We start from the raw sequence: 100,146 nt of genomic DNA, 5'->3' as shown, positions 1-100,146 counted from the left end.
AACCAGTTCTCCACCATCGGCTCCTTCGTCCTGGGCGCCTCCCTGATCCCGTTCTTCTGGAACGTCTACATCACGTGGCGGACCGGCAAGAAGATCGAGGTGGACGACCCGTGGGGCTTCGGTGCCTCCCTCGAGTGGGCGACGTCGTGCCCGCCGCCGCGCCACAACTTCACCTCGCTGCCCCGCATCCGCTCCGAGCGCCCCGCCCTGGACCTGCACCACCCCGAACTCATGGCCCGCTTCAACGAGACCAGCCACTCCCCTGCGGGCGCGGCCCTGGGCAGCGCGGACATGGGCGAGCAGGATCCGCGCCAGCCGGATCCCGGGGACTAGGCCGGCCGTGCAACCGAGCGGCAGGCCCGCAGCCTGCAGCGTCGCCTCCTTCCGGAGCCGAGGAGGACGTCACCCGATCCGCCGGCCGGACCGACGGACCTAGCCGGGACCCGCGAGACAGGGAACCGGCGCATCCTGCCGGCGGCCCATCCGGAAGCGCGCCGCACGCGAAGTACATGCACGGCGCCGGTCCGGACCGCGACGGTACCCTGTGAGGGAAGCATCTCGCCGGCCCGGCGAAGCTGCCGCGAGCGCGGGACACGACACGGAGGAGGCATCGGATGGCTGCAGCCCTGTCCTATGTCCGGTCCGTCGCCCTCGTGGCGCTGACCCTCTCCGTCTCCTCCGCGTCCCATGTCCTCGCGGCAGGGCACCTCCCCGCCCCGGGCGTCCTGCTCCTGATCGGCGTACTCCTCCTCGTCCCCATGATGCGGCTCACCCGGGGTCCGCTCTCGTTCCGCTCCGGACTCCTGACGATGGGCGCCGGACAGGTCCTGCTGCACACCGTGTTCGGGATGACGGCGGTCCCCGCCGTCTGCCGGAGTTCGTCGGCGATGCCCGGACACCATGCCGCGTTCGAGCTCGCCTGTTCACCGGCCAGCCAGGAGCAGATGGGCGGTGCCTCCGCCGGCCCCGCCATGGTCCTGCTGCACGCCCTGGCCACCGTGGTCCTTGCCGTCGCGGTCTCCCGCAGCGAGCAGGCCCTGGCCCTGCTGCGCGCCTGGCTCCGGCCCCTGCTCGTGCGCCCTGTACCCGCACCCCTTCCCCCCGCGCGACGCGGGCCCGTGCTGGACGGTCTGCCGCCCGTCGCACCGCTGTCCGTCCATGCCTCGGTGCCGAGCCTGCGGGGTCCGCCGGTGATCGCGCTGCCCGCCTGACCGGATCCGCCAGGAACCGGGCCGGACGGGCTTCCCCGATGACCCCGATTCCCCGCTGCTCCGCCATCTGCCGCCATCGCGGCCCGGAGCGCACTCCCGAAAGGCATTTCCATGACGTCCTCTTCCAGGCGCGCCCGCGCCGTCGCCCTGACCACCGCCGGATTCATGGCGTTCGGCCTCGGCGCCGCCAACGCCCATGTCACCGTCTCCCCCGCCTCCACCACGGAGAACGGGTACTCGCAGCTCACGTTCAGCGTCCCCAATGAATCGGAGAGCGCGGCCACGAACAAGCTCGAGGTGCAGCTCCCCACCGAGCAGCCGTTCACCTCCGTCCGGGTCAAGCCGGTCGAGGGCTGGACGGCCGAGGTGGTCACCGGCGCCCTGCCGGCGCCCGTCACCACGGACGACGGCGCGACCCTCACTGAGGCGCCGCTGTCCGTCGTGTGGACGGCCGAGGCCGGCGCGGAGATCTCGCAGCAGGAGTACCAGACGTTCTCGATCTCGGTCGGGCGCCTGCCCGAGGCCGGGTCCACCGTGCTGCTTCCGGCCACGCAGTCCTACACCGACGGCGACGTCGTGGAGTGGAGCCAGGAGGCCGAGGAGGGAGCGGAGGAGCCGGACAAGCCCGCGCCGTCCTTCGTGACCACCGTCGCGGCCGAGGGTGATGCCCACGGAGGCTCGCACACGGCCGCGGAGAGCACGGAGACCCCCGAGGCGATCGACGCCGAGCAGACCGCGTCCAGCACGGACACGGGCTCCACCTCCGCCGTGGCGTGGATCGGCCTCGTGGCAGGGCTCCTCGGGCTCGCCGCAGGTGCGGTGGCTCTGGTCAAGACGAAGCGCCGGGCCTAGCCTCACTCAGTCAGGACCTGGTGACATGTAGGTCTTAATAGCAGGGAGGGCCTCCGGGCCTAGTGAAGCTATTCAGTTCCCCGCCTCCGCCGCGGTCCTTGTGACCCCTTGTCCAAGCCATTCTGGCCCGGCCTCATCGCCGGACGAGTTTTGGCGGGCAGCTTTGTCGCCCACTTCATCGAAGAGTTCGGAGTGTCAGAAAGCAGATGGGTCCGCCGCCAAGCGTCGGACCCATCTGCTGGCCGGTCCCTCGCAAATCCCGCCCGCCGCCGGAGAGCCGGTCCGGACCGTCTCCCGGATCCTCGCCCATCACCGCATCCCGCACTGGAGCCTTTGACCCGTTCCTTCAGCACTACGGCACGGAACGCATTTACACAGGCAGCGGCAACACACCCGCCAACGGGGGTGCCGCGCTCAGCGCGTAACGGGGAGGCGAGGAGGCCGATGGGTGTAGCTGGCGTATTTTTCGATGTCTTTGCTGATGATTCGTGCTGGCACACCTGCAACGACACAATTATCAGGGACTTCCATGAGCACCACCGCGTTTGCCCCGATCACGACGTTGCTACCGATCTTCCCGCCAAAGCATTTCGCCCCGGGGCCGATGAAGACGTTGTCGCCGATCACTGGGGACCCGTTCCCATTGGACCGGATGCCGAGGGTGACGTTTTGCGCAATGACGCAGTCTCGACCAATGACCGAAGCAGGGTGGATGATTGTTCCGATGCCGCCGATTCCGAGTCGGGTTCCTTCGCCTATTCTCGCTTTGAAGGGAACCCGGCAGTTGTACTTGGTCTGGATGAACTGCTCGATGACATACGCGCCGGTCGTCATACCCTCCAGATGAGCTGACCGGGCGATCCGGTAGAGATCCATGGCTCCGAACTTGTGAAATTCCTTTGTCAGGATATCCACCGACCCCGCCGAAAACGAGAATGGCCGGAGGTCGGCCAGTTCGCCGAGATGCCCTTCATGTCCGACGATGACGAGGTCGCTGGGTATTTCGTCGATGCGGATGACCGGGCGATCGAAGAACACTTCGCCTACATGCTGACCGGTGGGATCGATGAAGCAGCTGACATCGCCTTTGACCGCGAGAACGTGTGCAGCGAAAGCACCCGCCCGCGTCAGACCGAAAATCCCATAGCTGCCTGGAGCAGCGACCTGCGGTGCATCTGGGAAGCCGGTGAAGCGGATTCTCTCGCTGATGCCAGACGTTGTGTCCCCAGCCGCAGACCGGATGTACCATTTCACCCGGTAGGGCCCCGGCTGCTGTAGCGCAAACCTGTGGGTGTTGCTCGGCCCATAGGGTGTGCGTTCGATTACCTCGTCGTCCAAGTACAGGTAGAACGCGTAGGACTTGCCGGTTGGAGGGACTGTCGCCCTCAACTGAAACAGGTTCTCGAATCCTAGTTCTATGCTCATGCGCTTCTCCCCCAGGTCTTGTTCGCTGCATGAACATTACCCAAGGGGGTCGACGAACGACGAAAATGCCCGATTCACGAGGAGGACGGGACTGCGATGACAGGGCTGATCGGGCCTCGTCCCGGGGTGGGTGTGTACCAAGGCAGCTCGCGGTGTAGCGTGAACCGGCCAACTTCCTCTGGTGCTCGGAAAGCTCATTCATCTCCGCACGGGGTTGCCGCGCTCGATGAGCTCACGCTTGGTTCGAATTGTTGTGGTGTCCGTGCAGCAGGACGACCGTACTTAGATTTCCGGTTGATCGTGTTGCTAATAGTCGAAAGGGTCACCTGATGCTAGTTTGGCCTTTCAACCACCTGATGAATTGAGTCCGCCCTTTGAGTGCTGTGCCGGTTATCTACCGTTCTGCGAAGCTGTCGGTGCAGCTGGTTTCAACCGAAGTCATTCCCAATGTGCATATCATCGGTGGGGCATCGGTTGAATGTGCCGCAGGGAGGACTGTCCATGCGCATGGAGTCGGGGTCCTCCGTGGGCAATTTATCGATGATCCCATGGTGCCGCAGCCGTCCTGGCTCGGTACGAGAGCGTGCCCCTCGCCCAACTAGGTCAAGACCTTCGGGGCAGCCTCACGCTGTACGTGGCTGATCGAGCGGCCCAGACCATCACGATACTCCCCGATCCTCTCGGGGGCGGGATCGTCTTCACCCACGAAGACGCGGGACGGCTGGGCTGCATCTTCCGATCTCAACGCGCTCGTGACGTTTCTGGGGAACATTGGTAAGAGACCGAGAAAATCGCTTGAATATGCGGCACTACACGCGGCTACTGGTAGCGGGGGTTTGGTTGAGTCCAGTTACGAGGGCATTTTTCCGCTCCCGCAGTTCGCCTATATCGAGATCTCTGCACAGCGTGTCGAGGTGCTCCATTACCCCGTGAAGACCTGGATCTTCACCAATGCAGACCCGTACAGCGAATCCCTGGACCATGCTCAGAAGGACATTTCGGAGAATGTGCAAGCCCTTGCCGGCGCCGGGCTAGCCCGCCGAGTAGCCCACCTCACCGGTGGCGTTGATTCCCGAATAGTCCTCGCGTCAATCCTCGCCTCAGGCACCGTCGACGCGTTCTCCTTCTACTGCTCAGGAGGACCAACGGAGCCGGATCAGGTTGTCGCTCAGCGTCTTGCCGTCGAATACGGGCTCACGATGACCAGGGCACCGGGTGTCGACGCGGTTCGTGTTCCCGAATCCACGAGGGAGGGTCTGCTGTGGCCACTCCAACACACAGCAGGAATCATTTCGGGAGCCGCGCACAAGGGCACCGCGAAGTCCTCCACGGCGATGGCCAGTGGCGGGTATGGGGAACTCTTTCGATCGTCCTATGGCAGGGGCGCAACCGGCGACGGTGACCCGCGGGTAGTTGCTGAACACGTCTACGGAAGATCTGCGTTCGCTGCCGGCCCCACGATGCGGATCATCTCCGGGGGGTTGGTGGAGATGACGCAGAAGTCACTCCAGTCAGATATCGCGTTGAGTGAGAACGAGGGAGTGCGAGCGGACGCACGCCTTGACTACGTTTACATGAACAGGCGCAACCGCTATTTCGTGGGCGAAATCAGCCGCTCAATTTCCCCCTTTGCGGCTCGGTTTGATCCCCTTTACACTCTTGCCGGCGCTTCACTTGCACTGCGACTTGACGCGCAGAGCCGGGGTGCCAATGTGCTCGGGATGGATCTTATCGAGAGCATGGTCGCCGGGTTGTCTCTTCTGCCCTTCGACAAGGACCGGCTGAGCGGCTCGTACGCTCAGGTTTGTGGCACTGTCACCCCGAGGCCGTTCTCGAAAGTCGGCACTCCCGCTTTCGACTTAGCCCAGAGGGTACCGCCCCGCAACGCGGCCCATGTGATCCGACGCATACCCACGCCCGAGGACATCGAACGCGCGAACAAGCTCCACATGAGCCCGCGGCTCATCGCAGAGTTCGCGCCCATTGCGACGGACCTAAGCGCGATCATTGCCGAGATCCCGGCCGCAGAATTTAACGCAGTATTCAGCCGGCCAGCGGTGAGATTGCTGCGCTCCAGAAACCCTTCGAGCTGGGGTTACTACAGAGCGGCCCGTAATCTCTATGCCAGTCTTCTCTGGTACACGCAAGGTTAGGTGTAGTGATTAGCCAAACACGGTGCATCGGGGGCTCTCCAGACACGGGTTGACCAGGCAGAGGCGGGCGGCAGAGCCCGGCCCGCGCCGGGGCCGCACGTCAGTCAACGGTGGGTTCGAGGAACCACAGGCGCGTCTCCCCGTACTTCTTGTCGGAGAACCGCTCCAGCCATGCGGGCCATGCCGGTTCGGGCGAACGGGCGGAGCGCTCGACGACGACGACGGCCCCTTCGGTGAGCCTCGTCTCGAGGGCCGCCAGGACGGAGAGCACGCCGTCCTCCCGCACCGTGTACGGCGGGTCCATGAGGACGAGGTCCCACGTGACGTCGGGGGCGACGCGTTCCAGGTAGGTCTCCACCCTGGTCCGGTGCACGCGCACCGCCGTCCAGCCCAGAACGCGGTTCACGAGGTCGGCGTTGCGCTGGGCGACGGCGGCGGCCCGGTCGACCGATTCGACGAGGTCCACCGACGCGGCGCCCCGGCTCGCACTCTCGACGCCGAGCGACCCGGAGCCCGCGTAGAGGTCCAGCACGTGCGCGCCATGCACCACGTTGTACGACTCGAGACTGGAGAACAGGGCTTCCTTCACCCGGTCGGTCGTGGGACGCGTGCCGTTCCCGTCGACGCTGGTGAGGGTCGAGCCGCCCGCGGCCCCGGAGATGATGCGCGTCATGCTCTCGACTCTAGCGTCCGCGCGGAGTTGCGCCGACCGCCCGCCTACAGCGGGTAGATGCTTGCGTCCTCGTGCCGGAAGCCGACGAACAGCCGCATGCCCGGCGTGATGCCGAGGGCCACGACGTCGGCCGGAGGGACGTCCGCCGCCAGGCCCGCGGCGTGCACGCGCACCAGGTCGCCGCGGTGCTCGACGTCGTCGACCTCCGCTCCGATACGGCTCGTGCCGGGCGGCGCGTCGGTGCTCCGCGACACCGTCACGCTGCCTGGACGTACCGTCAGCGCGAGCCGGCGGTCCGCCGGGAGCGGTGCGACCGAGGGCACCTCGAGTCCGTTGTCCGCCCTGAATCCCTGCGTCGTTGCGTGGCCGTGCACGAGGTTCAGGCCCGCCAGGCGAGCACCGAACGCCGTGACGGGCTGCGTGAGGACCTCCGCGGTGACACCGGACTCGACGATCCTGCCGCCGTCGAGAATGAGGACGCGGTCCGCGAGGAGGAAGGCGTCGAGCGGGTCGTGCGTGACGATGACGGCCGAGCGGCCGCCGAGCACCTCCCGGAGCAGGGTGCGGACGGCGGGCGCGACGGCGACGTCGAGGGCCGCGAGCGGCTCGTCGAGCAGCAGCAGCGCCGGATCGGCGGCGAGGGCGCGTGCGATCGCGACGCGCTGGGCCTGGCCTCCCGACAGCTCGGCGGGCCTGCGACGGGCGAGGTCCTCCACGCCGACGCGTCCGAGCCACTCCAGGGCCCTGGCCCGGGCCGCGGCCCGGTGCACACCGCGGCTCCGCGGGCCGAACGCGACGTTCTCGAGGGCCGTGAGGTGCGGGAACAGGAGCGCCTCCTGCGCCAGCAGCGCCACCCCGCGGTGTCGGGGCTCCGTGACCAGGAGGCTACCGGCACCGACGTCGAAGAGGACGGTGCCGTCCAGTGTCGCCCGGCCGGACGTCGGGGCGAGCAGACCCGCGAGCAGGCTCAGCAGCGTCGACTTCCCGGCTCCGTTGGGCCCGAGGACGGCGAGGGTCTCCCCCGGTGCGAGGTCGAACGAGACGTCGAAGCCCCGCGCGGCCAGGGTCGCCGCGAACGTGAGGCCCATCAGCGGACGTCCTGCAGGGGGCGGGGAGAGGCGGGGGTGCCGCTCCCGAGGGGCCGCACTCGGTGCGCGACGCCGACGACGGCGACGGCCACCACCACGAGGATGAGCGAGAGGGCGACGGCGGCGTCCGGATCGGTCTCGCGCTGCAGGTAGACCTCGAGCGGGAGGGTCCTCGTGGTGCCCTCGAGGCTGCCGGCGAAGGTCAGCGTGGCCCCGAACTCGCCCAGGGCCCGCGCGAAGGAGAGGACGGATCCGGAGACGAGGGCCGGCAGGACCAGGGGCAGGGTGACGCGTCGCAGGACCGTCCAGCGTCCGGCGCCGAGGGTCGAGCCGACGGCCTCGTACCGCGTTCCGACCGACCGCAGGGCGCCCTCGAGGCTGAGCACGAGGAACGGCAGGGCGACGAAGGCCTGCGACATCACCACGGCCGCCGTCGAGAACGCGATATCGATGCCCGCTGCGCTGAGGCTGCTGCCGAGCAGGCCGCGCCGCCCGAAGGTGTAGAGCAGGGCGATCCCGCCGACCACCGGCGGAAGGACCAGCGGCAGGAGGACGAGCGAGCGCACGAGCCGCTGGCCGCGGAACGCCGTGCGGGCGAGCACGAGCGCCATGGGCACGCCGACGAGGACGCACAGCGCCGTCGCGGCGAGCGAGGTCCGCAGGCTGAGCAGCAGCGCCGCCTGCGCGCTGTCCGAGGTGACGAGGGGGACGAAGCGCGGCCAGTCGACGCGCAGCGCCAGGGCGACGACGGGCAGCAGCACGAACAGGCCGCCGACCACCGCGAGCGCCACTACCCACCGCGGGAGCAGCCCGGCATTCACGGCGGGAGCGGCGTCAGGGCGCACCGAATCCCGCCGCCTTGAGGACGGCCTGCCCGAACGGGCCCGAGGCGAACGCCACGAACTCCCGCGCGGTGGCGGCCTCGGCGCTGTCGGAGAGCGCCGCGATGGGGTAGGTGTTCACGATGCTGCCCGCCTCCAGGACCTCGATGCCGCGGACCGCGTCTCCTGCCGCCCGTATGTCGGTGACGTAGACGAGGCCTGCGTCGGCCTCGCCCGAGGTGACCTTGCCCAGCACATCGGTCACCGATGATTCCTCGCTGACGGGTGTCAGGTCCACGCCGGCAGCCCGCTCGAGTTCCGCCGCGGCCGCGCCGCACGGGACCTGCGCCGCGCACAGGACGGTCTTCACGCCGGGCTTCGCGGCGTCCGCGAGCGAGGTGATACCGGCGGGGTTGTCCGGCGGGACCGCCAGCTGGAGCGTGTTGGTGGCGATGTCGACCGGTGCCTCCGCGACCAGGCCCGCGTCTACCACCCTGGCCATGTTCCCGGCATCCGCGCTGGCGAAGACGTCCGCCGGCGCGCCCTCGGTGATCTGCGTGACGAGGTCGGACGAGCCCGCCACGTTCAGGACGACGTCCGAGCCGGGGTACGCCTGTTCGAACTCTCCGGCCAGCTCGGTGAAGGCGTCCTTCAGCGAGGCGGCGGCGAAGACGGTGATGCTGCCGTCGATCACGCCGGTGTCCGGGGCCCCGGCGCGATCGGGCGTCGTGGTCCCGCACGCGGTCGCGGTGGCCAGCAGTACGACGGCGGCGAGGGCGCGGCCGGACGGGTGGTTCGAGGGCATGGTCAGGCCTTCCCGGCGGGCGTCTCGATGATGACGGTGGTGGCCTTGACGACGGCGATCGCGACGGACCCCGGCTCCAGGCCGAGATCGCGTACCGCCTCGCTGCTCATGAGGGACACCACGCGGTGGGGTCCGCACTGGAGCTCCACCTGGGCCATGACGGTGTCCAGGACGATCTCGGTGACGATCCCCACGAACCGGTTGCGGGCGGACCGGCCAATGTCCGACGGGTCGCCGGGCAGCACGGCGTTGCGCTGCGCGAGCCGGGCGAGCTCCAGCGCCTCGACGACGGCCCTGCCCGAGGCGTCCCTGCTGCTGCCGAGGACACCCGCGTCGATCCACCGGCGCACGGTGTCGTCACTGACTGCGAGGAAGCGCGCGGCGTCGCCTATCCGTATCTGCGTCATGCAGGAGATGCTATCTCCTCAGCCGCGGAAGAAGATGCTAGCCCTTCTCGAGGAAGGCTTCCTTCTCGGGGTTGAGGTACAGCTCGATGGCGAGCGCCAGTCCCGGGTAGTCGTGCAGGTCCGGGTCCGCCGCGACGATGTCCTGGGCGTCGGCACGGGCCTTCTCGATGACCTTGCCATGCTGGGTGATCTTCAGGAAGCGCAGGGCCGATCGGCCGCCCGACTGCGAGGCGCCGAGGATGTTCCCCTCGCGGCGCAGTTCCAGGTCCTTCTGGGACAGCTCGAACCCGTCGGTGGTGGCGGCGACGGCGGACAGGCGCTCCCGGCTCGGATGCTCGGGGTCGAGCTTCGTCACGAGGAGGCACGTTCCGGCGTGCCCGCCGCGGCCGATGCGGCCGCGCAGCTGGTGGAGCTGGGAGATGCCGAAGCGGTCGGCGTCCATGATGACCATGAGCGTGGCGTTGGGGACGTCGACGCCCACCTCGATGACGGTCGTCGCGATGAGCAGCTGCACGCTGCCGTCGGCGAATCGCGCCATGACGTCGGCCTTGTCCTGCGGGTCCATGCGCCCGTGCAGCATGCCGCTCGCCACACCCTCGAGCTGCGGGACGGTGCCCAGGGACTCGAAGAGCCCGACCACGCTCGTGTGCTCCTGCTGCCCCCCTGGCTTCCGGTCGGCCGGCGGCTCGCCGTAGAGCACCTCCGGCGCGTCCTCGTCGGACCGGCCGTCGTCGCCGATCTTCGGGCACACCACGTAGACCTGTCGGCCGGCGGCGATCTCCTCGCGCGCCCGGGACCAGATGCGGTCGATCCATGCCGGGTGCTCGCTGAGGCCCACCTCGTGGGTGGCGATCGGTGACCGTCCGGCGGGCAGCTCGGAGAGCGTGGAGGTCTCGAGGTCGCCGAACACCGTCATGGCGACGGTGCGCGGGATCGGCGTGGCCGTCATGACGAGCACGTGCGGGGAAGTCCGGGCCTTGGTGCGCAGGGAGTCGCGCTGCTCCACGCCGAAGCGGTGCTGCTCGTCCACCACGATCAGGCCGAGGTCGAAGAACTCCACGTTGTCCGACAGCAGGGCGTGCGTACCGATGACGATGCCCGCGTCGCCCGATGCGGCGTCGAGCAGCGACTTCTTGCGCTGCGCGGTGGACATGGAGCCGGTGAGCAGCACCACGCGCGTGCCGTCCAGCGCGCCGCCGAGCATGCCGCCCTCGGCCAGCGGCCCGAGGGTCCGGGTGATGGACTGCAGGTGCTGCGCGGCCAGCACCTCGGTGGGCGCGAGCAGGGCAGCCTGTCCCCCGGCGTCGATGACCTGCAGCATGGCGCGCAGCGCCACCAGGGTCTTGCCGGAACCGACCTCGCCCTGGAGCAGGCGGTTCATGGGGTGGTCGCGTGCGAGGTCCTCCGCGAGGGTCCGGCCGACGTCGAGCTGCCCCTGCGTGAGGCTGAAGGGCAGCCGCGCGTCGAACTGGTCGAGGAGCCCGCCCTCGCTGGGCGGCCTCGCGGTCGCCTCCTCCCGGGCGGCGAGGGCGCGGCGGCGGGCGAGGGCGGCCTGCAGCACGAAGGCCTCCTGGTACCGCAGGCGGTGCTGCGCCCGGTAGGTGTCCTCGATCTGCAGGGGACGGTGCACGAGTTCGTAGGCGGTGGCGAGGCTCATGAGCTTGTCGCGCCGGGCGATGGACGCCGGCACCGGGTCGTCGAGGTCCGAGAGCTGCAGCGTGTCCAGGACGGTCGCTACGGCCTTGGCGATCTTGTCGCTGTCGAGCTTCTCGACCGCCGGGTAGACCGGGATGGGCCGGTTGACGTCCTCGGGGTCGTCGCCCTCGTCGAGCAGGGCGTAGCGCGGGTTGGTGAGCGACAGCCTGCCGCGGTAGACCGTCACCTTGCCCGAGAACATCGCCCGGACGCCGGGCCTGAGGTCGCGTGCTGCGCCGAACCCGTTGAAGTAGGTCAGGCTCATGCCGCCGAGTCCGCCGTCGGCGTCGGCGTCGTCGGTGATGGTGACCTCGAGCAGCATCCCCTTGCGGGTGTGCATCCTGCGGGAGTTGGCGGACTGCACGCGGGCGATCAGCGTGACCTCCTCGTCCACCGGGACCTCGGCGATGGGGGTCAGTTCCCCTCGCTTGAGGTACGTGCGCGGGAAGTGGTTGAGCAGCTCGCCGACGGTGGTGATCCCGAAGTGCTTCGCGAGGAGCTTGGACACCGGCCCGAGGCGCTTCTCGAGCGGGGCGTCTAGCTCTGAGGCGGTGGCCCGCGCAGTCCCGGGCGTCACCGGCTCGCTTCTCCCACCGGCGGGGTGGCGAGCTGCGTCACCGTGATGTTGACGGGCGTACCCGCCTCGTGGATGAGGGCCAGGGCGGGTGCCGGGTCGGGCACGTGCACGTGGACGCGCCAGCGGTAGCCCTCCTCGACCTCGGTGACGGCGCTCATGATCACCGAATCACCGATCTCGTCGAGGTGGAGCCGGAGGGTGGCGGCGTCGAGCGGGCTGAGGTTGATGGTGCACATGACCTCGACGCCGTCCGCATCACCGCCGTTGTGGAGGTGCGGTGCCTGGATGTCGTACCCATGGAGGCCGTCGAGCAGTTCGTCCTGCAGTTCCTCGCCGAGCGCGGCGGCGCGGAGCGCGTCGAGGATCAGCAGGAAGCCCACGCCGCCGGCGTCGACGATCTTCGCGTCCGTGAGCGGGCCGAGCTGGCTCTCGGTGCGCACCACGGCCTGCAGGGCCTGCTGCACGGACGCCCTGAGGGTGAACGCGAGAGCGGAGTTGCTGTCGTCGCCCGCATGACCGGCGGCGGCCTCCGCGGCCCCGCGCGCGCTGGCCTCGAGGACGGAGAGCATGGTGCCGGGCACGGGGTCGCTGAGGGCGGACCAGCTGCGGATCTGCGCGCGGTGCAGCGCGGACGCCAGGAGGGTGCAGGTGAGCCGTGTGGCGCCGTGCAGCGGCTCGGCGAATGCCGCGAGGAAGACGGCGAAGAGGGTCCCGGAGTTGCCGCGGGCATCCTCCATCGCGGCCCGGCCGGCGATGCTGAGCAGTTCCCCGAGATCGGACGTCCCGGCGTCGTGTGCGGCCCGCGCGGCGGAGCGGGCCGTCTGGTACAGGTTGGTGCCGGTGTCGCCGTCGGCGACGGGGAAGATGTTGATGGCGTTGAGGCGATCGCTGTGGTTGCCGAGGGATTCTTCGGCCCTGCTCAGCCAGCGCTTCATCGCAACAGCGTTGGCGGTGATCTTAGTGTGCAAAGTGATCCCATCCCCTGAGGACTGTCGCCCGTGACGCCAGTGTCACCAGCGGCGTGCCCGGCTCCACCGAGCCTACCGCAGTGAACCCGGGTGGGAGCAGGACGTCGCGGGGGAAACTCGCGAGCAGCCCGTGGTCCTCGCCGCCGCCGAGCACCCAGTCGAGGGGGTCGACGCCGAGCCGTGCTGCGGTCTCCTGCAGCGGGTCGGCGTACCGCTGGAGGGCGGCGGGATCGAGGTCGAGGCGGACGCCGCTCGCCGTCGCGATCCGGCCGGCGTCGCGGATGAGCCCGTCGGAGATGTCGAGCATGGCGCCCGCTCCGGCGAGGGCGGCCGCGGGTCCGGCGGCCAGCGGAGGGAGCGGCCGCAGCTGCGCGGCCACGAATTCCGCGCCCGCGGGCCCGAAGTCCTCGACCGGGCGGCCGTCCTCGAGGATGGCGAGACCCGCGGCTGCACGGCCGAGGGTCCCGGCGACGGCCAGGACGTGCCCGGGGACCGCACCGGAGCGGAGCACGGGCGCGCGCCCGGCCAGGGTCCCGGTGACGGCGGCCGTGACGACGATCTCCGCGCCCCGCCCCAGGTCGCCGCCGATGACACCGCACCCATCGGCGCGGAGCTCGCGGATGACCGCGGTCAGCCCGTCGGCGAGGGCCTCCACCCAGTCCACGGGCGTGGTTGGCGGGAGGGTGAGACTGACGACGAGGGACGTCGCCCGGCCACCCATCGCGTTGATATCACTCAGGTTCTGCGCTGCGGACTTCCAGCCGACGTCGTAGCCCGTGGTGCGGTGGCCATTGGGCCGGGAGAGCCGGAAGTCCTGGTTCTCGACGAGCGTGTCGATGCTGATCACCGTCCTGCCATCGGGTGCGGCGATGACGGCTGCGTCGTCGCCGGGACCCAGGACGACGGCGTCCGATTCCGGAAGGCGGGGGAAGATCTGCGCGAGGAGCTCGGCCTCGGTCATTTCTCCGACGAATTTGGGCACCGTCCCACAGTAGGGGCTAGCGCTGACGAATAACGATCACTACCAGACCGTCGCGACGAGGTTGAGGCTCGTCACGTTCGGCAAGGACAGTTTGATCACGGTCAGTCGGGCGCCCGTGCTCGAGGTTTCCGGCGCAGGTGAGCTCGTCAGGACAGCGCCGGCGGGCACTCCATCGAACCGGATGCTCGCGGTCTGTCCGTCCTTCCGCAGCACCACTCGCTTCGTGTCGTTGTTCAGACTCACGGAGGCATCTGTGACCCACTGCCAGTTCAACGAAAGCGATGCATCCGAGCGGACGATATCGGTGACGGTCATGCTGGTACTGCTGTGCGAGACAGTTCTCGACGCCGTTTGCGCACCGGGCAGGGCACTCTTCAGGTCGACGGACGCCCTGGTCGGGCTGAGCATCGTCGTCGGAGCTTTTGCCACGACCGGCTGATTCTGGTCGCCGAGCATCAGCGTCGAATGGGCGGCAGTCGTGGTCTTCCAGTAGCCCCAGCGGGCTGTATCGCCGTAGTACCCCGGGGGGCTGCCCTTTTCTCCACCCGGATCGACTGACCATTGGACACCGCGGCGTTCGAACGAAACGCTCCCAAGATCCAGGTGGGCATGGTTGGCAGCGTTGTCTCCTCCTTTGAGCATCGCCATTCCGACGGGCAGATGAAGGATGGCGAGTCCTGTCTGCGGATAGATGCTGGAAACCTTCGCGGGCACGGTCGACGACGGTGTCCACCACCACATCAGGTGTGCGTCGGGCTTGGCTTTGAGTTCGCGCGCAACCCACGCACCGATTGCCGGGTCCTTGCGGGAGTGAGCGTCCCAAGCCGGCACTAGGGGGCTGAAAGGGGTCGGATCGGAATCGGCGAAAGGCACCGGGATGTTGTTTGTGCCGGTGCTGTGTAGTGCGTACTGCGACATCTTCGACAGAGAGGGCATGGCCATCGGCTGCGTGGAGTAGGCGTTCGGCAACGTCGAGTAGAGCGTGGCCAGGGCGCGACTCTGGTACGTCCAATAGCCCGGACCTTCCTGTGTGCCCCCATCGGCAGTGATCATCTGCAGGGCCGGCTGGATCGAAACAAGTGATTCACGGGCCAACGCTGCGGCTTGGGCTGGGGACCTTTCCAGGAAGACGGAGGCCGCGACGAAGGTGGCCGCGTTGTGAATGACGGCGATGTTGGTGGGTGCTTCGACGAAATTCTCACGGTCCGCATGGAGACACGTCTGCGGACCGAGCCACCGAACGAGAACCGTCTCGTCGAGGTTCTTGGCGGAGGTCCAGTCCACGGCAGTTGCTGCTGCCAGGAGGAGATGCGAAGACTGCAACGTGTCCATCGACTCCGGTCCCGCTTCGATGATCGACTTTGCATCTGCTGCGAGTGCTGTACCGGCTTGCTTATTGCCTGCTTGCAGGAACCCGTAGCCCAGCCGCGCAACCCTCGGCGAGTATCCTGCGCGCAATTGGTCGAGGGTGAGCGTCTCCGTTGCCTGTGCAGTAGCTGCACGCAGCATCTGCTCGTGGATGGGCGTGATAGCTGCGTCGGGAACAGCCCGACCGTTGGCTGCTGCCACCAAAGCGTTGTTCGTGACGACGCCGGGACCGACGGCGGGAAGCTTCGGGGTGAAGCTGCTGCTCGCGCTAGGCAGTGCACAGCCGCCAGGGAAGCCGACCCAGCCCGGGGCTGTTGGAATGGCCGCCGACCCTGTTTCCAGAGCGGAGCGCCACGCCGGAGACTGGAGCGCACGGGGAGCACTCACTTTTCCGAGCACAGCGAGCTGATTGGTGGTGTCGGCTGCGGCAAGCGTCGTGAATGCTGCCGCACGCGTCTTCACGCCGTGGAAAGCCGCGGCGGTGAGCGAGTTGTTGGTGAAGGAATCAAGGGCCCTCCTCACCACGCCCTGCTGAATGGGGCGCAGGTCCTGCACCGCCTTCAAATGGCGTGCGCTGACGAGCACCGTATTGGCCCGGATCTTCTCGTTGTCGACCGCGGACGCCGCTGCGGTCATCGCCGCTTGCGTGGTTGCAGCCGTCACAAGGTCAGAGGCTTTCCGGAGTGTCAGGTCCCCTGCGGCGATCGCGTCTTTGACAGCCAGGCCGTCCGCCCTGGGCAAGAGTGCGATGTACGCACGGGTGTCCACGTAGTGGGACTTGGCAGCTGAAATCTTGGTTCGAAGTACCGCACGCTGTTCACTCAACGTTCCCGTAACCGCGGCTTGGACGTGCACACCAGCGTATGCAGGGACGGTCAAGCCCCCAGGAGGGATCGACGCTGAAAGAGCAATAGCGACGATAGCGGAGAAAAAAACTATGCGACGAGACACGAAACACCCCTTGCAATAGCCGGCCCAGCGCCGACGCCCCAGCTGGAATGCGGAGGTGCCCCGACTGTACGGCGGGGGGCATTAGTGCGGTATGGTTCGAACGAAGAACTTGGTGAATACTCGCGTTCCGCAAGGAGTCCGCAAGAAGTTTGCAAGGAGTCCGCACGAACAACGTCTGCTTTAGGCTCTTCGCCACATCGTGTGTCGGTCGGCGTCCTGCTCCGGATGGTTTAGGCTAACTTGGCACCTTCTAGGCAGTCAGGGGACGCGCGTGCACAAGATCATGCCCATCTATGGGACCAGGCCCGAAGCGATCAAGATGGCACCGATTATTGAGGCACTCAAGAAATCGGGCTCGTTCGACTGCGTCATCACCGTCACCGGACAGCACCGGGCCATGCTGGACCAGGTCAATGATCTCTTCCATATCCAGCCCGATCACGATCTGAACATTCATCAGCAGGGTCAATCGCTGAGTGCAATCATGACCCGCACCATCGACGGACTCGATCGGCTCTTCCAGACGGAGAAGCCCGCCGCGGTCATTGTTCAAGGTGACACGACGACGTCCACGGCCGCTGCCATCGCCGCTTTCTACCACGGGATCCCTGTCGTCCACGTTGAAGCTGGGCTGCGTTCAGGCAACCCGTTCTCACCCTTCCCCGAGGAAGGCAATCGCAAGATCACCACACAGATCGCGAGCCTCCATCTGGCTCCGACATCGACAAGCAAGGCCAACCTCCTTGCGGAGAACGTGTCTGAAGACGACATCGTGGTGACCGGCAACACCGTGATCGACGCCCTCCTGGACACCGTTCAGAAGCAAGTCCCGTTCTCCGACCCGCGACTGGAGGACCTGGCAGATTCAGGTCGGCGCATCCTTCTCGTCACCACGCACCGGAGGGAGAACCAGGGCAACGCCATGCAGGGCGTGGGGAGGGCGCTGGCCCGGATTGCAGACGCGGAGCCCGACCTGATCATCGTTCTGCCGGCACACAAGAACCCCGTCGTCCGGGAAGCCGTACTTCCCGCGCTGGAAGGCAAACCGAACGTGCTGGTGACGGAGCCACTTCCCTACGGCGAATTCACCCGGCTCCTCTCGATCTCACACGTGGTGCTCACCGACTCCGGCGGCGTCCAGGAGGAAGCTCCCAGCCTCGGCAAACCAGTTCTCGTGATGCGTGAGAACACCGAAAGGCCGGAGGCCGTGGAAGCAGGCACGGTCGTCCTCATCGGAACCGACGAGGAGCGTATCGTCAGAGAAGTGGATCGCCTCCTGAATGATCAGGAGCACTTCGATTCAATGGCGTTCGCCGTCAACCCCTACGGCGATGGTCGTGCGGCAGAGCGTTCCATCGCGGCAGTGAGCGCCCTGCTCGGGGTAGGACACCGGAGCGACGAGTTCGTGCAGCAGGGGTCCGACCGAGTGGAGCAGGGCCGAACGAATACGCCGGTCAGTTGAACGACTTCCCCCGGTTGCAGGGCCAGCTCTTCCACACCTACTCGACCTACTCGTCGCAGGACGCCGATGGCCCTACGCACATCGCTGAACTGCTCGCCGGGCGTCTCACACTGGCCCCGCACCCGAGCGTGGAGCTTGGACCGGAAATACGCTGGGACAGCGACCCGCTGGGCGACGCCAACTGGCGGTTCCAGTTCCACACCCTGATCTGGCTCGATCGGCTGCGGCAGCACTCGACCGAACAGGGCTCGCATGCGGGCATGAAGCTGTATGCGCGCCTGCTGAGGTCCTGGGTGGAGGAAAACCCTGTCAGCAACCCTGCGTCGGACTACTCCTGGTTCGACATGGCAGTCGGTATGCGGGCCATCGTGCTGTTGCACGGCTTGCCGATCCTCGGGGAGAAGGACTGGCTGATGGAAAGCCTCGAAAGACACGGAGATCACCTCGCGAATCCGTCGAACTACGAGGGGCGAGGAAATCACAGCCTCCATCAGGATATGGGGCTCATCGCTGTGGGACAGTTCTTCGACCGCCAGGACTGGGTGGACCTGGCGGTCAAGCGGATCGTTCTCATGTTCGAGGACGCGATCGACGATGAAGGCGTCACTCGGGAGGGTTCGATCGACTACCAGTATCGGAATTTCCGCTGGTACGAGGAGGCTCTCGATCGAATCGAAGCGGCGGGAAGAGAGCTTCCTCCTCATGCCGCGGAGCGATTGCGGAAGATGCCTGTCTTCATGGCCCATGCCACGTCCCCGTCGGGCAACTACGCCCTACTGGGCGACACGCTTCGACACCAGGCTCCGATCATCAAAGGGACCCCCACGGAATGGCCCAAGGACCTGAGCGCCGCACCGTCCGACACCGTCGCCGTTTTCAAGGCCGGATATCTCTTTGCCAGAGACAGGTGGCGGGTGACACGGGACGACGTCGATGCCGCCTACCTGACGATGAGATTCGGGCCCGGGCGGTCGACCGCGGTCCACGGTCATGAGGACGCCGGGTCGGTGACGCTTGACGCCTTCGGTGAGGAACTGTTGTGTGACTCCGGGTTGTACGCGTACGAAGCCGGCGATTACCGCCTTCACTTCCGTGGCCGGTCCTCACACAATGTGATTGACGTGCCGGGCGCCAAGTACTATCCCAGCGCCGACGCGAACCTTCTGTTCTTCGAACGGACGGAAGCGTTCGTCGCTGCGACGGTTCACGTGAAAGGGCTGCAGGGCACCACATGGCATCGGTCGATACTGTATTCGCTGAAGGACCGGTATCTCCTCGTGGATGACAGGGTGGTCCGCACCTCCGACGCCGAGATACAGCAGTTGTGGCATCTCCCCGTGCGGTCCGAGATCGAATTGGCCTCGGAGGGCGACCGTTCGAGGATAGCCACGCCGACGGGCACGCGGCTCACTCTTCAATCGATCGGTCACTCGCCCTACTTCAGCGTGAGGTGTGGAAGTGAGGAACCCATCGCTGGGTGGCGCAGTGAGACGTATCGGGAGAAACATCCAATTCCAGTGCTGCGCTTGAGTCAGTTCGGCAGTGCCGTACGCTTCACCACATTGATCACTGCATCGGGCAACGGAACCGACCCGTGCACTGTTGTATCCGCCAAGCGCACGTCGAAGAGCGTTGCGACGACTCTCAGGGTGGACGACGAGCTTCACCGCATTGTGCTGTCCAGCGATTCCGCCGACCTGCGAGTCGAACAAGCATGACCGTCTAAGCGCCCACGTGACGCTGGATGCGCTTTACGTTCGGAGGATGTCGGGCAGATCAGGAATTGACGTCACGCCTGGCGACCTGGGCGCTCGTGAGCAAACCAGATCCATTCCGGCGAGCAACGGATAGCCGCCCGCGCGAACGAATGCCTCTGCTGATCCCCGGCGGCCGCCCAACCAAAGGGGGACGTCACCTAGGCCTCCTGCACGCACGCACGGCAAAGCCTGAAAGCCGCGCAGCTCGGGAGGACGGGACCGTTCGGAAGAATGCACCGTCCTCCCGCTCGCCTACTGCAGTCGGCCGCGCAGTTCTCGGGCGAATCGCGCCCCGACGTAGGACGGCTCCAATTGCTGCAGGTGTTGCGCGACCAGCGGAGAAACATCAGTGGTGCCGAAACGTTCCGAGGCTGACCGTAGAGCGGATGAGAACGCAGTGGTTGTTGCATCCTCGACGAAGACCGTCGCCTCGGGAAGCAATCCTTCCCGCAGCACAGCGGTGTCAGCGGCCACGACCGGCAGGCCGAACGTCTGGTAGAGTAGCGCCGCTCCGCTGTTGAGCATCCGCTCGTAGTTGACGAGGCCGGCATCCGCAGCCCGCATGAAGTACTGCACCCTGTCGGCCGGAATCTTGGAACTGTCGATGAGCACCTGCGGATGTGCGAGGCACCGGCGAACGAACTCGGATGCCTCGGCGCTCTCATCCGGAGAGCCTGCAACCAGGAGTCTGTACTTCTGCCCGTCCGCCTCACGGCAGAGTGCTTCGAATGCGTCGATCGTCTTTCGCAGCCCCTTGTAGCTCTTGAGTGCCCCGAACAGGACGAACACGAACTCGTGCGGCCCGATGCCGAGAGCCACCCGCGCGTCGCTCCTGCTGATGTGGTCCTGGTAGGCGCCCTTATAACTGGGATGCGGCGAGAAGAGCGCCGAATCAGGATCGATCGCGACATAGTCGGCCATCGTCTGGATCGTGCTCTTCGACATGACGTGGATGACATTTGCTACGTCAGCCACTCGCTGTTGGATCTCCAGTTCGACATCGACATGGATGGCGTCATGGGGATAGAGATTGTGGACGGTCCAGATGATGTTCACACCTTGGTCGCGCAGGCGTTCGAGTCTGCCCACGATGCCCATGCCGAGTCCGCGCGCGCGTGCCGCGTCGGCTTCTCCGAAAGTCATCCAGGAGTTCCAGTGCAGGTGCAGACTGGTGGTCGCGGTCATGCTCCGGAACGGCGCGATCTCGCGGAAGGTCACCGGCCTCAGTATCGGCGCCACCGCGAATCCGTTTTCCGAGAAGCCCGTGTAGGTGAGCGACTGGTAGGGGTTCAAGCGGGCGAGCGGCGTATATCCGATCAGATCAGGAGACTCCCGCTGCGACGAGGCCTGAAGGAAAGCATCGAACAGCTCACCGCCTGGACTGTCTGCCTGAGGAACGAATCCATTGAAATGGACCTTCACAATTCTCCTTGCCGCGATGCCAGTTCGCCGAAGATCTCCTTGTAGCGAAGGCCGTTCAGGTCCCAGGTGCGCTCCTGCTGAACCCAGGTGAGAGCCTCGGAGCTCATTCGCTCCTGCTCCGCCTTATTGCCGTACAGACCGAGCAGTACGTCGACGAGACTGTCGGCATCACCCGGGATGAAGGAAGCGCCGCGCGTCGGTGGACTGGCGATCTCCATGAGGGCAGGCAGTTCGCTCACGATGAGGGGCTTACCCAGTGCTATGGCTTCGAACGGCTTGAGGGGCGTCACATAGGTCGCCGCACGCTCCGCGATGCGCGGCACGACGAAGAAATCGATCATGCTGTAGAAGGCAGGAATATCCACATGGTCCACCGGTCCGGTGAAGATGACGCGATCTTGGACGCCGAGCTGGACAGCGAGCGACTTGAGTGTCGCGAGACGCGGACCGCCACCGACCAGAACACAACGCAACTCACTCCCGCGGTCCTTGAGGATCCGAGCTGCCGTGATAAGGGTTTCCTGACTTTCACGATAGTGGTCCATGTTCGACACATAACCGAAAGTGGGGAACCCTGCGATCCCCAGGCCGTGTTCCTGAGGAGTCGGGCGCTCGAGTGGAACGAATGCATCCAGATCCACCGCATTGGGCACGATCTCGATCTTCTCGGGCGAAATTCCTCGGGAGATGATCTCGTCCCGCATGGAGTGGCCCAGGGTCAGCACGACGTCGGCCTCGCGCATGCACATCTCCTCCACCTGCATGCGTTTCCTGAACGTTTCGCCTTCCGCTTCCCTGGTGAGATCGTTCGTCCAGTTCGCCTCGAAGAACGATCGGACCTCGTAGACGAGGGGGACGCCAGTCGCGCGTTTGAGGGCGATTCCGACGAGCGCTGTGTCATAGCCCCGCCGGCCGGAGCTTGCGTGGATGACCGACGGCCGGAACCGCTTCACTTTTTCGTGTGCAAGTGTCGCGAAGAGTTGCAGAAAGCGGTCGGCGGGAAGATTGCCCTGATTGAGAGTGCCGAGGCTGAGCCTGAGGTGCTTCACCCCGTCGATCACCTCGACGTCCCGCGACGCGCCAGGAGTACCCGGGGCGGGAAAGCCCGGTTCCGTCACGACGATCGGTTCAAGACCGGCTTTGAGCTCGGCCAGGAAGTTCTTGTGGCTTCGTGATGTGAAGCCGTTCGAGAGGTAGGGACGACTCTCCTTCACAAGGTGCATGACACGCCCCTGTGTCCTGTCCCCCACATCGATGAGGGACTCGGTCAGCTGAGGCACCCACCCTGACACCTCCCGCAACCGTCCTTCGAGCCTCCGGATGGACTCGTGATCCGTCGTCCTGTCGAGATCCGCGATTTGATAGTTCAGCGCGAGAACCGAGGAAGCATTGCCCATCTTGGTGTAAAGGTTCCGTAAGCTCCGCAGAAATCCGAGGTTCTTCCGGTGGCGTTCCTGCAAACCCCTGGCCCAGACGTAGGCTGCATCGTAGTCGCCCGCAGCCACAAGGCTGTCGATTGCACCGGCGCCGTGAAGTTTCGAGGACAGCGCTGCATGCTCCTTCAGACCATGCTTGACGGGTGCGGGGTTCTTGGAAAGTGTGGCCCAGAGTTCTTTCTGGGTCGCATTCCCCGTCTTGATCAGACGCGCAATCTCCTGGTGGGCCGCATCCAATTGCTGCAGGGCCACGTGCAATTGTTCGGCGTCTGAAGGTACATCTGGATCAAGCTCCGGGTCGCCCGCCGCCGAGTGGTCACCCTCCGCCGAAACACGTCGATCATCTGTCTGCATATGAAGTAGTGCCCCAGTCGATTCATGTCGTCTTGAAACTAGCCGGACCATCGCCGTTCCGAATTGAGCATGTCGTGACGAAGGCCACCACCGCCTTGTATACAATATCACCGAGTACTGAGCCCTCCGTCCTTGGACACGGAACGAGTGGACCCGGCAGTCAATCGGGAAGTGCCCGAGGATCAGGCATTCACGATCACGCGGCGGGGCGGCGAGTGCAATTGCTGCGGCTCGTTGCAAGGGCGTCAATACGCGGTGTGAGGAAATCCGCCGTGGCGAGTAGTGCACCAACCCCACCGGAAGTGCCATACCGGCACAGCGAAAGCGGCTTGACTCGCGTGTCCGATCGGCCCGCTATGAAGCAGCGGCACTGCATGAGCCCATAAGTGCTGTGACTGGTTCAGTGGAGATGGCCGCATTCTCCGATGACGCGTGCTGCGCCGCCGCTCACTGTCTCCTACCAGCGGTTACTTCCAATTCCTTCTTAATTCGTAGCCGGGCGGTAGGACTCCGCGGGCCTGACTGGATGTCCGTGATGCGGCTTCTGCGGTGTGGTACGCGCCGGCCGTTTTCGTTCGAGGAAGTCCTCGCGTCGAGCAGCACGTCGCGCACATGACGATAGTTGTTTGCCCGGTAGCGGTACTCAGGCACCGTGTCGCGGGCGGGGGCGCCGTGCCCGACCCTCACGATGAGGTGAGCCATGGGCTTCAGTGGCGACCTTCACCCGGCTCCTTCGGACTAGGATGGTCCCTGTTGCCTCGACAGCGAGGCGAAATTGAAGCACCAGCGAAGCCATCATCCCAGAGGACACATGTTTCCCGACAACCGAATCGAGCAGGTGCGGGCCGTAGCACGAGAGCTACTGCCGAGAGCTCGAGGGCAGGAAGCCGACCGCAGAGCCCGGAGATTTCTGCAGCACGAGATCGTTGCATCGCGACTGCATCCGGATGCGGTCTTCGACGGTGGTGGCATGTGGTCGCATGATCTCCCGCGTGCGCACGGTAGGTATCTTCACGGGTTGTTGTTCTTCACCGATTGGGTCGATACCGTGTTGATCGACGAGCAGGTCGCCGAGGACGCGGCGGACGCAGCCCTGCGGGTGGTTCAGATCTGGGCCGAGCAGCATTCGGGCAAATCAGATTCCCCTGACATGGCCTACCACGATGAGACGACGGCCCAACGACTGATCAACCTCATCCTGCTCCGGTCGGCCATATCGCTCCGTTTCCCTGACCGATCGATGAGCGTCATCGATTCGCTCATGAGCGAGACCGCCGACATCCTAGCTCGAAGCGACTTCCACGCTACGGGCAACAACCATGGAATGTTCCAGGACCTGGCACTGCTGTACTGGACCATTCTTGCCGCAGAAGACGACGATCGTGTTCGTGAACCGTACTTCGAACTGGCTTTGGAACGGCTTGCTGAATATTTTGCAATATGTTTCACCCCCGAGGGCGTACATATTGAAAACACGCCGACTTATCACCTCATGGTGAGCAGGCAGCTGTTCAATGTGTGGAGAATTGCGTCCGCAGCCGGGCACGAAGTCGCGCCTTCTCTTCTGAGCCTACTGGAGAATGCAGAACGCTATGCCACGCATGCGATCATGCCTGACGGAGTTTATCCTCCTATCAGTGATACACAGCAGAACAAAATCGAACGATCGGGTGCCCTGGGCGTCTTTCGGAGTCCCGAGTTCGCCTACGCCGCATCGGAGGGTCGACAAGGCGTAGCTGCCACGGCCAGGACATTGGTTCTACCGAACTCCGGCTACGCGATCTATCGCAGCGCATGGGGCGACCCCCACGCCACGTTCGCGTTCTTCTCCGCCGCATACAACGCCGACTACCACAAGCACTCCGATGACCTCAGCTTGTTCCTGCGCAGCAGCGGCGTGGATCTGCTGAGCGAGTCCGGACCCTACAGCTACGACTACAAGGATCCGTTCTCCAGGTACGCCTACTCCCAGTTCGCTCACAACAGCCTCGTGGTCGACGGCACGAGCCTGCCGAGGACCGACAAGCGTGCTGATCGGGTGACCCTGCGAACCGTGGAAGAGCGTCCCGACGGCTTCGAGGTCATCGGCACGAACGGTCGATACGACGACGTGGTGCATCAGCGCACCCTCGCGGTGAGGGAGTCGTCCGGAGTCCCTGTGATGGATGTCCACGACTCGGTCACCGGCACGGGCGAGCACACGTATCAGCTCCTGTGGAATCTCGGAACTGAGGTCTCGGTGATCCTGCACGGGCAGGGTTTTGAGCTCTTCCACGGCGGTCAGAAACTGATGGACCTCCTTGTCGAGGCCGACGTTCCCCTTACTCTCAGTGTCCATGAAGGAATCGGAGGCGCGCGCCCCCTGGGGTGGCGCTTCCCGAAGTTCGGCCACGCGGTTCCGGCTGCTGTCGTCGCCGTGGCGTTCAGAGGTCCGAGCGCTCAACTGACCACCAGAATCAGGCTCGGCGACGACTTCAACTACAAGGAGCGGATTTCCCCGGACCGCTCGGAATGGTTGCTTTTCTCGGGCGAGGTGTCGCTCAACTACCAGTTCCGCCCCGGCCGAGGCACCAGGGGAAGGGAGCACCTGGCAGTCGTCTTCAGCGCGATCAGCCAGCCCGGTGACTTCACCTACAACTACAGGGCGACGATCGATGAGGTTGGAATCAGCGCTCTGTACATCCTGGACGACTTCGGCGACCAAGGCGCGTACTACCACTCGCAGCACCGGTCGGAGGCGATTTTCCGCACCGTCCAGGCACTGATCACGACGATCGCCGAGGAGCACGGCATCGGCACCGACAAGCTTGTCGGGGTCGGCTCCTCCAAAGGCGGAGCCGCTGCACTGCTGCACGGCATGGCGCTTCCCTTCGGGCGGATCATCGTCGGCGCCCCCCAGGTTCGGATCGGCACTTTCCTGGACGGTCCGCATCCGAACATCCTGCGGTTCATGGCCGGCTCGACCACCGAGGAGGACATCGTGCATTTGGATGGAATCATGCGCCGCACCGCCGCCGCGGCTGGCAGCATCCCTGCAACCTCGATCCTCGTAGGCCAGAACGACCATCATCTTCCCTACCACGTCGAACCGCTGATGGCCGACCTGGCAGAACTCGGTCTTCCCGGCCCGGTGGTAACCGTACTTCCTGATCTGTCCCACGCCGACATCGCGTCGATCTATCGCTTGTTCCTCGCCGCCAATCTGGAACAGTTCGTGAACGGAAAGAACGAAGAGGCGCTGCCGTATCGCCTGACGGCGGACGGGAGCGCGGGCACCCTGCGTCTCGCGGCGCATGCGCCGGTCGGAGTCCAGCTGGCTTACCGGCTCTTCCGCGAGACGGAAGTCGTGGCCCGGCGCGGCTACACCGACCGCCAGATGGTTGTCTTCGAGGGCCTGGCTCCGGGCCGGTACCGCATCCGCATCTACGGGCGATCCAGCAATGGAGGGGAGTCGACCGCCTTTACGACCCACTGGATCACGCTGGAGTAACGCGGAACCGGACTCGACCACCCGGAGACCGACGGCTCGCCGCGGGCCTCTCCCCCGGCTCCTCGATCATCCCGGCTTCAGCTTGTGCCCGCCGATGCGGCCGATCGTGGAGTCACCGAAGTCCACACTCGCCACCAGCGGGAAGTCCAGGCATTTGATGTCGAGTGTCGGGGTGTAGCGGCTCGTCTGCCGGACCGACACGCCGACGGTCTGCGCGACGCTGCGCGCACTCGTTCCAGGAATTATCCCGTAGGCCGCGATCTGGCTGTCGATGTGGCTGAGCACCTTATCGATCTCGACAGCCTCGCTGAGTCGTTCCGCTCCGCGCCTGGAGAGCAGGTACCCATCCGTTCCCCATCCTCGAGCTGCCTGGGGCTTGTCGCCCAGCGTGTCCCAGAGAGAACTGACAGCCGTGGACAACTTCTCGCCCGCTACTGCAGACATCCGCTCATTGACGAACAGGACATCGAAAGTCCCTGCGCTTTCTGCAATGGCCGCCAAGGAGCGCCAGGTGTACGGCAGTCCGTCATCCTCGATGAACAGGGCATGGGTTTCCGTTCCCTCGAGGAACCTCTTCCACATGGAGATGTGACCCAGGGCGCATCCGAGCGCCCCTGCGCCGATTCTCCGCCCCCTGTGGGCTGTGATACTCGGGAGATCAGCAGGATCGATTGCACGGCCGTCCACCCCGTCATGCCGTTGCGGGACGATGTCGAACTTGCCGTAGAGATGATTCAGCAACCTGAGCTTTCGTTCGTCCTGCGGCATGTTCAGCACGTGTACGGGGATCCGAGCGTCCTGGCCCCTGTACTTCGCCGCATACTCGGCGCGCTTGGCCAACGCTCTGTCCGCGAACTCAGCCCTGGTGTTCCCTCGCTGCGCGAGAGTCCGATCGACGAATGGCCAGAAGCCGCAGAGGGCAGCCAACTCGGCGAGCTTCCGTCCAGCCGGAGTCGAGGCGTCCACCTCACCGGAATCACCGACCATGGCCAGGCGCTCGACGGCAGCTTCCACCCGATCTGCAGCGATCATCGTCTCCACCAGGAACACGAGGATCCCCGTGTTCGTCGGCCAACGATGATGCGCGTCCAGGAGGAAATCGGCGGCGGCCGGATAGTTGCCGGCTCGCCGTGCCGCAAGCATCCCGGCGGTCGCATAAAGATCTGCCGGCAGGCCGGTTCCGCTCAGTTCCTCCAGCCGCCCTGTAGCCGCGGCCAGTCCCTCGGACACCCGCACGTAGTCGATGTAGTTCCGGAAATCGACGCGCACCCCGTGGGTGATGGCTGAACCGGGTACAGCGAAGCGTTGGACCAGCTCCCCGGCGTGGGCCTCGAAGGCTTGTTGCTTTTCGGGGCTCATCTCCCCCTGATACATGAGTTGTCGGCCGAACTGCTTGGCATCCATGACGCTCAGCCTCCGACTATCGACCGGTTGATCCGGTCGAGCACCAGAGGCTCCGAGAAGTTCTGCTCCGCGTAGTGCTGCGCCTCGGAGGCCGCCTCGGTCCATGTCTCTTGCGAGGCGGTCTTCTCGAGGATTCGCTGTGCCAGGTCTTTCGTCCGGGCTGCGAGCCATGAGGTCGGGTAGATCTGGTCGGCTCCCGCCCAGGCGAGGGAAGCCGGCAGAGCCCCGGATGCTGCACCGTCTGCCAAGGTGAGGTGGAACGACTCGAAATCGCTCACGGAGAGCACTGTCCCGATCTTGCGGTACCACGACGCCATGTCGTCGCCCTGAGGGTCGAAGGTGACCGCCCCTTTCAGCAATGGATCCTCTTCGATCCTGCGGTACTGCTCCACGTAGTAGGCGAGTTCGTCCTCACGTGAGGCCATCCACGAGTAGTCCTCCGGTCGCTTTCCCTTGATGAACAGGGCGTAGCGTTCGTTTACTACGCGCAGATCGCGCAGCACGTCGAGTGCCAGGTCGAGCCGCTTCCGCTGGGGTACGATCCCCACGAGTCCGAGATTCCATCGCGCGCCGGCGGACTTCGACTGCTTGAGGCCTGCCACGTCGACGACATTCGGGATGACGCGGATCTTGTCGTGCGGCACCCCGAAGTCCCGCTCCGCGATGCTCGCGATGTGCTGGCCGACGAAGATGAACTGTTCGACAGCGCGGACATCGACCTGCTTCAGATACGGGGTGTGGATCTCCTGGAGGTGGACGCGACAGATCAGTCGCTGATCGGCCCTCTTGTTGCGGGAGAACCATACGGCGTTGCCGAGGGTCCATTCGCAGAAGATGACGTCTGCTTCGGCCAGCTTCCTCCGGCTCTCCTCCTCGTCGTGCTGGGAGTGCCCCTGCCATCGATCCAGGAGGACGCGATGTCCTTCCGATTCGAGTGCTGCGATGATCCCGCCGGCGAACTTGAGATCGTGCCCGGCAACGAGGACGCAAAGCCGCCGCTTCGCGGCCGGGTTCAGGGAGCCTTTCCTGGAGTCGTCCTGCTGCAACACTCTCCGGCGAAGCACCAAGGGCTCCGCCGCCGCATCCGCGTCCACTGCAGAGAGATCCGCTGCGTATGTGCCGGCATCGCCCTCGTCGAACTGGGTGAGCCCGTGCCCCGGCACGGAAAGGTTGTCCTCTGCATACCGTGCGGAACTCCAGCGATGGAACTTCCGCGAATGCAGGAGGTCCTCGTAGAAGGTTCGGTCGATGCGGGTTCCTCGCAGGTGGCCGACCAGCGACACGCCGGAGTCCACGAGCGCTGCCAGAGAGTCCGGCGAGTGGGCCTGGACCGCGATACCCTCAACACTCGCGGAGGACGTCATCGAGGCCGTGTCCTCGACGAGAAGCACCGACGGCCGGACGCTCTGGTTCGCCAGTTGCCGCGAGAGTGCCGACGTCAGGGCCGGAACGACAAGGGCGTACTTCTCGAGCGCGGGCATTCCTACCTCGAGGCCGGCGGTGCGGAGAACGTAGGCCAGGCGATGCGCAGCGGTGTGGCTGCGAAACACGGTGCGCATTGCTCGCCATGCATCCGCATTCCTCGCCTCTTCGTCGGTCATCCAGTAGGAGACGAGCGCGCGGGCCGCCGACTTGTCCTCCACCACCGGAACTGCTCCGTCGAAGAGCCTCTCCACACCACGTCCGGGCCCGCTGATGACACAATTCCCACTTGCGGCGATCTCGAACACCCGGCGGGAAAACATGGTCCCGGACGACCGGACCGAGTTGACGTTCAGGTGGACCGGATGGGTCTTGTACGCCTCGACCATCTCGGTGTAAGGAAGCCCGCCCCGCACGTAGGGGAGCAGGTCCGCCGGAAAGTGGTAAGGGCTAGCAGGGTTGTCGAATTGCCGGTCATAGATGGTCAGGCCCGACGGTACTGACGCGTCCAGCAATCGATGAAGCTGACCCGACCGCTCCTTGTAGCGATCGCCGTAGTACGATCCCGCGTAGCAGACGGTGTGTGAGTAGGGCCGTGCGCCCATCATCGGGTTGTGCAGTGCCGGCTGAGCGTAGAACGGCAGTGACGCCACGGACTTGAGATGCGGTCCTGCCGCCTTCAAGTAGGCAGGGATCGATCCGTCGTCGCTGGTGAAAACGTACTCGAACTCCTGGGCGGTCCGCTTGAACCGGTTGATGTGGACCGGATCCTCTTTGTTCCAGAAGATGGTCGGGATAGCGTGCTCCCGGCAATGGGCGACGAGGGCTGCCAGTTCTGCGAAGGAATCGTCGTCGTAGTAGCCGATCTTGCCCCGCCAGAGACCGTCATTCCCCTCCCACGCCGATTCGACGAACAGCGCATGGATGGGGGTCGAGTCCAGTTGGCGCTTCCACTGGGTCGGGTCCAGCATCAGGAGGCGGATGTCGGGCCCGAGACCGGTCCGGGTGAATTCATCGGCGATGATTCCCAGCGTCAGGCTGCCGAGACCGGTTCCTTCGGAACCGGATGGGGTTGGAGCGTCGGTGAAGGAACCCAGGGCTGTTGCACCCACCTGGTCCCACGTCCGCGCGGCCACAGTCCATAGCCGCGCCCGGCGTCCCATTGCTTGGCGCTGTTCCGGGTCGCTCGCGAGATCCTCGAGGACCGCGGCGAGCTGCTCTGCATTTCCCGCCTGGAAGAGCCGGGCACGATGGCCATCGGTCCCGGCGAGATCCCGGAGCGGAGCGAGATCCGAGAGCACTACAGCTTTGCCGGCGGCCATGGCCTCAAGGGGCTTCAAGGGCGGAACCATCTCGGTGACAGGTAGGGAGAGCCTCGGGCAGGGCATGATGTCGAAGACACTGACGAAACGGGCCACCTCGGCCGCCGGCACTCTTCCGGTGAAGATCACGGAGTCCGTGAGTCCGCCCTCGTCCACGGTGGTCTTGAGTGCGGCAAGTGCCGGGCCGTCTCCGACGATGACCGTCGTGGTCCTGACTCCCCGATCGAGCAGGAGTCGCACGGCGGCCAGCAGGGTCTGCAACCCCTCGTACTCCACCAGGCTTCCGGCGTAACCGATGACAGGGCGACCCGGCTCAAGCTTCAAACGGGCGAGAGTGCTCTCGTGCGGAGGCATCTCCGTGAATTCGTCGGTGTCGACCGCATTCGGCAGGATGCTGATCCTGTTGCCGTCGGCACCCCGCCGGATGAGCTCGTCGCGCACCTGCGGTGTGATGGCGAGGATGGAGTCCGCACCCGAAGCGACAAGCACCTCGAGCGTTCGCGCGAGCCGGAACCGATCCGAGGCATTCCACGCCGCCTTCGTCGACGCTTCAGTGATTTCCCAGAGTCCGCGCACCTCGTACGTGAACGGCAGTCCCAGGCGTCGGGCAGCGATCAGCGCGGGGAGAGCGGTCACGTAGTTCGACGCCGCATGGATACGCTCCACCCGGTTCCGGATGGCCACCTGAACGTAGTGATCGGCGGCCTCCTGGAGGTAATGGTCCAGCCGGCCCTGGGTCCAGCTCGGACCGCTGCTGAAGTGGTGGACCACCTCGTCGAGAGTCTCCTCGTAGCTTTGCGAAGAGGACGGAGGCCTGTCGGTCTTGACGTCCCATGGGTAACCGGGCCGGGCCGCGACCAGGATCTCTCCGCCGGCGTTCCGTAGTCCGCGAATCAATCCGCTCGTCCGCGTCGAGTAGCCGTTGGAATTGTAGGGCGACACGCTGTGGGCGCAGTACATGATGCGCCCGCGCTCCGCATCGTACCCCGGGTTCGGCTGCCGCGGCGGGAGTGGGACCGATTGCCTGAGGAGGGCCGCCTGTCCGACGACTGCATCGATCAGTTGGGTCTCCTTGGCAGCGAGGTCAACCAGCACACCGGAATGGGAGGCGATAAGGGCGGCCGGGAGGAGAATCTCCCCGAGCACGAAGTAGCAGTGCGAGACAAGCCTGTAGACGTTGTGCTTCGACGGGTCGGACTCCACCAATGCCTGCAACTCGGCCTTGCGGGCGATCGGTCCGTCGGCCGACAGGCTTGCCACCTGGGGCAGGGCTGTCGCCGCCGCGGGTAGCGAGGTCGACTGCCGCGGAGCGGACTGAGGGCCCCCACCGACGCGTGGCGCCGACGACTGCGAGGGAGGAACTGCGGTGGTCTTCGTCACGTACGGTGCGGAGGAACCCTGGGGAAGCGCAGCGGGCGCCGCTGCTGGAGCGAGCTTGCGGGCGTAGCCCGTCACCGCATCACGCGCTTTCGACGCACTGCGGACGGGGAGCGTGGCAGCCGTTCCGATCCGGTATCGCCACGACCCCCGCAGCGCTTCGAGTGTCCTGCGCAGGCTCTCCCTCTCCCTGCGGAGGCTTTCCTTCTCCTTCTGCAGGGTGTCTTTCTCCCTGCGGAGCGCCTCGGCCTCGCGCCGGAACCGCACCGCACGCGACCGCGTGCTTTCGAGATCTTTCGACAGCTTCTCCGCCCTGGTGCGGGTGGCCAGCTCCTTCTGCGTCAGCGCGTGATAGTCGCTGATGAAGCCGTCGAGGTCTGCCAGGTACTCGGCGCGCCGGGCAGCCTCGACCGGCGACACGGAAGTGCGCTCGTCTTCGTATTTCACAGGTTCCTTTTGGAATGGTGGTGCACTGCTGTGCCGGACGGCTAGCGCCAGATCCCTCGTGTGTCGATGACCGTCTTACCCTCGAGCACAGAGCGGTCCAATTCGCGGAAATCGTCGTGATCAACGAGCAGGAGGACGATGTCTGCCGACTTGATGGCCAGCTCTGTCTCCATCAGTTCCACGTTGCGGAGGTTGCGCAGGGACGCCGGCAGCTCCGCCACGTGCGGCTCGGCCACCAGGATCCGATTCCCAGGCAGCGTATTTCCCAGCTCGCTGACGATCCCGACGGACGGGGATTCGCGAAGGTCGTCGATGTTCGCCTTGAAGGCCAGGCCCAGAGTGGCGACCACCGCGTCCGGACCGGCCAGCGCAAGCGCAGCCCGCACTCGGTCTACGACCCACCCGGGCTTTGCATCATTGGTCAGGCGGGCCTGCCGGATAAGCCGCGATTCCTCGGGTGCGGCCGACACGATGAACCACGGGTCGACGGCGATGCAATGCCCGCCCACCCCGGGACCTGGCTGGAGGATATCGACCCGCGGGTGATGATTGGCGAGTTCGATGAGCTCCCACACGTCGATGCCGACCTTCTCGCTGATGACGGACAGTTCATTGGCGAACGCGATGTTGACGTCGCGGTAGGAATTCTCGACGAGCTTCGCCATCTCCGCCGTGGTTGCATCGGTGAGGTGGATCTCGCCCTGGCAGAACACGTTGTAGAGCTTGCGCGCCATCTCGGCCGCTTCAGGCGTGATCCCTCCGATAATGCGGTCGTTCGTGACGAGTTCGATCATCACCCGGCCCGGGAGGACCCGCTCGGGGCAGTGCGCCACGTGAAGTACCGGCTTGTCATTCTCACCGGTCAGGCTGAGGTCAGGGCGAAGGCTGAGGAGGAAGTCCGCGAGATGTCGGGTCGCACCGGGAGGTGAGGTGGATTCGAGGATGATCAGCTCGCCGCCCACGAGTTGCGGTGCGATACCCCGGGCAGCAGCCTCGATGTAGCTGAGGTCGGCCGTCTTGTCGGTGTTGAAAGGCGTCGGTACGGCGAGGATGTAGGCCTCGGCGGTCGGTGTCTCGGTCGTTGCACGGAGATTTCCCTGGCTGACCGCGCCTGCGACGTGGATGTTGAGGTCCGGTTCAACAAAGGGAACCTCTCCGCGGTTGATCGCAGCAACGTTGGCCAGTTTGATATCCACGCCGACCACGTCGAGACCATTCGTGGCCAGGATTGCGGCGGTCGGAAGACCGATGTAGCCGAGTCCGATGACCGCTACTTTTTCGATGGTGTTCACAAGTCCCCTAGAGTGTTACGTGATTATACGGAGGCCCGAAGAACTGGACCTCCCCCGTCAGCAGAAGTTCCTGATCCGTTGCCTGCCAGGTGTGGCCAGCGCCGTGTCTTTGCTGACAGTAGTTGAACCGATCCGCCGAGTAGAGCCTCCCGGAGGCCATGGTGACGGCCCTCAGGAACGCGGTGTCCTCACCCTTGAAAAGGGGCTCGAACGGGAATTCGCGGAATGTATCCGCCTCGGCCATGAGCGTCGGCCCCATCAGCATATTGGTGTAACGGTGCTCTCTCTGCGCAAAGCGGAGCAGTGTCGCGTCGCGCTGCCGAAGATACATGTAATGCGCCTGCTTGCCCACGACCTGGGCCGTGGAGTACTGGAGGGCATTGAGCTGATCCAGCAGATAGTTCTCGGCATAGAAGTCGTCGTCGTCCATCTTCGTTACCACGGCGCCGGACGACGCGCTCACGCAGGCGTTGAGACACTCCCCCAGACTCTGGTGCGCACCTGCCTCCAGTACCGTCAATGACTCAAGGGGGTACTGCTGTCGAAGCGCCGAGATCGTAGTCCGGGCAGCGGTGAATCCGTGGGTGAGCAGCACCAGCTCGTGCGCCACGTCGCGTTGACGATGAATGGTCCGAAACACATGCTCGAGCTGGTGCGGCCGGTTCGTCGAAAGGATGACCGACACGGACGGAAGTACCACCGGCCGTGCAAGCGCTGGCACGACCTCGCCGACAATCTGCTCTGCCCGGTGCGCGTACGTATGCTGCGCCCAGATCCTGCGCTGAGCCAGGTGGACCTGCCGGTCGGCCAGCATCGGCTGCTCGACCAATGACCGGATGACGTCCCGCGCCTGCCCCCGCCCGCTCACCACCGCGACCTCTTCGGGCGGGAATAGCCCCTCGAGGGCGCGGCTCGGGGTCGAGACCACGGGCGTTCCGGCCGCGGAGATCTCGAACACGCGGCGCGCACACATACTGGGCGAGTCGACGACCGAGTTCACATTGAGGAAGACCTTGTATGCCTTATAGGCCGTGAGCATCTCGCCGTAGGTCAGAGAGCCGACTACCCGCTCGGCCAACGGCGGGGGGAACTGGTAGTCGGAATTGCTGTCGAGATGACGGGAGAACACCTCGAGCCCAATCTCCATGGCCGCCGAAGCGTCATTCGCTCCCCCCAGCAGGAGCTCCATCTGCGCACGGCGTTCAGGATATTTGTGCGCGAAATACATGCCCGCGAAAGCTACATCACGTCGGCGCCACCCCCGCGGCGGGCGGGCGGGATTGTGCACCGCCGGTTGGGCCGCGAACGACATCGAGGAGATGCGGTGGTGCCCGAGATCCCGCTGATACTTTTCGATCATGCTCGAATCGCTGGTGAGCACGTGGTCGAAGAGGCGCGCCGCAGGAAGGAAGTCCTCGTAATGGGGCGGGTCCTCCTTGTTCCAGAACATGGTCGGGATCTCGTGCGTCCTGCACCACAGCAGCAATTCTACGAACTCGGGCTTCGGCCCGGACGGCCCGGTGAGCTGGAACTTCCACTCGCCAGCATTGCCGGCCCACGCTGATTCGACGAACACGAACTCCACCGGGTGGGCGCTCAGTTGCTCCTTCCAGCCGCCACGTGTGAGCGCATAGGTGTTCCATTCGAACTGGAACGCCATCTCCGAGAATTCGTCCAGGATCACGCCGACGGTGATCTCGGGTCGCCGGACAGTGACGTCGGGAAGCGCTGCGCGAGCAAAATGCAGTCGTCTTTGTGCACCGGCTCCGGACCACGTGCCCTCCGCTCCTCGAGAAGGATGCTGCTGATCGGCGCGACGCTCCACAACGAGCTTGCCGCGGTGTGTGCGGAGCTGCGCGAAGCCGCCTTCGCGCAGGTGCCACATCTGGGTTCGGAGTTTCCGGAGGCGAGCCGTGACGAGGGCGTTCATGCAGACCTCCGCCTGCTCGACTCGAGTGCTTGCACTGCAGGAATGCGCAAATCATTGATCATGCGCCGTTTCGTCTTGAGCGCAAGCACTCTATCGCCGGCAGCGAGGTGCTTCGTGAAGATGCGGTACCACTTGATGACCTCATCCGGGCGGCCGTCCATGACAAGCTCACCATCGTCGAGCCACAGTACACGGCTGCACATCTCCTTGATCACACCGAGACTATGGCTGACGAGAATGACACAGCCTGCTCTGCTGCGAAGCTCATCCATTTTTGCCTTCGTCTGACCTTTGAACTGGTCGTCGCCGGTATTCAGTGCCTCGTCGATGAGCAGAATCTCAGGCTCCACCGCCGTGGCGATGGCGAACTGCAGCCGCGACCCCATCCCCGAGGAGTATGTGCGCATCGGACGGTTCATCGCGTCCGACAACCCGGAGAGTGACACGATATCGTCGAACTTCCGGTTGATCTCAGCGCGGCTCATCCCCATTGCCAGGCAGCCGAGCATGATGTTGTCCCGCCCCGACAGGTCCGACACGAGCGCTGCGCTCACACCCAGGAGAGTGGGTCTGGATGATGCGTAAATTGCCCCAGTCGTTGGCGGCACACGGCCGTTGATCAGCTTCATCAGCGTGCTCTTACCCGACCCGTTGCGCCCGATGATGCCGATCGATTCCCCACGGCGGGCCACGAGCGAGACGTTGTTGAGTGCGGTGACGATGCTGCTGGACTGCCGCTGGAGCGCACGGCTCGATCCAGGTGCTCCGACGCCGCGCAGCGCCTCCCGCGCCGTCGTCGGGACCGAGTAGGTCATGCTGACGGAATCCAGGACGACGACGGGTTGCTCCGGTACGGGGCTCACTTCACTCGTCACGGCCATAGCTCTCTTCCCCACGCCAGAAGTAGATGATCCCGATTCCCAGCATTCCGCAGGCCCAAGCGGCGAGGACCGCCCATGACTGCCACTGCGGAAATTCACTGTCGAGCACTGCCGTGCGGACAATCACCAGGAGATGATAAAGCGGGTTGAGCTCGATAATGCCTTTCAACGCGGGATAGGGATCGAAGATGGCGATGGGGAGCATGACGCAGGACCCGTACATCCAGAACCGGAGCACGAACGTCAGAACGTTTGCCAGGTCGCTCACCATGGATACCACTCGTGCGAGGACAAGACCCACACCCAAATTGAAGAGTGCCTGCAGGATCAACGCCGGGAGGATCAGCAGCCACAGCCAACTGATCGTTTCCGTCGGTGGAAGGACGAGGATCAGCAGGAGCAAAGTGATGATGACGGGGACGGCGGCGAGGAGCTCGCGCAGGTTGATCCCGAGCAGCAGGGCTGCGCGTGGGAAGTGGAAGGCCTGGATGATCTTCAGATTGCTGCGAACGACACGGGCCCCGGTCAGAATAGAGCGGCTGCTCATCTGGAAAAGGAAGACGCCGATCAGCAGGAATCCGAGGAAGTTCTCCATCCCACGACTCACATTGAGGAGTACACCGAAGATCACGTAGAACGTCAGCCCGTTGAGGATCGGGTTCAGGATCAGCCAGACGTTGCCGAGCCTATCTCTACTGTTGGTCGTCTGGACATCAGCCTTGGCATGGAAGTAGATGAAGTGCCGATAAGTCCACAACGACGCCAGGTAGCGCGGGAACGAGGGCTTTGCACCCACCCTGGTCAGTCCTCGCAGGTTCACGGGAGTTGGTACCGCGGTCGCCGGACTTTTCGATGTGCTGGAAGATTCGGCAGCCATCAGATCGCTCCCACGGCAACGTACGCCCTGCTGTAGGCGGCGGCGTGCGCCGCCCAGGTGCGTTGGTCCAGTACACGACTGCGGGCCTCACGGGCACGGCCTTCGGCCAGGGAGTCCAGCCCGACCGATCCGAGGAGGCCTTCGATACCCGCGGCGAGCGCTGCCGGGTCCTCCGGCTTCACCAGCACTCCTGAGAATGCGGAGACGATCTCGCGAAGTGCGGGAAGGTCGCTCGCCACGACGGGTCTGCTGCACGCCATTGCCTCGATCGGCTTCATCGGCGTGACCGAACGGGTCACCCGGAGGTCTTTCCTCGGAACGACGAAAACATCGAGAGCCATATGATGCAGCCTTGCCTGATCGCGCGGAACCCGCCCGGTGAATAGAGTTCGATCGTCGATGCCCAGTTCGTGAGCCAACGTCCGCAGCGCCGGGAGAACGACGCCGTCTCCCACTATGAGGCATCGGAGATTCGGGTGCGCGGGTGCAAGCAGGGCCACTGCCCTGAGCAGATAGTCGAGACCCTCGTAGTCCACGAGACTGCTTACCGTTCCCACAACGATTCCGTCTTCAGCGAAGCCTAGGCGCTTACGCGCATCAGCCGGTGCGATCGGCTCAGCGAAATAGTCCTCACCCACAGCATTTTGAGCAAGCAGGATACGTTTCTCTGGCACTCCGACGCGCATGATTTCCTGTTTCATCGCCTCCCCCAACGTCACCACGAGGTCGGCGTCTCGCATCATCTGTGCTTCTCGGTCTTTGAAGAGCGTGTAGCGCTCGCTATTCGTCGCGTCCGCGTGCCGCGTCGATGCCCATGTGTCGGCCAGTTGCCCTCGCGCCTCATACGCCCAGGGAATGCCCAGAACACGCGCCACTTCGCGCGTCACCTGGCCGTTCACGAAATGGGTCGTCGTGTGCAGCACGGCAGGACGGACCTCGAGTGCCAGTCGAAGCAGCATCTCCGCCTGCAACTGGAGCCGCTCATCAGCACCCGCCGGCATGCGCGTGGGCAGGAGGCGATGGTATGTCACACCATCACGCACATCCTTGTCTTGCGCGAACAGCTTTCCAACCTGCACAGGGTAACCGAGCCGGGTTGCTGCGTGAACATTCCAGCCGGTGTCAGCCTGCGCTTTCAGGAGCGAATGCGAGCGCTGGGCGTAACCGCTTTCCGTGTGCGGCAGCGAGTTCGTCAGAACATGAAGGACCGTCTTCGGTCTTGGAGCATAGGATTCGGGCTCCCGGAGCTTCGGCGACCAGCCCTTGAAGACGCGCAGCTCGCTCTCGAGCCTCTTAGCCTTGCGCCTTTGATTGCCACCCGCCAGAGCCGCCACAGCCCCACTCATGTCACCGTCGTGCCAGCGCCGTCGTGCATGGACGGCCGCGCCGGTATCGACGAATTCCAGCAACTGATCAGCTCGCCGCGTGTCGCCGGCAACAAGCGCGACATCGACGAGAGTTGCGGTCGAACGGCGGCCGACACGTGACGCGATCGCGTGGTCAAGTATGCGATCTCGCCGTCGGCCGTCGCCGGCCAAGTGTGCGCTGAGCGCCCGCAGAACCGTACTGGGCAGGCAGCGGATAGCTCTTGTCGCCAGCAGTGCAGGGAAGGGAGGCAGTCTGCGAACTACCTGCACAAGCAGGAAGGCAGGATTGTCACCGAGATGATTCACAGCAGTTGCGACCATGAGCTGGACGTTGCGCAGGACGGTCACAGGTGCGCACCCCGCCGGCATACCTCGTGAAGAAGATCGATATAGCGTTCGCCAAGCGCTGTGACATCGGCATTGCGCTGTACCCACAGACGGCCATTCCCGTTGACTCGAAGCAGGGACCGTTCGTGGGCAAGACGCGTCCACAGGTCTGCCAGAGCCTGCGGGTTGGCAGGAACCACATGTCCGGCCTCGGCATCCTGCAGGATCTGCTGCGCTTCGCCGCGGACCATGCCCGTCACATGCCGGCCCACCGACAGCACCTCGTATGTCTTCGAAGGAATCGTGGCGTCGAAGGACTTCCAGTCGTCGCGGAGCGCAACGAGGCAACTGTCTGCCTGCCTGTAGTGCTCCATGACCTGCGCGCCGTACGCCGGCTCGTTGAAGTCCACAGGTGCATTGATGGAGGCGGCCAGCGCTATGAGGTCATTGCGCCTCACTCCGTGGCCCACCATCGTGAGACGCATCCTGTCTCCCACAAGTGCCGCAGCCTGAATGGGCACCTCCAGGTGCTGGCTCTCGCCATGATTGCCGAGGTAGAGGACGTCGAGGCGGTCCTTTTCCAGCGGTACCGGCTCCAGGTAGGCCAGCTGGTCGACATCGACTCCGTTGGTGACGGTCGCGACGTTCTTCAGTCCGCGTTCACGGAGTGTCCGGGCGAAGCCGTAGGTGACGGTGACGACGAGGTCCGCGCGATCCTGGATCGCGATGATGACCCTCTCCACGACTCCCTTGGCGCTGCCCTGCACCAGGCGGGCATCCCGGGCCAGGTCCGGCCAGGCATCGCGCATGTCGACCACGAGGGGGCACCGGAGCATCCGGGCCACGACGTAGCCGGCTCCGAGAATCGGAAGACTGGGCACTGTCACGATTACGACGTCGGGCCGTGGACCCAATGCTGCTGCAGGAACGCTCATCGCTGCCGAGAACAGATGGTTGATCAGTCGCCCGCCGCGCGTAGTCCGGTGCCACAGGTAGGGCACCCGACGCACGGATTCCCCGGACGCTCCGCGGTCGACGCGGAAGGCCCTGCCTGCTTCCTTCCTGGGCAGGGTTCGCCGTCCCTCGGGCGCGTGCGCCACGGGGGTTACGACGTCCACGTCCCAGCCCTCGGACCGGAAGGACCGAATGAGCTGGGTCCAGCGGCGCTGCGGGGGGCTGTGCTCAGGGGAATACGAGTGTGTGAGCAGCAAGACACGCACGTTCGGCACCCCCAGAGGACTTATCGAGACCGGATTCAGGGGATTATCCTAGCCCCGAGCAACCTCTTTTCTGCTATTCGGTGATGCGACTCCCCGGCCGCAACCTCGCGTAATACAGCACACCGAGCCCCACCAGCAGCAGAACAACGAGGATGCGCGTCACCGGGTGCGTCCCGACGGTGTACTTCGCCGATGCCTGCTCGGTGTCTTCGGCAGCCACGGGTGTGACACTCGATGAGGGAATGGGTGCCGCCTTGGAGGGCTTCGCGGAAGCTTTGGGCGTGGCCTTCGTAGTGGCCTTCGTAGTGGCCTTCGTCGTGGAGGCCGGAGAGGCTGCCGGGGACGCGGAAGCCTCGGCCTCCGGGGACTCCTCATCCTCCGGGATGTCCGTCACAAGGCCCGTGAGCGGATCCCACCGGAACGTCGTGTAGGCGAAGCTGCCGGGTATGACGAGATTGTTGGTGCCGGGCTCGATTAGGTATCCCGTGGAGGGGTGGATGAGCCAACCGGTTCCAGGGTCGATCGCGAAACCGGTTGCGGGATCTGTGTCACCGGCCCCGCCCTCATCAGCGGGCGGAGAGGGACTGGGCGACGGTGCAGGAGCGGGCGCTGGAGCCGGCGCAGGCGCTGGAACCGGTGCAGGCGCTGGAGCCGGGGCAGGTGCGGGTGGAGGAGCGGGAGCGGGCACAGGAACGGTTACCGGCGGCCGCGGGGTGGTGGGTGGGGGCGTGAAGGGCGGCGTTGTCGGCGGCGCAGGCGGTGGCTCAGGAGTCTGCGTGACGACCGGCGTGGGTTCGACGGGTTCATCGTTAGCCAGGGCCGGTGCGAACGGGGCGAGAACGAATACCCCGAGAAGCAGAACTGAGGCTGTCAGCTTCCGCGCCGATCCGCCGCTCATGATCCGCTCGCTGCGAGATAGTCGCCCAGGCTGTCGTTCTGGAGCGCTTCGGCCACCCTGCCGATGGCGGCGTCGTCCTTGACCACGATGGATTGTCCGTCCGGGGATGTTCCCGTTCCCAGGTTGGGCAGGGTGAAGAATTCGATATCACCGCTGCGCACTCCTCGCAGGGACACCGCGAGGGAGCCGACGGCTGCCGAGTCGAGGGTGGAATCCACGGCGACGAACGGCGACATCTGGTCGACGACGCGGTAGACCTTCTGCGGATCGGTCAACGTGTCGGCGTTCAACACGGTGCTGATCACCGACTTTACGAACAACTGCTGGTTCTTCACGCGCTGGTAGTCACCGTCGCTGAAGGCATAGCGCTCGCGGACGAACTTCAGTGCCGACTCCCCCTGAAGAGTGATCGGCCCGGCATCGAAGAACTCGCCCTCGACGCCTCGCGACTGGAAAGCGACGGGGTTGTTCACCTGGACACCGCCGAGGGCGTCCGTGAGGCCCTTGAACCCCTCGAAGTCAATACTGGCCACGTGGTCCACACGCGCACCGAAGAGACCCTCGACCGTCTGGACCACGAGAGGCACTCCCCCGAGAGCCATCGCCGCATTGATCTTGTGCGGCCCGTGACCGGGTACGTCCGTCCACGTGTCACGCATGATCGACATGACCTGCACCTCGGAGCGGTCCGCGGGGATGTGCATCAGCATCATGGTGTCCGCGCGACTGTCGGAGGGCCCTGCCGACTCCACATCGCCCAGTTCCTCCGGCGTCGCCCTGGAGTCGCTACCGAGCAGCAGGATGTTCACCGCCCCCTCCGCCTCGGGCGCCACGGGGGGACGCGACTCCTCGGCGGGGAACGCCGTCTCGATGGTTTCGGTTTTCGCGTCGAACGAGCGCGCCAGGGAGAAGACGTAGCTGCCGGCGACGATTGCTGCCACCACCACGAGGGACCCGAAGACCAGCAGGGTGGTCCGCACGGGATGGCGTTTCTTTCTCCTAGCCACAGGCGCGTCGGTATCCAAGTAAGTCATGAGGTTCCCCAGTCGAAGTGCAGCAGTCGAGACAGATTCCGGTTCATAGTACGGGGCCGGGCTGTCAGGACCGGTCCCGACACAGGCAGCACTAGCCCGCGAATGCCCTGACATACTCCTCGAGCCGCTCCGCCGCGGGCACCGGCGCGAAGCCTGTGGCCGTGAGCTTCGCCAGGTCGAGGACGCTCTGCAGCGGGCGCGGCGCGGCCTCCTTGCCCGCGAAGTACTCGGCCGTGCTGACCCCCGTGACGTCCGCGCGGTCCCTGCCGCACAGGGCGAAGACGTCCGCCGCGACGTCCGCCCAGCTCTGCGGCTCGCCGCCGTTGCTCACGTTGTACGTGCCGTAGGGCGCGCCGGTCCCGAGCAGGTGCAGGATGGCGGCCGCGATGTCCTCCGTGAAGGTCAGTCGGCCCACCAGGTCGTCCACGACGCTCGGGGAGATCCCGCGGCCCGCGAGGTTCGCCATGGTCCGGACGAAGTTGCCGCCCTCGCCGATCACCCAGCTGGTGCGCAGGATGTAGTGGTGCGGCACGGTGGCCACGATGGCGTCGCCCGCGGCCTTCGTCTGCCCGTAGACGCCGAGCGGCGTGAACGGCTCGTCCTCGGCGTGCACCTCGCGCGAGCCGTCGAAGACGTAGTCGCTGGAGATGTGCACGAGGGTGAGGCGGTGCGCGTTCGCCACCCGGGACAGGGCGGCCACGCCGGTCACGTTGACCGCCCACGCGCACGCGCGGCCCTCGGGCGTCTCCGCGGCGTCGACGGCAGTGTAGGCCGCAGCGTTGATGATGGTGCCGTACGCGGACCACGGCCGGGCGCCGTCGAGGTCCCCGCCGAGGAGGTCCAGGTCGGCGCGGGACGTGAACTCGACGGAGGGATGATCGGCGAGGGCGGCGCGGAAGGCCCTGCCGAGCTGACCGTCCGCGCCCACTACGAGCGTGCGGCGGGGCGCGAGGGGGGGTGACGTCGGCGAGGCGCGGGTGGTTGCGGTCCTTCTCGGACAGCTCGGCGTCGGCGAGCGGGATGGGCCAGGCCATCGCGGCCGTCTCGTCGGCAAGGTTGAGGAAGACGTACTGGTCCTGCGCGTCGGCCGACCAGTGGTCGTTGACGAGGTAGGTGTAGGCCGTTCCGTCCTCGAGGGTCTCGAAGGCGTTGCCGACGCCGCGCGGGATGAAGATGGCCGTCGACGGATCGAGCTCTGCGGTGAAGACCGCGCCGAAGGACGGTCCCTCGCGGAGGTCCACCCAGGCACCGAAGACGCGCCCCGTGGCCACGGAGATGAACTTGTCCCACGGCTCGGCATGGATGCCGCGCGTGGTGCCGGCGGTCTCGTTGAAGGAGATGTTGTTCTGGACGGGCCCGAAGTCCTCCAGTCCGGCAGCGGCCATCTTCGCGCGCTGCCAGTTCTCCTTGAACCAGCCGCGATTGTCGCCGTGGACCGGGAGGTCGAACAGGACGACGCCGGGGATGGGCGTTGCGCGGGCGGCGAGGGGCTTCGAGAAGATTGGTCCCATGCGCCTACTGCCCCAACTCGGTGTACTTGGACTCGGTGACGGCCTTCTGCGGTCGCCACCACGCCTCGTTGGCGCGGTACCAGGCGATGGTGTCGCGCAGTCCCTGCTCGAAGTGGTCGAACTCGGGGGTCCAGCCGAGCTCACTGCGCAGCTTCGTGGAGTCGATGGCGTACCGGAGGTCGTGTCCGGCGCGGTCGATCACGTGGCCGTAGGCTTCGGCGGGCTGGCCCATTTCGCTGAGGATGAGTTCCACGACGTCCTTGTTGTTGCGCTCGCCGTCGGCCCCGACCAGGTAGGTCTGCCCGATCTCGCCCTTGTTGAGGATGGCCCAGATCGCCGAGGAGTGGTCGTTGGCGTGGATCCAGTCGCGCACGTTCAGGCCCTCGCCGTAGAGCTTGGGGCGGACGCCGTCGATCACGTTGGTGATCTGGCGGGGGATGAACTTCTCGACGTGCTGGTAGGGCCCGTAGTTGTTGGAGCAGTTGCTGATGGTCGCCTGCACGCCGAAGGAGCGCACCCAGGCGCGCACCAGGAGGTCCGAGCCCGCCTTGGTGGACGAGTAGGGGCTCGAGGGGTTTTAGGGCGTGCTCTCGGTGAAGCGCTCCGGGTCGTCGAGCTCGAGATCGCCGTACACCTCGTCGGTGCTGGTGTGGTGGAACCGCGTACCGTAGCGCCGCGCCGCCTCGAGCAGCGTGTAGGTGCCGATGATGTTGGTGTCGAGGAACGGCCGCGGATCATGCAGCGAGTTGTCGTTGTGCGACTCGGCGGCGAAGTGCACGACGGCGTCCGCCCGCTTGGTCAGCGGATCGACGACGGCGGCGTCGGCGATGTCCCCGACCACCAGCTCGACGCGCCCGGCCGGCAGGCCCTCGAGGGACGCATGGTTGCCGGCGTACGTCATCTTGTCGAGCACGGTGACCGAGACATCGGTGTGCTGGATCAGGTAGTGGACGAAATTGGATCCGATAAAGCCGGCGCCGCCGGTCACCAGGAGATTCTTCACGTCCTGCACTTCACCGGCAGGGCCCGGGATCACCCGCCTCCGCGCCCGGAGCGGCTTGTCGCCCTGCGCTCCGGGCATCCCGCCGTCCGGGCGCTGCCGCGCGACATCAGGACTGGTGGCTGCCCCGTCGTCGTGCGGCGACGACGGCGACGGCGACGATCGCCGCCGCCAGTATCCCACCTCCGATCCAGGCGACCGGGGCGAGCGAGGACGTGCGCTCCTCCTCGGCGGCGACGGGGCTGCTCGTGGCCGACGGGGTCGCGGAGCGGCTCGGACGCGGCGTGGAGGTGGCGCTCGGGGAGGCCGACGGCACGACCGGCGCGGCGACGGGCACCTCCGCCGGAACGGTGGCGCCGGGTTGCGGAGCGGGCGCGGTCGCAGGAGCCGTCACCGATGCGGTCGGTACCGCGGTGGCCGAGGGCGTCGGGGTCGGCGTCGGGGTCGGCGTCGGCGTCGGCGTCGGGCCTCCGGCACCGGGGGCGGGCGCCTCTCCGGCGATCTCGACGACGTCGCCGGAGACGGCGTCGTACCGCAGGTTAGTGTAGATGAGGGTGTCCGCGAACAGGAGGTTGCCGGTGCCCGGCTCGATCAGGTAGCCCGTGCCGGGGTGCACCAGGAAGCGGGTGCGTGCGTTGATCGCGAAACCCGTCGCGGGGTCGGTGCCGTCGGTCGCGGTGGGATCGGTGATGCCCGGGGCGGGTTCGGCGAAGGTGGCTCCGGGCTGCGGCTGGACCACCGGCACCTGCCCGCCGACCATGGCCGGGGCGGGGACGGACTCCGCGCCGGTCCCCTCGACGGCGAGCGCGGGCAGCGGCGCGGCAAGGACCGCTCCTGCAAGGAGGGTGGCGGCCGCCCGGGAGAGGATCCTGGTACTGGTACTGGTGGTCGGGGTGCGGCGGTGTGGCGCGGTCATTCGTCCTCGGCTCGGGCTCTCGCACCGGACGGCAGGCCTGAGGCATCGCCGGGTGCGCGTGGGGCAACCTGCAGCGCGGGATGCGACTGCGGCTCCTGCAGTGTACGGTCGGCCTTCCACCGGGTCCGGCTCATCGCGGGTGGCGGCCGCCCCGTGTCGCACCGCCGCTGCCCTCGCCTACTAGGGTGGGAGCATGCCTGCCCTCCCCCGGTCCACGACCCCCCTGGTGCTCGTCGGGCTCCTGATCGGACTCGCCGGCTGCGGGTCCGTCGTCGACGTCGATCCTGCGCAGGACGCGGCGAACGCGCGCTGCGCCGACGTGATGATCGCCCTGCCGCCGTCGGTCGCCGAGAACGAACAGCGCGACACGAACAGCCAGGCCACGTCCGCCTGGGGTGATCCCTCGAAGGTGGTGCTGCGCTGCGGCGTGGACGTGCCCGGACCCACCACTGATCCGTGCGTCACCGTCAACGACGTGGACTGGGTCGTCCGCGAGGGCGACCCCGCCTGGACCGCCACAACCTACGGCCGCGATCCCGCCGTCGAGGTCCTCTTCGATCCGGACGAGGTCGCCTCGAGCACCGTCCTGGTGGAACTGGGCAACGCCGTCTCGCGCGTGGAGCAGACCCGCGCCTGCGTGGGCCTCTCCGAAGCCACCCCCGCACCCACGGGCGGGTGACGCAACCGCTTCGCCCCCCCGTACGACCCCGATTCCTACCCCGACCCCGACTGCCAGGAGGCACCGTGAAAGCCGAGCAAATCTCCGACGTCTGCACCTTCCATGGCGAGGGCCCCTACTGGGACCCGCGCCGCGGTGAGCTCCTGCTGGTCGACATGATGGAGGGTGACGTCCTGGTGCGCCACGACGACGGCTCCTTCGACCGGCACGACGTCCACCCGCGGCTCGCCGGCGTGATCCGGGGCCGCGCCTCCGGCGGATACGTGGTCGGTGTGGAGCGCGGCTTCGTGTTCGCCGACGACTCCTTCTCGCTCCTCGAGCAGGGCCCGGAGGCCTTCAGCGACGGCAGCGTGCGCATGAACGACGGCGGCTGCGACACCGCCGGGCGCTTCCTGTGCGGGTCGATGGGCTGGGAGGGAGGCTTCGGGGCCGGGACCCTGTACGCCCTGGGCGAGGACCACGGCGTCTCCACGCTGCTGACCGGCATCACCGTCTCCAACGGCCTGCACTTCTCCCCCGCAGGCGACACGGCGTTCTTCGCCGACACGCCGACGGGCCGTATCGACGCCCTGGGCTACGACGTCGCCGCCGGCCGATTCACGGACCGCCGGACGTTCGCCGTCGTCGAGCAGGCCCTCGGCATGCCCGACGGGCTGGCCATCGACGCGGAGGGCGGCATCTGGGCGGCGCTGTACGGGGGCGGCGCCGTGGCGCGCTTCGACGCGTCGGGCAGGCTCTCGGAGCACATCCCGCTCCCGGTGACGAACGTGACGGCCTGCGCGTTCGGCGGTCCCGACCTCGGCACGCTCTTCATCACGACCACGCAGGAGAACATCCCCGAGGGGTCGGAGCCGCAGGCCGGCGCGCTCTTCGCCGTCGAACCCGGGGTCGCCGGCGCCGCCCTGCCGATGTTCGCGGGCTGACGGTATCTCCCGGAGGATGTCTCGGCAAAGCCTGACGACCATCGGCGTCGTTCCGTCACTTGATTGAAATGGTCGACGCGACGCTGGGCACCCCGTTACCATCCATCGCGAAGAGCATGTAGTTGCCCGGCACGAGGATCCCCGGGTCTACAGGCAGCTTCAGCGTCGCCGTGTTGCCTGCCACCGATGTCGCGGTCAGCGGGATGCGGCGCTGATCAGTGTTCACGGTATGGGTCACGGTGCTCATCCGCATCAGGGAGAACTTGGTGACAGGTGAACCGGTGGTGACAGCGACGGTGCTTCCGACCGCAGCTGTGGTCGGAGCCGTGACGATTTTCGGCCGCACACGCTCGCTGCCATCGGCGTTCAGGAGGTAGGGAGGGGTGAAGATTTCTCCGTCGAGATGGTTCGTCGTCGTGCAGTTGGTGCACAACCCTCCACCGCCCACGAAGATCCTGCCGTCCGGCAGCAGCAGCGCGACACTGTGATACGTCCGCGGAACGGCCATCGGGGCGAGCACGGTCCACCGACCGGTTGCGGGGTTCCAGATCTCCGGAGCCATCCGGGCATCCGTGTCGGTGAACGGGACGGGGGTGGGCTGGCCTCCGACGACGAACACCTGGCCGTCGGGGAGTGCGACCCCGTTCGCGAAGGCTCGGGTCACGGCCATATCCGCGGTCCGGGCCACAGCGACTCCATTATTGATGTCGATGGTGTACGCACTGGCCGTGGCAGCGGCTCTCTCGTAGGCGGTCGCACCGCCCACCGTCAGGATCTTGCCGATGTCGTACATGACGGCGTTACCGTTCATCGCGTCCGCGCTGTCGGACCGCAGACCGGCGGAGGTGACGCTGCCATGGCCGGTGGTGGAGATCCAGTTCATCTGGCGACTCGGCCCGGCATGAAAGATCCGGCCGCCCGGGGCCGCGAACAGCCACGCGTGGTTGTCGGAACGATACGGACCACGGGGATCGTTGGTCAGGATGCTGTTCACCCCTACGTTCGGTAGCGTTCGCCAGCCACCGGCTGCGGACCATACCTCCCCATGCTTCGGGGCGGACCCGCCGGACCAAGATCCGCCGATGGTGAACACCTCGCCGGTGGACGTGGTCACGTTGCTCTGGTAACCGCGGGCGATCTTCATGTCCGGGCCGGGCGTCCAGGCGTTGGTCGCGGGGTCGTACAGGGTGGTTTTCGCGCTGTTGCTGCCGCCGCTGATAAGGATCCTCCCGTCGGGCAGCATCGAGGTTCCGGGGCAGAACATGTCATGACCGGTGTTGGCGACCTGGGTTTGAGTCACCTTGCCCGTGGCGAGGTCGAGGATGGACGTCTGGGTGTAGCCCCTGCTGCCCCCGAAGGTCGTTGCCGAGTAGGCGGACCAGGTGAGCAACTTGTTGCCGGGCAGGAGCGCCGCGGCGGCAGGCACGATGGGGAAGCTGATGGTCGGACCCCAAGAACCCACCGACCCCGCCGACGATCCCGTCGACGGGCCGAGGAGATTGATCTCTGCGGCGCTGCTCCAGGGGCCGCGATTGCCTGCCTCGGAGGTCGCGGTCAACCGGACGTACCGGGCGCTGACGGCGGCGAAGGTCGCCGTCTTCTGCGTGTTGGTGTCCGCCCACGTACCGGTCGCGACCGGCTGGCTCCAGGTGACGCCGTCGAGGCTCACCCGGATGTCGAACTTTCCGATCCGCCCGTTCACACCGGTTGGACGCGGAAGGTAGCTGAGGCCACCGATGCCGCGCGCCGCTTTCGTGTCGATGGTGATGGAGTGCGGCAACGCAGCCGCCGGCACAGGTGAGTACCTGCTGTGCCAGATCGTCGCGGTATTCCCGTCCAGCACGTTGCCGGCACGGCCGTCCGCACCCGCGGTCTGCTCGTCACTGGCCGACGCCGTCCACCCCGTCCGCGGCAACACCCCGGTCGCCGGGGCCGGTTCACCCCCGAAGAGATTGATCTCTGCGGCGCTGCTCCAGGGGCCGCGATTGCCTGCCTCGGAGGTCGCGGTCAACCGGACGTACCGGGCGCTGACGGCGGCGAAGGTCGCCGTCTTCTGCGTGTTGGTGTCCGCCCACGTACCGGTCGCGACCGGCTGGCTCCAGGTGACGCCGTCGAGGCTCACCCGGATGTCGAACTTTCCGATCCGCCCGTTCACACCGGTTGGACGCGGAAGGTAGCTGAGGCCACCGATGCCGCGCGCCGCTTTCGTGTCGATGGTGATGGAGTGCGGCAACGCAGCCGCCGGCACAGGTGAGTACCTGCTGTGCCAGATCGTCGCGGTATTCCCGTCCAGCACGTTGCCGGCACGGCCGTCCGCACCCGCGGTCTGCTCGTCACTGGCCGACGCCGTCCACCCCGTCCGCGGCAGAGGGGTGGGGGCGGGCTCCACCAAAGCGGCGGGCAGCACCGTGGTGTGGTGCGGACCTGTTGGATTCGAGGAGTCCTCCTGAGCAGCCGGGAGGCCCCCGTGGAGGTGTGAACCGGCAGGGCCGGAGGATGGGGGCGAATTCACCAATCCAACGGCCGCCACAAGCAGAAGGACGACCAGGAGGGCGAGCCAGGAACAGACGCCGACACGCCGCAACACGGACCAGTGCTGCTTCTGGCCGTTGTGGCTGACCCCTGCAGTGGAAGTGTGCGCTTGAGACCCCACGGTGGTGCCGTCCTATTCCCCAGCAGAAGCAGCGAAAAACCTGCCTTTGACACTAGGAAGACCGCATCCGAACCACACGAGTGGGACCTACCGGCGTTGGGATCGGGGCTACTTGGTCAACCCATTCCTGACCCGCTCCGCAGAGGGGAGGTCACTCGGGGACGAGGACCAGGGCTACGCAGACCGGCAACGCCGGCCGCTCAGTCGCGTTAGCTCACGGGGCAGCAAGCGTCCACGGATGCCAGCTGTCGGAAATTCGTGGAAGAGCTGCTGGATAGGGTCCGCCCTCGCTGCGGCGGACAAACGCACCGCCGGCCGCAGTGAAGTCGGGCGTCAGAGGATCGGCTGCCCGCCGGTGACGGCGATGCGGGCACCCGAGACGTAGCTCGCCTCGTCGCAGGCGAGCAGCACGTACACCGGGGCGAGTTCGGCGGGCTGGCCGGCGCGCTGCAGCGGCACCTGCTGGCCGAAGGACTCGACCTGCTCCTCCGGCATGGTGGCGGGGATGAGGGGCGTCCAGATGGGCCCGGGAGCCACGGAGTTGACGCGGATCGGCCACCTCCGGCCCGACCCCGGGCTGGTCCGCCGCGGCGGCAACGGGAAGGTGCACGGCGTCCTGACCGGCCTGGCCGCGGCGCGGCACGAGTGCGTGGTGATCGCCGACGACGACGTCCGGTACGGGCGCTCCGACCTGGGCCGCGTGCTGGAGCTCCTCGAGGACGCCGACCTCGTGCGCCCCCAGAACTACTTCGCGCACGCTCCGTGGCACGCCCGCTGGGACACCGGCCGGACGCTCCTCAACCGGGCCTTCGCCTCGGACTACCCCGGAACCCTGGGCCTACGCCGGAGCACGCTCCTCGAGGACGGCGGCTACTGCGCCGACGCCCTGTTCGAGAACCTCGAACTCATCCGCACCGTGCGCGCCGTCGGCGGCGTCGAGGTCCGCGCCGATGACCTGTTCGTGGCGCGCCTCCCCTGCTCGTCGCGGCACTTCCTCCGGCAGCGCGTGCGGCAGGCCTACGACAGCCTCGCCCAGCCCGGGCGGCTCGCCCTCGAGCTGGGCCTGCTCCCCGCGATCCTCCTGGCCCGGGGGTCGGCCGGGCGGCTCGTCTTCGGACCCGCCGCGGCGCTGTGGGCCCCGGCGTGGGTCCTCGAACGGTCGGTGTGCAGCTGGCTCGCCGTCGCCGGCCGCGCCCGGGGCGGCGTGCGCTACGCGGGCGGGAGGCTGCTCCTGGCGGCGCACTCCGAGCGGCACCTGCGGAGGCGGCGCACCCCCGCCCGCGAAGCTGTCGGTGACAGTAAGTACACTGATGACTTCAGCTGGCCACGACGAAGGGGAACACACATGGCAGACACACTGGGAAGCCCGAACTCCGAGCCCGAGGGCGGTTTCGAGCGGGATCCTTCGGACTGGGTCACCGGCGACGAGCCCATGACCGCCGCACAGCGCAGTTACCTCGACACCCTCGCACGCGAGGCCGGCGAGGAGATCCCGGCGGACATCAACAAGGCCGAGGCATCGGAGCACATCGACCGCCTGCAGGGCAAGAGCAAGAGGCTCACCGAGGACTCCTGACCCCTCGCCTGCACCACGTCCGCATCCCACTGTCCGGCGCCGAAGCGCCCGGGCAGTGGGATTCCTGCGTCACGGCCGCCCGGGCCGCCGCTGCCGACGCTGCCGACGCTGCCGACGCCTAGCGCGTCGCGGCGAAGTTGAACTCCGTGCAGATGTCCTGGCCGAACACGAAGCGGCGCACGGGCGCGGTCCGCGCCTCGGCGAGGACGTCGGAGCCCGAGAAGCGGATCCCGGGGACGCCGTCGCCCACGAGCACCGGCGCCGTCGTGAGGTAGAGCCGGTCGAGTGCGCCGGCCTCGAGGAAACGCGAGACGGTGTTGCCGCCCCCTTCGACGAGCACCCTGCCCATCCCCCGCGCGTGCAGGACGTCCAGGACGCGGCGCGGCGCGAAGTCCTCCGCAGGCAGCCGGACCACCTCGACGGATGCAGGCAGCCCGTCGGGCACCATGGCGTCGCGGGAGACGATCCAGAGCGTCGGTACGCCGTCGTCGGCGAGGACTCGGGCGTCCGCACCCACCTTCGCGGCCGCGTCCAGCACCACGCGGACGGGACTGCGGCCGGGCACGTCCTCGACGGCGAGGGAGCAGTCCTCGGCCAGGACGGTGGACGCGCCCACGACGACGGCGTCAACGAGTGCGCGCAGCCGCTGGAGGTGCCCGTGGTCGCCGCGGTCCTCGTGGAGGCCGGCATCGCCGGACCGTGACGCGATGAAGCCGTCCAGGCTCTGGCGCAGCTGCCCGACCACCTGGCCGCCTGGCTGCGCGAGGTAGCCGTAGCGGTGGGTCAGTTCCTCCGCCTCCCCCGGGGCGGGTGCCGCCGGCACCACGCCGTCGAGCAGGGATTCCCACGCATCCGCGGCCGGTGCGGCGTCGTGCCGCATGCGGGCCCGCTTGGTCGCGAGGTAGTCGGCGTTCTCCGCGCGGTCGGGAACGGGCAGGTTGCGGCGCTCGACGACGGCGATACCGAGCTCCTCGAGGGCCTCCTCCTTCGCCGGGTTGCCGGAGAGCAGGCGGACGGCGCCGATGCCGAGGTCCTGCAGGATCTCGGCCGCCTGGTCGTACCGCCGGTCGTCCACGGGCAGGCCGAGGGCGGTGTTCGCGTCCACCGTGTCGACACCCTCGTCCTGCAGCGCATAGGCCTTGAGCTTCGCGAGCAGGCCGATGCCGCGGCCCTCGTGCCCCCGGACGTAGACCACGACGCCGCGTCCCTCGGCGGAGATGGCGGCGAGCGCGGCGTCGAGCTGCTCCCCGCAGTCGCAGCGCCAGGACCCGAAGGCATCACCGGTGAGGCACTCGCTGTGGACGCGGACCAGCGGAGCGGCGCCGGGCGAACCTGCCGTGTCGTCGACCCCCAGCACGAGCGCGACGTGCTCGGTACCCGCACCGTCGCGGTAGCCGACGAGGCGGAAGGTCCCGTGCCGCGTGGGCAGGATGGTCTCGGCGACCCGCTCGATCGTGGCCGGCACGGCTGCGGCGTCGGCCCGCGGGGACTGGATGGACATGGTTCAACCTTAGGAGTGGGCGAGGACGACGCGAAAAGCCACGTCATGAGGATCAACCGGGTACGGCACCCGTTTATTGCGCACCGTGCGTCTCGTGCGCCTCGTGGCGGCCGGCTACGGGGACGGGGGGCGCCGGACGTCGGCGGCCGCACGCCCGAGGACCTCGCGGACGGCCAGCACGGCGGGCCGCCGTGCACCGGCGCGGCGCGCCGAGGTGAAGATGGAGCGGCGCGGGCTCTCCCCGAGGTCCAGGAGCCGCACGGGGACGCTCCGGCCGGTCCACACGAGGTCGGGCATGAGGGCGACGGCGTTGCCCGATTCGATGAGCCGGATCTGCGCCTGGAGGTCGGCCGTCTCGTAGCGGACGTCGGGCTCGAATCCCGCGCGCCGGCACGCCTGCTCCGCCCAGTGGCGCGATGCCGCCCCCCTCGGTTCCATGACCCAGGCGGCGGTCGCGGCCTCGCCGACCGTGGTGATGCCGGCATACGGACCCGTGAGGGGGACGGCGAGGCGGATCGCGTCCTCCGTCAGGGGCACGTGATCCAGTTCCGCGTGCCGTGGGGCGGCGTGGCCCGGGTACTGCTCGGCGATCACGAGGTCGAAGTCGCGGGCGAACGTCTCGTACAGGGCCGTCTCCGGCTCGCGCTGCACCATCTCGACGCGCACGTCGGGATAGTCGCGGGTCATGGCCGTGAGGGCGCCGGGCATGAGCGCCAGCGCGGCCGACTGGAAGACCGCCACCCGGACCGTCCCGGACACCGTGGTCAGCGACGCCGCGAGGTCCGACTCGGCGCGCTCGAGGGTCTCGAGCAGTTCGGCGGTGTGCGCGACGAGCACCTCGGCCTGCGCCGTGAGGACCACACGACGGCCCGCCTTGCGGAGCAGTTCCACGCCCACCTCCTTCTCGAGCAGGGCGAGCTGCTGGGAGACGGAGGACGGGCTGTAGCTGAGGGCCTCCGCGACGTCGGCGAGGGTGCCGCGGATCTTCAGTTCGCGGAGCAGCCGCAGCCTGCGCAGGTCGAGCACGGTGCCTCCGGCTTCGGTGATGATTCGGTTCTACCGACGAGTACCGTTCGGTAATCATCGCTTCTCCTAATCGTACGGCGGCCCGATACTGGGGAGTAAATAGCTGCGCCGGCGTAAGCCGTCCGATCGAAAGCCTGTGCCATGACAACCCAGATCCCGCGCCTCGACGGCGTCGCCGCTCCGGCACCCCGGAACGCGTCGCCCGCCCGTACGGAGGAGCCCGGCGTGACCCGCCGGTTCTCCGCCGCTCCCGGCGGCACCACCGACATCCCGGCCCACCTTCCGGACGAAGCGGTCGCCCTCGTGCGCCGATGGCTCACCGAGGCGGCGAAGGTGCCGGTCGATGCGTCGGCGAAACAGCTCGCCGGAGTCCTCAAGGACCCGGACGGGCTCGCCTTCACGGTCGGCTTCGTCGACGGCGTCATCCGCCCCGAGGACCTGTCCGTTGCCGCCCGCAACCTCGCCGCGATCGCGCCGAAGGTGCCGAAGTTCCTCCCCTGGTACATGCGCTCCGCCGTCACGGTGGGCGCCGCCGTCGCGCCCGTCCTGCCGCAGGTCGTCATCCCCGTCGCCCGCCGCGTGCTGCGCGAGATGGTGGGGCACCTCATCATCGATGCCTCCGACGCCCGCCTCGGCCGCTCCATCGGCAGGATCAGGCGCGAGGGGATCCGCCTCAACGTGAATCTCCTCGGCGAGGCGGTCCTCGGGGACCATGAGGCCGAACGCCGCCTGCAGGGCACCGTCCGCCTGCTCGAGCGCCCCGACGTCGACTACGTGTCCATCAAGGTGTCCTCCACCGTGGCCCCGCACCCCGCCTGGGCCTTCGAGGAGGCCGTGCAGCACGTCGCCGAGAAGCTCGCTCCCCTGTATGCTCTGGCCGCCCGCGCGGAGCAGCCGAAGTTCATCAACCTCGACATGGAGGAGTACAAGGACCTCGACCTCACGATCGCGGTCTTCATGGAGATCCTGGACCGGCCCGAGTTCAGGCACCTCGAGGCGGGCATCGTCCTCCAGGCGTACCTGCCCGACTCCCTCGCCGCCATGATCCGCCTGCAGGAGTGGGCCGCGGCCCGCCGCGCCGCCGGGGGCGCCGGCATCAAGGTCCGCGTGGTCAAGGGCGCCAACCTGCCCATGGAGCAGGTCGAGGCATCCCTCCACGACTGGCCGCTGGCCACCTGGGGGTCCAAGCAGGACTCCGACACGCACTACAAGCGCGTGCTCAACTACGCGCTGCAGCCCGGCCGTGTCGACAACGTGCGCGTCGGCGTCGCCGGCCACAACCTGTTCGACCTCGCCTTCGCGTGGCTGCTCGCCGGCGAGCGCGGCGTCCGTGACGGCATCGAGTTCGAGATGCTCCTCGGCATGGCGCAGGGCCAGGCGGAAGCGGTCCGCCGCGACGTCGGCTCCCTCCTCCTCTACACGCCAGTGGTGCACCCGAGCGAGTTCGACGTCGCCATCGCCTACCTGATCCGGCGCCTCGAGGAGGGGGCGAGCCAGGACAACTTCATGTCCGCCGTGTTCGAGCTCTCCGAGAACGAGGCGCTGTTCGACCGCGAGAAGGGCCGATTCCTCGCCTCACTCGCGGAGCTGGACACCTCGGTCCCCGGACCGAACCGCCGGCAGGACCGCACCGTCCCCGCCGAGCCGCACCCGGGCACCGGCTTCACGAACACCCCGGACACCGATCCCTCCCTGCCCGTCAACCGCACCTGGGGGCGGGCGATCCTCGACCGCGCGGCCACCTCGGAGCTGGGCAACGACCTCGTGGCCGACACCACGCTCACCCGCGCCGAGGAGCTCGAGGACACGATCGCCGGCGCCGTCCGCGCCTCCGCCTCCTGGGGGTCCCTCGGCGGTGCGGAACGCGCCGCGATCCTGCACCGCGCGGGCGACGCCCTCGAGGCCCGGCGGGCCGAGCTCATGGAGGTCATGGCCGCCGAGACCGGCAAGACCCTCGAGCAGGCGGATCCCGAGATCTCCGAGGCCGTCGATTTCGCCCACTACTACGCCGAACGCGCCCGCGAGCTCGACGACGTCGACGGGGCCGCCTTCTCCCCCGTCCGGCTCACCGTCGTGACGCCGCCGTGGAACTTCCCGGTCGCCATCCCCGCCGGCTCCACACTGGCCGCGCTCGCCGCCGGATCCGCCGTCATCATCAAGCCCGCGTCCCAGGCGCGCCGATCCGGGTCCGTCATGATCGACGCGCTGTGGGCCGCGGGCGTGCCGCGCGAGGTGCTGCGCCTGGTGCAGGTCGAGGAGGGGGACCTCGGGCGCCAGCTCATCGCGGATCCCCGCGTGGACCGGGTCATCCTGACCGGCGGCTACGAGACGGCCGAGCTGTTCCGCTCCTTCCGCACCGACCTCCCCCTGCTCGCCGAGACCTCCGGCAAGAACGCCATCATCGTCACCCCGAGCGCGGATCTCGACCTCGCGGCGCGGGACGTGGCGCAGTCGGCCTTCGGCCACGCGGGCCAGAAGTGCTCAGCCGCCTCCCTCGTGATCCTCGTGGGCAGTGCGGCCAGGTCGCAGCGCTTCCGCAACCAGCTGCTCGACGCCGTCGCCTCGCTGTCCGTCGGATACCCGACGGACCCGGCCACGCAGATGGGTCCGGTGATCGAGCCTGCCACCGGGAAGCTGCTGGACGGCCTGACGACGCTCGGCGAGGGCGAGTCCTGGCTCCTCGAGCCCCGGCGCCTCGACGACTCGGGGCGCCTGTGGAGCCCGGGTATCCGGGCTGGCGTGAAGCGCGGATCCACCTACCACCTCACCGAGTACTTCGGACCGATCCTCGGTGTAATGACTGCCGCGACCCTCGAGGAGGCCATCGCGCTGCAGAACGACATCGACTACGGCCTCACCTCCGGCATCCACTCGCTCGACAGCCGCGAGATCGCCGCCTGGATCGACGGGGTGCAGGCGGGCAACCTCTACATCAACCGCGGCATCACCGGGGCGATCGTGCAGCGCCAGCCCTTCGGCGGCTGGAAGAAGTCGGCGGTCGGCGCCGGCACCAAGGCCGGTGGACCCAACTACCTCGTGGGCCTCGGCACCTGGTCGCCGCGGGAGGCCCGGGTCCAGGGCGGCGCCCTGCCCGTCGTCGCGCCCCTGCTGGCGGCCGCCCGGTCCGCCGGCCTGCCCGACGACGACGTGGCCCGCCTCGCCCGCGCCGCCGCCTCGGACGCTGCAGCATGGAACAGCGAGTTCGGCGAGGTGCGGGACGTCTCGGCCCTCGCCGCCGAGCGGAACCTCTTCCGCTACCTCCCCCACCCCGTGACCGTGCGCCTGGCGGAAGGGGCTCCCGTCGCCGACCTCGTCCGCGTGCTGCTCGCCGCGGGGGCCACCGGCGCGCCGGTAGCCGTCTCCTCCGCCGTCGATCTCCCGACCGGGCTGCGTGCAGCCCTCACGGAGAACGTCGAGGGTGTCACCGTCGAGGACGACGCCGCCTGGCTGGCCCGTGCGGCGACCCTGCCCCTGCGTCGCGTGCGGCTCGTCGGCGGCGGGGCCTCTGCCCTCGCCGCCGTGACGGGCGGCCGGCCCGACCTCGCGGTGTACGCGCAGCCCGTCACGGAATCGGGGAGGATCGAGCTGCTGCCGTTCCTGCAGGAGCAGGCCATCAGCATCACCGCCCACCGCTTCGGGACGCCCAACGCCCTGACCGACGCACTGATCTAGCGGCACGGCCCGCACGGCACCTCGCTCCCCCCGGGGCGAGGTGCCGTCGTTCCTGGTTCCTGGCCCGGCTGCGGCCCGTCCGCACGACGTGCCGGGCTGCGGTCCACTGCTCCCGGGTGGACCCGGGGCGGCGTCGCCCCGTGGAACAATAATCGGAAGCACCCTCCGTCACCGAGCCCGGAAGCCATCGACCATGCACCCTGCCCCCTCCGGGCGCGCCGCCGCGCTGTGGGCACGCGCCGGTGCACTGGTGCCGGGGCTGGCGGTGGTCGCCGTGGGCGTCGCCGTCGCCGTCTGGCTGGGGTCGGTGCAGTCCCTCTTCGGCTCCCTGGTCCTCGCGCTCGTCCTCGGGGTCCTGCTCGGTAATTCCGGCCGGTACACCACAGCACTCCGGCCGGGCGTGACGACGGGCACCAGGAAGCTCCTGCGCGCCGGCGTCGTGCTGCTTGGTCTTCAGCTCGCGCTGCCCGACATCGTGGAGCTCGGCCTCCCGGTCCTCGGCCTGATCGTCGCGTGCGTGACGCTGAGCTACATCGCAACGCTCCACCTCGGCCTGCGGCTGGGCCTCACGCGTGCCGGTGCCACGCTCATGGCTGCCGGCTTCTCCATCTGCGGCGCGTCCGCCATCGTCGGCCTCCAGGGCGTCGTGGACGCCGACGACGACGAGACCGCCGGCGCCGTCGCGATGGTCACGCTCTACGGCTCGCTCATGATCGTGGTGCTGCCCGTGCTCGGCGGTCTGCTCAGGCTGCCCGAGGACCGTTTCGGGCTGTGGGCCGGGCTGGCCGTCCACGAGGTCGCGCAGGTCGTCGCCGTGGCCGGTACCGCCGGGGTGACGGCGCTGGCCGTCGCCACCGTGGTCAAACTCGGTCGGGTGCTGATGCTCGCGCCGGTCGCCGCGGTGGCGTCCCTCGGGGAACGACGTCGCGCTGCCGCCCCGGCCGACGTCCATCGTCCGACCGCAGCACGGGACGCCGGCCCGGAGGGCCCGGAGAAGCCGGTTCGCCCGGAGGATTCCCGTCCACCCGTGGTGCCGCTCTTCGTGCTGGGGTTCCTGGCGATGGTGGCCGTCCGCTCGCTCGGGATCCTCCCCGATCCGGTGCTCGAGGGCAGCCGTACACTCACCACCGTCCTGCTGGCCGCGGGGATGTTCGGCCTCGGGGCCGGGATCGACGTCCGCCGCCTGGCGCGCACCGGGCGGCGCTTCGCCGTCGTGGGTGCGCTCTCGACCGTCCTGCTCGCGGGAGGCTCGCTGCTCGGGGTGCTCCTGCTGGCGTGACCTGCGGGTCAGCGCAGGCCGGTGGTGCGGCTGAGCGCGAGCCCGATCAGCTCGTCGATCAGCTCGGTGTAGCCGAGGCCCGACTTGGCCCACATCTGCGGGTACATGCTGATGGGCGTGAAGCCGGGCATGGTGTTGATCTCGTTGATGACCAGGCGGCCATCGGGGGTGTAGAAGAAGTCGACCCGTGAGAGCCCTTCGCCGCCGATCGCCTCGAACGCCTCCCCGGCGAGCAGTTGCACGCGCTCGAGGACGTCGGGGGGCAGGTCGGCGGGGCAGGAGAGCTCGGCCGCGGCGCCGTCGACGTACTTGGCCTCGAAGTCGTACCAGGCGTGGTCGCCGGGCTGGACGGCGATCTCGCCCGGCAGTGACGTGCGCGGCGCCTCCAGGCCGCGTCCCTGCAGGACGGCCACCTCGATCTCGCGGCCCTCGATCCCCGCCTCGACGACCACCTTCGGGTCGAAGACCCGGGCGGCCTCGACGGCGGCACGGAGACCTGCCGCATCGTCGACCCGGCTGATGCCCATGGACGACCCCGCGCGGGACGGCTTGACGAACAGCGGGAAGCCGAGGCCCTCGGCGCGCCCGAGGCAGGCGTCGGGGTCGAGGCGCCACTGGCGATCGGTGATCACCTCGTGGGGTCCCACCTCGAGCCCGGCGGCCGCGAAGACCACCTTCATGTAGTGCTTGTCCATGCCGACGGCGGACGCCAGCACACCGGCCCCGACGTACCGCATGTCGGCCATCTCCAGCATGCCCTGGAGGGTGCCGTCCTCACCGAACGGTCCGTGCAGCAGCGGCAGCACCACGTCGACGCCACCCAGGCTCTCGGGGACGGATCCGGGCGCCGCGAGGAGCAGCTCCTGGCCGGAACCATCGCCGGTCGCCGACCCCATGACCACGGCCTGGTCGGTCGCGGTGACCTCGGGCAGCACGTCGGAGCGCAGTGACCACGCGGACGGGTCCGCGGAGACGAGCGACCACTGGCCGGACTTCGTGATGCCCACGGGCACGACGTCGTAGCGGGACCGGTCGATCGCCTCGAGGACACCGGCGGCGGTGACGCAGCTGACGGCGTGCTCGCTCGAACGGCCCCCGAAGAGCACGAGGACGCGGGGCTTGCGGGAGGGGGCGGACGTCTCGGTGGTCACGTGGCGGGGTTGCCTTCCGGCTTGAGGTTGCGGGACAGCAGGCGCGGTCCGAGGTCGTTGACGGACAGGCGCCCCTGGAGGACGGCCACCACGCTCTCGGTGATGGGCATGTCCACGCCGAGTTTCGTGGCGGAGTCGAGGACGGCGTGGGCCGACTTGATGCCCTCCGCGGTCTGGTTCATGCGCACCGTGACCTGCTCGAGCGTGAGGCCCTGGCCCAGCAGGTGGCCTGCGGTGTGGTTGCGCGACAGGGCCGAGGAACAGGTGGCGATCAGGTCGCCCATCCCTGCGAGCCCCGCCAGCGTCTCGGGCTTGCCGCCGAGTGCCACCGCGAGGCGTGTGGTCTCGGCGAGGCCGCGGGTGATGACGGAGGCCTTCGTGTTGTCGCCCATGCGCCGGCCCTCGCAGATGCCGACGGCGAGGGCGATCACGTTCTTGACGATCCCGCCGATCTCCACGCCGATCACGTCGGTGGAGGTGTAGGGGCGGAAGTAGGAGGCCGTGCACGCCGCGGCGATCCACGTGGCGGTGTCGTGGTCCGGGCAGGCGACGACGGACGCCGTCGGCTCCTCGCGGGCGATCTCCATGGCGAGGTTGGGCCCGGACAGCACGGCGATGCGTTCCGCCGGCAGCCCGAGCTCCTCGGCGATGACCTCGCTCATGCGCGCGTCGGTGCCGACCTCGAGGCCCTTCATGAGGGAGACCACGACGGCGGTGGCCGGGATGAGCGGGCGCCAGGCCGGGAGCTGCGCCCGGAGGGTCTGGGCCGGCACGGCGATGACCACGAGGCTGCTCCCCGCCAGCACCGTTTCCACGTCCGTGGATGCGGAGACGTTCGACGGGAGCCGCGTGTCACCGAGGTACCGGGAGTTGCGGTGCTCCGCGGTGATCTCGTCGGCCACCTCGGCCCGGCGCGACCAGAGCATCACCGTCGTCTCGGCGGCGGCATCGGCGACGACCTTCGCGAACGTCGTCCCCCAACTGCCGGAGCCGAGCACGGCGATCTTCGCGGGCGGTGCCGTCCTGGAGTCCCCGGTCATGACCGTCCTCCGTGGCGCGACGCATCCGGGTCGTCATCCGCGCTCTCGCCGCGGCGGCCGAGACCCTTCTGCTGCTTCTGCGCCGGGTCCCAGCGCTCCGCGGGCGGCTGCTCGCCGCGCAGTTCGGCCAGCAGGGCCGTGATGGCATCGAGGATGCGCTCGGTGGCGGCGTCGAGCGTGGTCTTCGTCAGGGGCGCGCCGTGGAGGTCGGAGAGGTCGACGGGGTCGCCGACGAGCACGCGCGAGCGCTTGCGCGGGAAGAGGTAGAAGCGCTTGGCGTAGCGGGGGAACACCTCGTGGGCACCCCAGTGCGCGACCGGCACCACGGGAACTCCGGTCTGGAGCGCCAGGCGCGCCGCTCCCGTGTGGCCCTTCATGGGCCACATGTCGGGGTCCCTCGTGAGCGTTCCCTCGGGGTAGATGATGATGCCGCCGCCGTCGGCGAGTGCTTCGCGGGCCGCTTCGAGGGAGCGGTTGGCGCCCGCCGAGCTACGCTCCACCGGGATCTGCTGGATGGTGCGCAGGATGGACCCGATCACGGGCACCTTGAACAGCGACGCCTTCGCGAGGAAATGCGGCATGACGCCCTGGTTATACAGGAAGTGCGCCACGACGACCGGGTCGATCTCCGTGACGTGGTTCGGGCACACGATCATGCCCGTCCCGCGGGGCAGCTTCTCCTGCCCGTGCCATTCCTTGGCCATGAGCACGTTCATGGTCGGCCTCACCCAGGCGGCGAGGAACGTGAACATCGCGCGTGAGCCCCGTGACTCCCCCATCTGTCCGGGCCGCCTAGGAGAAGACCGCGGCGGGAACCGGGGCGTCCTCCGAGACGTCGAAGTCCGCACCCAGGCCCTCGAGCTTGTCCTGGAAGCGCTCGTAGCCGCGGTTGATGAGCTCGATCCCGGTGACGCGCGAGACGCCGTCGGCCGCGAGGGCCGCGATGAGGTGGCTGAAGCCGCCGCGCAGGTCGGGGATGTCGATGTCCGCGCCGCGCAGCTGCGTGGGCCCGGAGATGACGGCGGAGTGAAGGAAGTTGCGCTGCCCGAAACGGCACGGGACGCTGCCCAGGCACTCGCGGTGCAGCTGGATGTTGGCGCCCATGCGGATCAGCGCCTCCGTGAAGCCGAAGCGCTGCTCGTAGACCGTCTCGTGCACTATCGACACGCCGGACGCCTGCGTCAGGGCCACGACTAGGGGCTGCTGCCAGTCGGTCATGAAGCCGGGGTGCACGTCGGTCTCCAGCACCAGCGGCTTCAGCGCCCCTCCCGGGTGGTAGAAGCGGATGCCGTCGTCGTCCACGTCGAAGGCACCACCGATCTTCCGGTAGGTGTTGAGGAACGCGGTGAGGTCGAGCTGGCGTGCGCCCTCCACGTAGATGTCGCCCTTCGTGACCAGCGCTGCGGATGCCCAGGATGCCGTCTCGTTGCGGTCGGAGATGGCCTTGTGGTTGTACCCGGTCAGCTCCGCGACGCCCTCGATCCGGATGACGCGGTCGGTCTGCACGGTGATGATCGCGCCCATCTTCTGCAGCACGGCGATGAGGTCCATGATCTCGGGCTCGACGGCGGCACCGGAGAGTTCGGTGATGCCCTCTGCGCGGATGGCCGTGAGCAGCACCTGCTCCGTCGCGCCGACGCTCGGGTACGGAAGGGTGAGCTTCGCCCCGTGGAGGCCCTTGGGCGCGGAGATGGAGATGCCGCCGGGGCGCTTGTCGACGACGGCGCCGAAGTTGCGGAGGACCTCGAGGTGGTAGTCGATCGGGCGGTCGCCGATCTTGCAGCCGCCGAGGTCGGGGATGAAGGCCTCGCCGATGCTGTGCATGAGGGGCCCGCAGAAGAGGATGGGGATGCGCGAGTCGCCGGCGTGGGCGTCGATGTCCTTGGACATCGCCATCTTCGCGTTGACCGGGTCCATGGTGAGGTCGCCCGTCACCGGGTCCTTGGTCACCGTCACGCCGTGCAGCTGCAGGAGGCTCGTGACGACGTCGACGTCCTTGATCTCCGGGACGTTGCGCAGGATCGACGGCGTGTTGCCCAGGAGGGAGGCGACCATGGCCTTCGGCACCAGGTTCTTCGCACCGCGGACGGAGACTTTGCCGGTCAGCGGGATGCCGCCGCGGATGGTCAGAACGCTACCCATGAATACCTATTTTCCTCATACGTTTAACCCCCGCGGACTCGAAAATGCTCGTTCCAAGCATAGGAGCACCGCGCGGCAGACAGAAATACAAGGGTACGACGTGCACTCCCTGTTGCTGAGGAAGAACCGGTGCGGGTGGGTCGTCATTCCTTCCGGGCCCGGATTGGGACGTGAGACGCGTTACACCCGCGCCGCGCCCGGGTGCGCGGACCCGCGCAGGGTCAGGTGCGCGCGGGCAGCGTGGTGGGCTTCCAGGACGGCCTGCCGGCCTCGAACGCCGTGATGTGCTCCTCCTGGCGGAGGGTCAGGCCGATGTCGTCGAGGCCCTCCAGCAGGCGCCACCGCGTGTAGTCGTCGATCTGGAAGGGCGCGCTCACCGGCCCGCACTGGACACTGCGGGACACGAGGTCCACCGTCACCGTGGCGCCCGGCTCGTTCTCGAGGATCTTCCAGATGAGCTCGATGTCGTCCTGCGCCACCTGCGCCGCCACGAGTCCCTGCTTGCCCGAATTGCCGCGGAAGATGTCCGCGAACCTCGAGGACAGCACGGCCCGGAAGCCGTAGTCCTTCAGTGCCCAGACGGCGTGTTCGCGGGACGACCCGGTGCCGAAGTCGGGGCCCGCGACGAGCACGGTGCCGCGGGAGTAGGGCTCGCGGTTGAGGATGAAGTCCTCCTCCTTGCGCCAGCCGGCGAACAGCGCGTCCTCGAACCCGGTGCGCGTGATGCGCTTCAGGTACACGGCGGGGATGATCTGATCGGTGTCGATGTTGCTCTGGCGCAGCGGGACGCCGATGCCGGTGTGCGTGGTGATCTTCTCCATGGCGGGCTCCTAGGCGGCGGGGACGGTGGAGGCAGGAGCGGCGTGCGCGCCCGTGCCGGGCTGCGGGGCGAGGTCCGACGGCGAACTCAGGGTGCCGCGCACGGCGGTGGCGGCCGCGACGACGGGCGAGACGAGGTGTGTGCGCCCGCCCTTGCCCTGGCGTCCCTCGAAGTTCCGGTTCGACGTCGACGCGCACCGCTCCCCCGGAGCGAGCTGGTCGGGGTTCATGCCGAGGCACATGGAGCAGCCGGCGAACCGCCACTCGGCACCGAAGTCCTGGAACACGCGGTCCAGTCCCTCGGCCTCGGCCTGCAGGCGCACGCGCGCCGACCCCGGGACCACCATCATCCGCACGGCGGGATCCTTCTGGCGTCCCCGGATGATGTCGGCGGCGATGCGGAGGTCCTCGATGCGGCTGTTGGTGCAGGAGCCGAGGAAGACGGTGTCCACCCGGATGTCCTTCATGGGCGTGCCCGGCTCGAGGGCCATGTAGTCCAGCGCCCGGCTGCAGGCCGCCTTGTCGTTCTCGTCGTCGAAGTCGTCGGGCGAGGGCACGGCCTGGGAGAGCGAGACACCCTGGCCGGGGTTCGTGCCCCACGTGACGAACGGCTCGAGCTCGCTCGCGTCGAGGAACACCTCGGCGTCGAAGACCGCGTCGTCGTCGGTGCGCAGTTCCCGCCAGTCGGCGACAGCGGCGTCCCAGTCCGCGCCCTCGGGAGCGTGGGGGCGGCCCTTGAGGTACTCGAAGGTCGTCTCGTCCGGGGCCACCATGCCCGCGCGCGCCCCTGCCTCGATGGACATGTTGCAGATGGTCATGCGCGCTTCCATGGACAGGGCGCGGATGGCCGAGCCCCGGTACTCGAGGACGTAGCCCTGCCCGCCTCCGGTGCCGATCTTGGCGATGACCGCGAGGATGATGTCCTTGGACGTGACGCCGGGCTTCAGGGTCCCCTCGACGGTGATGCCCATGGTCCGGAACGGCTTCAGCGAGAGCGTCTGGGTGGCCATGACGTGCTCCACCTCGGAGGTCCCGATCCCCATCGCGAGCGCGCCGAAGGCCCCATGGGTCGAGGTGTGGGAGTCGCCGCAGACGACGGTCAGGCCGGGCTGTGTGAGCCCGAGCTGCGGTCCCACCACGTGGACGATGCCCTGCTCGGCGTCTCCCAGCGAGTGCAGGCGGACGCCGAACTCGCGGCAGTTGGCGCGGAGGGTCTCGATCTGCGTGCGGCTGGTGAGGTCGGCGATCGGCTTGTCGATGTCCAGCGTGGGCGTGTTGTGGTCCTCGGTGGCGATCGTCAGGTCGGGCCGGCGGAGCGGTCGCCCGGCGAGGCGGAGACCCTCGAACGCCTGCGGCGAGGTCACCTCGTGGACCAGGTGCAGGTCGATGTAGAGGAGATCGGGCTGCGCCTCCGCGCCGACGACGTCGCCCTTGCGGACCACGTGCGCGTCCCAGACCTTCTCTGCCAGTGTCTTGCCCATGGCGACCGTCCTTCTCTGTTCCGGCGGACCGGGCCCGGTGGGGCTCGGCAGGACCAATGGCTGCTACTCAACCAGCGCCCGGCGACGAGAGCCAGCCCGACGGGTTGCGTCTCAGATAATGAGACGGCAGTATCAACCTATGGACAATTCTAGCGGCGTCGGCGTGATCGACAAGGCCGCACTCGTGCTCGACGCCCTCGAGGCCGGCCCCACCACGCTGGCCCAGCTCGTCGCATCGACCGGCCTGGCGCGGCCCACGGTCCACCGCCTCGCCCTGGCCCTCGCCCATCACCGCCTCGTGGGCCGGGACATCCAGGGGCGCTTCGTCCTCGGCAGCAGGCTCGTCGAACTCGCGTCCGCGGCCGGAGAGGACCGCCTGATCGCCGCCGCGGGTCCCGTGCTCCTCGGTCTGCGTGATGCGACGGGCGAGAGCGCCCAGCTGTTCCGCCGGCAGGGCGACTGGCGCGTGTGCGTCGCCTCCGCCGAGCGGCCCGTGGGGCTGCGCGACACCATCCCCGTCGGAACCCAGCTGTCCATGAAGGCCGGTTCGGCAGCCCAGTGCCTGCTCGCGTGGGAGGACCACGACCGCCTCCTCATGGGACTGCAGAACGCGCGGTTCACCCCGACCGTCCTGGCCGGGGTGCGACGGCGCGGATGGGCGCAGAGCCTCGGTGAACGCGAGGCCGGCGTGGCGTCGGTCTCCGCGCCGGTGCGCGGCCCGTCCGGGCGCGTCATCGCGGCCGTTTCGATCTCCGGCCCGATGGAACGCCTCACCCGGCAGCCGGGCCGCATCCACGCGGAGGTCGTCTCCGACGCGGCACGCCAGCTGACGCTCGCCGTCGGATCAGCGGCCGACTGACGTGCCGGAGGACCTCTCCATCGACGCGCCGATACGCCGGTACGCCGTCTTCCTGCGCGGGGTCAATGTCAGCGGGGTGACGGTCCGGATGGCCGGACTGCGCGAGCTGCTCGCGGAGCTTCCCGTGAGCGACGTCGCGACGGTGCTCGCCAGCGGCAACGTCACGTGTTCCTCCGCCCTGGAACCCGCCGCGCTGAAGGACCGCGTCGAGGAGGCGCTGAGCGCCCGCTTCGGCTACACCGCCCGGGTGATCGTCGTCGGGGCCGCCGAGCTCGGTGCGATCAGCGGCTCCGTCCCGCCACCGCCCGACGGCGCCGGCGATGTCCACACCTACGTCACGCTGTTCACCGGGACCGCCGAACTCGCCGCATTCCTCGAGGACGCACGGAGCGCGGACCTGCACCCGGCCGTGCTCGCCGGCGGCACCGCCATCGGGTGGTTCTCCCCGAAGGGGCGGTCCACCGAGGTGCCCCTCGCCCGGCTCCTCGCCCGGGCACGGTACGCGGCGACGTCCACCACCCGGAACATCAACACCCTGGCCAAGGTCCTGCGCCTGCTCGCCTGAAGCACGGCCGGCCGGAGCCCGCTCCGGGTTGGTAGTGTTCGAGCACACACCCAGGACCAGCCGAAGGACCCGAAGGACCCTATGCGCCTCATAGCCCAGGATTGCTACCAGCTCGAACAGCAGAGGGGTTCGCACGGTTTCGTGGTGGCCGGTGCCGGTCGCACGGCGGTCGTCGACCCAGGCATGTCCTCCGGGTTCGACGGCGTGGTCGCCGAGCTCCGCGCCTCCGAGGCGACGACGGGCCCGGTCACCGACATCGTCCTCACGCACTACGACGTCGACCACGCCCAGGCGGCGCAGCGACTCCAGGAGACCCTCGGGGCGACCGTGTGGATCGGCGCCGCCGACGCCGACATCCTCCGCGGCCGCACGAGGCCGCGGACCCTGTTCCGAAGGGCGCTGCAGCGCATGGTCCGGGTGGCGCTTCCCGACGGCGCGCAGGAACTCACCGGTTCCGGCGAGATCTTCCCGGGCCTCGAGTACTTCCCGACACCCGGACACACACCCGGTCACTACGCCTACCAGTGGCGCGGGGTGCTCTTCACCGGAGATGCCGCCAGGGTCGCCGCGGACGGCATCGTCGGCGACTTCCCGGTGATCTTCATCAACGACCGGCCGAGGGCGGCGGGCAGCGTCCGGCTGCTCGCCGAGCGCATCGGCGCGGGGTCCGTGGACTGGGTCTGCTCGGGCCACAGCGACGTCGCCAGGGTCACCCGAAGCGACGCCTGACGCCGCCGCAGGTCCGGCGCGGCCGGGGCGGCCGCCGTCGGGTTCCCGCGCCGGAGCAGCCTCCTGCCGGGACGGCGGTCAGGCGACGCGCCGCGCGTCGAGGACGGCGGCACGGAACCGGTTGCACCGGTCCACCTCGTCCTCGACGGGAACGACGGCGACCCCCTCGGCGGCCTGTGCGCACGCGGCCAGGAGCCGCCGTCGTACCCGCGCCGCGCGCCTCGCAGCACCCCACCGGGCGAGCAGCGCCGCGAGGACACCGAGCAGTACGCCCGCGCCCACGCCGCCGAGGATGAGCAGGGTGGGCACGGGGAAGCCCTCCACGCGCGGGACGTCGATGGCGGGCAGCTGGAGGAAACCGAGCACGGCCAGGACGCCGAGCCAGACGAGCCCTGCGACGAGCGCGACGAGGGCGATCCACTGGAGCACACCGAAGATCCCCCACCACGCGCGCCGTCCGGTCTCGAGGTCCGCCGTCGTGACGGCGGAATCGAGCGCGTCCGTGAGGTCGTCGGCGGTACCGCGCGAGGCGTCGCGGATGGAGGTGTGCCAGGGCTCGACGACGCCGCGCGCCACCTCGTCGCCGAAGACGCGCAGCACCTGATCCACCCGCGCGCGCTGGGCCGGCTGGCTGAGGGGAAGTGATGAACGCCGCACCTCGGGCACCACGTCCTGCCGCCGCAGGTTCAGCCGCCGCAGCGGGTCGGCCCGGAATCTCCCCAGCCAGCGTGTGACGGGCCAACCCGTGACCGCGTGCGCATCGCGGCGATACGCCGATCGCACGGCGTCGACCACGACGGGAACGCCGGCCGCCGTGCCCAGCCCCTGCGCGAGCGTGGTCCTCGCCTCGTCCGACGGCGCGGCGACGGGCTGCTCAGCGATGAAGGGCAGGAGCTCGTCCGCGGCCTGCGCGGCGTCGGCCGCGATCCGCCGGGTGGCGGCGGCACGGCCTTCCGCGAGGTCTCTGACCGCCGAGGCGAGCTCCTTCACGCCTCGGCCCGTCAGCGCGGACACCGGGAACACGGCGACGCCCTGCAGACCTTCGCCCGCGAGGATGCCGGCGAGTGACGCCGTGACGTCGTCGAGGTCCTGCTCCTCGAGCCGGTCCGCCTGGTTCAGTGCCACGAGAGTCACCGCGTCGTGGTTCGCGAGGCCGCGCAGGAACCCGTGGTGGAGCGCGGCGTCGGCGTACTTCTGCGGATCGACGACCCAGAGCAGCACGTCCACCTGCCCCGTGAGCCGCTCCACGATCTCGCGGTGCGCGCCGGCCGTCGAGTCGAAGTCCGGGAGGTCGAGGAGGATCAGTCCGGCCCCGGTGCCGGATGCGGCGACAGGCGCCTCGGGCGAAACCTCGGTCCCCGTGGACACCGGCCTGCTCCGCCGCCGCCAGCTCAGCAGTCGCCTTCGGACCGCCGGAGCCTCGCCGCCGGCCGCAGCGCCGAGCGCCGGGGCGTCCGTGTCCACCTCGGGCGCTGCGTGGACCTGCGGACCCGGCGCGTCGCCGATCGGCTGTCCCGCGAGGACAGGAGCCGCAGATGGTTCCTGGCCCGTCCTGGACGGTCCGCCCACGAGCGGAGCGCCCTCGGGCAGCTCGACCCGCTGACGGACCCCGAGCCAGTCGAGCAGCTCGTGGCTCCCCTGCCGTCCCCACACCAGAGCGAGCGGCTCGGAGGTGGTGGGGCGCCGTGCCGCGACCCGCGCGGCTCCGGTGCCGCTCAGGGCGTTCACGAGGGAGGACTTGCCGCTGCCCGTGGGTCCGAAGATCCCGACGACGGTATGGTCCGCCGACAGCGACCGACGCGTCCCTGCGCGATCCAGGGTCGCGTCCAGGCGCGCCACGGCGTCCTCGGGGAGCCGGTCGCGTCCCAGCTCGTAGGCCGTCTGCAGCCGGTCGAGCGCACCCGTGACGGCCTCGGCGAGCGGCACCTCCGCCGTCGCTCCGCGGTGTCGGCTCATGCGCCGTCCTCGACCGCGGTGCGCTGCCCGGGAGGCAGTGCCGTGCGGAGCCGGCGGGCGAGGACCCGCAGCGTCTCGGCCGGCGTCTGGCGGCTCACGGGCTCCAGGCGGCGGTCGAAGGGTTCCCGTTCCCGCCGGAAGAGGCTCTCCGCGCGGGTGGACAGGTTGTCCCGTGCCGTGGCGGTGAGGCGTCGGACGGCGTCGTCGCCGAAGACCGCCTCGAGGAGTTTCTGCCCCGCGATCGCGGAGGCACCGGCGATGCCCACCTCGCCGCCGGTGAGTCCGCCCGTGGAGGCGAAGACCACGACCATCAGCGCCACGGCGATGCCGTTGACCCCGAAGGACAGCATGCGCGCCGTGAAGCGCTTGTCGGCGCCCTCGGCCTGGACGAGCTGCAGGAGGTCCTCCTGCCACGCGCGGATCTCGCGTGCCACCTCGTCCGACACCTCCTCGGCCCGCCATGGTGCCAGGTCCTCGAGCAGCACCCGGCCCGCCGCGTCGGCTCTCCAGCGCCGGCGCGTGGACTCGTCGGCGCGGGCCGCCTGTTCGACGACGACGGTCTGCAGACCGCTGCCGATCGCGTCGGCCACGGTTGCCGCCGGAGCGGGCCGGCCGGTGAAGAACGCACTGACCCGGTCGCGCGCCCTGCCGATCCTCGACTCGAGCCCGCGCATGAACTCGCCCGTGCCGACGAAGTCCTGCCAGCGGGCGAGCACCTCGCCGCGCAGCAGCCTGCCGTCCTCGGTGGCGGCGAGCACGCTCTGCAGTGCATCACGGTAGGCGCCGTCGACGGCCGCACGGAATTCGTCGCCGGCGGCCTGCTCCTGGCCGGCGGCCTCGGCGATCCCGTCGATCCGGTCCGCCAGCGCGCGCATCGCGCCCTGGACGGTACGCCGGGCGATGTCCCGGCGTCCCTCCGCGTCGGCGGCCAGTGCCTGCAGCCAGCGGGTGATCGGCTCGACGGCGGCGGCCGGCAGCATGCTTCCGGACCCGAGCGGGAGTTCCGGGATCACGAAAATGGGAGCGTGCCCGAGGTTCTCGGCGGTCAGGAGGGTCAGCAGATCACTCCTGATCTCCTCCTCCACACCGGGAGGTACGCGATCGAGGACGATCGCGACCAGGACGTCGCGCCGCCCGGCCTCGGCCAGCAGCTTCCACGGCACCGCGTCGGCGTACCTGTTCGCCGTCGTCACGAAGAGCCAGAGGTCCGCCGCCGCGAGGAGCTGGCCGGCGAGCCGCCGGTTCTCGTCGGCGATGGAGTCGACGTCGGGTGCGTCCAGGAGTGCGAGTCCCGACGGCAGCGTGGCCGTGGGGCGCAACAGCAGCGTGTCCGCGCCCTGCGCCGTCGCCGGGTGCGGGCTCCCGGGGGTCGCAGGGGGCGCCGCACCGTCGGTCGCCCGCTCGGGCTCGTCACCGGCCAGACGGACACGACCGAGGGAGGGCAGCACCCGGGCGTCGTCGAACCACGCGGCGTCGTCGGGGTGGTGGAGCAGGAGGGGCCGGCGCGTCGTGGGCCGTACGGCACCCGTGGCCGACACCGGTCGGCCCACGAGGGCGTTGACCAGGGTCGATTTCCCCGCTCCCGTCGAGCCGCCGACGACGGCCACGAGGGGCGCGTCGAGGCTGGCCAGCCGAGGCAGGATGTAGTCGTCGAGCTGTGCGCGGGCGGCGCGGGTCGCAGCGCGCGCGTCCGCTGAGGCAGGCAGGGCCAGGGGGAACGCGAGGTTCTCGAGGGCGCCGTTCACCTCCCGCAGCAGCGGCGGTAGCGCGCGGGCTTCACCGGCCGGGGAGGGTGCGCTCATGGTCCCATCATGCCAGCCGTCCCCCGCCGCCCGGGACCGCGGTGCCGGGCGAACCGACGGCGGACCGACGAGGGATCGCGACGGACCGTTAAAGCAGAACGTCCCGCACATCGTGATGATGTCCGGGACGTTCCAGTTGTGACCCCAGCGGGATTCGAACCCGCGTTACCGCCGTGAGAGGGCAGCGTACTAGGCCGCTATACGATGGGGCCAGTACTTTCCATCCTACTACTTCTTTTTCACTGCTCGTGCCACCCCGTCCGCAAGGACGGGACCGCGCTGGGGTACCAGGACTCGAACCTAGAATGTTGGTACCAGAAACCAGTGTGTTGCCAATTACACCATACCCCAATGGCACTTCCCGAAGGCCCGATCCTAGCTGGGCTCCGGCCGCGTAACCGCTCCGCGCCGAGAAATAACTTTACCGGACGGAGGGCAGGAACTGCAAAACGTCCGCCAGTCCGCCGATGCAGGGCACCTCCGGAGCGGCGGTCGGGACGCCCTCGCGGGCGGACTCCCCCGCATCCTCCGCCACGCCGCTCGAGGGCAGGCCGGCGCCGACCCCCGAGTCCGTCCCGTGCTCCCGGCCGGTCCCCGTGCGGTCGAGCCACACCCCGATCAGTCCGGCTTCCCGGGCGCCCACGGCGTCGATCAGCCGGTTGTCCCCGACGTACAGCGTGCGCGACGGCGTGGCGCCGATGAGGCGGGCTCCCTCGCGGTAGATACCCGGGTCCGGCTTCGCGACCCCCACCGTGTCGATGCCGACGAGCACCCGGATCCGCCGGAGGCCGGCCCGGTCGAGCTTCGCCCGCTGGTAGTCGTGCACGTTGTTGCTCACCGCGCCGTAGGGGATCCCCCGCGCGTCGAGCGCATCCAGCAGCGGGACGACGTCGTCGTAGGCGCGGAAGTGCTGCGGCAGCATCTGCTCGTAGGCCCGCACCCACGCCTCCGCGACGCGCCCGAGGAACGGCTCGGGGGTGAAACCGGCCCGCGCGTGGCGGACGCGGTGCACCCGCTGTTCCTCGAAGGTGAGCTCGCCGGCGAGGAACCGGTCGTAGTGCCTTTGCGGGTCGGTGGTGTACAGCGCCTTGTAGCGCACCCAGTCGTCGTCCCCGAGATGGCTGAGGGCCGGGTCCGGGATGGCCTCCAGGGTGTGCCCCATGGCCTGTTCGAGGTCCACGAGGGTGTCGTCGATGTCGAACAGCACGCCCTCGACGGCACCTCCCCGCGGGGCCGGCGGTCTCGCGTCCGGCGCGGGCACGGTTCAGCCCGCCGTCGCGCGCAGGGCCCGCAGGCGCGCCATCGAGGACTCACGTCCGAGGATCACCATCGACTCGAAGAGCGGGGGCGAGATCCTGCGCCCGGAGATCGCGGTCCGGGCGGGCCCGAACGCGAGTCTCGGCTTCAGACCGAGGGTGTCGACGAGCGCCGCCCGGAGTGCGGCCTGCAGCGACTCGGCGTCCCAGCTGTCCACCCCCTGCAGGGCCTCCAGCGTCGCGTCGAGCACCTCGCCGAGGTTCTCCGGCAGGCCCTTCCGGGCGTCGTCGGCGATATCGACCGCGTCGTCGGCCTTGAACAGGAACCCGAGCATCTCCGGGGCCTCGCCGAGCAGGGAGATGCGTTCCTGGATGAGAGGCGCGGCCTCGGCCACGATGCGCAGCTCGTCCTCGGTGGGGGCGTCGCCGATGACGCCGGCCGCGGTGAGGTACGGCAGCAGGCGGCTGCGGAAATCCGCGGGATCGAGGAGCCGCACGTGCGTGCCGTTGATCGCCTCCGCCTTCTTCAGGTCGAACCGGGCGGGGTTGGCGAGGACGTCGCGCACGTCGAACTTCCCGACGAGCTGCTCCACCGAGAAGATGTCCTCGTCCGCCGAGAGGCTCCACCCGAGCAGCGAGAGGTAGTTGAGCAGGCCCTCCCGGATGAAGCCGCGCTCCCGGTGGAGGAACAGGTTGGATTCGGGATCACGCTTGGACAGCTTCTTGTTGCCCTGGCCCATCACGTACGGCAGGTGTCCGAACAGCGGCATGTACTGAGCGACGCCGATGTCGATCAGCGCGCGGTACAGGGCCACCTGGCGCGGCGTCGAGGACAGCAGGTCCTCCCCGCGCAGCACGTGCGTGATGCCCATGAGGGCGTCGTCGACGGGGTTCACGAGCGTGTAGAGCGGCGCCCCGTTGGCGCGCACGACGGCGAAGTCCGGAACACTGCCCGCGCGGAAGGTGATGTCCCCGCGCACGAGGTCGGTGAAGGTGATGTCCTCGTCCGGCATCCTCAGGCGCAGCACGGCGGGGCGGCCCGCGGACCGGAAGGCGTCCTTCTGCTCCTCGGTCAGGGTGCGGTCGTGATTGTCGTACCCGAGCTTGGGATCACGGCCCGCCGCGCGGTGCCGTTCCTCGACCTCCTCGGGCGTGGAGAACGACTCGTAGAGGTGTCCGGCGGCGACGAGACGGTCGATGACGTCGCGGTAGAGCTCGCCGCGCTGGGACTGGCGGTAGGGCGCATGCGGCCCTCCCACCTCCACGCCCTCGTCCCAGTCGATGCCCAGCCAGGTCATCGCCTCGAGGAGCTGCTGGTAGCTCTCCTCGCTGTCACGGGCGGCGTCGGTGTCCTCGATGCGGAAGACGAGCTTCCCGCCCGTGTGGCGCGCGTACGCCCAGTTGAACAGTGCGGTCCTGATGAGCCCTACGTGCGGGGTGCCGGTCGGGGACGGGCAGAAGCGGACCCGGACGGGCGTGGCATCGGTGACGGTGGGGAGATCTGCGGCAGTAGTCATGATGCTCCCAGTCTAGGTGGGAGCATGCCGGCCGGACGTGCGCCGTCGCGCCCGGTGCGGAGGGCGCGACGGCGCGTGGCTCAGCGGCGCGCTGGGTTGGACAGGCGCCCGATGCCCTCGATGTCGACCTCGTAGCGCTGGCCGTCGGTGATCATGCCGACACCGGCGGGCGTCCCGGTGAGGATGATATCCCCGGGCAGGAGGGTGAACGCCTGCGACACGTAGGCCACGAGTTCGCGGGCGCCCCAGATCATGTCGCTCGTGGAGCCGTCCTGGCGGAGGTCGCCGTCGAGGGTCCCGCGGATGGTGAGGTTCTCGGGGTCCAGGTCCGTCTCGATCCACGGGCCGATCGGGCAGGACGTGTCGAAGCCCTTGGCGCGCGCCCACTGGTCGTCCGTCTTCTGCACGTCGCGCGCCGTCAGGTCGTTGGCGCAGGTGTAGCCGAACACCACGTCGTCGACGCGCTCGAGCGGGACGTCCTTGCAGATGCGGCCGATCACCACGGCCAGCTCGGCCTCGTAGGAGATCTGGTCCGAGAAGGACGGCAGCATGATCGGATCACCCGGACCGATCACGGACGTGTTGGGCTTGAGGAACATCAGCGGTGCGGCCGGCGTCTCGCTGCCCATCTCCTGGATGTGGTCGGCGTAGTTCCGGCCCACCCCCACCACCTTGCTGCGTGGGATGACGGGCGCCAGGAGCCGGACGTCCTCGAGCCCGTGGCGGACGCCGGTCAGCTGGACGCCGCCGTAGAACGGGTCGCCGTGGATGACGGCGACCTCCTCACTCCCGGGTGGGCCTTCCACTACGCCGAACTGTGGGTCATCATTTACGACAAAGCGTGCGATTCGCATGCCGCCCAGCCTAGCCTGAGCCGTTCCCCGGGCGCGGACAGGGTTGCTGCCTGCAGCGGCGCTTAACGACCTACCGCGGGCACCCTCCCCAGAGGGTGCCCGCGGTGTCAGCCCTGCATCACTTGCTGAGACCCCACGGCGATCCCTAACGGATCGCCGTGACCTGCCGAGTGTGCTTAACCGGGCCAGTTGTTGACGCGGTCGAGCGAGGAGACGGGCGCGACGACGCCGGCCTTCGCAGGGGCGGCGGTGGCTGCGGCAGCCCCGCCGGTGACCAGCAGGGTGGCGAGCAGGAATGCGGAGGTAAAACGCTTCATGGTGTTTGTCCTTTGGCTCAATCGACAGTCTATTGGAGTCCCGCCTCTACCACGAGCGGTTCAATAATCATCGTAAGCCACACCAGTCACTTTGGTAACACTTTTCCCAAATAATTTCAGACATTTTTATGTGGGCATGGTCGCAGCTCGGCGGAGGCCGAATAATGGGGGGCGTAGCCCGACCACGCGGAAAGCCGAAGGTGCATATGTCAGACGAGGAAGCCGCCGGCCAGCGGCTGTTGCTCGAGCTTCGGGCGCGAGATGCCTGGAACCAGCGCGATTACGAGGGCGCGCAGCGTGTTGCGGAGGAATTGGCGGCTGCCGCGCTCCAGGCTCGTGACGAACTCGGCTGGTGGCACGCTACTTTTCTCGTCTCTGAGTGTCTGCGCAAGCAGGGCAAGATGCAGGAATCGTGGGTGACGGCCGAGATGCTGGGAAAACATCCCCTGACCGAGGGGTCGAAGGCCCTGCGCGCGAAGGTCTCCACCCTTGCCTCGCTCGCCCTGCAGGGTACCGGGAACCTAGCCCTCGCTGTCGCCGCCGCCCGGCAGGGGGTGGAGGACGCGACGGGCAGCAACGAGGACGTCAGCCTCGAGATCGACGCCCGCCATGCGCTGGTGGCGGCGCTCGCCGACAGCGACCAGCTGGAGGCCGCCTGGCAGGAATGCCTCGTCCTCGTCGACCTGCTCCCCCTTCAACCGGCCAGCAAGTACGTCGGCCAGTCCTACTGGATCATCGGCAACGTGGCGTTCCTGCTCGGACGGGTCTCCGAGGGTGTGGAGTACCACCAGCTGGCGGCCGAGAACCTCTCGCCCACCAACGACCTAGACCTGTGGGCGCGTTTCAACCGTGCCTCGGCGTCGCTGCGGCTTGCCGCGGGTGCCGTCGGACCCGAGACCCTCGAGTGCATCGAACGGGCCGAGCTCGCGAGTTCGATCGTCGGCGGGACCGAAAGGGATCGTATGGAACTCAAGCTGACACGTGCTCAATGGTTGGTCCTCACAGGACAGCTCGACGCGGCCGTCGACCAGCTCACCGACATCATCCACAAGAAGCACCTGCTCGCATCGCATATGGCCGCTCAGGCCCACCTCCTGCTCGGGCAGGCACTGTCAGCGCGCGGCAGCAAAACCGAGGCCCTAGGCAATTTCAGGGTGAGCGAAGACCTGTTCCTCCAGTCCGGCGCACGCGACAGCGCATCGGCCGCGCACGCGCTGATCCGCGGCATCCAGGAAGTACCAGGCTGACAGCCCCGTGACGATGTCAAGCAGAATCCCCGACCGAGGCGGGCGTGCGATCCACCCCAGGCATCGCGTACGTTGATGAACAGGTCCCGATCGGGCTGGGCGTTTTCCCCCATTACTCCCACCCCGGTCGGGACTTCCTGCTGACCCCGGCCTCCGCTGCAGCGCCCCTCCATGCGGCGCGCGCTCACGGTCCCGGCGACGGCAGCGAGCGATGCTAATCTTTTCCCGTCACGCGGACCTTGGGCTGTGCACTCCGCGCCCGCCCGCCCGCCGCGCGACGGGCTCGCCGGCCCGGCCGGTGCGCCCTCCACCACTTTCTTCGACGGCGGCAGCCTGGGGGTAGCGCCATGACAACGGCTTCCGACCGCACAGCAGCGAGGTCTCGCCTCGGCCCCGACATGCGGGCAGCACCGCTGGACGCGCAGTCGACAGCGGCCCGGAATGTACGCTGGACCCGATGAGCTCCGATGACAAGGACCCCCGGCTCGCGATGCTCGTCGAGAGCATCGTGCGCCTCTCGCGCGGGGAACTCAGCAGCCGGATCGAGCCTTCCAGCGCACGGGACGAGGTCGACGCCGTAATCACCGGCGTGAACCTGCTCGCCGAGGAGCTCGAACAGGTCTACGAGCAGTTCGAGAAGCGCGTGGAGAGCCGCACCGCCATGCTCCGCCAGGCACACCTGGACATGATGAAGATGGCGATGTCCGACGCCCTCACAGGCCTCGCCAACCGCGTCGCCCTCATGGACGCCATCGAGGAGGCGCTCAACCAGGCGGCCCGGGGGACCCCGCCTCCCGCCCTGCTGCTCCTGGATCTCGACAGCTTCAAGAACGTCAACGACCGCTTCGGTCATGACGCCGGCGACCGCGTGCTGCAGGAGGTGGCCTCCCGTCTCAACAGCGTGGTCCGGGAGAGCGACGTCGTGGCCCGGCTCGGCGGCGACGAGTTCGCGATCCTCCTGCCCGGCGCCACCATGGACACGGCGATGCACGTCGCGCGCAGGGCCCTCGAGGTCCTCGGTGAGCACATCCGCCTCGACTCCCTGTACGTCCACGCGCGCGCGAGCATCGGCGTCCGTCTCGGTACCGCCGACCAGACGGCGGAAGAGCTCCTGCTCGACGCCGACACGGCCATGTACGCGGCCAAGCGCGAGGGGCGCAGCATCATCAAGCTCTTCGAACCGGTGATGCTCTACTCCCGGCAGCTCCGGAGCCAGATGGCCACGGAACTCCGCGGCGCCATCAGCTCCGACGAGCTCGTGCTGCACTACCAGCCGGTGGTGGAACTGGCCACCAACCGGATCCTCGGCGTCGAGGTCCTGGTGCGCTGGCAGCACCCCCTGCGGGGTCTGATCCCGCCGGACACCTTCATCCCGCTCGCGGAGGAGATCGGCGTCATCCACGACCTGGACCGCTGGGTGATGTCGACGTCCCTGCGCCAGCTCGCGCAGTGGCGCCGGGACCTCCCCCTCGACGACGACTTCCAGCTGAGGGTCAACCTGTCCGCCGTCGAGCTCAAGCAGCTCGACCTCGTGGACCACATCCGCGGCCTGCTCCGCGAGCTCGACCTCCCGGCACGCAGCCTCGTGGTGGAGATCACCGAGACGGCGATCGTTACGCGCGGCGAGGTGGAGATGTACTCGCTGCTGAGCCTGCAGCAACTGGGTGTCGGGATCGAGATCGACGACTTCGGGACGGGGTACTCGTCCATCAGCTACCTCCGCGAGCTGCCCGTCAGCATGGTGAAGGTGGACCGCTCCCTGCTCGTGGAGCTCAACACGCGGCCGGGTCAACTCGACTTCGTCGCCGCCATCCTGCAGCTCATCCGCGCTGCGGGCCTCGAGGCCGTGTTCGAGGGCATCGAGACGCGTGAGCAGGCGGCCCAGCTGCGGGAGATGGGCTGTGCGAGCGGTCAGGGCTACTACTTCAGCCGACCCATGCCGGCGGAGGAGGCGGGGGCGCTCCTCGCCACGACACGCCACCTGCGGGTCGGCGAGGGGGTCGACGGCCCCGAGCGGGCTGCTTCCCGCTGACTCTCCCGGGGACGGGGACGGCGCCCGTCCGCCCTGGGAGGGGCGGGTGGGCGCCGTCGGGCCGTGCTCAGACCAGGCGCGTCAGCCAGCCGTGCGTGTCCTCCACGGCGCCGGTCTGGATGCCCAGCAGCTGGCTCCGGATGGACATGGTGACCTCTCCCGCCGCGGAATCGGCGGCTCCGATGTACTCGTCGCCGTCACGCAGTCGGCCGATCGGCGTGATGACGGCGGCCGTGCCGCACGCGAACACCTCGGTGATGTCGCCGGCAGCGACACCGTCGCGCCACTCGTCGAGGGTGATCTTGCGCTCGACGACGTCCAGCCCGCGGTCGCGACCGAGCTGGATGATCGAGGACCGGGTGACGCCCTCGAGGATGGTGCCCGAGAGGGCCGGGGTCACGAGGGACCCGTCGCGGAAGACGAAGAACACGTTCATGCCGCCCAGTTCCTCCACGGCGTTGTCGTTGAACTGGTCGAGGAAGAGCACCTGCTTGCAGCCGTGCGCCTCGGCCTCCAGCTGGGCGGCGAGGGACGAGGCGTAGTTGCCGCCGGCCTTCGCCGCACCCGTCCCGCCGCGCCCTGCCCGGGCGTAGTTCCGGGAGACCCAGATGTCGACCGGCCTGACCTCCCCGCCGAAGTAGTTGCCTGCGGGGGACGCGATGACGCGGTAGGACACCTCGCGCGCGGGCCGCACGCCGAGGAACGCCTCGGTGGCGATCATGAACGGCCGGAGATACAGGCTCTCGCCGTCCCCCGACGGGATCCAGTCCTGGTCGGCGGCGACGAGCTGGCGCAGTGATTCGAGGAACAGCTCCTCGGGCAGCTGGGGAAGCGCGAGGCGCGCCGCGGACCGGTTGAGGCGGGCCGCGTTGGCGTCGGCACGGAACGTCCATACGGAGCCGTCGGCGTGGCGGTAGGCCTTCATGCCCTCGAAGATCTCCTGCCCGTAGTGCAGGACGGCGGCCGCGGGGTCCAGGGCGATGGGACCGTAGGGCTCGAGGCGGGCGCTGTGCCAGCCACCGACACCGGACTCGTCGACGCGGAAGTCGACGATCGCGGTGTGGTCGGTGAAGAAGTTGCCGAAGCCCGGATTCGCGAGCACCGCCTCCCGCTCCTCGACCGGTGTGCGCCGGGTCGACAGGTGCTGGGCGAACGGGGTTTCGGTGGCAGTCATGGTTCCTCCGCGCTGGAACGGACTGCACGTGCGGCGCGGCCGCCGTCGTCCGTCGGTGGTCAGTGCTGCGGCACTGGGTTAACGATGTGTAACCACCTTAGGACACGGCAGCGGCGATGGCATCGCCGACGGCGGTCGTACTGCGCGCGCCCGAGCGGGAGGCGATATCCGCTTCGACCGCCTGCTCGATCCGGGCGGCGTGCGCGTCGAGGCCCAGATGCCGGAGGAGGAGGGCCGCCGAGAGGATCGCGGCCGTCGGGTCTGCGATCTGCCGTCCCGCGATGTCGGGCGCGGACCCGTGGACGGGTTCGAACATGGAGGGAGCGGTGCGGTCCATGTTGAGGTTCGCCGATGCCGCCAGCCCGATTCCTCCCGAGATCGCCGCCGCCAGGTCGGTCACGATGTCGCCGAAGAGGTTGTCGGTGACGATCACGTCGAAGCAGGAGGGGTCGGTGACGAGGAAGATCATGGCGGCGTCGACGTGCAGGTAGTCGTGCTCCACCTCGGGGAACTCGACCGCGACGGCATCGACGATGCGCTTCCACAGGTGGCCCGCGTGGACGAGGACGTTGTGCTTGTGGACGAGGGTCACCTTGCGGCGGCGACCCTCGGCCCGCTGGAAGGCGTCGCGCACCACGCGCTCCACGCCGTGCGCCGTGTTGAGCGACACCTCGGTGGCCACCTCGTGCTGGGTGCCGCCCCGCAGTGTCCCTCCGTTGCCGGTGTAGGGGCCTTCCGTGCCCTCGCGGACGACGACGAAATCGACGTCACCGGGGTCGGCGAGAGGGCTGGGGACCCCGGGGTAGAGGCGGGTGGGCCGCAGGTTCACGTAGTGGTCGAGCGAGAACCGGAGCTTCAGGAGGAACTCGCGTTCGATGAGTCCCGACGGCACGAGGGTGTCCCCGGGCGCCGCCCCCACGGCCCCGAACAGGATGGCGTCGTGCGTGCGCAGCCGGTCGAGCGTCGCCTCGGACAGGGTCTCCCCCGTGGCGAGCCAGTGCTGGGCACCGAGCTCGTACTCGGTGAGCGCGACGTCCACGTCCGTGCCGACGGCCGCGAGCAGCACCTTGACGGCCTCTGTGGTCACCTCGGGGCCGATCCCGTCTCCGGGGATGACGGCGAGGTCGATACGGCGGGGAGCGTCGGTCGGTGCGGCGGTCATCGTCCCAGCCTAGGAAGGCGCCCGGGTGGGGTGACAATCCGTCCGCTGGGTGAGACGGGTCCACCCAGGGTCGGATGTGCGGCGTCGGCGCCCGCCCTAGAGTTGGTTGCCATGGACATCCACCTGCGGCTCGCACACTGGGTGCGCACGCATCCCGGGACGCTGGACGTCTGCCTCGCCCTGGCGATCCTCGTCTTCCTGGTCCTCCCCTTCGCCACCAGCGGCGTGCAGGGGTCCGCCGGCATCGTCGCGGTGTCGCTCGCCGTGGTGGTCCCGCTGATGTGGCGCCGGTCCCGGGTGATGCTCTCGGCCGCGATCGTCGCCGGCGTCTCGGTGCTGCAGGTCCTCCTCGGGATCGAGCCGGTCCCCGCGCAGTTCGTCATCCTGATCACCCTCTACACCCTGGCCGCCTACGGCCCGCGCTGGGCTAGCCTCGGCGGCCTTACGCTGGCTCTCCTCGGCGCGGCCGTGGGTCTGCTGCGGTTCGGTGACCTGATCGGGCTGGGCGTCAGCGCGTCCGCGCTCACCTCGGTACCGCTGTACATGATCGTGCTCTTCCTCGTGGAGGCGCTCGTCCTCCTGGCATGGACGATGGGCGACCTCGCGCGGGCCCGCCGCCGGACCTATCAGGCGCTCGAGGACAGGACGCGGCGACTCGAGGTGGAGAGGCAGCAGGAGCGCGACCTCGCCGCCGCGGACGAACGCAGCCACATCGCCCGGGAGATGCACGACATCGTGGCGCACTCCCTGTCGGTGATCATCACGCAGGCCGACGGCGCCCGGTACGCGAGCGCGCAGGCGCCGGAACTGGCCGTGCAGACGCTCGGCACCATCGCCGAGACCGGCCGGGGCTCGCTGCGCGAGATGCGGCGGCTGCTCGGGGTGCTGCGCGGCGACGAGACCGCCTCCACCCGTCCGCTACCCACCCTCGACGACGTCGACTCCCTCATCCAGTCGGTACGGCACTCGGGCGTACGCGTCGCGTGCCGCCGCATCGGCACGCCGCGCGGTCAGCTCCCCCTCGGCGCCGAGCTGACCGCCTACCGCGTGGTGCAGGAGTCCCTCACCAACGTGCTCAAGCACGCGGGTGCCCGCACGACCACCGAGGTGACCCTCGAGTACGGCGTGCGCGGGCTCGCCGTCACGGTCGACGACGACGGGCGCGGCGCGGCGCCCGACCCCGCGACGGCAGGCGCGCGCCAGGGGATCATCGGGATGACCGAGCGCGTCCGGCTCTACGACGGAACGGTGTCGGCGGCACCGCGCATGGGCGGCGGTTACCGCGTGGAGGCCTTCATCCCCTACACCCAGGCCTAGGCTGAGCCGGACAGCCGGGCAGCCGGGCGGCACGGCACGCGTGAAGAGCCGGGAGCGACACGATCCGACAGCATGCAGGACGAGACCAGGAGCGCAGGACCACCGTGGACACCACCACTACCGACGACAGCACCGACGACTACACCGACGACAGCATCAGCGACACCGCACTGATCCGCATCGCGATCGTGGACGACCAGCACCTGGTGCGCAGCGGATTCGCCATGCTCATCAACTCGCAGCCCGACCTCCAGGTGGTTAGCGAGGCGGCCAACGGCGAGGAGGCGGTCAGGGCGCTCGCCATCACGCGCGCCGACGTCGTCCTGATGGACGTGCGCATGCCCGGCATGGACGGCATCGAGGCGACGCGCCGCATCCTCGCCGGCAGGTCCGCCGCTGGGCAGGGGAAGGACGGACCGCGGATCGTGGTCCTGACGACGTTCGACCTCGACGAGTACGCGCTGTCGGCGATCAACGCCGGCGCGAGCGGGTTCCTGCTGAAGGACGCCCCGCCCGAGGAGCTGCTGGAGGCGATCCGGACGGTGCATCGGGGCGACGCCGTCATAGCGCCCTCGACCACCCGCCGACTGCTCGACCACGTGGCGCCGCTGCTGCGCAGACCCTCCCCCGTCCAGGACGCCCAGGCCGAGGCCGTGGCCCGCCTGACGCCGCGGGAGCGTGAGGTGTTCGAGCTCATCGCGCAGGGACTGTCCAACCCGGAGATCGCCGCGCACCTGTTCCTGTCCGAGGCGACCGTGAAGACGCACGTGGGCCACATCCTCGCCAAGCTCGAGGCGCGGGATCGCGTCCAGGCCGTCGTGCTGGCCTACGCGACGGGCGTCGTCCGGCCCTGACGGCCTGGGAGATCTCGCACCGGGTGCTTCCGGTCGTAGGCCGGGAGCCTCCTGCTCATCCCCCGGTATGAGAGGACGGGCCGGAACCCCGGCCCGTGCGCCGATCCCGGGACGTCCGGCGATCCGTAGCGTGGGAGCATGACAACCTCCACGAATCCCTCCGCAGTGCCGCCGGGAGCCCTCGCCGTGTCCTCCTCCCCCGCGGACGGCGCCGTCGCCGCCCGCGGCGTGTCCAAGAGCTACGGCCGCGGCGAGACCGCCGTGCACGCCCTCCGCGACGTCTCCCTCGACTTCGCCCGGGAGCACTTCACCGCGATCATGGGGCCCTCCGGATCCGGCAAGTCCACCCTCATGCACTGTCTCGCCGGACTCGACAGCGTCGACACCGGACGTCTCTGGATCGGCGGCACCGACATCACAGGACTCCCCGACGCCGACCTCACGCGACTGCGCCGCGAACGGGTCGGCTTCGTCTTCCAGGCCTTCAACCTCGTGCCGACGCTGACAGCGGAACAGAACATCACGCTGCCCGTCGCCCTGGCCGGCGGCACGGTGGACGGCGAGTGGCTGCAGCAGATCTCCTCCACCCTGGGCCTCACCGACCGGCTGTCCCACCGCCCCCATGAGCTCTCCGGCGGCCAGCAGCAGCGGGTCGCCGTCGCACGCGCCCTCCTCACCCGGCCCGACGTCATCTTCGGGGACGAACCCACCGGCAACCTCGACTCGGCGACGGGCGCCGAGGTGCTCTCCCTGCTGCGGCGCAGCTGCCGGGAGATGGGCCAGAGCATCATCATGGTCACGCACGACCCCGTGGCGGCCTCCTACGCCGACCGCATCGTGCTCATGAAGGACGGCGCGCTCGTCGGCGAACTCGAGCAGTCCGCGCCGGACGCCATCTCCAGCGCCCTCGCAACGCTGGGGGCCTGACGTGCTGCAGATAGCGCTCGCGCAGGTGCGGGTCCACGCCCGCCGCTTCCTCGCCGTCGGCCTCGCCGTGATGCTCGGCGTCGCCTTCCTCTCCGCCACCCTCATGGTCGGCGCCACCACGCAGGCCAGCCTCCAACAGAGCGTCGGTGCCGCCTACGCCACGGCCGACCTCGTGGTCACGGGGCAGGACGGCGCGGACGTCCCCGCCGACGTCGTCGACCGGCTCGCAGCCCTCCCGGACGTGGCCAACGCCTACGGCCTGGAACGCGCCTACGGCCAGCTCGCCTCCGGTTCGCAGACTTCCCTCGCCGCCTTCACCACCACCGCTCCGGCGGACCTGCGGAACGCGGAGGTGACGAGCGGCTCCTACCCGGGCACCCCGAGCGAGGTGGCGCTGGACGAGGCCTCCGCCGGACGCCTCGGCGTCTCGCCCGGGGACACCGTGGCCCTCGGTGACGGTGCCGATCCAGCCCCTGCCGCCCTGGGGGGCGCCCTGACGGTCACGGGCCTCACCGCGCCCAGCACCGACCCCGCCCTCTCGGGAGCGGTGCAGGTCATCGCGTCCGTCCCGGTGATCCGCGAACTGACCGGCGGTCCCGCCGTCCGCAACGTGCAGCTCGCCCTGACACCCGGGGCCGACGCCGCGGTGGTGCAGGACGCCGTCACAGCTGCCCTGGAGGAGCCCGGCCTCACCGTCCGCACGGCATCCGAGCAGACGCTCGCCGACGTCGCCCGGCTCTCGAACGGCAACGACATGCTCACCGGGATCCTGCTCGCCTTCGCCGCCGTGGCCGTCCTCGTCGCCGGGCTCGTCATCGCGAACACCTTCTCCGTCCTGGTCGCCCAGCGGACCCGGGAACTCGCCCTGGTGCGCTGCATCGGGGCCGAGCGGCGCCAGATCCGGACCTCGGTGCTCGTCGAGGCCGCGATCGTAGGGCTGACGGGCGCCGTCCTCGGCGTCCTGCTCGCCGTCGGCGTGATGGCCGCGCTCGTGGGCCTCGCCCGCGGGACCGACTTCGGCTCCTTCGCAGTCCTTGCCGTCCCGCCGTCGTCGATCCTCATCGGCGTCGCCGTGGGCGTGGTGATGACACTCCTCGCCGCCCTCGTCCCGGCGCGCGCCGCGACGCGCGTGGCACCGCTGGCCGCACTCCGTCCCCTCGAGCCCGTGCACACCGCCGGCAGCGGCGGGAGGATCCGGCTCGCGGCAGGCCTCGCGGCCCTCCTCCTGGGCGCCGCACTCCTCATCCTCGGCGCCGTCACCGCGGCGCTCGGCCCGGCCGTCCTGGGCGGCGCGATCTCCTTCCTCGGCGTCGTGCTCCTCGCACCGTTCTTCATCCCGGCGAGCGTCGCGGCGGTCGGGCGGCTCGCCCGCCCGCTCGGCGTGCCGGGCAGGCTCGCGGCGGTCAACGCCGTCCGCAACCCCGCCCGCACCACGGCGTCCTCGGCCGCCCTGCTGATCGGCGTGACCCTCGTGACCATGATGATGGTGGGTGCGCAGACCGCGCGCACATCCTTCGACCGCGAGCTCGACGACAACTACGCCGTGGACCTCGAAGTGAGGGTGGCCGGTTCCTCCGGCGCTGCAGAGGGCCCGGCATCGACCCGCGTGGACGTGCCCACGCTCCTGCAGGTCGACGGGGTACGGACCGCCGTCGAGCTCACCCCGGTGCTCCTCACCGGCGCGGACGACGGCGCCCAGCTCGTGTACACGGCGGACGCGGACGAGATCGCCGGGGTGCTGCGTTCCGAGGGGGCGGAGTTGCGGGACGGCATGGTCCTCGCGCCCCAGACCTGGGAGCAGGACGAGGTGACCCTCGAGGGCGGGAACGGCCCCGCCACCCTCCCCGTCACCGCGACGGACTCCGTGTTCTTCCAGCCCCTGATCACCCCGGCGACGGCCGAGCGGCTCGGCGGCACGCCCCCGGAGGCACTGCAGGCCTTTCTCGGCGGACCGGCCGGTGCGGGTCCGGCAGCCCCGGTGGCGGACGCGGACGCCTTCGCCGCCGCGGTCGGCTCCACCTTCTGGCTCAAGCTCGCCGACGGACTGGACGCGGAGGGCGTCGCCGAGGTGCAGTCGCGGATCGTCGCCGCCACGGGCATCTCCGAGTACGACGTCACCGGGCCCGCCCTCGAACGGGTGGCGTACAACGAGATCATCGATGTGATGCTGCTGATCGTGACGGCCCTGCTCGCGGTGGCCGTGCTCATCGCGCTCATCGGGGTGGCCAACACGCTGTCGCTCTCCGTGCTGGAACGGCGCCGCGAGAACTCGCTGCTCCGCGCGCTCGGCCTCACCCGGGCACAGCTGCGAGGGATGCTCGCCGTGGAGGCGGTGCTCGTCGCCGGTGTGGCGGCCCTGCTGGGGTCCGCGCTGGGTATCCTCTACGGCTGGCTCGGTGCACAGTCCGCCCTGGGCGGCATCACCCCCGTCAGCCCCGCGGTGCCCGTGGGGCAGATCGGCGCCGTCCTCCTGGTGGCCGTCACGGCAGGGCTCCTGGCCTCCGTGCTCCCGGCCCGCCGGGCGGCACGGCTCTCCCCCGTGGCCGGGCTCGCGGCCGACTGAGGCGCGGTCCGCCGCCACGGGACAGCGGCACGGGCGCGCAGCGCCTGTCCGCGGGCCTCGATGGCGACGGACCCGTCCAGGGGAACCGGAGCCGGATCCCGGCGGACTAGCACGACCGCGCCGGTCGAGGGCATCGGCGAGATGACCGCCGTGCCGCTACCGCTGCCACGCCGCGCTGCCGTAGGGTGATGTGCTGGACAATTCGACGGAAGGACAGGCCATGACGCGCGTCACGGACGGCATCCCCCTGCGCCGGCTGGACCTGGACACCCTGCTGCCCTACCTCGACCTGCATCTCGTGGGTGCGACGAACGGGGTCCGGCTGTTCAAGGCGGCTCGCGTCTCCTGGGCCGGGACCCCGCACGAGAAGGACTTCGAGCGCCTGCGGCAGGAGATCGGCGAGGAGCGCGCCTTCCTCAAGAGGCTGATCAGATCACTGGGTCACCGGCCCGGCGTCGTGAAGATGGCGACCGCGCGGGCCCTGTCAGTGGTGGCCGAGCTCGATCCCCTGAATCCCCTGCGCCGGAAGGCGACCGCGGGAGCGCAACTGGAGCTCGAGGCCCTGCAGTCGCTGCTCAAGGGCAAGGAGGCGCTGTGGTCGACGCTCCTCGCCCTGTCGGCCGAGGCGCCGGCGGACACGGGCGACGCCGTCCTCGACCGGTCGGCGCTCGAGCAGTTGCTGGACGCGTCCAGGCGTCAGCAGGACACCGTGGCACGGATCATGCGGCAGACCGCCCCGGCACGCTTCCTGCGCTACTGACGCTCTCGGACAGCAGGCCCGCCTAGCCGGCCGCCGGCTCCTCGTACTTCGGGAACACCGGCGACGGCGCGGGCAGCGCCGTGCCGGGCTCGATCCGCCCGTCCAGCGCGCTGAACAGGCGGCGCCCGTCGTCGTCCGCCGTGCCCTGGCCGAGCGCGGTGAGGATCTGCCCGGCGCCGGTCGGCATGACGGGCTGCGCGAGCACCGCCACCACCCGCAGCACCTCGAGCGTGACGTAGAGGACGGTGTTCATGCGCTCGGTGTCCGTCTTGCGGAGGACCCACGGCTGCTGGTCGGCGAAGTACGCGTTCGTGTCACCGAGCACCGCCCAGACGGCCTCGAGCGCACGGGAGAACTCCTGCCGGTCGAAGGCCGCCCGGGTCACGTCGAGCAGGGCGTGCGCCTGGTCGAGGATGCGGTGATCCGCCGGGGTGAACTCCCCCGGCTGCGGGACGGCGCCGCCGCAGTTCTTGGCGACCATCGACAGCGAGCGCTGGGCGAGGTTGCCGAAGTTGTTGGCGAGGTCCGCATTCATGCGTCCCACGACCGCCTCGTGACTGTAGGAGCCGTCCGCGCCGAACGGGACCTCCCGCAGGAGGAAGAAGCGCACCTGATCCAGGCCGTACTGCTCCACCCAGTCCGCCGGGGCCACGGTGTTGCCGAGCGACTTGGACATCTTCACGCCCTTGTTGTGCAGGAACCCGTGGATCATGATGCGCCTGGGCACCTCGAGTCCCGCGGACAGCAGGAAGGCGGGCCAGTAGATGGCGTGGAAGCGGGAGATGTCCTTGCCGATCACGTGCACGTCCGCGGGCCAGAACGTCCGGAACCGCTCGGACCCGGTATCGGGGAAGCCCACGCCCGTGAGGTAGTTGGTGAGCGCGTCCACCCACACGTACATCACATGCCTCGGGTTGCCGGGCACGGGGACGCCCCAGTCGAACGTGGTGCGGCTGATGGAGAGGTCCTCGAGCCCGCGCCGCACGAACGAGATGACCTCGTTGAACCGGGGCTGCGGCGCACCGAACTCCGGCTGCGCCTCGTAGAGGTCCAGCAGCTTCTGCTGGTAGGCGGAGAGCCGGAAGAAGTAGCTCTCCTCCTCGGTCCACGTGACCTCGGTGTCGGTCTCCTTCGCGTAGCGCACGCCGTCCTCGCGGACCTCGGTCTCGTCCTCACCCCAGAACGCCTCGTCCCGCACCGAGTACCAGCCGGCGTACTTGTCGAGGTAGATGTCGCCGTTGGCCTCCATGCGCTTCCAGATCTCGGTCGCGGCGGCGTAGTGGTCCTCGTCGGTGGTCCGGATGAACCGGTCGTAGGAGGTGCCCACGACATCGTTCATCTCCCGGAAGGCCAGGGCGTTCCGGGTCGCGAGCTCGCGGACCGGGACGCCCTCCCTGTCCGCTGCCTGCTGCATCTTCAGGCCGTGCTCGTCCGTGCCCGTGAGGTACATGACGTCGAAACCGTCGAGCCGCTTGAAGCGCGCCATGGCGTCGACGGCGATCGTCTCGTAGGCGTGCCCGATGTGCGGCTCGCCGTTCGGGTAGGAGATGGCTGTGGTGATGTAGAACGAGGGCTTTGCGTCTGCGGAGGTCACCCTATGAAATTACCCCGGTCCATGCGGATTCGCCCAAGTGCGAAGACGCGGAGGCGCTCAGGCCCGCCCGAGGGCGTCCAGCCCCAGCACGGCGTGCACGCCCCAGGTCCGGTTCGCGATCTGCGTGACCCGGAGATCGACGACGGCCCCGGCGAGGGCCAGCGCGGCCTTCCGCTCCAGCCCGTGCAGCTGCTGGATCCACGTGAGCATGGCCCCGAGGGCGTCCGCCGTGGCCCGGTTCAGGTCGGCGTCGAAGCCGAAGGTGATCCGCGCGGTCGGGGTGAGCGCGTGGATGGTGTCCAGCGGGGCGTCCCGGAGGACGTCGACGGTGATCGTCGTCGTCATGCCGCACTCGATCGCAGTGCCACCCACCTCGCCGTCGCCCTGGGCCGCGTGGCCGTCGCCGAGGTGCAGCAGCGCGCCGGGCACGGTGACCGGCAGGAAGAGCGTGGAACCGGCCGTGAGTTCGCGACAGTCGATGTTGCCGCCGCCGGCCGGGCGCGGCGGCGTCGTCGAATGCTCGCCCGGTGCGGCGGGAGGCAGACCGACCACGCCGAGGAACGGCGCGAGCCGCACCACGTGCCCGTACTGGTCGGTGCCCGTCCGCGCCTCGGCGTCCAGGTCCCACAGCAGCCAGGCGGGGTCCGTTCCCTCGAGGCCGAGCCGGCGGGCGAACGCGTCGTCGGGCCGCGCGGCCGCGGTCCATCCCCAGTCGGCCGGCTCCAGGGACTCGAAGCGGACCGCGAGCACGTCGCCGGGCTCGGTCCCTGCCACCTCGATCGGGCCCGTGAGCGCGTGGCCCTGCCGGTCCGGGAACCGGTAGGGCGTCACCGCCCCGGGCGTCGGCTGGCGCTCGAGGTGCCCGCGGGCGTCGAGGGACTCGACGATCACGCGGTCCCCGGGAACCACTCGCAGCACGGGCGCGGTGTCACGGGAGAGGACCTGGGTAGCCGTCGCCTGAACGGCGGGCAGGTGGTGCGTGGTCATGGGGGCTCCGTGTCCGGTACCGGCCGTCAGTCCTGCAGATCCACTTCGCGGGCCACGGTCGCGCCGATCTCGGCGCGGATCGCGTCGAGGACGTCCTGCGGCACCGAACTGTCGACCGTCAGGAGGGACAGCGCCTGCCCGCCCTCCTTGTTCCGTGCGACCTGCATGCCGGCGATATTGATATCCCGCTCCCCGAGCAGGCGACCGAGCGCGCCGATCACGCCGGGCCGGTCCGCGTAGAGCAGCACCAGGAGGTGGTCGCTGATGGGGATCTCGAGGTCGTAGCCGTTCACCCCGACGAGCTTCTCCACCTGCTTGGGTCCGGTCAGCGTCCCGGCGACCGAGATCCGCGAGCCGTCGGACAGCGCTCCCCGCAGGCGGAGCACGTTGCGGTACTCGTCGGACTCGGACGTGGTCACGAGACGGGACGTGACACCGCGCTGCTCGGCCAGGAGCGGCGCGTTCACGTAGGACACCTGCTCGGAGACGACGTCCGTGAAGACACCCTTGAGCGCCGCGAGTTCGAGGGCCTTGACGTCGAGCGCCGCGATCTCCCCCGCCACCTCGATGTCGATCTGCGTGAGCGAGGCGTGGGTGAGCGCCGTGAAGATCCGGCCCAGCTTCTCCATGAGCGGGATGCCCGGGCGGACGGCCGGATCGATGACGCCGCCGGCCACGTTGACCGCGTCGGGCACGAGCTCGCCGGCCAGCGCCAGCCGGACCGACTTCGCCACGGAGACGCCGGCCTTCTCCTGGGCCTCGACGGTGGACGCCCCGAGGTGCGGGGTCACCACCACGCTGTCGTGCGCGAAGAACGGCAGGTCGGTGCTCGGCTCCGCCACGAAGACGTCCACGCCGGCTCCGGCGATCTGCCCCTGCTCGAGGGCGGCCTGCAGGGCCTCCTCGTCCACGAGCCCGCCGCGCGCCACGTTGACCACGTAGGCGGTGTCCTTCATCAGGGCGAAGGCCTCGGCGCCGAGCATGCCCACGGTCTCGGGGGTCTTCGGCATGTGGATGGTCACGAAGTCCGACTCGCGCAGGAGCTCCTCGAGGGACACGAGCCGCACGTTGAGCTGGGCGGCCCGCGCGGAGGTGACGTACGGGTCGTACGCGAGGATCTGCGTGCCGAAGCCCTGCAGCCGCGCGGCGACGAGCGCACCGATGCGGCCGAGCCCGATGATGCCGATGTTCTTCTCGTAGAGCTCCGTGCCCGAGTACTTCGAGCGCTTCCATTCGCCCGCCTTCAGGGCCGCGCTGGCCTGCGGGATGTTGCGCGCCAGGCTCAGGATGTGGCCGACGGTGAGCTCGGCGGCGGAGATGATGTTCGACGTCGGCGCGTTCACGACCATCACGCCGGCCTGGGTGGCGGCCTTGATGTCGACGTTGTCGAGTCCCACGCCGGCGCGCGCGATGACCTTCAGCTTCGGGGCGGCGCGGATGGCCTCCTCGTCCATGCGGGTGGCCGAGCGGACGAGGACGGCATCGACGTCGGCGAGGGCTCCGAGGAGCTGCGCGCGGTCGGCACCGTCGGTGCTGCGGATCTCGAAGTCGGGTCCGAGGGCCTCGACGGTGGCGGGTGAGAGTTCCTCGGCGAGGAGCACGACGGGCTTGGTGGTCACGGGGATTCCTTCGGGGCGGGAGGGGCGGGATCGGGGCGCGGTCCGGGCGGACCGGCACCGGACACACGTCCGGCAGGGTACCCGCTCGTCGTCGAGCGTCGGGCGGGTGCCCTGCCGGGAGGGAGGCTAGCGCGCGACGGAGCCCTCGGTGTAGTCGTCGCTCGTCTTGATCCACGAGAAGAGCTTGCGGAGCTCGCGGCCCGTGCTCTCGATCGGGTGGTCCTCGCCCTTCTTGCGCAGAGCGGCGAACTCGGGCGCTCCGGCGTCCTGGTCGTCGATGAAGCGCTGGGCGAAGGCACCGCTCTGGATGTCCGCGAGGACGGCCTTCATGTTCTCCTTCACCTCGGGGGTGATCACGCGGGGGCCGGAGACGTAGTCGCCGTACTCCGCGGTGTCGGAGACGCTCCAGCGCTGCTTGGCGATGCCGCCCTCGACCATGAGGTCGACGATGAGCTTGAGCTCGTGCAGCACCTCGAAGTACGCGACCTCGGGCTTGTAGCCCGCCTCGGTCAGCGTCTCGAAGCCGTACTGGACCAGCTGCGAGGCGCCGCCGCACAGCACGGCCTGCTCGCCGAAGAGGTCGGTCTCGGTCTCCTCGGTGAAGGTGGTCTCGATGACGCCCGCGCGCGTGCCGCCGATGGCCTTCGCGTAGGACAGGGCGAGGTCGCGCGCCTTGCCGGAGGCATCCTGCTCGACGGCGATGAGGTCGGGGACGCCGCGGCCGGCCTCGAACTCGCGGCGCACGATGTGCCCGGGGCCCTTCGGCGCCACGAGGGCGACGTCGACGTCGGACGGGGGCTGGATGTAGCCGAAGCGGATGTTGAAGCCGTGGCCGAAGAACAGGGCGTCGCCGGCCTGCAGGTTCGGTGCGATGTCGTCCTTGTACACGTGGCGCTGCACCTGGTCGGGGGTGAGCACCATGATGAGGTCGGCCTCGGCGGTGGCCTCGGCGACCGACAGGACCCGGAGCCCCTCGGCCTCTGCCTTGGCGCGTGACGCCGATCCCTCCTTCAGCCCGACGCGCACGTCGACGCCGGAGTCCCGCAGGCTGAGGGCGTGGGCGTGGCCCTGGCTGCCGTAGCCGATGACGGCCACGGTGCGGCCCTGGATGATGGACAGATCGGCGTCGTCGTCGTAGAACATCTCGGTCACGGGTGTTTCTCCTTGTGTGGGTGGTGCTGGAATGGGGGGCGGGTGCGCTCAGGCGCTGCGCAGGGCCTGACTCGAGCCGCTCATCGACTTGGCGCCGCGGCCGATCGCGAGCGTGCCGGACTGCACGATCTCGCGGATGCCGAACGGCTCGAGGACGGACAGGAGCGCCGAGAGCTTCTCGGGGGTGCCCGTGGCCTCGATGATCAGCGAGTCGATCGCCACGTCGACCACGGACGCGCGGAAGAGGTCGGCTGCCTGGGTCACCTGCAGGCGCGTGGCGGCGTCGGCCCGCACCTTGATCAGCATGTGGTCGCGCTGCACCGACTGCTCCGTGGTCAGTTCCACGATCTTGAGCACGTTGATGAGCTTGTTGAGCTGCTTGGTGACCTGCTCGAGGAGGTCACCCTCGGCCTCGACCACGACCGTGATGCGGGACATGCCGGCGATCTCGGTGGGGCCGACGGCGAGGGAGTTGATGTTGAACGCGCGCCGGGCGAAGAGGCTGGCCACGCGGGTCAGGACGCCGGGTACGTCCTCGACGAGCACGGAGAGTGTGTGTCGTGCCATGGTCAGTCCTCCTGCTCCCACGTCGGGGTCATGTTCCGGGCGATCTGGATGAGGTCGTTGCTGACGCCCGAGGGCACCATCGGCCACACCATGGAGTCCCGGCTCACCACGAAGTCGATGACCACGGGGCGGTCGTTGATGGCCAGTGCCTGCTCGATGGTCGCGTCGATGTCCTCGTCGCGCTCGCAGCGCAGACCCACGCAGCCGTACGCGTCGGCGAGCTTCACGAAGTCGGGCACACGGACGGTGTCGTGCCCCGTGTTGAGGTCGGTGTTGGAGTAGCGGCCCTCGTAGAACAGGGTCTGCCACTGCCGCACCATGCCCAGGGAGGAGTTGTTGATGACCGCGACCTTGATGGGGATGTTGTTGATCACGCAGGTCGCGAGTTCCTGGTTGGTCATCTGGAAGCAGCCGTCGCCGTCGATCGCCCAGACCACGCGGTCCGGGGTGCCGACCTTGGCGCCCATCGCGGCGGGCACCGAGTAGCCCATGGTGCCGAGTCCGCCGGAGTTGAGCCAGGCATGCGGGCGCTCGTACTGGATGAACTGGGCCGCCCACATCTGGTGCTGCCCCACACCGGAGACGAAGACGCCCTCGGGGCCGGTCAGCTCGCCGATGCGCTTGATGACCTGCTGGGGGGCCGAGAGGCCGTCCTCCGGCTGGGTGAAGCCCACCGGGTAGGTCTCGCGCAGGTGGTCGATGGTCCTCCACCAGGCGGAGATGTCGGGGCGTTCCTGCGCCTCGAAGCTCTCGCGCACGGCGGCGGTCAGCTCCGGGATGATCTCCTTCACGGATCCGACGATGGGCACGTCCGCGGTGCGGTTCTTGGAGATCTCCGCGGGGTCGATGTCCGCGTGGATGACCTTCGCGTTCGGCGCGAAGCTGGACAGCACGCCGGTGACGCGGTCGTCGAAGCGGGCGCCGAGCGTGATGAGGAGGTCCGCCTGCTGCAGCGCGGTCACGGCGGAGACGGAGCCGTGCATGCCCGGCATGCCCACGTGCTGCCGGTGCGAGTCGGGGAAGACGCCGCGGGCCATGAGGGTGGTCACCACGGGGGCGCCGACGAGTTCGGCGAGCTCCTTCAGCTCCGCCGAGGCGTGGCCCTTCACGACGCCGCCACCCACGTAGAAGACGGGGCGCTGCGAGCCGCTGATGAGGCGGGCGGCCTCGCGGACCTGCTTCGCGTGGCCGCGCACCACGGGCCGGTAGCCGGGGATGTCGACCTTCGGCGGCCAGGAGAACGTCATCGTGGACTGCTGGGCGTCCTTGGCGACGTCGACCAGCACGGGGCCGGGACGGCCCGTGGTGGCGATGTGGAACGCCTCCGCGAGGACGCGCGGGATGTCCTGGGCGTCGGTGACGAGATAGGAATGCTTGGTGATCGGCATGGTGATGCCGACGATGTCCGCCTCCTGGAAGGCGTCCGAGCCGATGAAGGCGCTGGACACCTGGCCCGTGATGGCGACCATGGGCACCGAGTCCATGTGCGCGTCCGCGATGGCGGTCACGAGGTTGGTGGCACCGGGGCCGGACGTCACGATGCAGACGCCGGGTCGGCCCGTCACCATCGCGTACCCCTGGGCCGCGTGGCCGGCGCCCTGCTCGTGCCGCACGAGGATGTGGCGGAGCCGGGTCGAGGCGAGGAGCGGATCGTACGTGGGCAGGATCGCCCCGCCGGGGAGCCCGAAGACGTCGTCGACGCCGAGTTCCTCGAGAGAGCGCACGATGGCCGCGGAACCGAGCATCTGGACGGGTGCGACGACGTTGTTGGGTCCACGGACGGCGCTCGCCGGGATGTCCCGGACGGGTGCGGTCTCACGGGCAGGTGCTGCAGGAGGTGCTGGCCTTGCTGCCAACAGCGCCGGGCTGATGGGCGATCCCTTGGACATCTGACAACTTCCTTTGGAACGTACGCTGCACTGCTGCAGGCTGAACTTCGGATTTCCGTGGCGCTGGTTCCCTGCCGACAGGTCATGTCAACAAAAAAACCCCTCGGCCTGGTCGGGCTCTGCGAGGGGTTGCGCGTGACTGCAGTCGTCTACGGGACGGGCTTCAGGCCACGCGCTGTATAAGGACGACGACCACGGGTTCGAGCTGCATATCTGTAGTTTCCACGCCCTCGCGAAAGAGTGTCAACCGACCCCGGTCCGATCTCACATCGTGGACACCCTGTCCGGTGAGTGGACATTAACCCGATGCCGCCGAGCCGGGACGGGAGGGTACCCGCCCCGGCTCGGAAGGGGCCCTAGCCCGTGTACGCCCCCTGGGAGGCGGAGTGCACGAGCTTCGCGTATTTCGCCAGGACGCCCTTGGTGTAGCGGGCGGGCAGCGGCTCCCAGCCGACCTTCCGCTGCTCGAGCTCGGCCTCGTCGACGAGGAGGTCGAAGCTCTTCGCCGCGATGTCGACGCGGATGCGGTCGCCGTTGCGCACGAAGGCGATCGGACCGCCGTCGACCGCTTCAGGCGCCACATGGCCGATGCACAGGCCCGTGGTTCCTCCGGAGAACCGGCCGTCGGTGAGCAGGAGGACGTCCCTGCCGAGGCCGGCACCCTTGATGGCGCCGGTGATCGCGAGCATCTCGCGCATGCCGGGGCCGCCCTTGGGTCCCTCGTAGCGGATGACGATGACGTCGCCGGCCTGGATCTCTCCCGCGTCGAGCGCGTCGAGCGCACCCTGCTCGCGCTCGAACACGCGGGCGGTGCCCTCGAAGACGTCGGCATCGAAGCCGGCGCTCTTCACGACGGCGCCCTCGGGGGCGAGGGAACCGTGCAGGATGGTGATGCCGCCGGTCTTGTGCATGGGGTTGTCGAGCGCGCGGAGGATCTTGCCGTCCAGGTCCGGCGGGTCGATCTCCGCGAGGTTCTCCGCGAGGGTCTTGCCGGTCACCGTCAGGCAGTCGCCGTGCAGCAGGCCGGCGTCGAGCAGCGCCTTCATGATGACGGGCACGCCGCCCACCTTGTCGACGTCGAACATGACGTAGCGGCCGAAGGGCTTCAGGTCCCCGAGGTGCGGGATGCGGTCACCGATGCGCGTGAAGTCGTCGAGCGTGAGCTCCACCTCGGCCTCACGGGCGATGGCCAGCAGGTGGAGGACGGCGTTGGTCGAGCCGCCGAAGGCCATCGTGACCGCGATGGCGTTCTCGAACGCCTTCTTCGTCATGATGTCGCGGGCCGTGATGCCGAGGCGCAGCAGGTTGACGACGGCCTCGCCGGACTTCCGGGCATACAGGTCGCGGCGGCGGTCGGCCGACGGCGGAGCCGCGGAGCCGGGGAGCGACATGCCGAGGGCCTCCCCGATGCAGGCCATGGTGTTCGCCGTGTACATGCCGCCGCAGGCACCCTCACCGGGGCAGACGGCGCGTTCGATGCTGTCGAGGTCCTTCAGGCTCATCTTCCCGGCGGCACAGGCGCCGACGGCCTCGAAGGCGTCGATGAGGGTGACCTCCTTCTCGGTGCCGTCCTCGAGCTTCGCGAACCCCGGCATGATGGTTCCGGCGTACAGGAACACGGAGGCGAGATCGAGACGGGCGGCCGCCATGAGCATGCCCGGCAGGGACTTGTCGCAGCCGGCGAGGAGCACGGAGCCGTCGATGCGTTCGGCCTGCATCACGGTCTCGACGGAGTCGGCGATGACCTCACGGGAGACGAGCGAGAAGTGCATCCCCTCGTGGCCCATCGAGATGCCGTCCGACACCGAGATCGTGCCGAACTGCATGGGGAACCCTCCCCCGTCGCGCACGCCCTCCTTGGCTCCCTCCGCCAGGCGGTTGAGGGACAGGTTGCAGGGGGTGATCTCGTTCCAGGAGCTGGCCACGCCGACCTGCGGCTTGGCGAAGTCGTCGTCACCCATACCCACGGCACGCAGCATCCCGCGGGACGGCGCCGCATGGATGCCGTCCGTGACGACGCGGCTTCTCGGCTTGATGTCTGGCGTTGTTCCCGACGTTTTTTCAGGCGTTGTTTCCACGGTCATGCCTGAAGTCTAGGCCCGGGTAACAGGACGGTTTCGCCATGTGACCGCCCTGTTACAGGCCGGCGCATGCCTGCTGAACCCCGATCGGCCGGGCCGGCAGGCCCTTCGTGCGGAGGTGGACCCTCCGGTACAGTGTGGGTCTCACGTGCCGATCCCCCGTCCCGCCGCCCGGGCTCACCGCAGGCGGAGCGGACCCCCCCCGGGCACCCGGACCGACAGTTTCCTGCCCCCTCTCCTACCTCTACTACCGCAACGGCGTGATATGTCTCCCGATGAGCCGCACGACTCCAGCAGGCCGCTCGACGGCGGGCAGGGGCTGAAGAACGCCCTGCGCCGCGTCTTCGACGGGCAGATCCCGAACTACGGCGACTACAACCTCGTGTTCGCGGACGGTCACGCCAAGGAGGCCAAGGAAGCCCGGGCTGCGCGCCGTACCGCCACGGCCTACGTGGTCGGCTATCGCTGGAAGCCGGCCGAACTCATGATCGCGCCCGTGGATCTTGCGGCGATCACGGGAGCCGGGGTGCCCGTGGAGGTCAACATGACCAATCTCGCCCATGCCCTGCAGTGGGACGACGACGGCAGCTACGAGGTGGGTACGAGCACAGGGCGGGTCTTCCGCTTCGCCGTCGCCCCGGCTCCCGTCCTCGACATCGGGCCGGGGACGCCGCTGCGGCTCGCGCAGGACGTGGACGTCGTCGACTTCACGTCCTTCATGGACGCCTTCATCGCGATGTCCTGACCGGCACCCGGTCCTCCCCGCCGCCGGCTACGCCCAGGGGCCGCGCCGCACGAGGTTGTCGGGCTCCTCGCCGTCGCCGAGCCGCTCGATCTGCCGCCGGAGCAGCGCGAGGATGCGCGGCGGGAACGCCTCCGTGTTGCCTCCCACGTGGGGCGTGATGATGACGCCGGGAGCCCGCCACAGCGGATGGTCCGCGGGGAGCGGCTCGGGATCCACGACGTCGAGCGCCGCCTTCAGCCGTCCGGCGGTGGCCTCCCGCGTGAGCGCGTCGGTGTCGACGACGGCGCCGCGGGCGACGTTCACCACCAGGGCGCCGTCGGGCAGCGCGGCGAGCACCTCGCTGCCGATGAGCCCTCGGGTGGCGTCGGTGAGCGGGGTGATCACGACGACGACGTCGTGGTGCGGGGCCAGCTCCACGAGCTCGTCGCTGCCATGGACGTGCCCCAGCTCGTCGTCGCGCGCGGAGCTGCCCACCCGGGTCACGTCCGCCTCGAAGGTGGCAAGGCGCCGGCGGATCTCCTCCCCGATCCCGCCCACGCCGACGAGCAGCACCCGCCGGTCCGCGAGGCCCGGGTAGCGGGCGCTGTGCCAGCGGACCTCCGCCTGCTGGCGCACGGCGTCGTCGATGCCCCGCAGCGAGGCCAGGGCGAGCCCCACGGCGAGTTCGGCCGTGGCAGCGGCGTGGACGCCCGCCGCGGTGGCGATGGCGACATCGGGTCCCACGAGGTCCGCGACGCCGTCGTAGCCCGTGGACTGCGTCTGCACCAGCCGGAGGTTGGGGGCGGCGTCGAGTGCGCCGTCGAGGTGGGCGCGGCCCGTGTAGGGAAGGACGGCGGCGTCGAGCGTGGCCGGGTCGACGCCCTCGGGCGGGGCGGTGAAGTCCCAGAGCACGACGTCGACGGCCGGGGACGCATCCGCGAGCGCCTCCTGCAGGTCGGCGGAGGGGACGCTCACGGTCCGGACGATCGGGGCGGTAGCAGGGTTCGTCATGGCGCCAGCCTAGAGGGAACCGCGCGGCGCCGCCCTCCCCCTGTCCCCCGGCCCTCGGGAGCCGGAGGGGTGGACACGTCCCGCGCCCCGTCCTAGGGTCGGACCATGGCAGCCGCCCGACGGCGAACCGCCCGCCTCCTCGCACGGGCCCTCGCCCCGGCAGCCGCGATCCTGATCGCCGTTCCCGGGTGCTCCCCGGCGGCGCCCGAACCGGACCCGCTGTACGCCGGGGCATCCGCGACCCCTGCCCCACCGCCCGCAGCCTCCGCCTCCCCTGACAGCGCCGCCGCACTCCCGGGCCTCGTGCACCGCGGGGACGCGGCGACCGGGCTCGGCCTGCCGTGGTCGGTGGTGGTACTGGACGACGGCTCCCTCCTCGTGTCCGATCGCGAGACGGGTGAGATCGAGCGCGTCGGCGACGGGACCACCGACGTCATCGGCAGTGTCCCGGACGCGGCGTCCGCGTCGGGAGAGGGCGGCCTGCTCGGACTGGCCGTCAGCCGGACGGGACCAGGGGCCGGTGAGCCCGACGCCGTGTACGCCTACTACACCTCGGCGCAGGACAACCGCGTGGTGCGCCTGCCGTGGACCGACGGACGGCTCGGCATGCCGGAGCCGGTCCTGACCGGCATCCCGAAGGCGGAGATCCACAACGGCGGGCGGATAGCCGTCGGACCGGACGGCCACCTGTACATCGGCACCGGGGACGCCGGGGTCCGGGACCGTGCGCAGGACCCGGCGGATCTCGGCGGGAAGATCCTGCGGATCACGGTCGACGGCGGGATCCCCGGGGACAACCCGACGCCCGGGTCGCCGGTCTACAGCCTGGGCCACCGCAACGTGCAGGGGCTCGCCTGGGACTCCGCCGGTCGGCTGTGGGCCTCCGAGTTCGGGCCGGAGGTCGACGACGAGCTGAACCTCGTGGTGTCCGGCGGGAACTACGGGTGGCCGGAGGTCACCGGAGCGCCCGGCGACCCCCGGTACACCGACGCCCAGGTGGTGTGGCCGTCCACGGCGGCATCCTCCCCCAGCGGCATGGCGATTCTCGGCGACGTCGCCTACATCGGCGGGCTGCGGGGCCAGCGGCTCTGGCAGGTCCCGCTCGACGACGGCACGGCGGGCGAACCCGTCGGCCACTTCGACGGGCAGTTCGGGCGGCTGCGCGACGTGGCGGCCGGCCCGGACGGGTCGCTGCTCGTGGCGACCAACGAGCCCGGCGGCGCGAGGATCCTGCGGATCGACAGGGACACCGGCTGACAGCGGCTGACCTTGGGGGAGGACGGCTGGGGACCGGGTGAGGACGGCCGCGGACCGGGCGGAAGGGAGGGGTCGGGAAGGGGGCTGAGCCGCCGGTTTCATGTTTCGGCCGAACTGCTGGTAGAGTTTCATGCTGTTGCGGATGACCGGAGCGAGTGAGATCGTGAAGGAAAACGCCAGGCACCTCTAGCTCAATTGGCAGAGCAATTGACTCTTAATCAATGGGTTCCGGGTTCAAGTCCCGGGGGGTGCACCCGAGAAAGGCCCTCTCACTAGCGGAAACGCTTGGTGAGGGGGCCTTCTTCATTGC

General features: G+C 68.6%; 72 protein-coding genes, 3 tRNA genes and 4 pseudogenes. 26 read left to right on the top strand and 53 right to left on the bottom strand.

Annotated elements, in window-relative coordinates:
• From AC4D2O_RS17905 to AC4D2O_RS17895, 3 genes and pseudogenes are all read left to right on the top strand, one after another.
• Window positions 1–333, top strand: a pseudogene (locus AC4D2O_RS17905) (aa3-type cytochrome oxidase subunit I); the annotation flags it as partial.
• Between the two features lie 281 nt (window positions 334–614).
• Window positions 615–1,211, top strand: coding sequence for a hypothetical protein (locus AC4D2O_RS17900; protein WP_490908722.1), 597 nt, complete (start codon window positions 615–617; stop codon window positions 1,209–1,211).
• 111 nt (window positions 1,212–1,322) lie between these two features.
• Entirely contained in the window at window positions 1,323–2,063 is a 741-nt protein-coding gene (locus AC4D2O_RS17895; RefSeq protein WP_490908721.1) for a YcnI family copper-binding membrane protein, read from the top strand.
• 414 nt (window positions 2,064–2,477) lie between these two features.
• On the opposite strand, the gene AC4D2O_RS17890 is transcribed toward AC4D2O_RS17895, so the two are convergent.
• Window positions 2,478–3,488, bottom strand: coding sequence for a serine O-acetyltransferase (locus AC4D2O_RS17890; protein ID WP_490908720.1), 1,011 nt, complete (start codon window positions 3,486–3,488; stop codon window positions 2,478–2,480).
• A gap of 752 nt (window positions 3,489–4,240) precedes the next feature.
• Here AC4D2O_RS17890 and AC4D2O_RS17885 point away from each other — a divergent pair.
• Entirely contained in the window at window positions 4,241–5,641 is a 1,401-nt protein-coding gene (locus tag AC4D2O_RS17885; RefSeq protein ID WP_490908719.1) for a hypothetical protein, read from the top strand.
• Between the two features lie 100 nt (window positions 5,642–5,741).
• Here AC4D2O_RS17885 and rsmD read toward each other — a convergent pair whose 3' ends face one another.
• The 9 genes from rsmD to AC4D2O_RS17840 are packed head-to-tail and all read right to left on the bottom strand — an operon-like array spanning window position 5,742 to window position 15,880.
• Window positions 5,742–6,314 (bottom strand): 16S rRNA (guanine(966)-N(2))-methyltransferase RsmD, encoded by a 573-nt coding sequence (gene rsmD, locus AC4D2O_RS17880; RefSeq protein WP_490908718.1) that lies wholly within the window; start codon window positions 6,312–6,314, stop codon window positions 5,742–5,744.
• 44 nt (window positions 6,315–6,358) lie between these two features.
• Window positions 6,359–7,402 carry a sulfate/molybdate ABC transporter ATP-binding protein gene (locus AC4D2O_RS17875; protein ID WP_490908717.1) on the bottom strand — a complete coding sequence of 348 codons (1,044 nt, stop codon included), beginning with the start codon at window positions 7,400–7,402 and terminating at the stop codon, window positions 6,359–6,361.
• Complete coding sequence (locus AC4D2O_RS17870) at window positions 7,402–8,247, bottom strand: ABC transporter permease (protein ID WP_490908716.1); 846 nt, start codon at window positions 8,245–8,247, stop codon at window positions 7,402–7,404. Before AC4D2O_RS17870 ends, AC4D2O_RS17875 begins: the two co-directional genes overlap by 1 nt.
• On the bottom strand, window positions 8,237–9,028 hold the full coding sequence (modA, locus tag AC4D2O_RS17865; protein ID WP_490908715.1) for a molybdate ABC transporter substrate-binding protein: 792 nt from the start codon (window positions 9,026–9,028) through the stop codon (window positions 8,237–8,239). Before modA ends, AC4D2O_RS17870 begins: the two co-directional genes overlap by 11 nt.
• 2 nt (window positions 9,029–9,030) lie before the next feature.
• Complete coding sequence (locus tag AC4D2O_RS17860) at window positions 9,031–9,435, bottom strand: TOBE domain-containing protein (RefSeq protein WP_490908714.1); 405 nt, start codon at window positions 9,433–9,435, stop codon at window positions 9,031–9,033.
• A gap of 37 nt (window positions 9,436–9,472) precedes the next feature.
• A complete protein-coding gene (locus tag AC4D2O_RS17855) occupies window positions 9,473–11,707 on the bottom strand; it encodes an ATP-dependent DNA helicase RecG (protein ID WP_490908711.1) in 2,235 nt (744 codons plus the stop codon).
• The gene (locus AC4D2O_RS17850) at window positions 11,704–12,642 is read right to left on the bottom strand and encodes a DAK2 domain-containing protein (protein WP_490908710.1); all 939 of its coding nucleotides are present in this window, start codon (window positions 12,640–12,642) and stop codon (window positions 11,704–11,706) included. The genes AC4D2O_RS17855 and AC4D2O_RS17850 overlap by 4 nt, the downstream gene beginning before the upstream one ends.
• A 22-nt stretch (window positions 12,643–12,664) precedes the next feature.
• The gene (gene thiL, locus AC4D2O_RS17845) at window positions 12,665–13,636 is read right to left on the bottom strand and encodes a thiamine-phosphate kinase (RefSeq protein ID WP_490908725.1); all 972 of its coding nucleotides are present in this window, start codon (window positions 13,634–13,636) and stop codon (window positions 12,665–12,667) included.
• Between the two features lie 60 nt (window positions 13,637–13,696).
• Complete coding sequence (locus tag AC4D2O_RS17840; protein ID WP_490908709.1) at window positions 13,697–15,880, bottom strand: heparinase II/III domain-containing protein; 2,184 nt, start codon at window positions 15,878–15,880, stop codon at window positions 13,697–13,699.
• A 379-nt stretch (window positions 15,881–16,259) separates the two neighbouring features.
• Between AC4D2O_RS17840 and wecB the strand changes: the two genes are divergently transcribed.
• Together wecB and AC4D2O_RS17830 are read left to right on the top strand one after the other, a co-directional pair.
• Window positions 16,260–17,438 carry a non-hydrolyzing UDP-N-acetylglucosamine 2-epimerase gene (wecB, locus tag AC4D2O_RS17835; protein ID WP_490908724.1) on the top strand — a complete coding sequence of 393 codons (1,179 nt, stop codon included), beginning with the start codon at window positions 16,260–16,262 and terminating at the stop codon, window positions 17,436–17,438.
• Window positions 17,435–19,156, top strand: a complete 1,722-nt coding sequence (locus tag AC4D2O_RS17830) for a heparinase II/III domain-containing protein (RefSeq protein ID WP_490908707.1) — start codon at window positions 17,435–17,437, stop codon at window positions 19,154–19,156. The genes wecB and AC4D2O_RS17830 overlap by 4 nt, the downstream gene beginning before the upstream one ends.
• A 291-nt stretch (window positions 19,157–19,447) precedes the next feature.
• Here AC4D2O_RS17830 and AC4D2O_RS17825 read toward each other — a convergent pair whose 3' ends face one another.
• Complete coding sequence (locus AC4D2O_RS17825; protein ID WP_490908706.1) at window positions 19,448–20,617, bottom strand: glycosyltransferase; 1,170 nt, start codon at window positions 20,615–20,617, stop codon at window positions 19,448–19,450.
• Window positions 20,614–22,407 (bottom strand): glycosyltransferase family 4 protein, encoded by a 1,794-nt coding sequence (locus tag AC4D2O_RS17820; protein ID WP_490908705.1) that lies wholly within the window; start codon window positions 22,405–22,407, stop codon window positions 20,614–20,616. Before AC4D2O_RS17820 ends, AC4D2O_RS17825 begins: the two co-directional genes overlap by 4 nt.
• A gap of 1,018 nt (window positions 22,408–23,425) precedes the next feature.
• On the opposite strand from AC4D2O_RS17820, the gene AC4D2O_RS17815 reads away from it, so the two are divergent.
• Window positions 23,426–25,897, top strand: coding sequence for a heparinase II/III family protein (locus AC4D2O_RS17815; RefSeq protein ID WP_490908703.1), 2,472 nt, complete (start codon window positions 23,426–23,428; stop codon window positions 25,895–25,897).
• A 66-nt stretch (window positions 25,898–25,963) separates the two neighbouring features.
• Here the strand turns inward: AC4D2O_RS17815 and AC4D2O_RS17810 are convergent, their stop codons facing one another.
• The 9 genes from AC4D2O_RS17810 to AC4D2O_RS17770 form a co-directional block, all read right to left on the bottom strand.
• On the bottom strand, window positions 25,964–27,301 hold the full coding sequence (locus AC4D2O_RS17810) for a tetratricopeptide repeat protein (RefSeq protein ID WP_490908702.1): 1,338 nt from the start codon (window positions 27,299–27,301) through the stop codon (window positions 25,964–25,966).
• Window positions 27,302–27,306: 5 nt separating this feature from the next.
• Window positions 27,307–31,869 (bottom strand): glycosyltransferase family protein, encoded by a 4,563-nt coding sequence (locus tag AC4D2O_RS17805; RefSeq protein ID WP_490908701.1) that lies wholly within the window; start codon window positions 31,867–31,869, stop codon window positions 27,307–27,309.
• A gap of 41 nt (window positions 31,870–31,910) precedes the next feature.
• A complete protein-coding gene (gene wecC / locus AC4D2O_RS17800; protein WP_490908700.1) occupies window positions 31,911–33,161 on the bottom strand; it encodes a UDP-N-acetyl-D-mannosamine dehydrogenase in 1,251 nt (416 codons plus the stop codon).
• A 7-nt stretch (window positions 33,162–33,168) separates the two neighbouring features.
• A complete protein-coding gene (locus tag AC4D2O_RS17795; protein ID WP_490908699.1) occupies window positions 33,169–35,091 on the bottom strand; it encodes a glycosyltransferase family protein in 1,923 nt (640 codons plus the stop codon).
• A complete protein-coding gene (locus AC4D2O_RS17790; protein ID WP_490908698.1) occupies window positions 35,088–35,972 on the bottom strand; it encodes an ABC transporter ATP-binding protein in 885 nt (294 codons plus the stop codon). Before AC4D2O_RS17790 ends, AC4D2O_RS17795 begins: the two co-directional genes overlap by 4 nt.
• On the bottom strand, window positions 35,956–36,849 hold the full coding sequence (locus AC4D2O_RS17785) for an ABC transporter permease (RefSeq protein ID WP_490908697.1): 894 nt from the start codon (window positions 36,847–36,849) through the stop codon (window positions 35,956–35,958). The genes AC4D2O_RS17790 and AC4D2O_RS17785 overlap by 17 nt, the downstream gene beginning before the upstream one ends.
• Window positions 36,849–38,564 (bottom strand): glycosyltransferase, encoded by a 1,716-nt coding sequence (locus AC4D2O_RS17780; protein WP_490908696.1) that lies wholly within the window; start codon window positions 38,562–38,564, stop codon window positions 36,849–36,851. The genes AC4D2O_RS17785 and AC4D2O_RS17780 overlap by 1 nt, the downstream gene beginning before the upstream one ends.
• On the bottom strand, window positions 38,561–39,763 hold the full coding sequence (locus AC4D2O_RS17775) for a glycosyltransferase family 4 protein (RefSeq protein WP_490908695.1): 1,203 nt from the start codon (window positions 39,761–39,763) through the stop codon (window positions 38,561–38,563). Before AC4D2O_RS17775 ends, AC4D2O_RS17780 begins: the two co-directional genes overlap by 4 nt.
• Before the next feature lie 73 nt (window positions 39,764–39,836).
• Window positions 39,837–39,983 (bottom strand): hypothetical protein, encoded by a 147-nt coding sequence (locus tag AC4D2O_RS17770; RefSeq protein WP_490908694.1) that lies wholly within the window; start codon window positions 39,981–39,983, stop codon window positions 39,837–39,839.
• 4 nt (window positions 39,984–39,987) lie between these two features.
• On the opposite strand from AC4D2O_RS17770, the gene AC4D2O_RS17765 reads away from it, so the two are divergent.
• Window positions 39,988–40,194, top strand: coding sequence for a hypothetical protein (locus tag AC4D2O_RS17765; protein ID WP_490908693.1), 207 nt, complete (start codon window positions 39,988–39,990; stop codon window positions 40,192–40,194).
• A 463-nt stretch (window positions 40,195–40,657) separates the two neighbouring features.
• Here the strand turns inward: AC4D2O_RS17765 and AC4D2O_RS17760 are convergent, their stop codons facing one another.
• From AC4D2O_RS17760 to AC4D2O_RS17745, 4 genes and pseudogenes are all read right to left on the bottom strand, one after another.
• Window positions 40,658–41,641 carry an LCP family protein gene (locus AC4D2O_RS17760; protein WP_490908692.1) on the bottom strand — a complete coding sequence of 328 codons (984 nt, stop codon included), beginning with the start codon at window positions 41,639–41,641 and terminating at the stop codon, window positions 40,658–40,660.
• 145 nt (window positions 41,642–41,786) lie between these two features.
• Window positions 41,787–43,206 (bottom strand): annotated as a pseudogene (locus tag AC4D2O_RS17755) (sugar nucleotide-binding protein).
• 4 nt (window positions 43,207–43,210) lie between these two features.
• A pseudogene (gene rfbB, locus AC4D2O_RS17750) lies at window positions 43,211–44,209 on the bottom strand (dTDP-glucose 4,6-dehydratase).
• A 106-nt stretch (window positions 44,210–44,315) separates the two neighbouring features.
• Window positions 44,316–45,122: a hypothetical protein gene (locus tag AC4D2O_RS17745; protein ID WP_490908691.1), complete on the bottom strand. Its 807-nt coding sequence runs from the start codon at window positions 45,120–45,122 to the stop codon at window positions 44,316–44,318.
• 193 nt (window positions 45,123–45,315) lie between these two features.
• On the opposite strand from AC4D2O_RS17745, the gene AC4D2O_RS17740 reads away from it, so the two are divergent.
• Both AC4D2O_RS17740 and AC4D2O_RS17735 read left to right on the top strand, forming a co-directional pair.
• On the top strand, window positions 45,316–45,801 hold the full coding sequence (locus AC4D2O_RS17740; protein WP_490908690.1) for a DUF3515 domain-containing protein: 486 nt from the start codon (window positions 45,316–45,318) through the stop codon (window positions 45,799–45,801).
• Window positions 45,802–45,866: 65 nt separating this feature from the next.
• Complete coding sequence (locus AC4D2O_RS17735) at window positions 45,867–46,724, top strand: SMP-30/gluconolactonase/LRE family protein (protein WP_490908689.1); 858 nt, start codon at window positions 45,867–45,869, stop codon at window positions 46,722–46,724.
• Between the two features lie 55 nt (window positions 46,725–46,779).
• Here AC4D2O_RS17735 and AC4D2O_RS17730 read toward each other — a convergent pair whose 3' ends face one another.
• Window positions 46,780–49,236 (bottom strand): galactose oxidase family protein, encoded by a 2,457-nt coding sequence (locus tag AC4D2O_RS17730; protein ID WP_490908688.1) that lies wholly within the window; start codon window positions 49,234–49,236, stop codon window positions 46,780–46,782.
• 474 nt (window positions 49,237–49,710) lie between these two features.
• Window positions 49,711–49,929, bottom strand: a pseudogene (locus tag AC4D2O_RS17725) (SDR family oxidoreductase); the annotation flags it as partial.
• On the opposite strand from AC4D2O_RS17725, the gene AC4D2O_RS17720 reads away from it, so the two are divergent.
• Window positions 49,871–50,953 (top strand): DUF3072 domain-containing protein, encoded by a 1,083-nt coding sequence (locus AC4D2O_RS17720; RefSeq protein WP_490908686.1) that lies wholly within the window; start codon window positions 49,871–49,873, stop codon window positions 50,951–50,953. The pseudogene AC4D2O_RS17725 and the gene AC4D2O_RS17720 sit on opposite strands and share 59 nt — an antisense overlap.
• A 118-nt stretch (window positions 50,954–51,071) precedes the next feature.
• On the opposite strand, the gene ribA is transcribed toward AC4D2O_RS17720, so the two are convergent.
• Window positions 51,072–52,454, bottom strand: a complete 1,383-nt coding sequence (gene ribA / locus AC4D2O_RS17715) for a GTP cyclohydrolase II (protein ID WP_490908685.1) — start codon at window positions 52,452–52,454, stop codon at window positions 51,072–51,074.
• Between the two features lie 114 nt (window positions 52,455–52,568).
• Complete coding sequence (locus AC4D2O_RS17710) at window positions 52,569–53,480, bottom strand: LysR substrate-binding domain-containing protein (RefSeq protein ID WP_490908684.1); 912 nt, start codon at window positions 53,478–53,480, stop codon at window positions 52,569–52,571.
• A 141-nt stretch (window positions 53,481–53,621) separates the two neighbouring features.
• On the opposite strand from AC4D2O_RS17710, the gene AC4D2O_RS17705 reads away from it, so the two are divergent.
• Together AC4D2O_RS17705 and AC4D2O_RS17700 are read left to right on the top strand one after the other, a co-directional pair.
• Complete coding sequence (locus tag AC4D2O_RS17705; protein ID WP_490908683.1) at window positions 53,622–57,152, top strand: proline dehydrogenase family protein; 3,531 nt, start codon at window positions 53,622–53,624, stop codon at window positions 57,150–57,152.
• Between the two features lie 193 nt (window positions 57,153–57,345).
• A complete protein-coding gene (locus tag AC4D2O_RS17700; RefSeq protein ID WP_490908682.1) occupies window positions 57,346–58,431 on the top strand; it encodes a YeiH family protein in 1,086 nt (361 codons plus the stop codon).
• An 8-nt stretch (window positions 58,432–58,439) separates the two neighbouring features.
• Here the strand turns inward: AC4D2O_RS17700 and AC4D2O_RS17695 are convergent, their stop codons facing one another.
• From AC4D2O_RS17695 to leuC, 6 genes are all read right to left on the bottom strand, one after another.
• Window positions 58,440–59,582, bottom strand: a complete 1,143-nt coding sequence (locus AC4D2O_RS17695; RefSeq protein ID WP_490908681.1) for a D-alanine--D-alanine ligase family protein — start codon at window positions 59,580–59,582, stop codon at window positions 58,440–58,442.
• On the bottom strand, window positions 59,579–60,622 hold the full coding sequence (locus tag AC4D2O_RS17690; protein ID WP_490908680.1) for an NAD(P)H-dependent glycerol-3-phosphate dehydrogenase: 1,044 nt from the start codon (window positions 60,620–60,622) through the stop codon (window positions 59,579–59,581). The genes AC4D2O_RS17695 and AC4D2O_RS17690 overlap by 4 nt, the downstream gene beginning before the upstream one ends.
• The gene (locus AC4D2O_RS17685) at window positions 60,619–61,401 is read right to left on the bottom strand and encodes a lysophospholipid acyltransferase family protein (protein WP_490908679.1); all 783 of its coding nucleotides are present in this window, start codon (window positions 61,399–61,401) and stop codon (window positions 60,619–60,621) included. Before AC4D2O_RS17685 ends, AC4D2O_RS17690 begins: the two co-directional genes overlap by 4 nt.
• A 13-nt stretch (window positions 61,402–61,414) precedes the next feature.
• The gene (gene murA / locus AC4D2O_RS17680) at window positions 61,415–62,764 is read right to left on the bottom strand and encodes a UDP-N-acetylglucosamine 1-carboxyvinyltransferase (protein WP_490908678.1); all 1,350 of its coding nucleotides are present in this window, start codon (window positions 62,762–62,764) and stop codon (window positions 61,415–61,417) included.
• A 221-nt stretch (window positions 62,765–62,985) separates the two neighbouring features.
• Window positions 62,986–63,585: a 3-isopropylmalate dehydratase small subunit gene (gene leuD, locus AC4D2O_RS17675; RefSeq protein WP_490908677.1), complete on the bottom strand. Its 600-nt coding sequence runs from the start codon at window positions 63,583–63,585 to the stop codon at window positions 62,986–62,988.
• A 9-nt stretch (window positions 63,586–63,594) separates the two neighbouring features.
• Window positions 63,595–65,064 carry a 3-isopropylmalate dehydratase large subunit gene (gene leuC / locus AC4D2O_RS17670; RefSeq protein WP_490908676.1) on the bottom strand — a complete coding sequence of 490 codons (1,470 nt, stop codon included), beginning with the start codon at window positions 65,062–65,064 and terminating at the stop codon, window positions 63,595–63,597.
• 139 nt (window positions 65,065–65,203) lie between these two features.
• Between leuC and AC4D2O_RS17665 the strand changes: the two genes are divergently transcribed.
• The 3 genes from AC4D2O_RS17665 (at window position 65,204) to AC4D2O_RS17655 (ending at window position 67,217) form a co-directional block, all read left to right on the top strand.
• Window positions 65,204–65,923 carry an IclR family transcriptional regulator gene (locus AC4D2O_RS17665; RefSeq protein WP_334210286.1) on the top strand — a complete coding sequence of 240 codons (720 nt, stop codon included), beginning with the start codon at window positions 65,204–65,206 and terminating at the stop codon, window positions 65,921–65,923.
• Window position 65,924: 1 nt separating this feature from the next.
• A complete protein-coding gene (locus AC4D2O_RS17660; RefSeq protein WP_490908673.1) occupies window positions 65,925–66,488 on the top strand; it encodes a DUF1697 domain-containing protein in 564 nt (187 codons plus the stop codon).
• Window positions 66,489–66,569: 81 nt separating this feature from the next.
• Window positions 66,570–67,217, top strand: a complete 648-nt coding sequence (locus AC4D2O_RS17655; RefSeq protein WP_490908672.1) for an MBL fold metallo-hydrolase — start codon at window positions 66,570–66,572, stop codon at window positions 67,215–67,217.
• A gap of 78 nt (window positions 67,218–67,295) precedes the next feature.
• On the opposite strand, the gene AC4D2O_RS17650 is transcribed toward AC4D2O_RS17655, so the two are convergent.
• The 8 genes from AC4D2O_RS17650 to AC4D2O_RS17615 all read right to left on the bottom strand — a co-directional run bounded on the left by AC4D2O_RS17650 (window position 67,296) and on the right by AC4D2O_RS17615 (window position 74,919).
• The gene (locus tag AC4D2O_RS17650; RefSeq protein ID WP_490908670.1) at window positions 67,296–69,173 is read right to left on the bottom strand and encodes a GTPase; all 1,878 of its coding nucleotides are present in this window, start codon (window positions 69,171–69,173) and stop codon (window positions 67,296–67,298) included.
• Window positions 69,170–70,975: a dynamin family protein gene (locus tag AC4D2O_RS17645; protein ID WP_490908669.1), complete on the bottom strand. Its 1,806-nt coding sequence runs from the start codon at window positions 70,973–70,975 to the stop codon at window positions 69,170–69,172. Before AC4D2O_RS17645 ends, AC4D2O_RS17650 begins: the two co-directional genes overlap by 4 nt.
• Before the next feature lie 139 nt (window positions 70,976–71,114).
• Window positions 71,115–71,187 (bottom strand) — tRNA-Glu (locus AC4D2O_RS17640).
• Between the two features lie 67 nt (window positions 71,188–71,254).
• Window positions 71,255–71,326, bottom strand: a tRNA-Gln gene (locus tag AC4D2O_RS17635).
• Window positions 71,327–71,396: 70 nt separating this feature from the next.
• Window positions 71,397–72,182, bottom strand: coding sequence for an HAD family hydrolase (locus AC4D2O_RS17630; RefSeq protein ID WP_490908668.1), 786 nt, complete (start codon window positions 72,180–72,182; stop codon window positions 71,397–71,399).
• Window positions 72,183–72,239: 57 nt separating this feature from the next.
• Window positions 72,240–73,748: a glutamate--tRNA ligase gene (gene gltX, locus AC4D2O_RS17625; protein WP_490908667.1), complete on the bottom strand. Its 1,509-nt coding sequence runs from the start codon at window positions 73,746–73,748 to the stop codon at window positions 72,240–72,242.
• Window positions 73,749–73,828: 80 nt separating this feature from the next.
• On the bottom strand, window positions 73,829–74,602 hold the full coding sequence (locus AC4D2O_RS17620) for a fumarylacetoacetate hydrolase family protein (protein WP_490908666.1): 774 nt from the start codon (window positions 74,600–74,602) through the stop codon (window positions 73,829–73,831).
• 176 nt (window positions 74,603–74,778) lie between these two features.
• Window positions 74,779–74,919, bottom strand: coding sequence for a hypothetical protein (locus AC4D2O_RS17615; RefSeq protein ID WP_490908665.1), 141 nt, complete (start codon window positions 74,917–74,919; stop codon window positions 74,779–74,781).
• 206 nt (window positions 74,920–75,125) lie between these two features.
• Here AC4D2O_RS17615 and AC4D2O_RS17610 point away from each other — a divergent pair, with 206 nt between their 5' ends.
• Both AC4D2O_RS17610 and AC4D2O_RS17605 read left to right on the top strand, forming a co-directional pair.
• A complete protein-coding gene (locus tag AC4D2O_RS17610) occupies window positions 75,126–76,166 on the top strand; it encodes a hypothetical protein (protein ID WP_490908664.1) in 1,041 nt (346 codons plus the stop codon).
• A 457-nt stretch (window positions 76,167–76,623) separates the two neighbouring features.
• A complete protein-coding gene (locus AC4D2O_RS17605) occupies window positions 76,624–78,198 on the top strand; it encodes a putative bifunctional diguanylate cyclase/phosphodiesterase (RefSeq protein ID WP_490908663.1) in 1,575 nt (524 codons plus the stop codon).
• 67 nt (window positions 78,199–78,265) lie between these two features.
• Here the strand turns inward: AC4D2O_RS17605 and AC4D2O_RS17600 are convergent, their stop codons facing one another.
• A complete protein-coding gene (locus tag AC4D2O_RS17600; protein WP_490908662.1) occupies window positions 78,266–79,372 on the bottom strand; it encodes a branched-chain amino acid aminotransferase in 1,107 nt (368 codons plus the stop codon).
• Between the two features lie 97 nt (window positions 79,373–79,469).
• A complete protein-coding gene (locus tag AC4D2O_RS17595; RefSeq protein WP_490908661.1) occupies window positions 79,470–80,534 on the bottom strand; it encodes a 3-isopropylmalate dehydrogenase in 1,065 nt (354 codons plus the stop codon).
• 111 nt (window positions 80,535–80,645) lie between these two features.
• Between AC4D2O_RS17595 and AC4D2O_RS17590 the strand changes: the two genes are divergently transcribed.
• The 5 genes from AC4D2O_RS17590 to AC4D2O_RS17570 all read left to right on the top strand — a co-directional run bounded on the left by AC4D2O_RS17590 (window position 80,646) and on the right by AC4D2O_RS17570 (window position 86,955).
• On the top strand, window positions 80,646–81,851 hold the full coding sequence (locus AC4D2O_RS17590; RefSeq protein ID WP_490908660.1) for a sensor histidine kinase: 1,206 nt from the start codon (window positions 80,646–80,648) through the stop codon (window positions 81,849–81,851).
• A 224-nt stretch (window positions 81,852–82,075) separates the two neighbouring features.
• The gene (locus AC4D2O_RS17585) at window positions 82,076–82,705 is read left to right on the top strand and encodes a LuxR C-terminal-related transcriptional regulator (protein ID WP_490908723.1); all 630 of its coding nucleotides are present in this window, start codon (window positions 82,076–82,078) and stop codon (window positions 82,703–82,705) included.
• Window positions 82,706–82,843: 138 nt separating this feature from the next.
• Window positions 82,844–83,632, top strand: a complete 789-nt coding sequence (locus AC4D2O_RS17580; RefSeq protein WP_490908659.1) for an ABC transporter ATP-binding protein — start codon at window positions 82,844–82,846, stop codon at window positions 83,630–83,632.
• Window position 83,633: 1 nt separating this feature from the next.
• Window positions 83,634–86,195, top strand: coding sequence for an ABC transporter permease (locus tag AC4D2O_RS17575; protein WP_490908658.1), 2,562 nt, complete (start codon window positions 83,634–83,636; stop codon window positions 86,193–86,195).
• A 220-nt stretch (window positions 86,196–86,415) separates the two neighbouring features.
• Complete coding sequence (locus AC4D2O_RS17570) at window positions 86,416–86,955, top strand: hypothetical protein (RefSeq protein ID WP_490908657.1); 540 nt, start codon at window positions 86,416–86,418, stop codon at window positions 86,953–86,955.
• Window positions 86,956–86,977: 22 nt separating this feature from the next.
• On the opposite strand, the gene metG is transcribed toward AC4D2O_RS17570, so the two are convergent.
• The 7 genes from metG to ilvD form a co-directional block, all read right to left on the bottom strand.
• Window positions 86,978–88,549 carry a methionine--tRNA ligase gene (gene metG, locus AC4D2O_RS17565; RefSeq protein WP_490908656.1) on the bottom strand — a complete coding sequence of 524 codons (1,572 nt, stop codon included), beginning with the start codon at window positions 88,547–88,549 and terminating at the stop codon, window positions 86,978–86,980.
• Between the two features lie 57 nt (window positions 88,550–88,606).
• Window positions 88,607–89,536, bottom strand: coding sequence for an acetamidase/formamidase family protein (locus AC4D2O_RS17560; RefSeq protein WP_490908655.1), 930 nt, complete (start codon window positions 89,534–89,536; stop codon window positions 88,607–88,609).
• A 26-nt stretch (window positions 89,537–89,562) separates the two neighbouring features.
• On the bottom strand, window positions 89,563–91,155 hold the full coding sequence (serA, locus tag AC4D2O_RS17555; RefSeq protein ID WP_490908654.1) for a phosphoglycerate dehydrogenase: 1,593 nt from the start codon (window positions 91,153–91,155) through the stop codon (window positions 89,563–89,565).
• 126 nt (window positions 91,156–91,281) lie between these two features.
• Complete coding sequence (ilvC, locus tag AC4D2O_RS17550; RefSeq protein ID WP_490908653.1) at window positions 91,282–92,307, bottom strand: ketol-acid reductoisomerase; 1,026 nt, start codon at window positions 92,305–92,307, stop codon at window positions 91,282–91,284.
• 48 nt (window positions 92,308–92,355) lie between these two features.
• Window positions 92,356–92,874: an acetolactate synthase small subunit gene (ilvN, locus tag AC4D2O_RS17545; RefSeq protein ID WP_490908652.1), complete on the bottom strand. Its 519-nt coding sequence runs from the start codon at window positions 92,872–92,874 to the stop codon at window positions 92,356–92,358.
• Window positions 92,875–92,876: 2 nt separating this feature from the next.
• Entirely contained in the window at window positions 92,877–94,763 is a 1,887-nt protein-coding gene (locus AC4D2O_RS17540; RefSeq protein ID WP_490908651.1) for an acetolactate synthase large subunit, read from the bottom strand.
• A gap of 356 nt (window positions 94,764–95,119) precedes the next feature.
• Window positions 95,120–96,847, bottom strand: coding sequence for a dihydroxy-acid dehydratase (gene ilvD / locus AC4D2O_RS17535; protein WP_490908650.1), 1,728 nt, complete (start codon window positions 96,845–96,847; stop codon window positions 95,120–95,122).
• A gap of 262 nt (window positions 96,848–97,109) precedes the next feature.
• Between ilvD and AC4D2O_RS17530 the strand changes: the two genes are divergently transcribed.
• Window positions 97,110–97,589, top strand: a complete 480-nt coding sequence (locus tag AC4D2O_RS17530; protein WP_490908649.1) for a hypothetical protein — start codon at window positions 97,110–97,112, stop codon at window positions 97,587–97,589.
• Between the two features lie 27 nt (window positions 97,590–97,616).
• Here AC4D2O_RS17530 and AC4D2O_RS17525 read toward each other — a convergent pair whose 3' ends face one another.
• Window positions 97,617–98,579, bottom strand: coding sequence for a 2-hydroxyacid dehydrogenase (locus AC4D2O_RS17525; RefSeq protein ID WP_490908648.1), 963 nt, complete (start codon window positions 98,577–98,579; stop codon window positions 97,617–97,619).
• Between the two features lie 105 nt (window positions 98,580–98,684).
• On the opposite strand from AC4D2O_RS17525, the gene AC4D2O_RS17520 reads away from it, so the two are divergent.
• Entirely contained in the window at window positions 98,685–99,836 is a 1,152-nt protein-coding gene (locus AC4D2O_RS17520; RefSeq protein WP_490908647.1) for a PQQ-dependent sugar dehydrogenase, read from the top strand.
• Between the two features lie 180 nt (window positions 99,837–100,016).
• A tRNA-Lys gene (locus tag AC4D2O_RS17515) sits at window positions 100,017–100,089 on the top strand.
• The last annotated feature ends 57 nt before the right edge of the window (window positions 100,090–100,146 follow it).

The organism is Arthrobacter sp. TJ-238 (genome assembly GCF_058269215.1).
The sequence above is the reverse complement of the archived record's forward strand: the minus strand, read 5'-3'. Positions and strand labels throughout refer to the sequence as shown.

Bases quoted from the DNA above. Each gene is read 5' to 3' on its own strand.
- AC4D2O_RS17900 (WP_490908722.1), top strand. From the start codon at position 615: ATGGCTGCAGCCCTGTCCTATGTCCGGTCCGTCGCCCTCGTGGCGCTG.
- AC4D2O_RS17895 (WP_490908721.1), top strand. From the start codon at position 1,323: ATGACGTCCTCTTCCAGGCGCGCCCGCGCCGTCGCCCTGACCACCGCC.
- AC4D2O_RS17890 (WP_490908720.1), bottom strand. From the start codon at position 3,488: ATGAGCATAGAACTAGGATTCGAGAACCTGTTTCAGTTGAGGGCGACA.
- rsmD (WP_490908718.1), bottom strand. From the start codon at position 6,314: ATGACGCGCATCATCTCCGGGGCCGCGGGCGGCTCGACCCTCACCAGC.
- AC4D2O_RS17875 (WP_490908717.1), bottom strand. From the start codon at position 7,402: ATGGGCCTCACGTTCGCGGCGACCCTGGCCGCGCGGGGCTTCGACGTC.
- modA (WP_490908715.1), bottom strand. From the start codon at position 9,028: ATGCCCTCGAACCACCCGTCCGGCCGCGCCCTCGCCGCCGTCGTACTG.
- AC4D2O_RS17860 (WP_490908714.1), bottom strand. From the start codon at position 9,435: ATGACGCAGATACGGATAGGCGACGCCGCGCGCTTCCTCGCAGTCAGT.
- AC4D2O_RS17850 (WP_490908710.1), bottom strand. From the start codon at position 12,642: ATGAAGCGCTGGCTGAGCAGGGCCGAAGAATCCCTCGGCAACCACAGC.
- thiL (WP_490908725.1), bottom strand. From the start codon at position 13,636: ATGACCGAGGCCGAGCTCCTCGCGCAGATCTTCCCCCGCCTTCCGGAA.
- wecB (WP_490908724.1), top strand. From the start codon at position 16,260: ATGCCCATCTATGGGACCAGGCCCGAAGCGATCAAGATGGCACCGATT.
- AC4D2O_RS17820 (WP_490908705.1), bottom strand. From the start codon at position 22,407: ATGCAGACAGATGATCGACGTGTTTCGGCGGAGGGTGACCACTCGGCG.
- AC4D2O_RS17810 (WP_490908702.1), bottom strand. From the start codon at position 27,301: ATGGATGCCAAGCAGTTCGGCCGACAACTCATGTATCAGGGGGAGATG.
- AC4D2O_RS17795 (WP_490908699.1), bottom strand. From the start codon at position 35,091: ATGAACGCCCTCGTCACGGCTCGCCTCCGGAAACTCCGAACCCAGATG.
- AC4D2O_RS17790 (WP_490908698.1), bottom strand. From the start codon at position 35,972: ATGGCCGTGACGAGTGAAGTGAGCCCCGTACCGGAGCAACCCGTCGTC.
- AC4D2O_RS17785 (WP_490908697.1), bottom strand. From the start codon at position 36,849: ATGGCTGCCGAATCTTCCAGCACATCGAAAAGTCCGGCGACCGCGGTA.
- AC4D2O_RS17745 (WP_490908691.1), bottom strand. From the start codon at position 45,122: ATGACCGCGCCACACCGCCGCACCCCGACCACCAGTACCAGTACCAGG.
- AC4D2O_RS17740 (WP_490908690.1), top strand. From the start codon at position 45,316: ATGCCTGCCCTCCCCCGGTCCACGACCCCCCTGGTGCTCGTCGGGCTC.
- AC4D2O_RS17720 (WP_490908686.1), top strand. From the start codon at position 49,871: ATGGTGGCGGGGATGAGGGGCGTCCAGATGGGCCCGGGAGCCACGGAG.
- ribA (WP_490908685.1), bottom strand. From the start codon at position 52,454: ATGTCCATCCAGTCCCCGCGGGCCGACGCCGCAGCCGTGCCGGCCACG.
- AC4D2O_RS17705 (WP_490908683.1), top strand. From the start codon at position 53,622: ATGACAACCCAGATCCCGCGCCTCGACGGCGTCGCCGCTCCGGCACCC.
- AC4D2O_RS17700 (WP_490908682.1), top strand. From the start codon at position 57,346: ATGCACCCTGCCCCCTCCGGGCGCGCCGCCGCGCTGTGGGCACGCGCC.
- AC4D2O_RS17690 (WP_490908680.1), bottom strand. From the start codon at position 60,622: ATGACCGGGGACTCCAGGACGGCACCGCCCGCGAAGATCGCCGTGCTC.
- AC4D2O_RS17685 (WP_490908679.1), bottom strand. From the start codon at position 61,401: ATGGGGGAGTCACGGGGCTCACGCGCGATGTTCACGTTCCTCGCCGCC.
- murA (WP_490908678.1), bottom strand. From the start codon at position 62,764: ATGGGTAGCGTTCTGACCATCCGCGGCGGCATCCCGCTGACCGGCAAA.
- leuD (WP_490908677.1), bottom strand. From the start codon at position 63,585: ATGGAGAAGATCACCACGCACACCGGCATCGGCGTCCCGCTGCGCCAG.
- leuC (WP_490908676.1), bottom strand. From the start codon at position 65,064: ATGGGCAAGACACTGGCAGAGAAGGTCTGGGACGCGCACGTGGTCCGC.
- AC4D2O_RS17665 (WP_334210286.1), top strand. From the start codon at position 65,204: ATGGACAATTCTAGCGGCGTCGGCGTGATCGACAAGGCCGCACTCGTG.
- AC4D2O_RS17655 (WP_490908672.1), top strand. From the start codon at position 66,570: ATGCGCCTCATAGCCCAGGATTGCTACCAGCTCGAACAGCAGAGGGGT.
- AC4D2O_RS17650 (WP_490908670.1), bottom strand. From the start codon at position 69,173: ATGAGCCGACACCGCGGAGCGACGGCGGAGGTGCCGCTCGCCGAGGCC.
- AC4D2O_RS17645 (WP_490908669.1), bottom strand. From the start codon at position 70,975: ATGAGCGCACCCTCCCCGGCCGGTGAAGCCCGCGCGCTACCGCCGCTG.
- gltX (WP_490908667.1), bottom strand. From the start codon at position 73,748: ATGACTACTGCCGCAGATCTCCCCACCGTCACCGATGCCACGCCCGTC.
- AC4D2O_RS17620 (WP_490908666.1), bottom strand. From the start codon at position 74,602: ATGCGAATCGCACGCTTTGTCGTAAATGATGACCCACAGTTCGGCGTA.
- AC4D2O_RS17615 (WP_490908665.1), bottom strand. From the start codon at position 74,919: ATGAAGCGTTTTACCTCCGCATTCCTGCTCGCCACCCTGCTGGTCACC.
- AC4D2O_RS17610 (WP_490908664.1), top strand. From the start codon at position 75,126: ATGTCAGACGAGGAAGCCGCCGGCCAGCGGCTGTTGCTCGAGCTTCGG.
- AC4D2O_RS17605 (WP_490908663.1), top strand. From the start codon at position 76,624: ATGAGCTCCGATGACAAGGACCCCCGGCTCGCGATGCTCGTCGAGAGC.
- AC4D2O_RS17600 (WP_490908662.1), bottom strand. From the start codon at position 79,372: ATGACTGCCACCGAAACCCCGTTCGCCCAGCACCTGTCGACCCGGCGC.
- AC4D2O_RS17595 (WP_490908661.1), bottom strand. From the start codon at position 80,534: ATGACCGCCGCACCGACCGACGCTCCCCGCCGTATCGACCTCGCCGTC.
- AC4D2O_RS17590 (WP_490908660.1), top strand. From the start codon at position 80,646: ATGGACATCCACCTGCGGCTCGCACACTGGGTGCGCACGCATCCCGGG.
- AC4D2O_RS17585 (WP_490908723.1), top strand. From the start codon at position 82,076: ATGCTCATCAACTCGCAGCCCGACCTCCAGGTGGTTAGCGAGGCGGCC.
- AC4D2O_RS17580 (WP_490908659.1), top strand. From the start codon at position 82,844: ATGACAACCTCCACGAATCCCTCCGCAGTGCCGCCGGGAGCCCTCGCC.
- AC4D2O_RS17570 (WP_490908657.1), top strand. From the start codon at position 86,416: ATGACGCGCGTCACGGACGGCATCCCCCTGCGCCGGCTGGACCTGGAC.
- AC4D2O_RS17560 (WP_490908655.1), bottom strand. From the start codon at position 89,536: ATGACCACGCACCACCTGCCCGCCGTTCAGGCGACGGCTACCCAGGTC.
- ilvN (WP_490908652.1), bottom strand. From the start codon at position 92,874: ATGGCACGACACACACTCTCCGTGCTCGTCGAGGACGTACCCGGCGTC.
- AC4D2O_RS17540 (WP_490908651.1), bottom strand. From the start codon at position 94,763: ATGTCCAAGGGATCGCCCATCAGCCCGGCGCTGTTGGCAGCAAGGCCA.
- ilvD (WP_490908650.1), bottom strand. From the start codon at position 96,847: ATGACCGTGGAAACAACGCCTGAAAAAACGTCGGGAACAACGCCAGAC.
- AC4D2O_RS17530 (WP_490908649.1), top strand. From the start codon at position 97,110: ATGTCTCCCGATGAGCCGCACGACTCCAGCAGGCCGCTCGACGGCGGG.
- AC4D2O_RS17525 (WP_490908648.1), bottom strand. From the start codon at position 98,579: ATGACGAACCCTGCTACCGCCCCGATCGTCCGGACCGTGAGCGTCCCC.
- AC4D2O_RS17520 (WP_490908647.1), top strand. From the start codon at position 98,685: ATGGCAGCCGCCCGACGGCGAACCGCCCGCCTCCTCGCACGGGCCCTC.